97 protein-coding genes (1 of these 97 running past the window's edge) are annotated in these 115,343 nt (G+C 45.0%); 53 read left to right on the forward strand and 44 right to left on the reverse strand.

All coding sequences use genetic code 11. The annotated features are described in order from the left end of the window. On the forward strand, window positions 1–984 hold a 984-nt coding region (locus tag QZ918_RS05545), incomplete at its 5' end, for a type IV pilin-like G/H family protein (RefSeq protein WP_293332109.1). Window positions 985–1,253: 269 nt separating this feature from the next. Here QZ918_RS05545 and QZ918_RS05550 read toward each other — a convergent pair. Continuing rightward, the gene (locus tag QZ918_RS05550) at window positions 1,254–2,765 is read right to left on the reverse strand and encodes a protein kinase domain-containing protein (protein ID WP_293332112.1); all 1,512 of its coding nucleotides are present in this window, start codon (window positions 2,763–2,765) and stop codon (window positions 1,254–1,256) included. A gap of 338 nt (window positions 2,766–3,103) precedes the next feature. Here QZ918_RS05550 and QZ918_RS05555 point away from each other — a divergent pair, with 338 nt between their 5' ends. Further along, window positions 3,104–5,497, forward strand: a complete 2,394-nt coding sequence (locus QZ918_RS05555) for an ATP-binding cassette domain-containing protein (RefSeq protein WP_293332115.1) — start codon at window positions 3,104–3,106, stop codon at window positions 5,495–5,497. 46 nt (window positions 5,498–5,543) lie between these two features. Here QZ918_RS05555 and QZ918_RS05560 read toward each other — a convergent pair whose 3' ends face one another. The 8 genes from QZ918_RS05560 to QZ918_RS05595 all read right to left on the reverse strand — a co-directional run bounded on the left by QZ918_RS05560 (window position 5,544) and on the right by QZ918_RS05595 (window position 17,182). Beyond that, window positions 5,544–7,043, reverse strand: a complete 1,500-nt coding sequence (locus QZ918_RS05560) for a GIY-YIG nuclease family protein (protein WP_293332118.1) — start codon at window positions 7,041–7,043, stop codon at window positions 5,544–5,546. Between the two features lie 157 nt (window positions 7,044–7,200). Beyond that, window positions 7,201–8,235, reverse strand: a complete 1,035-nt coding sequence (nrdJ, locus tag QZ918_RS05565; RefSeq protein ID WP_527250388.1) for a ribonucleoside-triphosphate reductase, adenosylcobalamin-dependent — start codon at window positions 8,233–8,235, stop codon at window positions 7,201–7,203. A gap of 277 nt (window positions 8,236–8,512) precedes the next feature. Then, window positions 8,513–9,757: a ribonucleoside-triphosphate reductase, adenosylcobalamin-dependent gene (nrdJ, locus tag QZ918_RS05570; protein WP_293332121.1), complete on the reverse strand. Its 1,245-nt coding sequence runs from the start codon at window positions 9,755–9,757 to the stop codon at window positions 8,513–8,515. A gap of 208 nt (window positions 9,758–9,965) precedes the next feature. Next, window positions 9,966–10,253 (reverse strand): hypothetical protein, encoded by a 288-nt coding sequence (locus tag QZ918_RS05575; RefSeq protein ID WP_293332124.1) that lies wholly within the window; start codon window positions 10,251–10,253, stop codon window positions 9,966–9,968. 303 nt (window positions 10,254–10,556) lie between these two features. Continuing rightward, window positions 10,557–12,770 (reverse strand): DUF4394 domain-containing protein, encoded by a 2,214-nt coding sequence (locus QZ918_RS05580; RefSeq protein WP_293147315.1) that lies wholly within the window; start codon window positions 12,768–12,770, stop codon window positions 10,557–10,559. A gap of 556 nt (window positions 12,771–13,326) precedes the next feature. Further along, entirely contained in the window at window positions 13,327–15,327 is a 2,001-nt protein-coding gene (locus tag QZ918_RS05585) for a leucine-rich repeat domain-containing protein (RefSeq protein WP_293332127.1), read from the reverse strand. Window positions 15,328–15,439: 112 nt separating this feature from the next. After that, the gene (locus QZ918_RS05590) at window positions 15,440–16,480 is read right to left on the reverse strand and encodes an ABC transporter permease (RefSeq protein ID WP_293332130.1); all 1,041 of its coding nucleotides are present in this window, start codon (window positions 16,478–16,480) and stop codon (window positions 15,440–15,442) included. A 189-nt stretch (window positions 16,481–16,669) separates the two neighbouring features. Beyond that, on the reverse strand, window positions 16,670–17,182 hold the full coding sequence (locus QZ918_RS05595; RefSeq protein ID WP_293332133.1) for an adenine phosphoribosyltransferase: 513 nt from the start codon (window positions 17,180–17,182) through the stop codon (window positions 16,670–16,672). A 606-nt stretch (window positions 17,183–17,788) separates the two neighbouring features. On the opposite strand from QZ918_RS05595, the gene QZ918_RS05600 reads away from it, so the two are divergent. After that, window positions 17,789–18,955: a pyridoxal phosphate-dependent aminotransferase gene (locus QZ918_RS05600; protein ID WP_293332136.1), complete on the forward strand. Its 1,167-nt coding sequence runs from the start codon at window positions 17,789–17,791 to the stop codon at window positions 18,953–18,955. A gap of 229 nt (window positions 18,956–19,184) precedes the next feature. On the opposite strand, the gene QZ918_RS05605 is transcribed toward QZ918_RS05600, so the two are convergent. Together QZ918_RS05605 and QZ918_RS05610 are read right to left on the reverse strand one after the other, a co-directional pair. Continuing rightward, window positions 19,185–19,958, reverse strand: a complete 774-nt coding sequence (locus QZ918_RS05605; protein ID WP_293332139.1) for an RNA polymerase sigma factor SigF — start codon at window positions 19,956–19,958, stop codon at window positions 19,185–19,187. Window positions 19,959–20,512: 554 nt separating this feature from the next. After that, complete coding sequence (locus QZ918_RS05610; protein ID WP_293147303.1) at window positions 20,513–21,358, reverse strand: photosystem II manganese-stabilizing polypeptide; 846 nt, start codon at window positions 21,356–21,358, stop codon at window positions 20,513–20,515. A gap of 827 nt (window positions 21,359–22,185) precedes the next feature. Between QZ918_RS05610 and QZ918_RS05615 the strand changes: the two genes are divergently transcribed. After that, a complete protein-coding gene (locus tag QZ918_RS05615; RefSeq protein ID WP_293147301.1) occupies window positions 22,186–22,548 on the forward strand; it encodes a hypothetical protein in 363 nt (120 codons plus the stop codon). 66 nt (window positions 22,549–22,614) lie between these two features. On the opposite strand, the gene QZ918_RS05620 is transcribed toward QZ918_RS05615, so the two are convergent. The 4 genes from QZ918_RS05620 to QZ918_RS05635 all read right to left on the reverse strand — a co-directional run bounded on the left by QZ918_RS05620 (window position 22,615) and on the right by QZ918_RS05635 (window position 31,098). Continuing rightward, complete coding sequence (locus QZ918_RS05620; RefSeq protein ID WP_293332142.1) at window positions 22,615–24,222, reverse strand: calcium-binding protein; 1,608 nt, start codon at window positions 24,220–24,222, stop codon at window positions 22,615–22,617. A gap of 79 nt (window positions 24,223–24,301) precedes the next feature. Beyond that, window positions 24,302–24,436 carry a hypothetical protein gene (locus QZ918_RS05625; protein ID WP_293332145.1) on the reverse strand — a complete coding sequence of 45 codons (135 nt, stop codon included), beginning with the start codon at window positions 24,434–24,436 and terminating at the stop codon, window positions 24,302–24,304. Window positions 24,437–24,500: 64 nt separating this feature from the next. Then, window positions 24,501–29,945: a trifunctional serine/threonine-protein kinase/ATP-binding protein/sensor histidine kinase gene (locus tag QZ918_RS05630; protein ID WP_293332148.1), complete on the reverse strand. Its 5,445-nt coding sequence runs from the start codon at window positions 29,943–29,945 to the stop codon at window positions 24,501–24,503. 166 nt (window positions 29,946–30,111) lie between these two features. Beyond that, complete coding sequence (locus QZ918_RS05635; protein WP_293332151.1) at window positions 30,112–31,098, reverse strand: AEC family transporter; 987 nt, start codon at window positions 31,096–31,098, stop codon at window positions 30,112–30,114. A gap of 308 nt (window positions 31,099–31,406) precedes the next feature. Between QZ918_RS05635 and QZ918_RS05640 the strand changes: the two genes are divergently transcribed. From QZ918_RS05640 to QZ918_RS05650, 3 genes are all read left to right on the forward strand, one after another. Continuing rightward, the gene (locus QZ918_RS05640) at window positions 31,407–33,938 is read left to right on the forward strand and encodes a vWA domain-containing protein (protein WP_293332154.1); all 2,532 of its coding nucleotides are present in this window, start codon (window positions 31,407–31,409) and stop codon (window positions 33,936–33,938) included. A 309-nt stretch (window positions 33,939–34,247) separates the two neighbouring features. Next, window positions 34,248–35,246, forward strand: a complete 999-nt coding sequence (locus tag QZ918_RS05645; RefSeq protein WP_293332157.1) for an ImmA/IrrE family metallo-endopeptidase — start codon at window positions 34,248–34,250, stop codon at window positions 35,244–35,246. Window positions 35,247–35,248: 2 nt separating this feature from the next. After that, a complete protein-coding gene (locus QZ918_RS05650) occupies window positions 35,249–35,914 on the forward strand; it encodes a hypothetical protein (RefSeq protein ID WP_293332160.1) in 666 nt (221 codons plus the stop codon). A 32-nt stretch (window positions 35,915–35,946) separates the two neighbouring features. Here QZ918_RS05650 and QZ918_RS05655 read toward each other — a convergent pair whose 3' ends face one another. After that, entirely contained in the window at window positions 35,947–37,242 is a 1,296-nt protein-coding gene (locus QZ918_RS05655) for a ribonuclease D (protein ID WP_293332163.1), read from the reverse strand. 248 nt (window positions 37,243–37,490) lie between these two features. After that, window positions 37,491–40,190, reverse strand: a complete 2,700-nt coding sequence (gyrA, locus tag QZ918_RS05660; protein ID WP_293332166.1) for a DNA gyrase subunit A — start codon at window positions 40,188–40,190, stop codon at window positions 37,491–37,493. Window positions 40,191–40,587: 397 nt separating this feature from the next. On the opposite strand from gyrA, the gene QZ918_RS05665 reads away from it, so the two are divergent. The 3 genes from QZ918_RS05665 to QZ918_RS05675 all read left to right on the forward strand — a co-directional run bounded on the left by QZ918_RS05665 (window position 40,588) and on the right by QZ918_RS05675 (window position 43,947). Further along, complete coding sequence (locus QZ918_RS05665) at window positions 40,588–41,511, forward strand: histone deacetylase family protein (RefSeq protein WP_293332169.1); 924 nt, start codon at window positions 40,588–40,590, stop codon at window positions 41,509–41,511. A gap of 400 nt (window positions 41,512–41,911) precedes the next feature. Beyond that, window positions 41,912–42,100, forward strand: a complete 189-nt coding sequence (locus QZ918_RS05670; protein ID WP_015175516.1) for a hypothetical protein — start codon at window positions 41,912–41,914, stop codon at window positions 42,098–42,100. 824 nt (window positions 42,101–42,924) lie between these two features. Next, window positions 42,925–43,947, forward strand: a complete 1,023-nt coding sequence (locus QZ918_RS05675) for an ABC transporter ATP-binding protein (RefSeq protein ID WP_293332396.1) — start codon at window positions 42,925–42,927, stop codon at window positions 43,945–43,947. A gap of 248 nt (window positions 43,948–44,195) precedes the next feature. On the opposite strand, the gene QZ918_RS05680 is transcribed toward QZ918_RS05675, so the two are convergent. The 4 genes from QZ918_RS05680 to QZ918_RS05695 all read right to left on the reverse strand — a co-directional run bounded on the left by QZ918_RS05680 (window position 44,196) and on the right by QZ918_RS05695 (window position 46,795). Continuing rightward, window positions 44,196–44,813: a Uma2 family endonuclease gene (locus QZ918_RS05680; RefSeq protein ID WP_293332172.1), complete on the reverse strand. Its 618-nt coding sequence runs from the start codon at window positions 44,811–44,813 to the stop codon at window positions 44,196–44,198. Window positions 44,814–44,987: 174 nt separating this feature from the next. Beyond that, window positions 44,988–45,920, reverse strand: a complete 933-nt coding sequence (locus tag QZ918_RS05685) for an SEC-C domain-containing protein (RefSeq protein WP_293332175.1) — start codon at window positions 45,918–45,920, stop codon at window positions 44,988–44,990. A 127-nt stretch (window positions 45,921–46,047) separates the two neighbouring features. Further along, the gene (locus tag QZ918_RS05690) at window positions 46,048–46,410 is read right to left on the reverse strand and encodes a type II toxin-antitoxin system PemK/MazF family toxin (RefSeq protein WP_293332178.1); all 363 of its coding nucleotides are present in this window, start codon (window positions 46,408–46,410) and stop codon (window positions 46,048–46,050) included. Next, the gene (locus tag QZ918_RS05695) at window positions 46,400–46,795 is read right to left on the reverse strand and encodes a hypothetical protein (protein ID WP_293332181.1); all 396 of its coding nucleotides are present in this window, start codon (window positions 46,793–46,795) and stop codon (window positions 46,400–46,402) included. Before QZ918_RS05695 ends, QZ918_RS05690 begins: the two co-directional genes overlap by 11 nt. Window positions 46,796–46,939: 144 nt before the next feature. Between QZ918_RS05695 and QZ918_RS05700 the strand changes: the two genes are divergently transcribed. Together QZ918_RS05700 and QZ918_RS05705 are read left to right on the forward strand one after the other, a co-directional pair. After that, the gene (locus QZ918_RS05700; protein ID WP_293332399.1) at window positions 46,940–47,830 is read left to right on the forward strand and encodes an ABC transporter permease; all 891 of its coding nucleotides are present in this window, start codon (window positions 46,940–46,942) and stop codon (window positions 47,828–47,830) included. A 245-nt stretch (window positions 47,831–48,075) separates the two neighbouring features. After that, window positions 48,076–48,462: a hypothetical protein gene (locus QZ918_RS05705; RefSeq protein ID WP_293332184.1), complete on the forward strand. Its 387-nt coding sequence runs from the start codon at window positions 48,076–48,078 to the stop codon at window positions 48,460–48,462. A gap of 206 nt (window positions 48,463–48,668) precedes the next feature. Here QZ918_RS05705 and QZ918_RS05710 read toward each other — a convergent pair whose 3' ends face one another. Then, complete coding sequence (locus tag QZ918_RS05710) at window positions 48,669–49,418, reverse strand: class I SAM-dependent methyltransferase (protein ID WP_293332187.1); 750 nt, start codon at window positions 49,416–49,418, stop codon at window positions 48,669–48,671. 292 nt (window positions 49,419–49,710) lie between these two features. Between QZ918_RS05710 and QZ918_RS05715 the strand changes: the two genes are divergently transcribed. The 7 genes from QZ918_RS05715 (at window position 49,711) to QZ918_RS05745 (ending at window position 58,546) form a co-directional block, all read left to right on the forward strand. Then, complete coding sequence (locus QZ918_RS05715) at window positions 49,711–51,186, forward strand: adenylate/guanylate cyclase domain-containing protein (RefSeq protein WP_293332190.1); 1,476 nt, start codon at window positions 49,711–49,713, stop codon at window positions 51,184–51,186. 280 nt (window positions 51,187–51,466) lie between these two features. Continuing rightward, on the forward strand, window positions 51,467–52,960 hold the full coding sequence (locus tag QZ918_RS05720; RefSeq protein ID WP_293332193.1) for an adenylate/guanylate cyclase domain-containing protein: 1,494 nt from the start codon (window positions 51,467–51,469) through the stop codon (window positions 52,958–52,960). Window positions 52,961–53,099: 139 nt separating this feature from the next. After that, entirely contained in the window at window positions 53,100–54,407 is a 1,308-nt protein-coding gene (bioA, locus tag QZ918_RS05725) for an adenosylmethionine--8-amino-7-oxononanoate transaminase (protein WP_293332196.1), read from the forward strand. A 17-nt stretch (window positions 54,408–54,424) separates the two neighbouring features. Further along, window positions 54,425–55,468 carry a biotin synthase BioB gene (gene bioB, locus QZ918_RS05730; protein ID WP_293332201.1) on the forward strand — a complete coding sequence of 348 codons (1,044 nt, stop codon included), beginning with the start codon at window positions 54,425–54,427 and terminating at the stop codon, window positions 55,466–55,468. Between the two features lie 270 nt (window positions 55,469–55,738). Next, window positions 55,739–56,350 carry a class I SAM-dependent methyltransferase gene (locus tag QZ918_RS05735; RefSeq protein WP_293332205.1) on the forward strand — a complete coding sequence of 204 codons (612 nt, stop codon included), beginning with the start codon at window positions 55,739–55,741 and terminating at the stop codon, window positions 56,348–56,350. Window positions 56,351–56,508: 158 nt separating this feature from the next. Further along, window positions 56,509–57,177 carry an SDR family oxidoreductase gene (locus tag QZ918_RS05740; RefSeq protein WP_293332208.1) on the forward strand — a complete coding sequence of 223 codons (669 nt, stop codon included), beginning with the start codon at window positions 56,509–56,511 and terminating at the stop codon, window positions 57,175–57,177. A 100-nt stretch (window positions 57,178–57,277) separates the two neighbouring features. Beyond that, complete coding sequence (locus tag QZ918_RS05745; protein WP_293332211.1) at window positions 57,278–58,546, forward strand: RNA-guided endonuclease InsQ/TnpB family protein; 1,269 nt, start codon at window positions 57,278–57,280, stop codon at window positions 58,544–58,546. Window positions 58,547–58,853: 307 nt separating this feature from the next. Here QZ918_RS05745 and QZ918_RS05750 read toward each other — a convergent pair whose 3' ends face one another. Beyond that, a complete protein-coding gene (locus QZ918_RS05750; RefSeq protein ID WP_293332214.1) occupies window positions 58,854–59,291 on the reverse strand; it encodes a hypothetical protein in 438 nt (145 codons plus the stop codon). A 127-nt stretch (window positions 59,292–59,418) separates the two neighbouring features. Here QZ918_RS05750 and petN point away from each other — a divergent pair, with 127 nt between their 5' ends. From petN to QZ918_RS05770, 4 genes are all read left to right on the forward strand, one after another. Further along, window positions 59,419–59,508: a cytochrome b6-f complex subunit PetN gene (gene petN / locus QZ918_RS05755; RefSeq protein WP_071883976.1), complete on the forward strand. Its 90-nt coding sequence runs from the start codon at window positions 59,419–59,421 to the stop codon at window positions 59,506–59,508. Window positions 59,509–59,761: 253 nt separating this feature from the next. After that, the gene (locus tag QZ918_RS05760) at window positions 59,762–60,355 is read left to right on the forward strand and encodes a DJ-1/PfpI family protein (RefSeq protein WP_293147241.1); all 594 of its coding nucleotides are present in this window, start codon (window positions 59,762–59,764) and stop codon (window positions 60,353–60,355) included. A 47-nt stretch (window positions 60,356–60,402) separates the two neighbouring features. Next, complete coding sequence (locus QZ918_RS05765) at window positions 60,403–60,627, forward strand: DUF167 domain-containing protein (protein ID WP_293147240.1); 225 nt, start codon at window positions 60,403–60,405, stop codon at window positions 60,625–60,627. A gap of 96 nt (window positions 60,628–60,723) precedes the next feature. Further along, window positions 60,724–60,912, forward strand: coding sequence for a CsbD family protein (locus QZ918_RS05770; RefSeq protein WP_293332217.1), 189 nt, complete (start codon window positions 60,724–60,726; stop codon window positions 60,910–60,912). A gap of 113 nt (window positions 60,913–61,025) precedes the next feature. Here QZ918_RS05770 and QZ918_RS05775 read toward each other — a convergent pair whose 3' ends face one another. The 5 genes from QZ918_RS05775 to QZ918_RS05795 form a co-directional block, all read right to left on the reverse strand. After that, window positions 61,026–61,280 carry a DUF4926 domain-containing protein gene (locus QZ918_RS05775; RefSeq protein WP_293332220.1) on the reverse strand — a complete coding sequence of 85 codons (255 nt, stop codon included), beginning with the start codon at window positions 61,278–61,280 and terminating at the stop codon, window positions 61,026–61,028. A 10-nt stretch (window positions 61,281–61,290) separates the two neighbouring features. Then, on the reverse strand, window positions 61,291–61,530 hold the full coding sequence (locus tag QZ918_RS05780) for a DUF6883 domain-containing protein (protein ID WP_293332223.1): 240 nt from the start codon (window positions 61,528–61,530) through the stop codon (window positions 61,291–61,293). A gap of 57 nt (window positions 61,531–61,587) precedes the next feature. Then, window positions 61,588–61,773 (reverse strand): hypothetical protein, encoded by a 186-nt coding sequence (locus QZ918_RS05785; protein WP_293332226.1) that lies wholly within the window; start codon window positions 61,771–61,773, stop codon window positions 61,588–61,590. A 111-nt stretch (window positions 61,774–61,884) separates the two neighbouring features. Beyond that, the gene (locus tag QZ918_RS05790; RefSeq protein WP_293332229.1) at window positions 61,885–63,873 is read right to left on the reverse strand and encodes a calcium-binding protein; all 1,989 of its coding nucleotides are present in this window, start codon (window positions 63,871–63,873) and stop codon (window positions 61,885–61,887) included. A gap of 461 nt (window positions 63,874–64,334) precedes the next feature. Further along, window positions 64,335–65,468 carry a cob(I)yrinic acid a,c-diamide adenosyltransferase gene (locus QZ918_RS05795; protein ID WP_293147230.1) on the reverse strand — a complete coding sequence of 378 codons (1,134 nt, stop codon included), beginning with the start codon at window positions 65,466–65,468 and terminating at the stop codon, window positions 64,335–64,337. A 662-nt stretch (window positions 65,469–66,130) separates the two neighbouring features. Here QZ918_RS05795 and fraC point away from each other — a divergent pair. The 7 genes from fraC to QZ918_RS05830 all read left to right on the forward strand — a co-directional run bounded on the left by fraC (window position 66,131) and on the right by QZ918_RS05830 (window position 71,776). After that, window positions 66,131–66,649, forward strand: a complete 519-nt coding sequence (fraC, locus tag QZ918_RS05800) for a filament integrity protein FraC (protein ID WP_293147226.1) — start codon at window positions 66,131–66,133, stop codon at window positions 66,647–66,649. 5 nt (window positions 66,650–66,654) lie between these two features. Next, window positions 66,655–67,653: a DUF5357 family protein gene (locus QZ918_RS05805; protein WP_293332232.1), complete on the forward strand. Its 999-nt coding sequence runs from the start codon at window positions 66,655–66,657 to the stop codon at window positions 67,651–67,653. 30 nt (window positions 67,654–67,683) lie between these two features. After that, complete coding sequence (locus tag QZ918_RS05810) at window positions 67,684–67,845, forward strand: hypothetical protein (protein WP_293332235.1); 162 nt, start codon at window positions 67,684–67,686, stop codon at window positions 67,843–67,845. Window positions 67,846–68,014: 169 nt separating this feature from the next. Next, window positions 68,015–68,788, forward strand: coding sequence for an ABC transporter permease (locus QZ918_RS05815; RefSeq protein ID WP_293332238.1), 774 nt, complete (start codon window positions 68,015–68,017; stop codon window positions 68,786–68,788). Between the two features lie 159 nt (window positions 68,789–68,947). Continuing rightward, window positions 68,948–69,874 (forward strand): Uma2 family endonuclease, encoded by a 927-nt coding sequence (locus QZ918_RS05820; RefSeq protein ID WP_293332241.1) that lies wholly within the window; start codon window positions 68,948–68,950, stop codon window positions 69,872–69,874. A 301-nt stretch (window positions 69,875–70,175) separates the two neighbouring features. After that, entirely contained in the window at window positions 70,176–71,003 is an 828-nt protein-coding gene (gene larE / locus QZ918_RS05825) for an ATP-dependent sacrificial sulfur transferase LarE (RefSeq protein WP_293332244.1), read from the forward strand. Window positions 71,004–71,281: 278 nt separating this feature from the next. After that, window positions 71,282–71,776 (forward strand): hypothetical protein, encoded by a 495-nt coding sequence (locus tag QZ918_RS05830; protein ID WP_293332247.1) that lies wholly within the window; start codon window positions 71,282–71,284, stop codon window positions 71,774–71,776. Window positions 71,777–71,920: 144 nt separating this feature from the next. On the opposite strand, the gene QZ918_RS05835 is transcribed toward QZ918_RS05830, so the two are convergent. The 3 genes from QZ918_RS05835 to QZ918_RS05845 form a co-directional block, all read right to left on the reverse strand. Next, the gene (locus QZ918_RS05835; protein ID WP_293332250.1) at window positions 71,921–73,813 is read right to left on the reverse strand and encodes a polysaccharide biosynthesis/export family protein; all 1,893 of its coding nucleotides are present in this window, start codon (window positions 73,811–73,813) and stop codon (window positions 71,921–71,923) included. A gap of 110 nt (window positions 73,814–73,923) precedes the next feature. Further along, a complete protein-coding gene (locus tag QZ918_RS05840) occupies window positions 73,924–75,084 on the reverse strand; it encodes an RNA-guided endonuclease InsQ/TnpB family protein (RefSeq protein ID WP_293332253.1) in 1,161 nt (386 codons plus the stop codon). Beyond that, the gene (locus QZ918_RS05845) at window positions 75,005–75,601 is read right to left on the reverse strand and encodes an IS607 family transposase (protein ID WP_293332256.1); all 597 of its coding nucleotides are present in this window, start codon (window positions 75,599–75,601) and stop codon (window positions 75,005–75,007) included. Before QZ918_RS05845 ends, QZ918_RS05840 begins: the two co-directional genes overlap by 80 nt. Before the next feature lie 281 nt (window positions 75,602–75,882). On the opposite strand from QZ918_RS05845, the gene QZ918_RS05850 reads away from it, so the two are divergent. Then, on the forward strand, window positions 75,883–76,578 hold the full coding sequence (locus QZ918_RS05850) for a class I SAM-dependent methyltransferase (RefSeq protein ID WP_293332259.1): 696 nt from the start codon (window positions 75,883–75,885) through the stop codon (window positions 76,576–76,578). Window positions 76,579–76,591: 13 nt separating this feature from the next. Here the strand turns inward: QZ918_RS05850 and QZ918_RS05855 are convergent, their stop codons facing one another. Next, window positions 76,592–76,822, reverse strand: coding sequence for a DUF4864 domain-containing protein (locus tag QZ918_RS05855; RefSeq protein ID WP_293332262.1), 231 nt, complete (start codon window positions 76,820–76,822; stop codon window positions 76,592–76,594). A 125-nt stretch (window positions 76,823–76,947) separates the two neighbouring features. Here QZ918_RS05855 and QZ918_RS05860 point away from each other — a divergent pair, with 125 nt between their 5' ends. After that, on the forward strand, window positions 76,948–77,631 hold the full coding sequence (locus QZ918_RS05860; RefSeq protein WP_293332265.1) for a class I SAM-dependent methyltransferase: 684 nt from the start codon (window positions 76,948–76,950) through the stop codon (window positions 77,629–77,631). A gap of 286 nt (window positions 77,632–77,917) precedes the next feature. Here the strand turns inward: QZ918_RS05860 and QZ918_RS05865 are convergent, their stop codons facing one another. From QZ918_RS05865 to QZ918_RS05875, 3 genes are all read right to left on the reverse strand, one after another. Next, window positions 77,918–78,256, reverse strand: a complete 339-nt coding sequence (locus tag QZ918_RS05865) for a type II toxin-antitoxin system RelE/ParE family toxin (protein WP_293332268.1) — start codon at window positions 78,254–78,256, stop codon at window positions 77,918–77,920. Further along, the gene (locus tag QZ918_RS05870; protein ID WP_293147210.1) at window positions 78,253–78,507 is read right to left on the reverse strand and encodes a hypothetical protein; all 255 of its coding nucleotides are present in this window, start codon (window positions 78,505–78,507) and stop codon (window positions 78,253–78,255) included. Before QZ918_RS05870 ends, QZ918_RS05865 begins: the two co-directional genes overlap by 4 nt. Window positions 78,508–78,590: 83 nt before the next feature. Then, complete coding sequence (locus QZ918_RS05875) at window positions 78,591–78,782, reverse strand: hypothetical protein (RefSeq protein ID WP_293332271.1); 192 nt, start codon at window positions 78,780–78,782, stop codon at window positions 78,591–78,593. A gap of 185 nt (window positions 78,783–78,967) precedes the next feature. Between QZ918_RS05875 and QZ918_RS05880 the strand changes: the two genes are divergently transcribed. The 4 genes from QZ918_RS05880 to QZ918_RS05895 all read left to right on the forward strand — a co-directional run bounded on the left by QZ918_RS05880 (window position 78,968) and on the right by QZ918_RS05895 (window position 81,856). After that, window positions 78,968–79,972 (forward strand): endonuclease NucS domain-containing protein, encoded by a 1,005-nt coding sequence (locus QZ918_RS05880; protein ID WP_293332274.1) that lies wholly within the window; start codon window positions 78,968–78,970, stop codon window positions 79,970–79,972. A 118-nt stretch (window positions 79,973–80,090) separates the two neighbouring features. Continuing rightward, entirely contained in the window at window positions 80,091–80,729 is a 639-nt protein-coding gene (locus tag QZ918_RS05885; protein WP_293332277.1) for a histidine phosphatase family protein, read from the forward strand. A 148-nt stretch (window positions 80,730–80,877) separates the two neighbouring features. Next, on the forward strand, window positions 80,878–81,645 hold the full coding sequence (locus QZ918_RS05890; RefSeq protein ID WP_293332280.1) for a YebC/PmpR family DNA-binding transcriptional regulator: 768 nt from the start codon (window positions 80,878–80,880) through the stop codon (window positions 81,643–81,645). Between the two features lie 82 nt (window positions 81,646–81,727). Next, window positions 81,728–81,856 (forward strand): hypothetical protein, encoded by a 129-nt coding sequence (locus QZ918_RS05895; RefSeq protein ID WP_293332283.1) that lies wholly within the window; start codon window positions 81,728–81,730, stop codon window positions 81,854–81,856. Here the strand turns inward: QZ918_RS05895 and QZ918_RS05900 are convergent. The 3 genes from QZ918_RS05900 to QZ918_RS05910 all read right to left on the reverse strand — a co-directional run bounded on the left by QZ918_RS05900 (window position 81,849) and on the right by QZ918_RS05910 (window position 85,181). Then, window positions 81,849–82,070: a type II toxin-antitoxin system HicB family antitoxin gene (locus QZ918_RS05900; protein ID WP_293332286.1), complete on the reverse strand. Its 222-nt coding sequence runs from the start codon at window positions 82,068–82,070 to the stop codon at window positions 81,849–81,851. The genes QZ918_RS05895 and QZ918_RS05900 overlap by 8 nt on opposite strands. A gap of 12 nt (window positions 82,071–82,082) precedes the next feature. Next, entirely contained in the window at window positions 82,083–82,553 is a 471-nt protein-coding gene (locus QZ918_RS05905) for an excisionase family DNA-binding protein (protein ID WP_293332289.1), read from the reverse strand. 219 nt (window positions 82,554–82,772) lie between these two features. After that, window positions 82,773–85,181: an NACHT domain-containing protein gene (locus QZ918_RS05910; RefSeq protein ID WP_293332292.1), complete on the reverse strand. Its 2,409-nt coding sequence runs from the start codon at window positions 85,179–85,181 to the stop codon at window positions 82,773–82,775. Window positions 85,182–85,682: 501 nt separating this feature from the next. On the opposite strand from QZ918_RS05910, the gene QZ918_RS05915 reads away from it, so the two are divergent. The 6 genes from QZ918_RS05915 to QZ918_RS05940 all read left to right on the forward strand — a co-directional run bounded on the left by QZ918_RS05915 (window position 85,683) and on the right by QZ918_RS05940 (window position 91,870). Beyond that, window positions 85,683–85,928, forward strand: coding sequence for a hypothetical protein (locus QZ918_RS05915; RefSeq protein WP_293332295.1), 246 nt, complete (start codon window positions 85,683–85,685; stop codon window positions 85,926–85,928). A 37-nt stretch (window positions 85,929–85,965) separates the two neighbouring features. Beyond that, on the forward strand, window positions 85,966–86,886 hold the full coding sequence (locus tag QZ918_RS05920; RefSeq protein ID WP_293332298.1) for a ricin-type beta-trefoil lectin domain protein: 921 nt from the start codon (window positions 85,966–85,968) through the stop codon (window positions 86,884–86,886). 336 nt (window positions 86,887–87,222) lie between these two features. Beyond that, window positions 87,223–88,137: a PEP-CTERM sorting domain-containing protein gene (locus QZ918_RS05925; protein ID WP_293332301.1), complete on the forward strand. Its 915-nt coding sequence runs from the start codon at window positions 87,223–87,225 to the stop codon at window positions 88,135–88,137. A 589-nt stretch (window positions 88,138–88,726) separates the two neighbouring features. Beyond that, entirely contained in the window at window positions 88,727–90,022 is a 1,296-nt protein-coding gene (gene purB / locus QZ918_RS05930) for an adenylosuccinate lyase (protein WP_293332305.1), read from the forward strand. A gap of 188 nt (window positions 90,023–90,210) precedes the next feature. Beyond that, window positions 90,211–91,071 (forward strand): Uma2 family endonuclease, encoded by an 861-nt coding sequence (locus tag QZ918_RS05935; RefSeq protein WP_293332402.1) that lies wholly within the window; start codon window positions 90,211–90,213, stop codon window positions 91,069–91,071. Between the two features lie 73 nt (window positions 91,072–91,144). Further along, window positions 91,145–91,870, forward strand: a complete 726-nt coding sequence (locus tag QZ918_RS05940) for a M15 family metallopeptidase (protein WP_293332308.1) — start codon at window positions 91,145–91,147, stop codon at window positions 91,868–91,870. A gap of 494 nt (window positions 91,871–92,364) precedes the next feature. Here the strand turns inward: QZ918_RS05940 and QZ918_RS05945 are convergent, their stop codons facing one another. Further along, the gene (locus QZ918_RS05945) at window positions 92,365–93,210 is read right to left on the reverse strand and encodes an SH3 domain-containing protein (protein WP_293332311.1); all 846 of its coding nucleotides are present in this window, start codon (window positions 93,208–93,210) and stop codon (window positions 92,365–92,367) included. 327 nt (window positions 93,211–93,537) lie between these two features. On the opposite strand from QZ918_RS05945, the gene QZ918_RS05950 reads away from it, so the two are divergent. Next, window positions 93,538–94,911, forward strand: a complete 1,374-nt coding sequence (locus tag QZ918_RS05950; protein ID WP_293332314.1) for an NACHT domain-containing protein — start codon at window positions 93,538–93,540, stop codon at window positions 94,909–94,911. Window positions 94,912–95,211: 300 nt separating this feature from the next. On the opposite strand, the gene QZ918_RS05955 is transcribed toward QZ918_RS05950, so the two are convergent. Continuing rightward, window positions 95,212–95,784, reverse strand: coding sequence for a Uma2 family endonuclease (locus QZ918_RS05955; protein WP_293332316.1), 573 nt, complete (start codon window positions 95,782–95,784; stop codon window positions 95,212–95,214). Window positions 95,785–96,159: 375 nt separating this feature from the next. On the opposite strand from QZ918_RS05955, the gene QZ918_RS05960 reads away from it, so the two are divergent. From QZ918_RS05960 to QZ918_RS05975, 4 genes are all read left to right on the forward strand, one after another. Continuing rightward, window positions 96,160–97,143 carry an alpha-ketoacid dehydrogenase subunit beta gene (locus QZ918_RS05960; protein WP_293147168.1) on the forward strand — a complete coding sequence of 328 codons (984 nt, stop codon included), beginning with the start codon at window positions 96,160–96,162 and terminating at the stop codon, window positions 97,141–97,143. A gap of 300 nt (window positions 97,144–97,443) precedes the next feature. Then, a complete protein-coding gene (gene secD, locus QZ918_RS05965; protein ID WP_293332319.1) occupies window positions 97,444–98,850 on the forward strand; it encodes a protein translocase subunit SecD in 1,407 nt (468 codons plus the stop codon). 221 nt (window positions 98,851–99,071) lie between these two features. After that, window positions 99,072–100,040, forward strand: coding sequence for a protein translocase subunit SecF (secF, locus tag QZ918_RS05970; RefSeq protein ID WP_293332322.1), 969 nt, complete (start codon window positions 99,072–99,074; stop codon window positions 100,038–100,040). 137 nt (window positions 100,041–100,177) lie between these two features. After that, window positions 100,178–100,552, forward strand: a complete 375-nt coding sequence (locus QZ918_RS05975) for a hypothetical protein (RefSeq protein ID WP_293332325.1) — start codon at window positions 100,178–100,180, stop codon at window positions 100,550–100,552. Between the two features lie 150 nt (window positions 100,553–100,702). Here QZ918_RS05975 and QZ918_RS05980 read toward each other — a convergent pair whose 3' ends face one another. Both QZ918_RS05980 and QZ918_RS05985 read right to left on the reverse strand, forming a co-directional pair. After that, window positions 100,703–102,250 (reverse strand): sensor histidine kinase, encoded by a 1,548-nt coding sequence (locus tag QZ918_RS05980; RefSeq protein WP_293332328.1) that lies wholly within the window; start codon window positions 102,248–102,250, stop codon window positions 100,703–100,705. A 404-nt stretch (window positions 102,251–102,654) separates the two neighbouring features. Next, on the reverse strand, window positions 102,655–105,471 hold the full coding sequence (locus QZ918_RS05985; RefSeq protein ID WP_293332331.1) for a WD40 repeat domain-containing protein: 2,817 nt from the start codon (window positions 105,469–105,471) through the stop codon (window positions 102,655–102,657). A 727-nt stretch (window positions 105,472–106,198) separates the two neighbouring features. Here QZ918_RS05985 and QZ918_RS05990 point away from each other — a divergent pair. After that, on the forward strand, window positions 106,199–106,597 hold the full coding sequence (locus QZ918_RS05990) for a DUF4342 domain-containing protein (protein ID WP_293147156.1): 399 nt from the start codon (window positions 106,199–106,201) through the stop codon (window positions 106,595–106,597). A 208-nt stretch (window positions 106,598–106,805) separates the two neighbouring features. Here the strand turns inward: QZ918_RS05990 and QZ918_RS05995 are convergent, their stop codons facing one another. Further along, window positions 106,806–108,191, reverse strand: a complete 1,386-nt coding sequence (locus QZ918_RS05995) for a hypothetical protein (protein WP_293332334.1) — start codon at window positions 108,189–108,191, stop codon at window positions 106,806–106,808. Window positions 108,192–108,236: 45 nt separating this feature from the next. Here QZ918_RS05995 and QZ918_RS06000 point away from each other — a divergent pair, with 45 nt between their 5' ends. The 4 genes from QZ918_RS06000 (at window position 108,237) to QZ918_RS06015 (ending at window position 111,554) form a co-directional block, all read left to right on the forward strand. Then, window positions 108,237–108,368, forward strand: coding sequence for a hypothetical protein (locus QZ918_RS06000; RefSeq protein ID WP_293332337.1), 132 nt, complete (start codon window positions 108,237–108,239; stop codon window positions 108,366–108,368). Window positions 108,369–108,519: 151 nt separating this feature from the next. Further along, window positions 108,520–108,684 carry a hypothetical protein gene (locus tag QZ918_RS06005; protein ID WP_293332340.1) on the forward strand — a complete coding sequence of 55 codons (165 nt, stop codon included), beginning with the start codon at window positions 108,520–108,522 and terminating at the stop codon, window positions 108,682–108,684. A 115-nt stretch (window positions 108,685–108,799) separates the two neighbouring features. Continuing rightward, window positions 108,800–110,392: a metallophosphoesterase gene (locus QZ918_RS06010; RefSeq protein ID WP_367275257.1), complete on the forward strand. Its 1,593-nt coding sequence runs from the start codon at window positions 108,800–108,802 to the stop codon at window positions 110,390–110,392. A gap of 193 nt (window positions 110,393–110,585) precedes the next feature. Next, the gene (locus tag QZ918_RS06015; protein WP_293332346.1) at window positions 110,586–111,554 is read left to right on the forward strand and encodes a YegS/Rv2252/BmrU family lipid kinase; all 969 of its coding nucleotides are present in this window, start codon (window positions 110,586–110,588) and stop codon (window positions 111,552–111,554) included. Between the two features lie 379 nt (window positions 111,555–111,933). Here the strand turns inward: QZ918_RS06015 and QZ918_RS06020 are convergent, their stop codons facing one another. Beyond that, window positions 111,934–112,290, reverse strand: a complete 357-nt coding sequence (locus QZ918_RS06020) for a hypothetical protein (protein WP_293147148.1) — start codon at window positions 112,288–112,290, stop codon at window positions 111,934–111,936. 345 nt (window positions 112,291–112,635) lie between these two features. Between QZ918_RS06020 and QZ918_RS06025 the strand changes: the two genes are divergently transcribed. Beyond that, window positions 112,636–115,343 carry the 5' portion of an NACHT and WD40 repeat domain-containing protein gene (locus QZ918_RS06025; protein ID WP_293332349.1) on the forward strand. Its footprint extends 1,798 nt past the window's final position, so only the first 2,708 of its 4,506 coding nucleotides appear in the window; it begins with the start codon at window positions 112,636–112,638; its stop codon lies off the right edge, out of view.

Consider the following 115,343-nt stretch of genomic DNA (forward strand, 5'->3'; position numbering starts at 1 on the left):
CCAGCCCCCGCACCAGCACCAGCGCCAGTACCAGCCCCCGCACCAGCACCAGCACCAGCCCCCGCACCAGCACCAGCCCCTGCACCACAGGCGGAAGCACCAGCACCAGAACCGGAACGCATCGCAGCTAGGGAAGCGCTATCACCTGCGGAGTCGGCAATTAGTGCGATGGTGCGCGGCCAGCAAACCTATGTGGTTCGCAACCACGATTTTCTCAATTCTGTGGGGTCGATCGCCAAAACCTTTAGTATTTTATTGCCACAGGATTACAACTTTGCAATTCGCACCACTACCAGAGGCGCCTTTCACTACGCAATACCCAAGTCTGCGGATATGAAAGCTTATGTCGGAGCAATTTTCTTGGAAGAAAACGCCAATTTAAAGAATCCGGCAACTGTCTCCATTGTCTGCGAAGCCACCACACCAATCAATGTTCGCCCCTCCGATCCGACTTACGGCAGAAATAATTTAGTTTGCGGTGTGGGTACTCAACGCAAGACTGCCAGCAGTCTGCCGCAGCAAAACGTAGTAACCCAGCCTGCACCTGCGACAAGGCCAGCACCTGCGACAAGGCCTGCACCTGCGACAAGGCCAGCACCTGCGACAAGGCCAGCACCTACTCCCGCAGCCAGAGTAAATCCACCTCAAACTAGAGCCGCAGGGCCGATCGGGTTTTTGAGTTTAGTTAATGTGTGCAATACTTACGACCTCAGCGGTCAAAGTCCTCACCAAGAGAGAGCTTTAGAGTGGTTGCAGGGCAGAATTCCCGCGCCAACAATGCAGAAATTTGCTGAAGAGTGGCGCACTCAATTGATAGCAAGACTCGGTAACAGGCCGATTAATTTGGTCGATGTTTGCAAAGTGTACGATCGCGCCGGCCTTCACCCGCACCAAAATCGAGCTTTAGAATGGTTGCAGCAGCAAATTCCCAAGGAAACGCTGACAGATTTCGGGAAAAAGTGGCAAAATCAAGCCGGTTCGTAGTGAGGACTTCACTCCTTTCCAAGTTCGTAGTAAGGACTTCAGTCCTTTCCAAGTTCGTAGTAAGGACTTCAGTCCTTTCCAGGTTCGTAGTGAGGACTTCAGTCCTTTCCAAGTTCGTAGTAAGGACTTCAGTCCTTTCCAAGTTCGTAGTGAGGACTTCAGTCCTTTCCAGGTTCGTAGTGAGGACTTCAGTCCTTTCTCCTATGAAAAAATCAGGACTAAAGTCCTTACTACAAACAATTGGACTAAAGTCCTTACTACAAACTGAATTAGTTTATCTCAAAGGAATTCATCATATTTTCAGCCGTTTTCAAATAGTCTGAATATTCTGATTTCTCCGCAGTGTAAGTAATCACGTAAGCTTTGTTATTCATCAAAGTCCAAGTTTGCATTTTTTTGGTATTGGTTTGTCCGTCTTTATCATCAAAAACAACTGTATAACCTCGATGATTAGCAATGGTTTTAGGATTTTCTTCTAAAATTTTAACATCAGTAAAATTTGTTTTAATTTGCTTGAGAGACGACTGATTGTATTCATCTAGAGACATAGGTTTTGGCAAATCTTCGATGCTGACAGTAATTTGTTCTTGATAAGCATCAGCCGTGTTCTTTTTGGGGGCGATGAATACAACCACATCGTTAATTACTGGATTTTGCAACTCTTGTTTTTCCCACTTTTCAGGGTATTTGATTTTAAACTGATGGGCCGAACTTTGATAACTTAATAAATTTTCTACTTGAGTTTTAGAGAAATGTTGGATTGCGAAGGCGGAAATGGCGATCGCCCCAGCAACTCCGAGTCCCATTAAAGCCGGCTTCCATCCCAAAGCAAATCTAGGACTTCTGCGATGGGAAGATGGCGATGGCGGGCGATTCCCTACGGGATAGCTTCGCTTCACGACCATTTTACCAAGTCGCTGCAAAAGAACTTGAGTATCCTTCGGCCTGTCTTTCGGAAAATAAGCCATCAAATCATCAATCAAATCTGCTAGCGGCTTCGATGTTTGAGTCGCCACATTCCGCCAAATCAATTTACCCGATCGCGGATCTTCCTGCAAATTTCTCGGTTCTTGAGCCGTCAGCAAATACGTAAAAGTCCGCCCCAAAGCAAAAAAATCAGAACGCGGCTCAGCCTTGCCCTTTTTCTGTTCTTCGGGCGTGTAACCCATCGAAGAAATGCGAGTTACTTCTCCAGTTGCTCTCTGAATAGTTTCTGTAACTTCCCGCACCGCCCCAAAATCAATTAATACTAATTTTCCATTCGACCGGCACATGACATTTTGCGGCTTAATATCCCGATGAAAATAATTTTGATTGTGAACGAGATTCAAGATTTCCGTCAGTTGTGTCAACCAGTCAATAGCTTGTTCCGAGGAAATAGGTTGGTAGTTATGAGCTTCCAGCCACTGCTGCAAATTTTTACCTTCAATTTTCTCCATCACCAGACAGTGCAAAGGTTTGTCGCTACCCTTAACTCTGAAAGTAAAATAGCCCTCAGATTCAACTGTTGGGAGTCCCGGATGCTTCAGCCGCTGCAAAACGTTCGCTTCTCTCTGAAAAAGTTCGACACCTAGAGTATCGTTGTTCATCAGAACTTTCAACACTTTCTGAGTACCGTCTCTGTCTCTGACTGCAAAAGTTTTACCAAATCCTCCTTGTCCCAAAACAGTAATTACCCGATAGCGTGCGTTGATTAGCAACTCAGATCCGCAAGCTTGGCAAAAATTGATAGTTGGAGGATTTTCTGGATGGCGGCAGTTGGGATTAATGCAGTAGCTCATGGTAGGGAAAATTTAGTTTGGTAAAAATAGTATAGAAGTGCCAAAGCAGCTTGATGATAGCTATCTGATTTGGCAAATAGCTTGGGGTTATACCAATTTTTTATGAGGCTGCTCTTGAATCCGATCGCCCTGGCGCCCCCCTTAATAAGGGGGGGCAAGATTTTTCTGAAAGTCCCCCTTTTTAAGGGGGATTTAGGGGGATCGAGATATGTGCAACGACCCATTAAATTGGTATTAGCAGGGTGCTTGTTAGCATTGATTATTAAACATGGTATAACATTACTCATGTTTTGAATACAGAATTCTCGCACAATCTAAAATCTAAAATCTAAAATCCTATGACAGGTCAAACCCATAAGAAAACAAACTTAATCGCCAGCCCCTATTTAGAAATCGACTATCAAGGCGAAGTGGTACGCTTGGAACTGACCAAGACTGAACACGTACTGGGACGAAATCCTCAACAAGCTGACTTGCTGGTTCCCAAAGATTGGGAGAAGTTGTCGAGATGTCAAGCGATTTTGCGCCAAGAAGGGGACGACTACCGCATCTATGACGGCGACGGCCTTAAACCCAGCAGTGGCGGGTTATTTGTGCTTCCGACTGAAACTCCTGTAACTCCGACTCAAGGCTGCGTTTTGCGACACGGAATCGAGTTGCGGATTGGTACGGATTTAAGAAATCCGGTGTTGGTGACTTATTTCAATCCCGGAAGTCCGGCGCTGGCCGTTTTAGGTTCGCGGGAGTCTGTGTCTCTGCGAAATCGATCGGTCGTCTTGGGGCGCGATCGCACTTCTACGCTACAATTAAATTCGCCGATCGTCTCCCGCAGCCATTGTGCGATAGAAGCCAACAAACGCGGAGACTACGTTCTCACAGACACCAGCGCCAACGGCGTATTTATTAACGGCCAACGCATCAAAAAAACAGCCGTTTTAACCGAAGGCGCCAAAATTCGCATCGGCCCTTTTCTGCTAATTTATCAAAACGAAGAATTAACAGTTATCGATCCGGGAAACGCGATCGGTTTAGAAGCAATTAACTTAAACCGACCTTTTGTCAACGATATTTCCCTAGTAATTGAACCCGGACAGTTAGTGGCATTAGTCGGAGGAAGCGGCGCGGGAAAATCCACATTAATGCGAACCTTGCTGGGAATTGAAACCACAAATCGTGGCGCCGTTTACGTCAACGGCGACGAATTGCGAAAAAACTTTGAATGCTACAGTTCTTTAATCGGTTACGTGCCGCAGGATGATATAGTCCACGGCGAATTAACAGTTACAGAAGCCCTAACCTACGCAATTAAATTGCGCTTGCCACCGGATGTCGATGTCGAGCAAGTTTTGACAAAAACTCTGACCGATATTGAGATGTTGGACAAGCGAAAAACCTTTGTCAAAGACCTCAGCGGCGGGCAGAGAAAGCGGGTTAGCATCGGTGTCGAATTGCTGGCAGATCCGAAGTTGTTTTTCTTGGACGAACCAACTTCTGGACTAGATCCGGGGCTGGATAAAAAGATGATGGAACTGCTGCGGAATTTGGCAGATAAAGGTCGGACGGTGGTTTTGGTGACCCACGCTACGGCAAATGTCAATATGTGCGATCGCCTAGTTTTCCTCGGCCGCAACGGCTACCTTTGCTACTTCGGCCCGCCAGCAGAAGCCGCTAATTTCTTTGGAGTCAATCAAGCAGACTTTGCCAATATTTATAACGAATTAGAAATCGGCGAAAAAGTCATCAAAGAATGGGCGAATACCTATCGCAATTCCGCCTATTACCAGCGATACATAACCGCGCCCTTAAGTCCAAAAGCACCGCAAAAACAAGCACCTCCCGTCAAACTTCCCCAACCCGCGAAAGTTTCCCCAATCAAACAACTATTTATCCTCGCACATCGCTATTTCCAGCTAACTTTACGCGACCCAGTTAACGTTGGTTTAGGACTGTTAACAGCTGCTGTTTGCCCGATTTTGCTAGCCGGAATCAAAGATATAGAACCGCTAGTTACTGGCACAGCAGACGATCCAGCCCTGGCTTTTTTAGCTTTGCGAATTTTGTTTGTATTTACATCGGCAGCTATTTGGGTAGGTTTGTCAAGTTCTCTGCAAGAAATTGTCAAAGAATCCGCCGTTTACCAGCGAGAAAGATTGGTGAATTTAGGTTTACTGCCCTATGTCGGTTCTAAGTTTTTGGTACTGGGAGGATTGGCATTGCTGCAAGCAGTGCTAATGACAGCAGTAATTTTAATTGGTTTTAAACAACCGTCACCGGATACAATCGCTTGGCCGCTGGGTTTGGGAATTACAGTATTTTTAACGCTGTTGGCTAGCATGAGTTTGGGATTGATGGTATCGGCATTTGTGAAGAATGGCAGTCAGGCTAACAGCGCTTTGCCTTTGCTGTTAGTGCCGCAGATTATTTTTTCGGGAGTCCTCTTCAGCCTGGGAAGTTTGTTTAAAATCGAGAAAATCGGTCAGTATATCTCGTGGTTGACAGTCAGCCGCTGGTCTGTGGGGGCTTACGGTAGCTTGGTTAACGTGAACGCGATGGTGCCAAAGCCGATCGAATTACCCGATCGAACAATCCTACCGCAGTTATTCGAGAAAAGTGCAGTTTACGAACCAACATGGCAAAACTTAGCCTTGAATTGGGGAATTTTAGGATTGCACGCAGCAGTTTATTTGACCGTAACTTTGGTGTTGCAAAAGCGGAAAGATATTTTCAAATAGAGATTTCAAATAGAGATAAATGATATTACTGTTGATTTGTGAGTAACTAGCTGCGTATACTATCTAATGTGAACGAGAACTTTAGCTTAGGTATTCCGCTTGCTTGTAAGCGACTTGTGATAATATCTACAACTGCTTTATATGACATATCATCTTTAGAACCAAATGGGATGCCTGCTTTCCATTTCCCATTTAAGGTAACAGTTAGTGTCGCAGGTACTATAAATCTTCGAGGCGATACATAGGCTTTGCTTGTATATCTTTCTTCTGCGTTTAGCTTTACTTTAGTAAAATCCGACAGGTAAGTTTCTAGCAGTAACCAAAACACTCTATCTAGTGTGGCTGCCAAATAAACTTCTGGGATATTCCAAAGAAATGGCTTGATAAAGACAGTCATTCTTGTATCTCCGATGTTGTCTATGTAATTATCATCTTTTGGTATGGACTCTAAATACTTGTTAACCCGATAAAGATTTAAGTCAAGACCGCGTTCCGTTAACAATGCCGTCATATATCTTTTCTTATCAGCAAGGTTAGCTAGCCGGACAAGAAGACCCGTCTTACTATCGCGTAGAGTTCTGGTATCTGTTGGTAATACTTGCGGCTTACTTACTAGAGCAATTTCTTCATTAAATAGTAGTTTAACCAAATCTTGCTTATAAGGATATATTCGTTCTATTGCTTTGCGACAAAACTCATGATATGGATAATCTCGGTTGTCAGGAGCTAAAAATACCCCTGCTTCGCAGTTAAGTAAACACTTATTTTTTATAATAACTAAAGAAGCTTCATCCACAGCCCTCATATCTACATTAGCCAGTTGAGTTAACTCATAGTCTTGAATGTATTTTAATGCTTCTTGCCATATTCCACATACTTCTATAACAAAGCCATTAACTAATAATACTTTGACTGAATATTCAGCCCTGTTTTTGTATTTAGAAGCAGACTCCCAGTTTTTTGAATAATTACTGCGCTTCCTAAAAATATTTCTGATGAAACGTATCGCTGAGTTCCCGCTTGTCCCGGTCGATAATTCGCTTACATTTATGCAAATATGTATCACAGTCAAAGGCAAAATAGCCTTCTTAACTCTCCCATTATCTCGCCAATACAGAGAATCTTCTATGAACTTCAGGTCTTGTTTTCGGGCTGATTCTACACCTAATATAAAACTGTAAGGGGCAAGGTTAGCTAGCGTTTCCCGTAATAGTGTTTCTGTTGGACGTAATTTCTTAACCTTGACTTTAGTTCCATTCAACTGCGGGCTGTGCTGCTCAATACGCTCCTGTTCTGTAGCATCAAGTAGCGATTCAGGCACTAACTCGTAATAGATGGTAAACAGCTTTTTTCGTTGCTTTTGTAGTTGATCGAGTCTGTGGTGGCTGTCACCGGCCCAGCGGGTACGTAGATTCTTTGCTTTTCCTATGTACCAAATTATAAACTTTTCGTCTATAACGTAATATATTCCTGATAGTTCGGGAAGTATAGCTCGGTTCTTTAAACCTATGTGGGGTAATTGCAGGATATCTTCATCTGCATTCATGTTTTTGTTCTATAGTGCGAGATATTTCTACAGATAATATTCCCAATTTTGCAACCTAATGTCAATAGATATCGCAGTTTTTTTTATCATTTTTGTGCAACAAAAAAAAGAAATCCCCAAAACCAGGGGATTTCTCATATTTAAGTCCTTGCTAAATCTACTTAGTCTCAGGCATCAAACACTTATCGGAATCGCAGCCAGCAGGCCCCGAGTCCATCATTTCACCCAAGTCATAACGACTCAGTGCCACATGAAAAACATCAATTTGACGCCGCACTAAAACGTCTTTCAACATCGTCTCGTAAGTTGCCTTTTCAATCGGCTCAAAGGGCAAACGTGGGAAAGTTTCCAGGGCATCAAAGCGAGACAAAAGTGCGGCGGAAATGTAGCCTTCGTCGTCGCGAATTGCTTCGTAAATCCGCGTACCCAAACTTTCTATTTCATTTTCCCGCAACTCAATTGTCGCGCTGGTGTTGTGCCGCACGTAGAACTTTTGCACTTGCATATAAAAGTCCATTTGTGCCGCCGCCGAGAATTTGTTGATGTCGATTTCATCGGCACCGGGTAAATCTGCCCAACTTACAGCCACAGGTATTTCTACGAGCCATTCGGTACACCGTTCGTCGAAGGGATTGTTCAGCAAATTGCCGTTTTCATCCTTGTCCGATTGCGATGGAATTACGTTGTATCCGTAGTCGATGCAGGCGAGGGCTACAGGGTCATTTTTGCGGAAAGTGATCCGGCGAATAAAACGCTGGGCTTTGGGCGGATGCCAGCCCGGAGAAGCACCTGTGAGCAGAGATTTGGTACCCGATGGTTGGACGGTTGTGCAGCGATTGGGGCGTTTTAAAGAATGGCGATCGCAATAATCCCATACTACCTCATTCACAATCTCCCGCCAACCAGTCAAATACTCTTCTTCCCGCTGTTTAAACGCAATTCCCTGGGGAGTTTGCGGGCGGCCTTCCACCCACCAGCGCAGCCACTCAACGCCAAAAGCATGAACGAAGAAATCGAACAATCCCGTGAAAGATACGCCGACAATCGGGTCTAATTCGCGGCTGTATTGATAGCGCGGTTCGGTAAATTTGTGATTGAGAAGTACCGCGACAGATAAACCTGCGGCGGTGAAAGCTTCTTCTTGTTCTTTGAAGTTGTAAGGATCAAGTTGATTGAGGTGAACCTCACCCAAATTACAGTGGAAATTAGAGCCAATGATTTCCAGTTTTGTTATCCTAAAGGCTTTTTATCCTCTAGTTCTACAGATTCCATTTTATCTGTAGCTCGGCGTACTTTTTCATTTACTGTAGTTGTAAATGCCCCGCACTCTTGCCAGGATTATATTCTTCAATTAAGAAGGTTCACCCGGTACGCTCTACGGTGGTAAAGGATTTTTAATTCCCTTACTTACCTCGGAATTAACATCTCAGTTTTCTCCGATTTTGCGAGGTTTTTAACGTGAGGCAAAATTACTTACCACACGGGTTTAAACCCAAACGAACTGCTCGATGCTCTAATTCCTCAGCAGTCATCTCAGGATAGCGTTCTTGCAACCAAAATTTAGCTTTTCCTTGTGCATAAGCTGCCAAAAATTCAATTTTCAGACTTGGTGTTGAAAGTAGATCGACATTAGCTCTAGCTACAGCTTCACCAGCCCATTGAATTGCACCTTCACCAGAATAATATTGTTTTCTAACAGCCTCAATACATTCTTCTAATGTAGGTTTGTAGTGGAAAACACGAGAGTGATTTGCCATTCTCAAAGCATCGCGTTCTGGATCTATTCTCCAGTTGCCATTTTCATCTTGTTGCCATAGATTATCCTTGGCATTTGCGCCTAGTTCGTCACCAGAATCAAACTGACGAATCCCCGCGCTTCGACGGATGTTACCGGCAACGATCGTGACCGCCGCTTCATCTATCAATACGCAGCATTCTACTGAATTTAACTGCCGCCCTAAAGCTTTATTCAAAATAGCAGCGCACCGCTGATAAAGCTCTGGCAATTTCACCGGATTTGCAACTCCACCAAAACCTTTTAAAGTTTCTCCGGCTGGCCGAACGTCGCTCAAATTAATGATAACTTGAACTTCACCTGCAAATCTTTCATCTGTGGATAATTCCAGTAAAGTCTGATAGGATTGCACCCAACCTTGGCGAGAATCTCCGACATAAATTGTTGCGTTTTTTTTGTCTATTTTTAATTCGGTTTCTTGACGGCGTAACTCAATTGGTGTAGAGCCAATTTCGCCTTGCATGGTCACGGTTAAGCGATTGCGAATCGGTGGCAATTGGTTGATATATTTGGGTTCCAAAACTGCACCGGTGCCGCAGCCCATCATGGCCAAATCCATCAACAAACCGAAGGCTTTCCAGTCGAGAATATTGGTTGAGGAGCAATTATATGCGCCGGAAAAATTCTCTGGTTGTTCGATCCATTTGCTACCGCCCACCCACAGCCAGCGCCCGGAGGTTAGGGTTTTGAGCTCGTTTTGCATCCGGTGTAGGAGCTCTGTTTCTTCAGCAGTCAGGTTTCCGAGCTTTTGCAGGCCTTTGACAGTTCGATCGCACACTTCGGCCCAAGTTTCCCTTCCCGTGTCGGTACGGCGGCTGTAAGTCCTGAAAAATACTGGATTGGCTGCGGGTGCTGTGTCGGGGAAATCGGACAGGTTGCGTTTGTCGCTAGCACTCGATCGCTCTAATTCTCGAACCATAGGTTGTGTACTGACGTGTCGGAATATATCAACAGACTATGAATATACAACAGGATTCAGATTTAGGGTAAAACCTTGACAAATTTCACAATTTGCACTAAATATGGGGCTTCGGACTCGGGAAGGTCGATCGGGCGATCGGCTCAAAACTTCAGCAAAAAACCCGATTTCTGCTAGAAACCGGGTGAAGCGCAAATCTTGTCAATTGTCAATTCTTTGTCAATAAAAACTCAATATTGGGTAACAGCGGGTCTTGAACAACCCCCACACCGTTAAAACCCCAACGTTCTAGCAGCTTTTTCACCGACGAACCCGGAATCGATTCTACCCCGAATCGATCGGCAACATCAGCAGCGTGAGCGTTGAGATAGCTCAAAGCATCATAGTCTTCGCGAAACATCAGCAGGTAACTCACCGCCGAATCTGGATTGGGATTGGCCGAGAGATATTTGCCATCCGCCCGGGAACGTAGCAAGTAAAAAACTTGGGATAGCATCTTATTAATAGTTTTGAGTGCAGATGTAATATCATACCAAATCCATGTATTATCACCTCGATGGATTCATATCGATCGAGCGGCGGTTGAAACCGCTTCTATAAAAACAAAGTCCCAACAGAGAGGGACTAAGAAATATCGAACGGATGGCTAAGCAGTTCGTGTTTAGTAACGGCTACGATATCTTGATTTAATGCTTCCTTGATTCTTGAGTCCGTGCAGGCGGACGAAAGTTTCTGTAGTAGCGATTTCAAACGCCGAATCATCGAGAGAGTAACTGTCAACTGTCAAGGGCAATAGCATCTAAATCAAGGTTAGCGCCAAACCTTTAATCGATCGCCCGTCACCAATTTGACCGAGGATAGAAGCCCGACCGGTCGTCAGATTAATATTGTACAGGCTCGAAACTCCGCCAACATCGATCGCAGCCAAAGCTGTCTCGTTACCGCCGACACTCCTGATATCAAAGCCGAGGACGTTAGAAGCATCAATCCCCAAAGATCCGATCGTATTCAACACTCCATTATTTGGCGGATCTTGCCTTACCAAAACATCCGCATTGCTGTCAATGACAAACAAAGTTGTCGAAGTCGCCCCTGCAAAATTATTCACATACGCAGCCCCTACACCCGCAGGAGGATTTCCCGAATTACGTGAAGCGAAGCTATCCCGAAGGGAATCGCCCGTGGCATACACTAAATTGCGATCGAGTTGAATTCCCCCCGTCAGCGTGTCAGCATCGACAATTGCCCCGGTATCCGGGTTAATCCTGCCGTTTTGTCCCGCTTGATTGACAAACCGAATGCGATCGACTGTCGGATTGAAATCAAAACCCACAGCGCCCGGAGTTAGCTGTACGGCGAATTGCCCGCTACCGACTTGACTTGCAGCCCCAGTCACCGGATCGATCGCGTACAATCGATTGCTAGAACCCAAACCGTAAAGCAAACCGTTAGCAGGGCGAAAATCAATTCCCAGCAAACTTTCTCCCGGTTGTAATCCGGTAATTGCAGCATCGCTGAGTAAAGCGCGCGGTGCCGCTTCGTTAAAACCGATAATTGTTTCCGTGCCATTTCTGACAGTTAAAGCGTAAGCTGTAGGCAAAGGCAAAGCCAAACCGTTAATCTGTCTTCCGTCGGCAATTCTACCAGCAAAAGAAGCTTGACCCGTGCTTAAATTAATATTGTACAAGCCGGAAATTCCGCCAACTTCTAATGCAGCTACCGCAACTTCGCGGCCGCCAATACTTTTAATATCAAAACCGAGAATGCTAGTTGCATCAACTCCCAAAGATCCGATCGTATTTAAGACTCCATTATTCGGCGGATCTTGTTTCACCAAAACATCCGCATTGCTGTCAATGACAAACAAAGTTGTCGAAGTTGCACCCGCAAAGTTATTCACGTAAGCAGCCCCCACACCCGCAGGAGGATTTCCCGAATTGCCATCGCCCGTGGCATAAGCTAAATTGCGATCGAGTTGAATTCCTCCCGTTAGCGTATCAGCATCGACAATTGCCCCGGTATCTGGATTGAGGCGACCGTTTTGACCCGCTTGATTGACAAATCGAATGCGATCGACTGTCGGATTGAAATCAAAACCCACAGCCCCCGGAGTCAACCCAACAGCAAATTGTCCGCTACCAACTTGACTGGCTTCTCCGGTTTTTGGATTAATTGTGTACAAGCGATTGCTATTACCTAAACCGTAAAGTACGCCATTAGCGGGCCGGTAATCAATTCCCAGCAAACTTTCTCCCGCTTGCAACCCAGTCACGGGCAAATCTGAGATGACACTTCCCGGATTAGCAAGGCTAAAACCGACAATCCGATTATCCGGAGTTAAAGCATAAGCCGTTGTTAGCGGTGGAGGCGGAGGATTGGGAACAATGCTGCTAATATTAGTAGTGAAATCTGTTTGGTCGATCGCGCTTCGATTCACACCTCTAAGGCTAGCCAGAAATTCTCCTGTTACCCGATCTTGAATCACAGTATCGTTTCCAGCGTCCAGAATATTCAAGTCAGCAAAAGCGAGTCCGCCCGCCAAACCGATTAAATCTGTACCGTTAGCAAAATCTGCGATCGCATCAGCATTTCCCAAATTAACACCGCCGCTGGTACGGAAAGGATCGCCAACAGCATAGCGACTCAAAACAAATACATCCGCACCATCTCCTCCTGCTAAAATATCAGTATCGCGATCGCCCGACAATACATCGTTACCCGCATTACCAGAAATAACATCACTGCCTCTGCCGCCAAATACAAAATCATTATCTTCACCGCCATTAACAGTATCGCTACCTAAGTCGCCAAACAGAGAATCTCTGCCAGAATTGCCATCAATTGAATCGCTATCTTTGCCGCCAAAAATACTGTCAATTCCCAAATTTCCAGCAATTATGTCATTGCCCATCAAACCAAAAATAACATCGTCTTCAGGAGTGCCTGAAAGCGAGTCAGCTTCTATAGTACCTCTAATTTCTGCCATGATATATTGCACATCTAAATTTGACATTCCCAGTGCCTAAAAGCAGCGGGATTTTCAGTACAAAAAATCGCAAATTCACAGTATGCGCTAATATTACCGAAATTTTTTAGGCTATAAAAGCGCGTTAAGCTGTCGTGCATTTAAATTGCATATTCGGGACGGGCTAGAAGCCCATCCCACAAGACTTGGATTATTTCTTGACATACAGTTTAAATGCAGAACAGCTTATTTGATAGTTTGCAGTATGGTCATGACAAGTACAACGCAACTGTAAGCCGCCAAGCTTAAGTTTTTAGCGCTGTGAACTTATGAAATCTTGTACTGCGTTCATTAGTGATATACGCTGAATCTCTAATTTTGGATCTGTACAGTCAGAAATTAATTTTCAATTTTAATCTTAAAGTCTCTGAAGGTAATTTTTTTTTGTGTATAGGGATAACTATCGATCGGTATAAAGTCGATTATATGTGGGGATTTGGCATAATAAAAGGCAGGGGCAATACCCCAGTTGTCCAGCTCGGGGTAGGCACGCACCATCCACTACCCCTACAAATCTTCATGAATGATTTAGACTTGTTATAGATTAAGTTTGCATGGAAAATTCCTCTGGATCGATACCTCCATTTACCCAGCGAATTGCCTCCCTAGCCGATCGCACTTCTGGCGGCACTCTCAAAGCGTGAATAAATCCCGTACTCGGACAAGTCATTTTTAACAAACAAATCGGTTCGACATCGGCATTATCTATTTTTAATAATTCATATTTCTGCCAACTATCTATTTGTTGTGCTGACAACTCTTGACAAATGCGATCGTAACCAATTGCTTCAATTAAAACTCGCCGAACTTCGGCATTGTCTTCAGATAAAATCCATTCTGCCTTCCACAAATTGGGATGCACTTGACCGTATTGTTCCGGCAATCTGACACCGTGATAATAGTAAAAATTCCATCCATCCGCAAACTCGATCGCAGGTTCTGCTTCAGCGTGCAAGCGGTTTTCACTGTCAAAGCGTAGGTGGCGGGGGCGATCGCACACCACGCAAATCTTTTCAAAGGGAAATATAAAACCGCAATCCTCTAAAAGCAGCTTTTGGCAGCGAAGTATTTCTTGTGCCTTTTGGGAAAGATTGACCCCTAATAAAGAGATATACAATTCAGTTAAATAGATTTCTTTAAACAAATTCGTGGGGGTTTCAGGGGAGGTCAGGTCGGACAAATAATCGGAAAAACCATGTCCCATAGTTGGTTCCGATCGCGCATATTCGTCAGCAAATTCGTTCATTAGCGAACTCAGCGTGCTGTCTGCTTCGGGATCGATCCTCATGCCACGGATCTCATACTCCCACACCAAATGACTTGCAAATTCTGTCACAATCGATCGGGACATTGATTTCCAGTCTAGCTTTTGCCCCGATCTATTCCTGCACCCTCGATCTAAAAAGTTTGGTGAACGATCGCATTTGAGCAAGTTGAAGATTTGCAGAAAAGCGTCGCGGGGACTGCTGCAAATAATCACTTCGGGTGCTTCTAAGCCAATAGCTGCATAGGCAACTTTGACCGCTGCTGTGGCTTGTTCAGCATCAATTGGCCTCGTAGAGAGAGTCAGACGTTTCTGTGCGAGTTCGCCTAACACGCTGAAAACGGCAATTTGACGGGAGTCCAGATGCAGCATTGTCAGATGGGTGAGCGATCGCAACGGACTGATATCGCTAATTTTATTGCCACTGAGCTGCAATGTTCTCAGATTGGTGAGCGAGCCGAGAGAGCTGATGTCGGTAATTTGATTCTGCCACAGATCGAGTGTTGTCAGATTGGTGAGCGAGCGTAATGCGCTAATGTCGGTAATTTGACTGCTTTTGATCTCCAGTGTTGTCAGAGAAGTGAGCGAGCCGAGAGAGCTGATGTCGGTAATTTGACTGCCGCTGAGAAACAGTGTGGTCAGATTAGTGAGCGAGCCGAGAGAGCTGATGTCGGTAATTTGATTGCCACCGAGAAGCAGTGTTGTCAGATTAGTAAGCGCTCCCAGGGAGGTGATGTCGGTAATGTGACGACTACCGAGATACAGTGTGGTCAGATTGGTGAGCGATCGCAACGAGCTGATGTCGGTAATTGGATTTCGGGTGATATCGAGTGTGGTCAGATTGATGAGCGCTCCCAGGGAGGTGATGTCGGTAATTTCATTGTCGCTGAGAAACAGTATGGTCAGATTGGTGAGCGATCGCAACGAGCTGATGTCGGTAATTACATTTTCGCCAATAATGCCGTTAAGATACAGTCTTGTCAGATTGGTCAGGGAGCTGAGGGAACGGATGTCAGTAGTTCCATTGAAGCTGAGATAGAGTTCTGTCAGATTGGTTAGGGAGCCGAGGGAGCTGATGTCGGTAATTTTTGGATTGTGGCTGAGATTGAGTGTTGTCATGCTTGAAAGTATCTGCTCCGCTGCTTCAGGGTCATCAGTTCCAGCCTTGTTTAACAACACTTTAACTGTGTGCCTTGCTTCTTCTGAAAGACTGTCAATATGCCTGCACCAGTCGGCAAAGCGACTAAAACTCATTGGTTCGTTTGGTTGTTGTTCTGACATAAAACACTCCAAGATGGGGAATGGGGCATCGGGAAGGGGGCATGGGAATACCGTTAACTGTTGACTATTATCGATCGCCCTTCCATACCTTCTGTTACTCAATTAAGTCTATTTATTTCAAATTTTCCAGCTTAATCCTCGGATCGACAGCCTTCAGCAACAAATCTGCGAACAAATTACCAACAATCAACATCGTAGCGCCCATCATCAAACTCGCCATTACCAAATACAAGTCTTGATTGTTCACTGCTTCCAAAGTCAGCTTACCCAAACCAGGCCAATTAAAGAAAAATTCCGCAATAAACGCACCGCTCAACAAACTAGCAAATTCAAAACCCAAAAGCGTCACCAACGGATTGATCGCATTCCGCAGAGCGTGAATGTAAATTACTCGATTGTCCGGCAAACCTTTAGCCCGTGCTGTGCGGATATAATCTTGACGCAGCACGTCTAACAATTGTCCCCGCATCAATCTCTGCAAACCAGCAAAACCAGTAACGCTGAGGGCGACTGTTGGCAAAATTAAGTGCCAGCAATAATCGAGAATTTGACCCCACCAAGGTAAGTCTGCATGGTCAATACTTGTCATTCCTCCGACGGGAAACAGAGGCGAAGTATTCTGTGCGAAAAATAGCAGCAACAAAGCTGTAATAAAGCTGGGAAATCCCTGGCCCGTGTAGCTGACTACTTGCAAAATGCGATCGACTGTCTTATTTTGATTAACAGCCGCGACAATTCCCAAAGGAAGTGCGATCGCCCAAGTTACAATCAAAGAAGCGATCGCCATCAACAACGTCGCCGGTACCCGTTCCCACAGCAGCGAAGCCACCGATCGCTGATACACGAAACTCGTGCCAAAATTCCCCCGCGTCACAATTTGTTTCAGCCACAGCCCATACTGCACAATCGCTGGTTTATCTAAGCCGAATTGCTGTTCGAGTTGTTTGAGTGTTTCCGGCGAAATCTTTGGATTTTGACTCAAAGTATCCAAGTAATTTCCTGGTGCGAGTTCAATAATTGCAAAACACAGACCCGATGCTAAAAATAAGGTTAAAAGTGCCTGCAACAGTCGTTTGACAACATAAGTAAATGTCTCGCTGCCAAATAAATAATTCAACATTCGCCAGTTTCGATTAGATTTAATAGAAGTCATACTATTTTAGATTTTAGATTTTAGGTTTTAGATTTGTGAATGATATTAATTCCAGTTGCATCGGAATGATTTAACCGCAGAGAGCGCAGAGAGCGCAGAGAAATATCGGAGAGAGATGAATGATTCCGATGCAAACTGAAAGGATATTATTTGTCAACAGTCAACAGTTAACAGTTAACACTCAACTACCTAATATTCAACTAGCGAGACGATCGGCACATCCGGCAATTTCTGCCTCCCGCCCAAAGCCTGCAATTCGATGACAAAAGCAAAACCGACAAGCTCGCATCCCGCTTGCTGCAACAAATTAGCCGTCGCGGCCGCTGTTCCGCCAGTGGCGATTAAATCGTCCACCACCAGCACCCGGCAGCCGGGTTTCATGGCATCTCGGTGCATCTCCAGTCGATCGACACCGTACTCCAACTCGTACTCAGCAAAAAGAACTTCTCCAGGCAGTTTTCCCGGTTTGCGGACAGGAATAAAGCCCACTCCCATTTTATAAGCCAAAGGCGTGCCAAAAATAAAGCCCCGCGATTCCATGCCCACCACATAGTCAGCAGACATTTCAGAGCATTTTTCAGCTAAACTGTCAATAGTGTAGCTCAGTCCTTGCGGGTTGCAGAGCAAAGTTGTAATGTCTCGAAACATAATTCCCGGCTTGGGGAAATCAGGAATGTCGCGAATCAGAGATTTGAGATCCATAAGCTTGCAGATCGACGTTGAGGGTAACGAGGCATCAAAAATGGTACAATGATAACGCAAAACATAAAAACTAAAAAATTAAAATTAAAAGTAGTAGCTTTTTGAATTTATATTGTTTAATTACTAGATAGTGTACGTACTACCTGGGCAAATGTCATAATTTCATAGCAACAGGGTTAACATCTGTTTCAAGAAATCTGTTTATTTCTAGCTAAATCTACTCATTTACCCAGAATTTGAAAACTGGTGACAATAGCTGTATAATTCAATTGCGCTTGATTCATGCGAGTTGCTCCCGGCTTAGTTGGTGTGATAACCGAACAAACACCTGGCACGAATGAATCATTAACTACAATTGAATATTTTTACCTCAAAGTCGCAAACTCGCGTCGGGGGAATTGTGGTCAAGCTTATTGTTGAGCGCAAGCCGAGCAGTAAGCAAGCAGTGATGCACTACTTTTTACATTGAGGAAGTTACACCGCAGACTTGGACTGGCTCTAGTGAAAGCTCTTCATGAGTAGATTTAGATAGGTTGTTAGAAGCGGTTGAATATCAAGATTTGTCGCCCTAAAATCTAAAGTCAAAAATCTAATATCTAAAATCCAATGATCAAGTTGGCAGCACGAGTGGGTGAGGTTCCTCCTTCTATAACCTTGGCGATCGCAGCTAAGGCAAAAGCTATGAGGGCCGAAGGGATTGATGTATGTAGTTTGAGCACGGGAGAACCCGACTTTGATACCCCAGAACACATTAAAGCGGCGGCAAAGCAAGCTTTGGATGCGGGGAAGACTAAGTACGGCCCCGTGGCTGGGGAATTGCAGCTAAAAGCTGCGATCGCCCGCAAACTCCAATCGGACAACAATCTTAACTATCAACCGGAAAATATCATTGTCACCAACGGCGGCAAGCACTCCCTCTACAATCTGATGATGGCTCTGATCGAGCCTGGAGATGAAGTAATTATTCCGGCTCCCTACTGGCTCAGCTATCCAGAAATGGTCAAACTCGCCAGCGGTAAGCCCGTAATTGTACGGACAGATGCTTCTACAGGATATAAAATTACACCGGAACAACTGAGTGCGGCGATTACTCCCAAAACCAAGTTATTTGTGCTGAATACGCCTTCTAACCCGACGGGAATGGTGTACACTCCAGCGGAAATTAAAGCGCTGGCCCAGGTGATAGTCGATCGAGATATTTTAGTCGTTTCTGACGAGATTTACGAAAAAATTATATATGACGGCGCCAAACACGTCAGCATCGGTTCCCTGGGCAAAGAAATCTTCGATCGCACGATCGTCAGCAGCGGTTTTGCCAAGGGTTATGCTATGACAGGCTGGCGGATTGGCTATTTGGCCGGCCCAGCGGAATTAATTAAAGCCACCAGCACCGTTCAAGGTCACAGTACCTCAAACGTGTGTACTTTTGCACAGTACGGCGCGATCGCAGCTTTGGAAAGCAGTCAAGAGTCTGTCGAAAAAATGCGTCTCGCTTTTGCCGATCGGCGTGAAGTAATATTTGAATTGCTTGAGGCGATCCCTGGAATTAGCTGCATCAAACCAGACGGTGCTTTCTATATGTTTGTCAATATCAGCAAAACTGGAATGACTTCTCTGCAATTTTGCGATGCTTTCTTAGAACAGCATCAAGTAGCAGTTATTCCAGGGATTGCTTTTGGTGCAGACGACCACATTCGCTTGTCTTATGCCACGGATTTAGGCACAATTAAAAAAGCCCTAGAAAGGCTCGATAAATTTGTTCGTAGCATCTAAAAATTTGTCATATCGTGTCCGATCGATTAACAGCAATAATATTCGTTCGTAGTGCGGACTTCAGTCCGCAGCATTTTGCGGACTGAAGTCCGCACTACGAACCGTTTTTGTTATCGTAATCGACCGGACATGATATCATGGGTCATGGGTCATTGGTCATTGATAGTAACTGACAACTGACAACTGACCACTGACTAATGACTACTGCCAACTGTCAACTGTCAACTTACTAAAGCTGTTTCGTCATAATTTCCTTTAGTAAATCCAGCCCTTTCTTAACTCGCCGAGAAACAGTCACCGCGCTAATACCCAAGCGTTCGGCCGTTTCCTTCTGCGTCAAATCGTACAGAAAAACAAACTCCAATATCTCCCGAGTCCGTTGTTCCAACATCGCCAAAGCTTGCTGTACGCGAATTTGATCTTCTTGCGCCAACTGAAAACTCCGATATTTGCTATCGGGCACCAATTCTCCCAGACAAGTCGCCCCCTCATCTTCATCCTGCACCGGCGCGTCTAAACTTAAAGGCGATCGATTGAGATGCGCTAACTTAATTTCTTGCCATTCTGCTACAGAAACCTCAAGCACTGCTGCTATTTCAGCATCCGTAGGTTTGCGGTTCAACTGCACCTGCAAATCCTTGATCGCTGCGACAGATTTGCGTTCCAGGGCCAACCAGTGGCGCGGAACTCGCACAGAAGGGCTTTTGTCCCGCAAGTAGTGTTGAATTTCGCCCCGAATGTAGGGAATTGCAAAGGAACTAAAAGCGTGTCCCTTGGAGATATCAAATCGCTCTATAGCCCTAATCAACCCAATACACCCAACTTGCAGCAAATCGTCGTAGCTTTCAGCGCACTGATTGATCCAGTGGTAAACTTCTTTTCTCACCAGTCCAATATTCAATTGAACTAACTGATTGCGGACTTCGTTCGAGCCAGAATGTTGGTACTCGCGCAACAATTGCAAATTTTCACTTTTTAGCTCGTTGGGGATTGTGGTAGACATGGTGGCATAAGGGTTGGTAGAGCAGGGGACTGATGTTGCTTTAGACCGGGTTTTTAATCTAGTCTAAAAAAAATAATCTTGCTGTGGTGTAATCCTAGCACTTAAAAGCTGTGACAGCAGACACACCAGTTAAAGTTTGGGACTGTGCAAGGATTTGGCGGAGTCAGTCGATTTTAAATTTTAGATTTTAAATTTACTCCACAGATTAATTTAGGAGTTTCAACTTTGGTCTAAAATTTGGCGATCGACCCTAAGCGAGCGTCAGGGCTTCCGTTTTGGGTCGGGGTCATTCGAGAAGTGTTCAGCAAAATCCGTATTTCTACTGATGTTTATTTTTCACACCATATTGTAGTGGCAAATTTGTTTAAACGCAATACTTCAATTAATCAAAAATTCTAATTTAATAACTGGCAAGTCAATAACACTTTAATCATAAATTTAGTCATTAGTCAACAGTCTTCAGTTATCTTTCTAAAGACTGTTGGCTAATGAAGGGCGAGCAGTAGCTTTAGGACAAAAAACTGCTCGAGTTCGATCGATCGAGAAAGACAATTTTACGAAACAGAAGGCTCAATCCGAGCGTAAAACAAGCCACGAATTTTCACATCCAGAGCAGGTCTAGCTCCCAAATCAGTATCAGAAGGCTGTACGCTTTCAAAAATACCGCCAATTTCGCCAGTAGCGCTGTTGACCTTAGCAATTTGGAGAGAAATTTTGCCAGCCTTGGTACGGGTGTCAGCTAACTTAACATTAGAGCGTTTCAGCTTGGAATTGTCAGTAGCCGGCAACGCGACAGCATTGTCGTAGCCCGTCGATACACCGCGACCTTTAGGATCTAAAAAGCCTGCGCTGCGGTAAGAAGGAACGTTAAATTCCCCTTGAAAATCGGTAGAAGTATTGAGCGCAACGACTCCCGGATCGGAAGTAGCCACTAACTCTTTAATGGTGAACAAGAAAGGTACTTGCTCTCCACCCGGTAACTGAACTGTAATTGCTTGAAAGTCCAAGCCGTCCTCTTCTGTAAAAGTCAGAGTACCGTCATTACCAACCTTGAGCGTACCTTGAACTTGGTCAATGCTCGACGTGAACCGCGTCAACAATTTACCAGGTACAAATTCTGCCTCTTGGCGTTTGTTGGCTGCTTCTTCCTTCACAAAGTAAGTTGTGGGCTGCAAACACATACCAGTCAGTTTATAGGTGCCGCCCGCTTCAATCGGGATCGATCCCCGAGAAGTTTCTGCCAAGCTAGGGCAGTTATTAGCCAATCCCGTACCTCTAATCTCGTCGTAGGTGAGCAACTCGGTAGTCGCCACCGTGGTATCAGTAGGAGCAGAAGAACAAGCAACCAGCGCACTCATGCAAAATGCTAAAAGTGCAACAATTAAAGCACGATATTTCATAAAAAAAACTCGGTAACTGGGAAACTCACAGTCTTTAGACCTGAGAGAAAAACGACCAGGCGATTTCAATCGCCTTGAATCTTTCCATTACCGCCTTGGAGTTGTAAAAGTCCGGTGTACTTTTGTAATGTACTTTCGATGGGACAATTACCATCTCAAATCTTACAACCCTGTACGCATAATGTTCGCTCCTGATGGAGCCTCCCTTGCGGGGTAATGTTCGCCTCGACCTGGTTATAAAGGCTTGTTAGACCTGCGACACTGTTTCAGTGACTTTAAAACTGTTTAATCGCAGGTGACAGAGCGGAAAACTGGCGTCGCATTCGCCGGTGTCGTGACCTAAATAACGTCTCCTCCGTATAGGGGTCTGGTCAGAACAGCTTGCAATTTCTTACAAGCTCAGTGGCTTTTAGCCCTGAGTTCCTGACTCCCAACCTCAATATCCAACATCGGATTATATTAAGAAAAAGCCCTAGTTCGAGCAAAATATAATTGCCCGCCGGCAGGCTAGGCCAGCGCCATAGCAGCATTTAGATCCAGATGGCTCGCTTCACCGACACTGGCTTTCACTCAAAAAATCGAGCTAGTGCGGTGAAAATCAGCAAGAACTTATGATTTCTCAATCATGTTCGGATCGCAGCCCAATACACATGGTACGACGGGTTGTGCTCTTTTCCTGACTTGGATTGGAAATAAATCTTGCGATCGTCAACCCACTTAAGTTACGTTGCTTATTGGCCCCGAATGGCGATCGCCACTAGCTCGATTAGTCGGCTCACCAAAAGGCTGGGGACAAACGCCTTGTAGATTTCAAAGGAAGCAGCGGTATGGACAACGGCAAAAATTTAGAGTCAGAAAAGTTGCAGTCTCAACTGCAATCGCTGACAGAGGCGATTCGGACTTTAGCCGAAAGTTGTCAGGGAGACAGTGTGCTGCTTTTGACCCTGCTGCGGGCCCTGGAAGCTTCGCACCAGGAAATTCGGGACGGTTTGTTCCAAGCATCTTTTCCCGACAACCGCCAAGCAGTTTACAAACTGCTCAGGAATATTGAAGCCAATGGCGGCTGGCCTTACATCCAGCGTATGAAACTTCGATCGATCTTGGGGTACGCCCAACAATTATCTCCACTAGAAAACGATCCGGCCAAGTCTGAAAATGACTCGGCCGGGACTGAGGAAGACCTTAAATAGTGATGAGTTTTGAGTTGGTGACGTTGACATTAACTCAAAACTCATCACAGAAGGGCGCTGTTGCACCTAGAACCCGAAAGGTGTAGGAGGTACGGGTATCGGACTCGGCAGCATCGCAGGAAATACCGGCATCTGGCCGGGCATCGGCAAAAGTCCTGGAGTAGGCGTCGGGGCGATCGAACTAATTGACACCATTGAATCAGGTACGGTAACAGTCGGCGCAGTCGGAATCCTCGAAACCGTCGGAGTTGGAGTCGTAGTCGTCGGAGTTGGAGTCGTAGTCGTCGGAGTTGGAGTCGTAGTCGTCGGAGTTGGAGTCGTAGCCGTCGGAGTTGGAGTCGTAGCCGTCGGAGTTGGAGTCGTAGTCGTCGGAGTTGGAGTCGTAGTCGTCGGAGTTGGAGTCGTAGTCGTAGTCGTCGGAGTTGGAGTCGTAGTCGTCGGAGTTGGAGTCGTAGTCGTCGGAGTTGGAGTCGTTTCCGTTCCCGTAGTAGTCGTAGTAGTCGTAGTCGTAGTCGTCGTAGTCGTCGGCCTGGGGGAAAACGTCCCACTCACACTGATAAAATCAGTGGCATCGATCAGCGCCGACGGAGTGTTGACCAAAATTGCTAACAGCTTCCCGTCGATCGTAATTACCGTATCTCTGAGATTGGCACCATTACCTTGGCGAACTTGCAATTGACTGAAAGATAAACTGCTCGGCAGTCCAAAGAAATCCTCAGCCTCATTGTAATCAGTAATTAAAACCAAACTTCCCGGGCCGGCTCCCAATCCAAAAATATCACTGCCGCTACCACCAGTTAGAGTATCCGAACCCTCACCTCCAATCAGAGAATCATTACCCTCTGCCCCAAATAAATTGTCATTGCCAAAACTACCCAAAATTGTATCGTCGCCCAGACCTCCGGCCAAAGAATCATCGCCAAAACCGCCGTCGAGAACATCATTACCTTTGCCACCAAATAGGAAATCATTACCTTCATCTCCCATGAGGCAGTCGTCACCTTGATCGCCGCGAAGGGTATCCAAACCGCTGCCACCAGAAAGTGTATCGTCAGCCTTGCCACCGAATAGTTGATCGTTGCCGGATTCTCCCAAGAGCGAATCTCTGCCAGCATTCCCGTACAAAGTATCGTCACCGTCACTGCCGGCCAAATAGTCGTTGCCATCAAGGCCAAACAGTTGATCTCGCCCGCTACCGCCGTTGAGAGAATCGTTCCCAAAATCCCCGTAGAGATAGTCATCATCACTATTTCCGAACACGGAATCGTCGCCGTCATTCCCTCTGAGGGTATCGTTGCCAGTACCCCCGGCAATCACATCATTGCCTCCGTTACCACGAACCAAGTCGTCCCCTGCATCTCCCAACAAGCTGTCTAACCCGTCGTTGCCATCGAGAGTATCGTTACCCAAACCGCCGCGAACCGAGTCGTCCCCATTGCCACCGGAAAGAAAATCGCGGCCTTGGTTGCCAATGAGCTCGTCATTTCCTTCACCCCCAAGCAGCGAATCTGCTCCATCGCCTCCGAGAAGCTGATCCTTGCCTGCGTCGCCCTCTACGGTATCATCTCCATTCGCGCCCAGCAGTGTGTCATCGCCATCTAAGCCGCGAATTCGATCGCCCTGCGGAGTACCTAGAATAAAGTCGTTGCTGTCCGTGCCGATCAGGTTTGCCATAGGGAATACACCGCTCCTCAATAAAATAAATTGTTTTAAAGTATGTCAATCGCCTGCGTGACAAGGCATTGCTGCTTGCCTACGTTAGCATAGTTGAGATTTTGGCAAATTGCTGAAGCGGCGCGGGAAATTTTGCCAGTGTCTGGAGTGGTGGCAAATAGGTTCGATCGTTCCGAATGCGAGTCCTCGGATGGATGCGGACTAAAGTCCTCACTACAAACCTATGTTTAAAACCGCTATCATCACTAATGACTAATGTTCGCTCTTCTGGGACATCACTAATGACTTTCTTGACTAACAGGTAGGACGATCGCAAATTCAGTCCCCTCACCAACCGCAGAGTTGCAGCTCAACTTACCACCGTGGGTTTCCACAACGATTTGACGGGCGATCGCCAATCCCAACCCAGTACCTTTTCCTACCGCCTTCGTGGTGAACAAATGGTCAAAAATCCGCTGTTTCACAGATTCAGTCATCCCCGCACCGTTATCGGCAATTGTAATTTTGATATGGCGATCGCCCTCCAAACCGCTCCGCACCCTGATACAATTAGGATTCGCTTCAATTCGATCAAAACTGCGGCCTTGACTTGACTCATCTAGGGCATCGATCGCATTGCTGAGCAAATTCATAAAAACTTGGTTCAGTTGACCGGGAAAACATTCGATTCGAGGCAGATTTCCGTAATCGGTGACAACTTCGATCGCCGGACGGTGTTCGTTAGCTTTCAGTCGGTGTTTGAGAATTAAGAGCGTACTGTCAATCCCTTCATGAATATTAAAAGGAACTTTGTAGTCTTTATCGGCTCTGGAGAAGGTGCGGAGGCTCGTGCTGATACCGCGAATGCGATCGCACCCCACTTTCATCGACGACAGCATCTTGGGCAAATCTGCTAAGGCATACTCCAAATCAATATCCTCAGCATCTTGTTCGATTTCTTCGCCGGGATTTGGCAGCTTTTCTTGATATAATTTTAAGTGATTAATCACATCTTTGATGGTAGTCGTTGCTTCGTCAATATTGCCGTTAATAAAGCCGACGGGATTGTTGATTTCGTGGGCGACTCCGGCGACGAGATTGCCCAAGGCGGACATTTTTTCGCTCTGTACGAGCTGTAACTGGGCTTGCTGCAAGTCAAAGAGCGATCGTTCTAATTCTTGGGCATAAGCTTGAGATTGTTGGTACAAGCTGGCATTTTCGAGGGAGATGGCCGCTTGGGCGCACAACAGTTGGATGACTAGAGTGCGATCGTCCGTAAATGCCCCAATTGTCAAGTTATTTTCTAGATACAGCAACCCGATTAATTTACCCTGATACACAATCGGCGTGCACAGAACACTTTTGGGCTGTTGTTGCACGAAATACGAGTCAGCCATAAAATCGGTTCCTGCTGTCGCATCATCCAGTACGACGGTTTTTAAGGTACGTTTAACATAGTCGATCGCTGTGACGGGAAGCAATTCACTGGTTGCTAAGGGGATTGATAGTAAGGTAACGCTTTCATTTAGGTTCGCTAGGGCTTCCACCGTCAGATTATCGTCTTTGAGCAACAGCAGAGCAGCCTTGGTTGCTCCGGCATTTTCGATCAATACTTGCAGGAAGGTAGAGAGCAATTGATCTAGTTGAATTTCACTCGATAAAGCTTGTGATACTTTGCAAATGGTAGCAAAATCGAGGGATTCAGAAATGCTGCTGCTAGAGGAGATTGTTTGGATAGTTCGATCGCTCAATGAAGATTTATCAGCAGTTTGCAGGCGGTTTTCGGTGAGAAAATGGCGATCGCGCCCCGGTTGCAATATGGGAACCAGCAGTTGGGGATAGCGTTTTTCTAAATCATCGATTTTGGCTTTGGCTCCCCAGCGGGCATAGCAGTAATACGCTTCCTGCATATAGCCTGCGGCGACTTTTTCTTTGCCCCAGTCGAGGTAGAATTTAGCAGCGAGCTCGTTGGCTAAGGCTTCTTCTTGGATGTATTCGTTGGCTTTGGCTCCGGCGATCGCGCGATCGTACAGTTCTATGGCCTCTGTTTTTTGCTCTAAAATTCGATTTTTTTCGGCGACCACCAAATCATACTTATGCTTGAAATTCATCGGCGCATAGTCGGCCCATTTTTGCAAAGTTTCCTGATTAGACTCTACAATCGCTAGATCGGCATCGGGATAGTTCGCCAAAAGTGCTAATGAGTAATAAAATTTGTGCAAAGACACCATCATAGGTGAAAACTCACTGTTAATACACTCAGATGCCAAGATAGAATGTTCGAGACAGGCTGTATAATTTCCTAACAAATACAGTAGGATAGACTTCGCAACATATACAGAAAATAGCAGTGTAAAGCTATTAGATATTTTTAACTGAGGTATTGTCAATGTTTCATCAAAGCTTTCTCCTACCAAATGGGTTGCCTCCACAGATTCTCCCATTAGGTTCAAAGCAGCTTGCCTCCAAATTCCAAAAAAAAGCATCGAGAATTCTAATTTCAACTTAACTAATAAATCTCGATATTGTTCCTGCAATTGTTTAGTTTCTTTGAGATTTTCTCCTGTGAAGAAAAGGTGATTGCAGTAATTCATAGCACAGTAGGAAGCATACTCAAATTCTCCTGTATCTAAGCCAGCCTGTAATCCATTTAGAAAGGGAATTAAGCTGGCACGTCCACGCTCTTTATGAGGGCGAATAAAGACGTTAAAAATCAGTTGTAATTTAGACTCAATTTCTTTAGCGTGAAAACGTTCTAGTAATTGTAGCGAGAGCAACCCAGAGTGATACCCTGGATCTATATATCCCGGCTTAAGAAACAACAGCGCTCCAAAGCCATATCCAACAGCAGATAAGGCTGAATACCCATACTCAAAAGAGGCTTGAATGACAGCCAAGGTCACTTTAGGAAAAAGATCCGGTTGCGCGAAGTAAGCAGGACTGATCAGGCTCGCTAGGATTTGTACCTTAGCTAACTCAAAAGGATCCGTCATTGCCTGAAGAGAATTAACAGAATCAAGACTAGGTATTTCTATATTAGCAAGATCGATATCTGAAGAAAGCGATAGAGAAAATCCCAAAATATCTAACGCTTTTAAGCCAGTTTCTATTGCTTTTAGCATATTGTTTTGAGCAATATGAAACTGAATTTTTAGTTGATGGACTGCTACCTTATCCAAAACTGTTTTTGTATGTTGTAGAGTTGACTCTGCTAGTTCAGCAGAGCGAGCAAAATTTGCGTTTAGATACTCTAATTCGATTGTCTCTAGATGTAAAGCCAGACTAAATTCATACTGGTCTTCCCAACTATTTTCCGTCAGCAGTGTTAGAGCAGTATTTGAGTATCTGAGTGCAGCTTCATAGGCAGCAGAAGCTTTAGCCTTGCGTCCAGCAATTAAATTCAATTCAGCTAACTCATCTTTTGTTACTTGCTTTGCTTTAGTGAAGCTTTCCGCAGCTAGCGCATCTATTCCTAGATTTAATTGGTTGACAATATTAAAAATATTCAACTCCCTTTCTGTTTCTGTTATACTTTGCAAAAGCAAGAATCCAATTTTCAGATGGGTTGACTGTTTTTGGTCTTCAGCAATCAGAGAGTAAGCAGCTTGTTGGACGCGATCGTGGAGGAATTTATAATTAACAATCTGTGCATCTTGCTCCTTGTCGTGAATTGACTCTCCCACATAAAACTTATAAACTTCACTTTGTGGCAGAATCAACCCTGACTGCAAAGCTTTCCATAGAGATGTTGCCACTTCCGTTTGTGACCCAGCAGAGACAATCGCCAATGTATTTAAATCAAACTGATTCCCAATACAAGCTGCTAACTTCAAAATATCCTGAGTTATTGCAGGCAGTTTCTGCAATTGCAACGCCATAAACTCCACCACATCATCCGTCAGCGCCGCCTCCCGCACTCGAGCGATATCGCACTGCCACCCCCCGTAGCTCCCCCCTCGATCAGGGGGGGCTACGGGGGTAAAACTAATCAGCCCATCCTGATGCAGTGCTTTGAGAAACTGCGTAGCAAAAAATGGATTTCCCTGGGTTTTTTGCGCCACCAAATCAGTCAATGGTGTTGCCAAATCTGGAGTACAATTGAGGGTGTCAGCAATTAAATTATTGAGACTTTTTGAACTCAACGGTTCCAGAGTAATAGTATTCACAGTTGCCCCTGTTTTGACTACTGCATTCAGTGTCAGCATCAAGGGATGCGCTGCAAATACTTCATTATTTCGGTAAGCACCAATTACTAATAAATAGTTGGTTTTTGACTCGGACATCAGCATTTGCATTAACTGTAGCGAGGCGGAATCTGCCCACTGCAAGTCATCCAAAAACATCACCAGGGGATGTTCTTTGGCGGTAAATACTCGAATAAAGTTTTGGAACACCAAATTAAACCTATTCTGTGCCGCAGTTCCTGAAAGTTCGGTCGCAGGTGGTTGTTGACCAATAATTGTTTCTAGTTCGGGAATTACTTCAATGATAACTTGCCCGTTATCGCCCAGTGCTTGCAATATTTGAGTTTGCCATTTTTCTAACTTTTCGTCACTTTCGCTGAGCAATTGTCCCATTAAATCTCGAAAGGCTTGCACAAAAGCTGAAAACGGAATATTGCGGTTAAATTGGTCGAATTTGCCTTTGATGAAATAACCCCGTTGCCGCACAATTGGTTTGTGGACTTCGTTAACTACAACTGTTTTCCCAATCCCTGAAAAACCAGCTACTAACATCATTTCGATCCCCCTGTGTCCCCCCTTGGTAAGGGGGGATGCAACGCGCTCAAAGGCTTCGAGTAGGGTTTTTACTTCGGTTTCTCTCCCGTAGAGCTTCTCTGGTATGATGAAGCGATCGCACAAATCCCTCTGGGCTACTGCAAAAATTCCAATTTGACCACTTTCTTGTATTTGACGCAAACAAAATTCTAAATCAAATTTCAGCCCCAAAGCGCTCTGATAGCGGTCTTCAGCATTTTTTGCCATCAATTTGCTGACAATCTGGGAAAGTACCTGCGGGATTTCCGGCTTCATGGAATGCAGTGATGGCGGTTGCTTGGCAATATGAGAGTGCACCAATTCCATCGGATCGTTGGACTGAAACGGCAATTCTCCCGCCAGCAATTCATAGAAAGTCACGCCCAAAGAATAGAAATCAGTTCGATAGTCAATGCCGCGATTCATCCTGCCGGTTTGTTCCGGAGACAAATAACAGAGTGTCCCTTCGAGCACGTTAGGATTCATCAGAGTTTGAGTTTCCCTCGGCAGCAAAGATGCGATGCTAAAGTCAATTAGTTTGACTTGTTTTGTTTCTGGATTAATTAAAATATTGGCGGGTTTAATGTCTTTGTGAATGATGCGGTGGCGGCAGAGTATATCTAATGTACTGCTGATGTCGATCGCCATTTGCAGAAAATCCCTCAAATTCGGCGCAGTTTCCGCTTGTTCCCTCCATTCCTTCAGAGAGATTCCCCCGAAGTCTTCCATTACCAGCGCATAGCTGTTTTGATAAGTTTCTAAGCTGTATGTTTCGATGATTCCGGGTAAATTGAGGTTTTTGGCAATGGTATATTGATTGCGAAATTGCACGAGTTCGCTAAAACTGGGATACTCGCTCCGCAGGACTTTGATGGCTACTGGCTGTTTGTCGCTAGTACGGAAACCTCGATAAACTAGGGTGCGAGTTCCTGAGTAAATGCGATCGACAATTTCATAACCTGTCAATGTAAAATTTTGAGTTGTCATACTTTTATTATTCGCCTCATCTGTGGGCTATTTGTAGCTTAACAGAAGAAAATTGAATTTCCAACTCCAGTGATTGTTAAGTAAAATGAACATGACATAGATCGCTCAATGGTTGTGATTCATGTCACTAAAATAACCCCCTTCTTAAACTAATCAGATTCTATTTTCATGAAAAACTAAATAGCAGCATCCAGATTGGAATCGTGAATAATAAAGTAACGCAGCCAATACCGATCGCAGTTACGGTCAATTCGCGATCGAGATTAAAAACTTCAGCCAGCAAAGTAGTACCAAAAGCCGGAGGCATTGCCATTTGCAGCACCAGCGAAAGCCGCGGCGCGCCCGTAATGCCAACAAACGTTAAACCCGCGCCAAATACCAAGGGAATTAACAGCATTTTAATTGACAGACAACTCAAAACTTGTTTGAGATTGTGCAAAGAATTCAACTTGCTCAACTGCATCCCGATCGTAATCAAAGATAAACTAATTACAGCCCAAGCACCTGTTGTTAACAATCCTTCGATTAATGTCGGCAGTGGCAAGCTGCGCGAAACAAATCCCATACCCAGAGCCCACAGTGCCGGATTCTGCAAAATTGCTCGCAGGGGACTTAACCAATGCTGGTGTAGATTGCTGTTACCGCAGCCAGAGGCGATCGCAATTCCGAGTAAATTGATTGCCGTACCAGTACCCAGCAAGTCGTAAAACAACCCCCAAGCAAAGTGTTCCGGGCCCAACAAAGACAAGGTGATGGGAATTCCTAAAAAACCCGTATTACCAAACATCGCCGCTAATAAAAAACTGCCTTGAGTCGGCAAACTCCAGGCGGTTTTGGCTTCCGAGGTATTTTTGCCTGGATTAATAGTCTTGAGACGTTCCTCGCCCCAGCCGAAATTTATCACAATCCAAGCAAGTCCGCCACCCGCTAGAATTGCCGCGCAAGCTATCAGCGGCGCCAGCAAAATAGGGCCAGAAAAATTGGCGTGGCGGATAAAAGTAACAATGCTCAGCGGTGTGCCAAAAAAGAACAGAAACTTGGCTAAATATGTAGAATAGCTTCTCGGTAGCAGGCGGCCGAGAATGAATCCAAACGCTACCCATCCGATTAAATTTAGATAGAGTTTGAGCAGCGGATTTGCTAAATTTAGCATTATTGATTAAATATTTTAGGACTTGCACGCGCGGTCATAAACCGAGTTTTTACGAATACTAAATCTGTAGGGTGCGTCAGCAACAGAATATGATGACTGCTCAAAAAAATCGCCCCTGACGCACCCTACAGTAACTAAGGTACGTTGTTGGGCTTTAGCCCTCTTTATCTATAAGTCTAAAGAGGGCTAAAGCCCAACAACGTACCTCTCTCCCTACAATAACGATAATTTTGCCTCAACAGGCCTTGACACCGACAAAAGGGCGTGTCAAGATAGTGTTGAAGAATAAATCAACACAAGTGAAAAGTATGGCACGGCAAGCAAAACAATCATCTCAAATCAAAAGTTCCAGCAGCCAAGCAGCCTCGAATAATCGCACCAAATTTACCCTCTATAATTTTGCCGGAAATGAAAAGGCATTCTATTTAGTCGATCGCCTCAATCTCGAAAGAACACCAGGCGATATCCCCGAAAAATCCGTCGCCCACAGCATCATCATTATCGATCGCTCCGGCTCGATGTATTATGACTTAAAACCGCTGAAAGAGACCCTAGTCAAGCTTTTGACTTTAGACGAATACAACAATTACCAACTAATTGTCAGCCTCATTTCCTACGCTGACCATGGAGACGTAATTAGTCACTTTCAGCGAATTTCCATTCAAGAAGTTACGAAGATTGACTCTCAATACATCAAACAAATTAAAAATATCCAAACCGCTGGCTGTACCTGCATATCGCAGTCGATGCAGCTTGCTAAATCTCTCGTAAAAGCGGGAGAAGTGACAGCAATTAACTTGCACACAGACGGTTACGCAAATGACCCGAGTCCTAAGGCAGAAGCGGCAAAACTAGCGGAAATTTGTGACGAACTTAAGGACATGGATGTGTTTGCCAACACGATATCCTATGCGTCTGCTGATTTCAAACTGCTCTCGAAAATCGCCAACACTTTATCGGGAAATTGCATCCGCGCTGGCGAAGTCAAAATGGTTTATGATGCTCTCTACGACAGCACAAAACTATTAGGTGATTCCGTGGCGCCACCTTTGGAAGAACCGTTAATCAAGGAATATGATTATCAAGTTTTTGTTTCCAAAACTGGCAAAAAAATCAGCGGTTCATCGAGTACGCTGAAAATCTGCGGGTTGAAAGCAGATGATGCGGGACTGTTTTACAAGTATCAGCAAGTCACCAAAGATGAGTATGACAAATTAGAAGTTCCGGTTGCTCAAACTGATGAGTCGGTGTTTGCTTTTGCGAAAGCTAACCTCGCTGACGGCAATTTGAATACGGCGAAGTATGCGCTGGCGAGCACCTTCGATGCTACTTTGACGGAAAAACACGCGAAAGCTTTGACAAATGCTCAAATAGCCGAGTTTACGGAGGATTTGGAACGGGCTGTGTTTGCGCCTGATGTGTTGCAAAATCATCAAATTGGCGATCGGGTAAAAGTCAGCGATAAAATTTCCCTGCTGGAGTTGATCGAGATATTGGAGGAAAACAGCAACAGCATCATCATCAACTTAAAACACTTGCAAGAAAACTATCAGCGCAAAGGTTTGAAGCGAGTTGAAGGAAAGCGAGACGAAAACGGCAACCTTGTCAAGCCTTGGCTGAAAACAGAATTCTTAGATGGCGGCGAATACGTGCGAATGGGTTCATTTGCGATCAATCAAAATACCGCTACCATCAATATGCTGATTACCAGGAAAGTTAAACTGGTAAAAGTTGAGGATGGAAGTGCGATCGCAGAAGTGGCAGGAATTCTGGTGACAGACCTCAATACTTTCAACAATTATACCATTGTCAGCGACGGCGAAGTTAATATCAAGTCGCTGCGAACCAAAATCAGCAGCCAAGCAGTGTTTGATTTGCTCAAAAAATCCGGCGTGCTCGAACAAGACGGCTCGCCTGCGGGAGATTTTGACTTCCATTCGGAGTACGATCTTAACTTAGACAGTTTGCCGCTAGTGCCTTTTGACGGACGTTACGGCAGCCTTGACGGAGTGTTTGAGGAACTTGCTAACATTAAAATTCTCTCCAGCATCCTCTCGGCTCATTTGAAGGAAGCATCCGAGAGTTATACGGCTCAACAGTTGGAAGAGTTGAAACAGCACTATCTGTCAAAAAGCCTTTACCTCAACTTTCCGACGACGACGGAGTACACAGAGTTAAAAAGTGCGATCGCCAACGGTACAGTAGATTCGCGAGTCAGCTATAAAATCGACATCGGCAGCAAAAACATCCTCAACTTCGGCAAATTGCACTCAGCCAACAAGTTTCTCGATCGCCTGTATGAAGTTTACCACAAAAACACGGGCGAAAAGCTGGCAAAACCGACATTTGACATCACCTTAGACGAGCCTGTCGTCTTCGCACACAAAACAGTTTCATCCCGCACCAAAATCACCAAAGTTGACGACTTAATGAAACAAATTTTCGATGACTTTTTGGGCTTGGAAAATAACGGAATTGTCAGCGCTACCTTAGAAAAAGTTGGTGCAGACAGTTTGCTAAGCCTTCTGCAAGCAAAATGGCAGGAAGCAGATATCAAGCGAGACGAATTTGTCGCTGCTTTAGCTAGTGCAAACCAGCAACTAGAAGCTTATGCCGAAAAAGTGTACAGCGACAAAATTTCGCCGCTAGTTTTCTACATCGGTTCAACCGGACTTATTCCCGATGAAATGGAGGCCAAGGCGACAACTGCTGATGAAATGGGTGCTAAATACAGCAACTTGCAATTCTCTAAAGATGAGCAAGAAGGGATGTTTTTTGAAGTCGGCGATTGCATTATCAGCGTGTACGCTAAAAATGAGTATTTCACCGTAGGGAAGTAGGAATTAGGGTGGGCATTATTTGCCCACCTTGGTTAAATATGGCGGATTGAAATGAACCGCAAAGGCGCAGCGGCGGTGACCAGGAAATAGGTAGATGGGACAAGTGTTAGGTTGCCAAGACGAAAGGAGCGATCGCAAATCTTCTCTCATGGGAATTCTTCGGGTTCGTAACTTTCCTTTGGTGTTGCTTTTGCGAAATTTTATCCGATGGTATGATAGATATCCACGCTCTCTAAAAAAATAGTAGCTAAATTATCTGCAATTAGGTTACAATGATATTATGCAAATTCTCACACGGAGGGCAAGCCAATGACACAAACATTATCAATGTCTGTTCTCTATAAAAAACTCTCGGCGATCGGTTTCCCAAAACGTTTCGTTCAAGAAAAAGGCTTGCCCAGTTGGTGGAATGAAGAATTAGACAATAAACCCGTCGCCGTCCTAGAGGGCGCTGGTCATATTGCCCAACGTCTGCACCTAGACCTCAAAAGTCTTTTAGCTGAGAATCAGGCCCCTCAGTTTAAGCCCTTACTCCATACCAAGTTCAAGTACCATCAACAGGATAAAGCAGACGTACCTGAGGTTGCTCATCAACTTGCCTCACGGGTTGCGGAAGTGGTCGCTGATACTATAAAGCTCGAATTTAAACCCATCCCATCTGACCCTCATCAAGTCCGATCAGAGATTGTTGCCAAACATCCTCAAGTCACTTTGTACAGCTTGCTCGATTACTGTTGGGAACATGGTATCGCTGTTGTCTATTTTAAGAATTACCCTAAAAACACCCGAAAAATTACAGGCATGATCCAATGGCAATATGATTATCCCGTGATTGTCTTGAGTAATAGTCTTACTAACTCGGCATGGTTAGCTTTCGATCTTGCTCATGAACTGGGTCATCTTGCCCTTGGTCATATTAAAGTTAAAGAAGGTATTTTGATTGATGATGATATTAAGCAAGACTCTGACGATCGAGAAGAAATAGATAGCAATCAGTTTGCAGTTAAACTGCTAGTCAACAGTTTTGATAACTCCCTCGGCAATAAAAAGTTTAACAATGCACAAAACCTAAAAAATAAAATTTTTCAACTTCTTGAAAATGACTCTACCATCGATCCATCTGCATTAGCTTTAAATTATGGCTGGTATAATAAAAAATATTTTGCATTATCTATGAAATGTGTAAATTTAATTAATGCTCCTAAAGAAGGACAAAAAACTATTAACAAATTTTTAGAGCAGCATCTAAATTGGGATGAATTAGGTGACGATAATGCTGATTACTTAGACCAAATTTTAGGAGAATAGCTTTGTCTAGTTGTATCTATTGTATCGATAATGACATTGTCAAAAAGCTTGCTACATTCCAGCTATTCGATAATACTCTTAAATTATTTGATGCTAGTTATGAGCAAGTTAATATCCTAGAGACGGCAAAATATAAATTTGAAAAGGATTGGAAAAATTTTGAAGGAGGTAAACGTCAAAAAACAGAAGATCGTGTTATTAATTATAAACAAGTTCTTTACCTTACTAGAACTTTAGAAAACATATCTGAAGCCGATATTGACCAAGAAATTTTTATCCAGTTATCCAGTATTGAAAATATCGATCAAGGTGAAGCAATTCTCACAAGTCATGCTATCAAAGTTATTCAAGATGATAAATATGCTCAGATTTTTACTGGAGATAAAAGATTCATTAAAGCCTTAGCAAAAGTTAACTTACCTATCATTCAAGAGTCTCTAAATCATAAATTATGGTGTTTAGAACAACTTGTTCTCAGAAATATTGAAGCCGATGGCTTTGAGACTATTAAGGATCTCATTGTTCCTGTTCGAGAATGTGATAAAGCAATTAAAAATGTTTTTGGTTCAGGGCTTAAATCAACACCTGAGAACTCCCTAGATACCTTAAAAAAGTATATTGAGGAGTGTCGGGAGGAGGCAGGTAATCTACTAAATCCTTACAAGTAGATTTAAGTGTGACACTTAGCCTTAGTCCTAGCTTAAAACGGGATTTCCTCATCTTCATCTTCCACAGTCTTAGCCGTCATCCGCCAACTGGTAATATACTCAATTTGCACATCAATTGTGTTAATCGCATCCCCCAACTGCTTTTGAATGTATTGAGTCAGCGTCACCATAAAATCTAATTCAATTCCCGCAGATTGTACAAGTTTAGCCAAGCTAGCAAAATCTACCTTCAAAATCGAAGAACTAGATAACTTAAAATCAGGAGTATTGCTCTTATTTTGCACCAACATTGCTTTTTTAATCCGTTCTTTCAGATGCTCAACTTCCGAATCCAGCAACTTCCATTCCGGGAAAATTTCTTGATACCTTTTCCCCAATGCTGTTAAATCCTCACTCTCCGGTTCCGGCGCAATTTTATTAGTAGTAGATTTTCGCCGCTGCTGTACATTAGAATTCAACCGCCAACTAGCAATATCCTCAACTTGCAAAGATGGATGAGTGATGAGTTGTCCTAACTGTTTTTGAATTTCTTTTGTCAGCGTCACCGGAAAATTTAAATCAATTTGCTGAGTTTGTGTCAGTCTCGCCAGCGTCATAAAATTAACTTTCATCGTTATCGAACTGGAAAGCTGAAAACAAGAGCTATCTTTGAGCTTTTGCGCCATCATTCCTGCTTTAAATCGTTCTTTCACTTCAGCGATTTCTGCATCTAGTGGCTTCCACTGAGATTCTATTTGCTGATATTTTTTCCCCAAGGATATCAAGTTTTCCGTTGCGGGTTCGGGGTAAGATTGGGCAAGGATTTCTAGCAAGCGGCTGTGCACTTTAGCTAAATAAACCGCGTCCATCTTGGCATATTCTAGCTGCTTTTCAGTCAAGGGACGCTTTGCCCAATCGCCGCTTTGTTCTGTTTTATCTACATAAGTAATGCCGCAAAGTGTTTCGATTAAGGTTTTGAGTTGTCGGTTGGGTAAGGGCAGGATATAAGCTGGAATCTGTCTCGACATTTTTAATGTACAAGTGACATTTTTGGCATCGTCATTACCCAGAAATCTGATGTCATAGCTGGCGCTGTGGAAGACTTTTTCAATATTTGGATTTACCATGATTTGGTTGATGAAGTCTTTTGCCAATTCAGGTTGATCTAAGACATCTAGTATAAAAGTGGCATCTCCTGTCGCATCGGTGGAGTCTGCTAACACTTGAATTAGAGATAATTTGGGGTTCGATTTATAGTCTGCTATTTCTGTGTCAACCCACAGGATTTTAGCTTGCGAAAATTTAGCGATGAGTGCTTTGATGTCGTTTGCTGCTGTTAAATAAGGCATTTTTACAGACTTTTACTATTAACTTTATGCTTATATTATGCTATAGCAATTATTGTGTCAATTGTCAATGATTGAAGTGCCGCACATGGAATTGCACATTAGTGTCAACTTAAAGTCAGTCGTCAGACAAATTAGGTACGTTGTTGGGCTTTAGCCCTCTTTATAAGACTAGGAAAGAGGGCTAAAGCCCAACAACGTACCTTAAAAAGCAGTAAGGTGCACCGCAGCACACCCTACAAACTATTAACTTAGGACTCTTCTACCGCTTCCTCAGATTGCGCTTCTTCGATCGATTCCTCACCCGAAGCCGGCACCAAAGCCACAGCTACGATCGAATCATCCTCATCCAAGCGTTGCACCCGCACACCCGTTGCAGTACGCGATTGCGTGGAAATTGCACTCACAGCTTGACGGATAATAATACCTCGGTTGGTAATAATCATCAATTCGTCATCTGCGTTGACAATTCGCAGCGCTGCTACCTGATCCTTACCTTTCTTCGACTTGAATTTAGTAGCAGTCAATCCCTTGCCAGCACGTCTTTGGAGGCGGAATTGAGAAACAGGAACTCGCTTGCCGTAACCGTTGGTGGTGATGACCAAAACGCTAGGAACTTCGCTGCTAACGGCGGGAATTTCTTCGGCATCTTCGCCTTCAACTTCCTCAGCTTCCAGTTCTAATTCTTCGTCTTCCAATTCCACATCTTCAGCAATTTCGGCTCCTTCAAATTCCGATTCGCCCGTTTCTAAGAGAGCAACTTCTGTTCCTTCCAATTCTGAATCTTCTGTGTCAGCAATTTCGGCAACAATGGAACTTGGCAAGATGTCCATGCTGATCAACTCATCGCCCGATCGCAATTTCATTGATTTCACACCCCGAGTCGCGCGGCCAACCGGACGCAACTGCTCGTGATTGGTGCGGAAGTGAATCGCCATACCTTGGCGCGTACCGATGATAATGCTGTCACCAACTCTTGCTCTCCGCACCCAACGCAATTGATCGCCTTCTTCTAGAGAAATCGCGATTAATCCGTTAGTGCGGATATTGGCAAAAGCTGAAAGTGAAGTTTTCTTGATGTAGCCGCCGCGAGTTAGCATCACCAAGTATTCTTCGCTGGTGAATTCTGTAACTGACACCATAGAAGTGATTTTTTCTTCTATAGGAATCGGCAACAGTTGCACCACGGGAGTGCCGCGTGCCGTCCGGGAACAGACGGGAATTTGATAAGCTTTGAGAGAGTAAACTACGCCTCTGTCGCTAAAGAACAAAACGCTGTCGTGATCGCAACAGGAAAGGAAATGTTCTACTCCGTCATCTTCCTTCATTTTCGCGCCTGCTTTGCCGCGAGTAGCGCGACTTTGGGCCTCGAAAGTGCTGACAGGCATCCGCTTGATGTAGCCTTGCTCTGTGATCAGAATAATTGCTTGTTCGTTGGCAATTAAATCTCTTTCATCGATTTCTCCTTCGGCGTGTTCGATGACGCTGCGTCTGGGAGTGGCGATTTTAGTTTGAATTTCGACTGCTTCAACTTCAGCGATTTCTAAGATCCGTTCCCGGCGCGCTAAGATATCTTCTAAATCGGTGATTTTTATTCGCAGTTCTTCGTGTTCTTGCTGGATTTTTTGTGCTTCCAATGCTGTCAAACGCCGAAGCTGCATTTGCAGAATTGCGTCGGATTGCTGTTCGGAAAGACCGTAATTATCCATCAATTCTTGTTTGGCAGCGGCCGAGTCGGCAGCGGCGCGAATTAGGTGAATAATGGCATCTAAATTGTCTAGGGCAATTAATAAGCCTTGCAGGAGATGGTCGCGTTCTTCTGCTTTGCGGAGTTCGTATTGAGTCCGGCGAGTAATTGTCTCAATGCGGAAGTCTAGGAAGACATTGAGGAATTGTGAGAGCGTCAGTAGTTGGGGTTCCCCGTTTACTAGCGCTAACATATTGGCTCCAAAATTTGATTGGAGCGGTGTTTGTTTGTAGAGGTTGTTGAGGACGACGCGGGGATAGGCGTCGCGTTTGAGTTCGATCACGATCCGCATTCCGTCTCTATCGCTTTCGTCGCGAATGTCGGAAATCCCATCTAATCTTTTGTCGTTTACCAGTTCGGCAATTTTCTCAATTAACGCTGCCTTGTTTGTTTGGTAAGGCAATTCGGTGATAATAATTGCTTCTTTGTCGGGGCGGCCGGCGTGTTCGATGGTTTCAATGCCGGCGACTCCGCGCATTGTAATCGAGCCGCGCCCGGTGGTGTAAGCATCGCGAATGCCGCCTCTGCCGAGAATTTGCCCGCCGGTGGGAAAGTCTGGGCCGGGGATGTACTGCATCAATTCCAGGTCAGTAATTCCTGGATTGTGGATTAGCGCTACCAAACCGTCAATTATTTCGCCCAAGTTGTGCGGCGGAATGTTGGTTGCCATCCCGACGGCAATCCCGGAGGAACCGTTGAGCAAAATTTGGGGGATGCGTGCGGGGAGTACGAGGGGTTCTTGTTGGGAACCGTCGAAGTTGTCGCCGAAATCTACTGTTTCGCAGTCGATGTCGCGCAGCATGGAGTCGCTAGTCAGGGCTGTGAGGCGACATTCGGTGTACCGCATGGCAGCGGGCGGGTCGTTGTCAACGGAGCCAAAGTTGCCGTGGCCGTTGATCAGGCGTTCGCGCATGGAGAAATCTTGAGCCATCCGCACCAGGGCGTCGTAAACTGCTGTATCTCCGTGCGGGTGATACTTGCCCAGCACCTCCCCGACGACGCGGGCGCATTTGCGGAATGGTCGATCGGGAGTCAAGCCCAATTCGTTCATGGCGTAGAGAATGCGTCGGTGAACGGGCTTGAGACCGTCCCTAGCATCTGGTAGCGCCCGACCGACTATGACGCTCATGGCGTATTCCAAGTACGATCGGGACATCTCACCACCCAGATCCGTCGGGATTATCCGCGACTCAGAGATACTCATAGGTTGAAAAACTCCGCTAAAACTTTAAATTTGACCGCTATAAATCCCAAAAATGCGATAAAATCGATCTGGATTCAGTTGAGCTGCCAAATATTGCAAATTACTCCTAAAATTATATCACAATTTGCCCTTAACTTTATGGGAAAGTTGGCAGAAAAATTAAGGGACGAAACAAGGGAAATTCGTAAGGAAAGCAGTTGGTGATTTAGTCATCAATTGGCAAAAGCTAGAAAGGTTTTTTTAGGCGGTCGGGTTTCATGCTTTGGTGAGTTTTTTTGAGGGCTATATAAAAAATCAAAATGGTGGCCCGATCGCAATTTTAATTTCACAAAACCGAAGGCTTTCTTAAAGCAAACTAAAAATCTAAAATCCAAAATCTAAAATCTAAAATCAGCCGATGCTACCCGTCATCTATTCCGAAGATTTTTTGCTGCACAAGACTGGAATGCTTCACCCAGAGCGACCAGAACGTTTGACGGCGATCGTCAAGGCTCTGAAAGCTGCTCCCTGGGCCGATCGCCTTGAGTGGCAACTGCCGACGCCAGTGGCGCAGCGCGAACTAGAACTGTTGTCAGCAATCAAAAAAGTTCACGCGCCAAGATACATCAAAGAAGTCGAACATTTGGCTAATCGTGGAGGCGGCTACCTCGACGGTGACACGCCGATTTCTGCTGAAAGCTACGACGTAGCGCTGCTGGCTGTGAGTGCTTGGCTTGATGGAGTCGATCGAGTTTTAGCAACCAACGAACCAGCTTTTACGATCGCCAGGCCACCGGGACACCACGCCGAAAACAGCCGTGCGATGGGATTTTGCTTGTTTTCCAACGCTGCGATCGCAGCTCGCTATGCCCTAGAACAGCCGGCAATCAACCGCGTCGCCATCCTAGACTGGGACGTACACCACGGCAACGGAACTCAATCTTTGGTAGAAAACAGCAGGCAAATTGCCTACTGTTCCCTGCACCAATCTCCTTGCTATCCGGGAACCGGAGATGCTGACGAGCAAGGCGCCTACAACAACGTGCTGAATATTCCCCTGTATCCGGGTGGCGGCATAGCTGAATACCTGAGCGCCTTTGAATCTCTTGTCGTACCGTTTTTGTCAAATTTTGAACCGGATTTGTTGATTGTCAGCGCCGGTTACGACGCAATAGCCTCGGATCCGCTGGCTAGCATGAATCTGGCGCCGTCAGATTTCGGTACTTTCACGGGATATTGCCTGCAAATCACCCGTCGCATCGCCTTCGGTTTGGAGGGCGGTTACGCGCTGCAAGAGTTGGCCGAGTCGGTTGTAGCGACTATTGACCGGTGCCTCAATTAGCTGCAAAATTGGCAGGTGGGATTAGGAGGGGATTGATATCGTGTCCGGTCAATTGACCGCAATAAGTAGGGTTCGTAGTGTGGACTTTAGTCCGCATCAATTTCTGCGGACTAAAGTCCACACTACGAACGGTCGATCGGCCTTCTGCCCTCGAACCTCTCCCCTCTGCCTTCTGCCCTCGATCAACTGTCAACTGTCAACTGTCAACATTTGTGACAAGCATCACGAATTTAAAAGATCCGAGTCACTGAGCGTCTAAGTCTCGGTCACAAATTTTTAGCCTATAAATCACACCGTGTCAATGTTTTCGATCGCAGGAATCGGCGATCGGACAGAGCATAATAGGACTAGGATCAGCCTGTAATATTTTAATATCTCTCAATCAACTAGGAGGTTTATCATGTCCGTTTCCCAAATGACGCTCGAAGAATTATTTGGTCAGGTCATGTTCTCTAGTGTCGTGACTCGCCACGACCGGAGACAGCTAAGATCCGCACTCTTAGAAAGAACCCTGAATGAAGATGAGTATGCCATCATCAACCGACTGCTGTACAATGTGCGTCGCGGTTGGGTGAAAATTGTCGATTAAAGACCCAGCACCCAACCCCCGAGCGAGAAAGAAGTTCATAGCCTTTTCAATTTTCGCTTAAAGAATTGGTAATGACTGATGATTATCGGGGTATAGAACATGGGCCTAAAGTTACATTCTTTTGCAAACTGGATAAAATTAGAACTTGCCACTTAGGGAAGTTTTCCGTGTTTTTAAGCGACAGTTTAATGTTTGGAGATCGGTGTTAATGATTCTAATTGCGATCGACATCCGCCTAGAAGTAGAGATAATTATAAAATAACAGGTTTCGGGTGCATCTCTACTTGTTTAAAAAATATGAGTTTTGAGTTGCTAACTTCCAAGTTAGAATTAACTCAAAACTCATACTTGTTTGGAGGTAATAGAAGAAGGAAGTTCGGCAACGGATTTTGTAAGGGATGTAACGGATAAACTGTTAGTCATTTAAATTTATGGTTTGAACCCTTTACAGCATGAGGTCTGAGCCACAAATAGTGCACTTTGAATGTCGAACAGCTTATCAGTAAGAGGGTAGAAGGTAGAGTGGAGATGGAATCGAACCTAATGTTTTTAGTAGTAATTAAGAACATCTTAACCATCCAAGGCGGTTGCTAGAAAAGTTGATATTTGAGACTAGAAAAGACTGAGGGTGCTGGGGGTTGGGAACCGCGATCGAGTTGAAAAGTTTTAAACTGCGATCGAAAATCAAAACAATCAGCAGTTTCGGGTTGAGTCGGAATGTGCGATCGCCACAAGCACAGGAAGTCGGAACGTGCGATCGCCCATTCCGGCAAATTAAGCCCAGAAGTGTCAAAATATTAACAACCAGTTCATCCTTAAAATATATGGCTCCCGCCGTTTTAATTGAAAATCTTCAGAAACGCTACGGCACTGTAGAAGCCGTTAAAGATGTTTCCTTCAAGGTAGAACCGGGGGAAATATTTGGTTTGCTAGGCCCCAACGGTGCAGGCAAAACCACAACCCTGCGGGTACTATGTACATTGAGTGCGCCAGATAGCGGACGTATTGAAGTATCTGGCATTTCAGCAGTCAGCCAGCCGAGAATGGCGAGACAGAAACTCGGCTACGTCGCCCAAGAAGTCGCTCTCGATAAGGTGTTGACAGGGCGCGAACTCCTGCAACTGCAAGCGGCGCTTTACCATTTGCCGCGCAAGACTATTAAAGGGCGGATTGACAAAATGGTGCAACTCCTCGGTTTGGAGGAGTGGGAAAATAAAAAAACGGGCACCTATTCCGGGGGTATCCGCAAGCGCCTCGACTTAGCTGCTGGATTGCTGCACCAGCCGGATGTTTTGGTGTTGGATGAACCGACTGTCGGGCTCGATATTGAAAGTCGGGTGGTGGTGTGGGATTTCCTGCGGCGCTTGCGGGATGAGGGTACGACGGTTTTGATTACGAGTCATTATCTCGAAGAAGTGGATGCTTTAGCCGATCGCGTGGCGATTATTGACAAAGGTACGGTGATTGCTGAGGGGACGCCGGAGGAGTTGAAAAATCGGGTTGGGGGCGATCGGGTGACTTTGCGGATTCGGGAGTTTTCGCCGATCGCAGAAGCCGAAACAGCCAAAACTCTGATGGAATCTCTGCCTTTCGTGCAGGAAGTGATTGTCAACGCCGCCCAAGGAAATTCTCTAAATTTAGTAGTAACACCGCAAAGCGACGCGCTGGTGACAATTCAGCAAGCTTTAAAAAATGCGGGATTGCCTACTTTTGGGATTGCTCAATCTCGTCCGAGTTTGGATGATGTTTATTTGGCGGCGACTGGTAAAACTTTGTTGGATGCGGAGTTGGCCGCTGCTAGCAACCGGGATTTGAAGGCTGAACAAAAGGCTTCGATGCGATCGTAATTTGAAGGAAGGGAAAAGTTCGTCAGAAACAGGCAAGATGCCTGTTCCACAAAGAGTAAATTTTATTGTGGAACAGGCAAGATGCCTGTTCATACAAGATGCCTGTTGTACAAAGAGTGATTTTATTGTGGAACAGGCATCTTGCCTGTTCATAAACAAGTATTCTGGCGGTTTCAATCGCGTCTTGTCAAACAAAGTCTGGCATCGCAGACAAGCCAGATAAACAGATATTTAAGCTGAATTTGATATCATACATCCAACACTTGCTCTGCTGTCAGTGCTAATTCTGGGAAAGTTCGGGATATAATTCGCTCATTCCCTCGGTAAGCACTCATTTGATAAACCCCATTTTCATCAAGTAGATAAACAAAAACAGTCGGTTCTTTCGGATTCCCCAAATAGTTTCTGCTACCCAAAGCCAAATAATCGACAATCCAATATTCAGCGATTCCCAGCCGCTGATATTCATCCAGCTTGTCGATATAATCATCTTCCCAATTTGTTGAGACAACTTCGACAACTAATTGTGGGGGATCAGTTAGGGCTGAGGGGGCGAAAGGCTCCGATTCCCAGAGGGTTTTGTCTACTACAGTAAGATCGGGATGGCGGCCTTGTTCTTGACCATTTGAGGTGAAAGTCCTGACTACAATTCTGCCAGATACCCTATAATTCAGGTTGAGGCGTTTCACCTGGTCATGAAACGTATTTTCAATAAAATCAGCTACATTTTCGTGCAGTCTGATTGTTGATAAGATTTTGACAATTTCTCCATTAACAAGTTCATAGCGTCCATCTTCATCTGGAAGTTGCTTGATGAATCGATCGAAGGTGAGCATTTGTTTATGTTTGGTAGGAATTGCGGTCATATTTGGCTCTAATTTAACTAGATTAGAACTTACGATGGTGGCCCAGAAACCGGGTTTTTTTCCCGAAAGATGCGTTACACAACGTAAATTTGGTAAAAAACCCGGTTTCTTTAATCGCAGCGCGTTCAGAATTGCTTTACATAGTTCGACTTATGAATCTTAATATGTACTATGTTACTGTTTCATCCATTGTTTCCAGTCTGGTGGAGCGGAAGCAGTAGTTCCAATTCTCGTTAAGTCAACACAGCTTTGATAAGCATTATTCTGCCAACAGATTTCTATATACTTCTTAACACTATTTTGAGAAAATATCATGGTTCTGGGTCTGTATATTCCCCAATCCCTTCGATTGTCTGGCTTATCTAAAATCAGGTTAAACTTAAACTCGTTTATGGAAAATTCAACTTTCTTTAATTCACTTGCTCCAGTCAATGGTTCTACAGAAATTGATTTAAATTGACTGATAGTTTTATCTTCTGGAACTTTAAAGTATATTCCCCAATATTCTGGCCAAAAATGATTGTTATAAAGAAGATCAACCCATTCTTTTTTAAATTGAACGTCATGTTTCTTACCCTGTATGGCTAGTTGGCTTGAGGCTACCATAGCACAAACTGTTTTAAGCATCCACTTTTCAATGTCTTCACCAGAAAATACTGCCAGTTCTTCCTTTGGATTGTCTCTGTTAAAGTTTTCATCAAAATCTAGAATAGTTCTAAAAAATCTTCCCATCTGAGCATCTAGACCAGATAATGCTTGATTGTGATTTTCACACAAAATATTAGAAGCAAGACTTTCAGTCGGTAAGAGTTTCCAAGTTTCAGGCTCAATCCAAGGGAAACCAGTAATTTTAACCTTCCTCTCGTGTACAAACTCTTTCAAAATATTATGTGAAATATAATGTTCTCTAGAAATTTTTGTGCTGCATTTATTAGTTGAAGACGCATAACACTTATTGTGTGCATAATCTACACCAATATCTTTTACCCGAACAGGAGTCGGAGCTTTATTCCACTTTCCCTTACTAATCCAGCAGCAAAACTTTGCTTTTTTTCCACTCTGGCAAGGGCATAAATCGTATGGTTTAAAATTTTCTCTAATGCTCATTGACGACGACTCAGTTTTTTTTACAAGAGTGAATTGTGAGTTAACAAGATTTTTTTAACCAATTTTTGATGGTTTTGCTATCTAGCATAACACTATTATAGCCAGAGCGATCGCCCTTGATAAGTAACTACTGATACTCTACTACAGCCGCGATCGCCCTGGCAATTTCGTCCATATCAGTAGTCGTAAGTTCTCCGATTTTCCGAATGAACCTTTGTACATCCATACCGCGCAATTGCAACACATCTACTGCGGAAACTTTCGTTAAACCATTAGCAATATCTGGGTCAATCTTAACGTGCCAGATATTGCCAGCATAATATTCTTTCCAATCAGTGATAGGTGCAGCCAATTTCAGTGGTAACTTGCCAACACTATCAGAACTTACCACTACAGCCGGACGGATTTTTTTTATTTCTGCTCCCACTGTCGGGTCAAAATTAGCCAACCAAATATCACCCCGTTTAGTAAAAAGAGAGTTAGTAGTCAATTAAATCTCCTGCTTCTAATTCTTGCCATTGTCTATCTTCCTGGTAATGTTGCAACATTACCTCAGCTTGTTTTGCGAGAATGTTTCGCCTCTCTTCTAGCGACAATTGCATAAATTCTCGGCGACTGGGGTAGTTGGCTATTGTTGGTATTTCTAAAGCTATATCAATATCTAATGGCTGTGCTTTTCCTTCGGAAATTTCCTGTTTGGCACGTTTTGCAGCCCTAATCAGCGATTCTTGTGTGTTCTGAAAAGAGAAATTCCACTGTTCTTCATCCCTTAAATCTTCAAGATATTCTCGCAAATGTTCAACCACTCGGTCTTGAAGAGTTTCTGGCAAAGATTCCATGATTTTGACCAAAGTTGCGATCGCACTTGATGACATCAGCCAATCCTCCTACTAACTCAAGTTTTTATTTAGCATATTTGATGAGCTTATTCTCAATTTTAGTTCGATCGCCCGCCCCACACCACCAATACCCCCAGACTTGCTACCCTAAAGATAGTGAGATTTAATCAACAAGCAATTATGAGCGGTACTGTTACATCCCCCAACAACCTCAACCAGCAGCGACCACTCGCCACGCCATCCGCTGACACTTCGAGTTCCCTGCTGGCCGACTTTATTCAAGAAACACTCGCCCTAACCAAGCGCCTGTTTATTCAATTGCAGCGCCGCCCCTCGACGCTAGTTGCAGGCATTATTCAGCCGCTGATGTGGTTGGTTTTGTTCGGCGCGCTGTTTAAAAATGCACCAGCCGGCTTGTTCGGCGAAAGCCAGAATTACGGACAATTTCTCGGCGCTGGTGTAATTGTTTTTACTGCCTTTGCAGGCGCGCTGAATGCCGGTTTGCCGATTATGTTCGATCGCGAATTCGGATTTCTCAACCGCCTCTTAGTCGCGCCCCTGGCTTCGAGATTTTCCATAGTCCTCGCTTCGGCTATTTTCATAGTCACCCTCAGCTTCATCCAAACTGGCACAATCGTTACGGCGGGAGCCTTTTTGGGTTCTGGATTGCCCGGAATTGCTGGACTCGGCGCGATCGCCCTCATAGTCCTGCTGCTAGTTTTGGGAGTCACCGGCCTCAGTCTCGGTTTAGCCTTTGCTCTTCCCGGTCACGTAGAATTAATCGCAGTGATTTTTGTTACTAACTTGCCGCTGTTATTTGCCAGCACAGCCCTCGCGCCGCTGTCATTTATGCCAGACTGGCTGCAAGTTGTCGTCACTCTCAATCCTCTGAGTTATGCGATCGAACCCATCCGCTATTTGTACCTCCACAGCGATTGGTCGCTAGCTAGCGTCGTCATGCAAGCTCCTTGGGGTACTGTCACCTTTGGAGGAGCGCTATTAGTGCTGCTGGCGTTTGATTTGGTGGCGCTCCTCAGCATTCAACCGCTGCTGCGCCGTCGGTTTGCTTAGATCCCACGGCGGTTGAAACCGCGTCTACAAAAACCAAGCACGGCGGTTGAAACCGCGTCTACAAAAACCCCAGGACGCCTCCGCGGACTGAAAAAAATAACGTAATTTCAACTAATCTTCTTCAACCCGCTCCCGTCGGGTTTTGTCTATGTAGACGCGGTTTCAACCGCCGTCTTCGTTTATTAGCTGTCAGTCAGAATATTGTTGAGATACAATTGTTTTTTTGAAAGTAGAACTAATCAATCATGAACAGCAAAACTTCTAAATCGGGCAAATTGATGGTGCGGATTGCTGCAAGCGCGATCGCCACCTGTGCTCTTTTGTCACCTCAAGCAACCTTCGCTCAAGCCAGCAGTTTAACTACTTCCCCCCAACCCCTCCAAGACTTTCAAACTAAAGACAACACCGACCCTTTTTCCGGCCGCAGCACCGGAGGCGGAATATTTGATTTAATTCACAGATCCAGACTCGGAGGTGGCCGCAGCATCGAAGAATTCAATACTGAACAGCGCCAAAATTTGAACGACGCCGCCGCCGATTTTCGCAACAAACAGCGCCAAATGCTCGAAAAACAAGCAGCACCAGCACCGGGGGCGATCGCACCTACAGAAATTACCGCCCCCGCCCCTTAAATAGCGGTTTGTAGTCAGGACTTTAGTCCGAATTGACAGGTTTGTAGTCAGGACTTTAGTCCGAATTGACAGGTTTGTAGTCAGGACTTTAGTAACAATTAGTAGGGTGCGTCAGAGGCAAGCCCTAATTATTTCGCACACATCCTCAATCTGACGCACCCTACAAGTCCATTGAATCGTGACAATTGCATCCAAGACTGCTTTTTTTAGTTAACAAACCCCCCAAACACCGCCATACCGTAGTATTTCCAAGGAACTGCCACAGTCTCAAATCCAGCATTTGCCAGCATTTCCAACTGTGCCGCAACTGTCGCTAGGCGATCGGGATTAGAATAGCCGTAAGACACACTCGTCCCCACACCAGCACGAATTGTGGCTAAAGTTTCCCCCTGACTTAGCGCCCAATCTTCTCGCGCCGCTTGATAAATATCTTTGATTGCTGCTGATTCTGCCAAAACAGGATCGGCATTCCAAAAACAGCCACCAGCATTTAAACTTTCGCGAATCCGTTGAAACAATTTCAGCTTCATTTCGTCCTCAAGATGGTGAATTGCCAGAGATGAAATAGCAGCATTAAACTTATCCCCCAAACCTAAAACATTTGGATTGTTCGCCCATTCTCCAAAATCCAATTCTATGCCAGTCCACCGGGCTGCGTATCCTGCCGACTCTATCTTAGCGCGGGCAAAATCAAGCATTCGCGGCGAATAGTCCACAGCAACTATTGACGCAGACGGGTAGCATTGCAGAACTTTTAAACTCAGTTCCCCCGTACCGCAGCCGAGTTCTAAAATGCGGTGGTTGTTGCTAGCAATGCAGCCAACTAATACATCCAGCATTTCGTCATATTTAGGTAAAAGTCGCCGAATGCCCGTATCAAAATCCGCAGTGTTGACAAAAACTTCTCCCGGAAAAATTTCGTTGCGTGCAGGTGAGACAGTAGAGTCAGAATTCACGATCGCCAATTAGAGACTACAATCGCTATCCTAACCGAAATAGAGCAAAAAGTGCATGAAGTAGGGAAACGGCACGGCGCCGTGTGCTTACCGATATTTTATTTCATTTAGATTAAAAAATATATAAAGTTATGCGTACTGTTACGGACAAGGGAAACACTCGCGGCAAACAAGAATTAACCATCCCTTGCACTATCGAGTCTTGCTTTACAGCAAAACACTCTGAAAAAGCAGTGTTATGTTAGTAGTGCATAAAATTAAATCAATATCGAACCTCACATTTGAGGATAGCATGAACAAATTGATTTATCGCAGTCGAGCTGCCATCAGCCAATTAATTTACAAGCGAATTCTGCTTCTGGTGACAATTTTATTTTGTGTAGGCGTAGGAGTAGCGATGGCAAATATGTCTCGTCTTTCCTCTACCCTAATACAAGCCCAAGCCCTCCAAAATGCTACACTTTACGCCCAAGCTATTAAAGAAGCCCGCACCCTTTACAGTTCTGATGTTATCAGTCCTCTCAACACGAAGAAAGCAATTAACTTTACCCACGACTACAACCCAACACCAACAAAAGTAACAGTTCCCGTACCTGCCACATTCTTAATAGAACTCGGCAAGCATATCACCGACAAAAATCCCGAAGTATCAGTTCGTCTATACAGCGACTACCCGTTTCCCTGGCGGCGAGAAGAAGGCGGAGCCCGAGACGATTTTGAACGTCAAGCTATTACCTATTTAATGCAAAATCCAACCGGACAATTTTTCCGCACTGAGGATTTTCGCGGTAAGCCCGCATTTCGATATGCCCAGGCAGATCGTCTCCTTCCTAGTTGCGTTAACTGTCACAACACTAACCGCGATAGTCCTAAAAAAGACTGGAAAGTGGGAGATGTGCGCGGGATATTAGAAATTACTCAACCTCTAGAAACTATCACTCAAACAACTAGAACCGGACTGAAAGACCTGTTTTTACTGTTAGCAGGACTTTCAATTTTAGGCATCGCAGGATTAACTTTAGCTCTCAGCAGGTTGCGCCAAAATGCTAAACAATTAGAACAGCGCGTCAGGGAACGCACGGCACAATTGCAAGAAACTAATGTAGAATTGTTGAAAGAACAAGAAAAAAGCGATCGCCTGCTGCTCAATATTTTACCCGAATCCATTGCTGCTAGGTTAAAAGACGGTCAAAATAGTATTGCTGACGGCTTCGCCGAAGTGACTATTTTGTTTGCGGATATAGTCGGCTTTACCGTGCTTTCAGCCCAAATATCTCCCGAAGAATTGCTTGTTTTTCTCAACGAGATTTTTTCAGCCTTCGATAATTTGACAGAAAAGTACGGCTTGGAAAAAATCAAAACAATAGGAGATGCTTACATGGTAGTGGGAGGTTTGCCAAATCCCAGCACCAACCACGCCGAAAGCATTGCCGAAATGGCCTTAGATATGCAGGAGGAATTAGCCAAATTTAATGTCAAACATCATTCAGGAATTAACATTCGGATCGGCATCAATACCGGGCCTGCAATTGCGGGAGTTATTGGCACCAAAAAATTTATTTACGACCTCTGGGGCGATGCCGTAAATACAGCAGCCCGCATGGAATCCCACGGAATTGCAGGCGCGATTCAAGTCACAAAATCAACTTACGATATCTTGCAAAATAAGTATCTGTTTGAAGACAGAGGAATTATCCAGGTCAAAGGCAAGGGTGATATGAATACTTATTTGCTTGTATCCCGATTAGTTAGTGTAGTTTCGGTTTAATTTGTTTATTATATTATTAAGGAGCTAGCCAATACGCTTGGGATCGGAAGACCGGGCGGTTGAAACCGCTTCTACACAAAAAAACCCGCCTCCGCAGGTTGAAGAGCGGGCGGTTAAAATTACGCTATCTTCTTTCTTCAGTCCGCGGAGGCGGACTTCGTTTGTGTAGGCGCGGTTTCAACCGCCGTCCTATCTTGGTTGAAAAACCCAAAATTTATTACAAGAAACCCAGTTTCTTTTCCTATGTCCTAAATTAGCCCTTTGCAGAAGACTAAATTTTATGTCAGTGCACATTTTATCATTCTTGGAGTTTTTCAAATCTCGCTTGTCTAGACAAATAGCTTTGTGGGTGTTTGCTAGTATTCTTGTGATAGAGGGAATTATTTTAGTTCCCTCTTATTTTCGGCGCGAAAATGAACTTTTAAATCAACTGGAACAGGTATCTCACGCGACTGTTGAGGCTCTAGAGGTTTTGCTAAAACAAGATATTTACGATCGTACTGTCTTTGAAGAAGAAGTCAAAAATATTACCAAGGATTCTCAAGTAGTATTAGGACTATCTATTTACCAATTTAACGACCAGCTAATATATCAACTTGGTGAAGCACCCAAAATTGATTTGGATGAACTAAAACTTGCTCGTATAATTCGCCAGAAAACTTTCGATGGCAAGCGCTACGATATTGCTTGGACAGAGCGACATTTGGGAGGAGATTATACGTTAATTGTTCGGCATGATGCTTCTACTGTTCAACCAGAACTATACGCATTTATAGGGCGAATTGCTATTCTAGTCATCATTATATCAGCCTTTGTCACTTCTGTAACTATGCTATTTTTAGGGGTGACAGTAATTGCACCAATCTTGAGATTGCGCGATGATTTGATCGCTGCGGGAGTAGCTTTGAGCAAAGATCGAGAAAAACCTGATTTCTACTCTCTCTCTGTCAAGCGCGATGACGAGTTGGGAGAAGTTATGGTGGCATTCAATCAAATGTTTCAACGAGTTTACAAGGAAATCGCACAGCGGAAAAAAGCTGAGGAAATATTGCGCGCCGAACAAGAAAAGTCGGAACGTTTACTGCTAAATATTTTACCCGAAATGATTGCCGATCGCCTAAAACAAGGTCAGATAAATATCGCAGATGGATTTGCTGAGGTGACGGTGCTGTTTGCGGACATTGTGGGCTTTACCGAAATATCCTCCCGCACGTCTCCAGCAGAATTAGTCGAACTGCTGAACAAAATATTTTCAGCTTTCGATTGCTTAAGCGAGAAATATGGCTTGGAAAAGATTAAGACAATCGGCGACAATTATATGGTAGCAGGCGGTTTGCCACTTCCATCTACAAATCATGCAGAATGTATTGCCGAAATGGCGATGGAAATGCAGCAAGAAATTATGAAATTTCGCGACGAATCCGATATACCTCTCAGTATCCGCATTGGAATTAATAGCGGGCCTGTGGTAGCCGGTGTCATCGGTACTAAAAAGTTTATTTACGACTTGTGGGGAGATGCTGTAAATACAGCAAGCCGCATGGAATCCCAGGGACTCCCTGGTAAAATTCAGGTTAGCGGCTCAACTTATGAATTGCTGCGCGATCGGTATGTGTTGGAAAAACGCGGTAAAATCAATGTTAAAGGAAAAGGAGCAATGACGACTTATTTGCTGATTGGCAGAAAAAATTTAACTGACAAATTCAACTATCGCCCGGGAATACCTGATCTGGCGGTAGACGTTTCAGCGCCGCCGCCCCCAACACTAAACTAGATTTTTTTAACGAACCGCGAAGGCGCAAAGGACACGAAGAAAGGAAGAAAAGAGAAGAAGAAAGAAGAGAAGATAAAGGGTTCACAATTGAGTTACAATTGCTTTAAAATGCAGGTTGATATTAGTGGCAGGGGTAAAAATGACTGCGAAGCAGGAACATAATTCTTCAACTTCACCAATTTGGCAGCCCTTCACGCAAATGAAAACTGCTCCGGCGCCGCTGAAGGTAATTAGCGGGAAAGGATCGATGCTGGAATTAGAAGATGGGCGGCAAATTCTTGACTGTATTTCTAGTTGGTGGGTGACGATTCACGGGCACAGTCATCCGGTTCTGGCTGAGGTTCTTTACGAACAAGCCAAAAAGTTAGAACACGTAATCTTTGCGGGATTTACTCACGAACCTGCACAGAAACTTGCTGACAAGTTGATAACTCATACGCCTGATTCTTTGACGCGGATTTTCTTTTCTGATAATGGTTCGACTGCTGTTGAAGTTGCTCTGAAAATGGCGTTTCAATATTGGCTAAATCTCGGAGAAACTAACCGCACTAGCTTTATTGGTTTTGAGGGAGGTTATCACGGCGATACTGTGGGCGCGATGTCTGCGGGTAGAAGTTCGCTGTGGTGGGAACCTTTTGCGCCTTTAATGTTTGCTGGGGATGTTGTGCCTTTTCCTGCGACTTTTGATGGCGATGAGGAGGTGGAAAGCAAGGAGGCGGCGAGTTTGGAGAAACTTGAGTCTTTGTTGAAGCATGGGAAGGGGTATGCGGGAATTTTTATTGAACCTTTGGTGCAAGGTTCTGCGGGTATGCGAATGTGCCGCCCTGAGTTTTTGCGGGCGATCGCACAAATGGCCCGCCAGTTTAATGTATTGTTGATTTACGATGAGGTGATGACGGGTTTTGGGCGCACGGGCGAACTGTTTGCCTCTGTTAAATCTGCAACTGTACCGGATATCCTGTGTTTGTCTAAGGGATTGTCTGGCGGCTGTTTGCCAATTGCTGTCACAATGGCATCGGAGCATATTTATCAAGCTTTTTGGCGAGATGAATCGGACAAAGCTTTTTATCACGGTCATTCTTATACCGGAAATCCCTTAGCTTGTGCGGTGAGTGTAGCATCTCTGGAGCTTTTGGATCAAAACCCAAATGCCTATCAAGGAATGGAAAAACTGCACCAAAAATACCTGAATCAATGGCTGATAGATCATCCTAAACTCGAACGGATTCGGACTTGCGGCACGATTGCAGCAATGGATGTGAAAACGGAAAGCGTTTCCGGTTATTTTAATGACATCGCCCCTGTATTGAAAGCAAGATTTCTAGAAGCGGGGTTTTTGCTCCGCCCCTTGGGAAATACGCTTTACTTGATGCCTCCCTATTGCATTTCTCCTGATGAACTAGAATCGATTTATCGGGTAATTCGTCAGGTTTTGGATTCTCTGTAAACTCTTTAATTTTAGTAATGAATTTACCCAATTGGAACGATTTGGCTGATGACTCGCTGGCGGGGAAATGTCTCTCTCGCGAGCAATCTTTGGCTGTATTGCGCGCGCCGGATGAGGTTTTGCTGGAACAATTAAACGCAGCTTATCGGGTACGCCGCCACTACTGGGGAAACCGCGTCAGGTTGCACTATTTGTTAAACGCTCAAAGCGGGCTTTGTCCTGAAGATTGCCATTATTGTTCTCAGTCTAAAATATCGAGTGCAGAAATAGAAAAGTATCCGCTTTTAGCTAAGGAAAAAATTCTGGATGCGGCCCAACGCGCAGCAGATTTAAAGGCTGGTACGTTTTGTTTTGTGATTTCTGGCCGCCAACCGAGTGCATCTACTTTCGATCGCGTTTTGGATGCTGTAGAAACCGTCAAGGCAAATCACAACCTAAAAATTTGTGCTTGTTTGGGGTTGTTGACCGAGGAGCAAACTCACCGTTTGGCGAAAGCTGGAGTCGATCGCGTAAATCACAATCTCAACACTTCCGAATCGTACCACACGGACATCTGCACAACTCACACTTTTGGCGATCGCGTCGAAACAGTCGAAAACGTCAAAGCAGCGGGAATCACAACTTGTTCCGGCGGAATTTTGGGGATGGGCGAATCGGATGATGATGCGATCGATTTGGCACTGTCGCTGCGGAATTTGGGCGTTACTAGCGTACCGGTCAACTTTTTCATTCCGATTCCCGGAACGCCGTTTGCGGACGTTAATCGCTTAAATCCGCGCCAATGTTTGCGGATTCTCTGCTTGTTCCGATTTTTGCTTCCCAGCCAAGAAATTCGGATTGCTGGGGGACGGGAGGTGCATTTGCGATCGATGCAACCTCTGGGACTTTACCCTGCTAATTCGATCTTTGTGGGCGATTATCTCACAACTCCCGGACAAAGCGCCAATCAAGATTGGGATATGATTCGAGATGCAGGATTTGCGATCGAATCTCCCGAAGGTTCTATCTTAGAAGTGGATTCAGCAGTTAGTCAATCCGGCGAAAAAACCCTGGTTGTTTAACTGTTATTCAGGGAATTAAAAAAAGTTTGTAGTGAGGACTTTAGTCCTCAGATTTTAGAAGGACTAAAGTCCTCACTACGAACCACATCCGGTGAAAAAAACTTAGTCTTCGGATTTTAGAAGGACTAAAGTCCTCACTACGAACCACATCCGGTGAAAAAAACTTAGTCTTCGGATTTTAGAAGGACTAAAGTCCTCACTACGAACCACATCCGGAAGGACTAAAGTCCTCACTACGAACTAATCTCAAATAATATAAGAGGAGGAATTGTGGATAAACGCGAAGAAATTACGATCGCAGAATACCAGACAACAGCCGAATCTTTCCGAGAAGGAACATGGCATCACGACGTATCCCAAAATCGGGATGCACTCACCGCTGCCATGCCCCGCAACCCCGGTAAAATACTCGACATAGGATGCGGGCCCGGACGAGATTTAGTAGCGTTCAAGAGCCAAGGACATACGGTTGTAGGCTTAGATGCAACTCCAGCTTTTGTACAAACAGCCAAGAAGTTATCCGGCTGCGAAGTTTTGCAGCAATCTTTCCTGAATCTCGACTTACCAAAAGCCGAGTTTGACGGTATTTTCGCCAATGCTTCCCTGATTCACGTTCCCAGCGATAAAATGGTGAAAGTGCTGCAAGATTTGCACAAAACATTAGTTGTTAGCGGTGCAATTGTCATGTCAATGTGCCGGGGAAATTGGGAAGGCTACGACGAGAGACCGACAGGAAAACGCTATACTGCGGGATGGGAATACGAAACTTTAGCCCCTTGTTTGGAACAAGCAGGATTTGCCATTGTCGATCGCTACTACCGCCCGCCCGGTTTGCCGCGCGAAGCTCAATCTTGGGTAGTAATAGTCGGCAAAAAAATCTAATCTAAATTGGAAATTGCAAATCTTTCCCATCTCTTCCTCTGTGCCCTCTGCGCCCTCTGCGGTGCAAAAAAAACAAAACTCACCAATTGAGCGAGAATTGTTGTAGAATAAACCCCAGTCAAAAAACCAACTCATACCCAAATTAAAACAATATTAATATGACAGAGAAATTGCATATCTTTTTAGCTGGTGCTAGTCGAGGCGTTGGCTTAGAAATCGCCAAATGTCTGGTAGCACAAAATATACAAGTAACCGCACTTTTGCGATCGCCCAACCACCGCACCGAATTAGAAGCAATGGGCATCAAAGTCATGACTGGCGATGCTTTAGACGCTGCGGCTGTGGAAGCTGCGATGGCTGGAGGCGCACCAATCCATGCCGCAATCAGCACCATTGGTGGCTTGCCAAAAGATGGGGAAAGAGCCGATTATTTGGGCAACAAAAACTTGATTGATGCTGCTGTCAAAGCGGGCGTACAAAAATTTATTTTAGTTTCATCCATCGGTAGTGGTAACACTGCTGCGGCTTTGCCACCGCAAGCTTTAGAAACGTTGCGCCCGGTATTGCTTGAAAAGGAAAAAGCCGAAAATCATTTAATCGCAAGCGGGATGATTTATACTGTAATTCGTCCCGGCGGACTGAAATCGGAACCTGCAACCGGCAACGGTGTGTTAACAGAAGATTGTCGAATTGCCGGAACAATTCACCGGGCGGATGTCGCCCAGTTAGTTTGTCAGTGTTTAGTTTCGGATGCTGCTAACAATAAAGTTTTGTCGGCAGTTGACAAACAAATGGTTTACGGCACTCTAGAATATGAGGTATTGTAAAACTTCATTGAGTTGATAAGCAATTATAAACAATAATGGTATTATATTGTTGTGAGTGTGGAACAAAGAATACGCATAGCCCAAAGAACGGAAGTCTCAAATGCAACTAACAGAGAGGCACATCATTAAATCAACGGAACTCCGTTTTATCGAAATTGACCAACTAGCTTTCAAATCCAAAAATCTGTATAATGCCGCCAATTACGTCATTCGTCAGAGCTTTGTTTACGGATGGGGCTATGTCAATTATAACGAAATGAACCGATTGATGAAGTCTCAGGTCGCATACAAGGCTTTGCCTTCCAAAGTAAGCCAGCAAATTTTGATGGTATTAGATAAGAACTGGAAATCGTTTTTTGAAGCAGTTAAAGCTTACAAGGCTGATTCTTCAAAATTTACGGGTCGCCCGAAATTGCCAAAGTACAAAGACAAAACTAAAGGGCGAAACATTCTTGTCTACATGATTCAAGCGATTAGTCGCAAACAGTTGAAGAAAGGAATCATTAAACTTTCGGGTACTGAACTTTTAATCAAAACCCAAGTCGCTCCCGCTCGAATTTGCCAAGTTAGACTGGTTCCGAAATGTGATTGCTATGTAATTGAGGTAATTTATGATGAACCGGAGTCCACCCTTGGCAACGCTAATTCTGTAGCTAGTATTGATTTAGGACTAGATAATTTAGTGGCGTTAACTTCAAATCAACCGGGATTTATCCCTTTGTTGCTCAACGGGCGACCATTGAAATCGATTAACCAGTTCTACAACAAACGCTCTTCACGATTACAATCCCAGTTAAAACGGAACCGCAAAACTTCACTCCGGATTCAGCGCTTAACTCGTTGTCGCAATCAAAAAGTAGACAATTACTTGCATCATGCGAGTCGCACGATTGTCGATCTTTTGATCGCACAACAAATCGGGACGCTAGTAATCGGCAAGAATGCACAGTGGAAAACCGATATCAATCTCGGAAAGCAGACCAATCAAAACTTTGTCAGTATTCCTCACGCTCGACTAATTAAGATGTTGGAGTACAAAGCTTTCTTGGTTGGAATCAAGGTAATCGTGCAGGAGGAATCCTACACCTCTAGAGCCAATTTCCTGGGTTTAGACCCGATTCCTGTTTACGGAAAAACAGAGATAGAACCTATATTTACCGGGAAACGAATCAAGCGAGGCTTGTACAAAACATCGGCTGGTCAGTTAATTAATTCTGACGTGAACGGTGCTTACAATATTCTCAGAAAAGCAATCCCAAATGCGTTTAGCAATGGGATAGGGAGCTGTGTAGTTCAGCCGAGGCGGGTTAATCCGCTCAAAGCAAAAGTGAAGGGGGAGGGACTTGAAGCCTCTCATGTCTATAAATGACTATGCTTTTGCCAGCTATTAACTTTCAGTTAAATTTCATAAACAGGTTCGTAGTGAGGACTTCAGTCCGCATCCAATCAGGTTCGTAGTGAGGACTTCAGTCCGCATCCAATCAGGTTCGTAGTGAGGACTTCAGTCCGCATCCAATCAGGTTCGTAGTGAGGACTTTAGTCCGCATCCAATCAGGTTCGTAGTGAGGACTTCAGTCCGCATCCAATCAGGTTCGTAGTGAGGACTTCAGTCCGCAAAAAACCAGGTTCGTAGTGAGGACTTTAGTCCGCATCCAATCAGAGGACTGAAGTCCTCACTACGAACACCCGAAAGCTTTAATCAACGATCGCCCGATCGCCCAATCCAACACCAAACCCGCGATCGCAAACAATACCACACTTTCCACCCCACCAACCGCAAACGGCAATAACTCCTGCAAACCCGGCATCTTGCCCGCCTCAAAAGACAATCCAGCATCCAACTGTCCAAAAGCCCGCACCAACCCAAAAGCCAACACCACACCAGATTTAAGCTGCGGGTTAGTATCGCGGCGGATAGCGTAGCGGTAAGTCACGCCAAACAAAAAACCGCCCACAACTGCCATCAATCCTCTCAAGCCAAAATTTAGGTCAATTTCCCTGACCTGCAAACCCGCCAGAGCATCCCACCTCTGCGCTAAGATTAAGGTGTTAACAAGGGCGATCGCCCCAAAAGCAAGCAAACAAGACAAAGCAGCAACACTTCCTGCTTTCAAAGATTCTACCCGCTCAGCGAAACTAAAATTTGACGAGTCCTTCACAGCGCCCTCATTTCAAAAATGGCTCAAATTGAATTATCATAAGCTTTGGAGTCACTTTGTACAGTTTGTTCAATAAATAGCTATGGATATTTTGTCACTCGGTTGGGTTTCGGTGCTAGTTTTGTTCTCCTTCTCAATTTCAATGGTAATTTGGGGCCGCAACGGTTTCTAAATTCCAGAATAGCTGGCGGGGCAGGCTTTTTAACTGCCCTGCATTTTTTTTAAATCCTATTTAAGCAAATACGCTTGGGTTAAAACTGTTTATTCCTCGGAGATCCCCCTAAATCCCCCTTAAAAAGGGGGACTTCGCAGCACCTTCTTGTTCCCCCCTTTTTAAGGGGGAGTAGGGGGCAAGCTAAGGGGGGATCAGCCTTATCTAAAGCCTATTCCTATTTAAGCAAATCAAAATAACAGGAGTTACAAACATGGCTGCAAAAAAAATCTTAATGCTAGTCGGCGACTTTGTAGAAGACTACGAAGTAATGGTTCCATTCCAAGCATTGCAAATGGTAGGTCACACCGTCCATGCAGTCTGCCCCGACAAAGCCGCAGGCCAAACAATTCGCACCGCAATTCATGACTTTGAAGGCGATCAAACCTACAGCGAAAAACCCGGTCACAACTTTACTTTAAACGCAACTTTTGACGAAATTAACGCCGCAGACTACGACGCTTTGATTATCCCTGGAGGACGATCGCCAGAATACATCCGCCTCAACGAACAAGTGCTGCAAATTACCCGCTACTTTGCCAACAGCAAAAAGCCGATCGCATCTATTTGTCATGGATTGCAAGTCCTCACCGCCGCCGGCGTACTCGAAGGCAAACGCTGCACCGCATACCCAGCTTGCAGCCCCGACATACTCCGGGCTGGTGGCAAATATACCGAAGTTCCCGTTACCGAAGCCGTAGTTGATGGCAACTTAGTCACAGCCCCCGCATGGCCTGCACATCCCAACTGGCTGGCTGAATTTCTCAAAGTTTTGGGGACAAAGATCGAACATTCAGATAGTCATTAGTTATTGATTATTGGTTATTGGTTATTGGTTATTGAGTTATTAGTCACATGAAAATGTTTGCAGTCAAAGTTAAACCAAATTCCAAACAGCAAAGCATCGAAGAGAAACCAGACGGCAGCCTGACAATACATCTCAAATCGCCGCCAGTCGATGGAAAAGCCAATCAAGAGTTGATCGTGCTGTTGGCAAAAAAGTTTAAAGTGTCCAAATCGGCGATCGCAATTAAATCCGGTCTTTCCTCTCGCAATAAACTTGTCGAAGTTGCGATTTAACCAATCTTTAGATAGATATCCAAATCTTTCTCAAGATAGATTAAGACTCAGCTTTTAATTTATACAGTAGTAGTTGTAAGGTTAGGAGAAAAAATTATGACCATTGAAAACAGAGTCGAAGCAACGGCTAAGAATATTGAAGGCAAAATCCAAGAAGCTGTTAGCGAAGTGACTGGCGATCAAAAAGATAAATTAGAAGGTCAAGCCAAGCAGGACGAAGCATCAGCAATTCACATGAAAGAAGACCTCAAAGATAAAGCCAAAGAGATTGTAGATCGAGCATAAAGTATTTCCTCCTACAAGTTTCCTGCCTACTAAATCCCGCAAATAACATATCGTTTGCGGGATTTTTTTTAGAGATACTTTTTGTAGATTAGAAAAATTATTGGTGGCAAAATTTATCGGCTAACCGCCCCTACAGATTCTACTAACTCATAGTGTAAAAGCATTAATTTTGTGGCGGGAATTGTTTCCATTGCATAAGTTGTGCCATCTTGATGAGAAAATTCTACCTCAAAAGCACTGCCATCAAATTCCATTACGACTGTTCCCACTTGTCCTTTATATAATTTAATGATTTGTTTTGTTTCAAAATGGGTTGCTTCTAAATCTTCAGTTAAAGCAACAATATCTAGGTCTTTAATTGTTTTCATTGTTTTTACCTCACTTTTTGACGGGATAACAACTTGTCAATCTGGGGAAAGTTTCACCTGAGCGGACGATCCAAGCTGCTAGAATCAGAGATTCACCTACTTCGGTTTTCAGCAAGAATTTCATGTTGTAATGTGTTCCGTATTCATTGTTTTTCTGAATAACAAGATCTTCGTTGATAGCAGATTCTTTTAAAGCCTGTTTGAGCATTTCAGCATTTTTTAGGGTAATGCCTAACTTACTGGCAAACAAAATATAGCGGATCGAGCTCTCATATGAGGTACGTTGTTGGGCTTGGGCCCTCTTAGTTCAAGGAATGATTGGCGGGTGGCAAAATCGATCGCTGAATCTGCCCTTCCTTTCAATGCCAATGTTATAAAAGCCCAATGCCCAATGCCCTGTTTGGCCAATGCCCAATCCCTCCGCTACGCTCCGCCCAATTCCCCATGCCCCATGCCCCATGCCCAATGCCCCATGCCCCATGCCCCATGCCATAAAAAAGCTAGGGATTCATATCCCTAGCTGGAAACATAGCACAATTAGTTTTTAGAGTTGGCGCGGGCGATCGGCTTTTTCCAAACCGACTCTCACCCGCTGCCACCTACATTAAATCAGGGTAATATCAGTCGCCGTCAAGCCTGGTTTGCCGTTCAGCAGTGCCAGTTGAATTGGTGCTTGACCGCCAGCACCGTCTCTGTCGTACAGCAGGCGACCTGTGGAACCTTCGTAAACGAGGACTGGTTGTCCAGGATTAGCTCCAGCAGGAGTCAGATCGTTGTTGTAAGTTCCGGTTTCTACCTGTAAGAAGGCTCTGGAAGAAGGTCGATTGGGCAGAGTATTGTCAAATGGTGGCAATTGGAAGGACTCGAAGTTCAATATCAACTTGTCACGGCCGACTTCAAAATCGCCGATTTGGTCTGGGCTGGTACCCAGGCTACCGTTGGCGTTGATCGTGACGCCCTCGCCGAAGTTGTTGTAGTAGAAGCTGTCATTGCCCGCGCCGCCAATCAGCGTGTCTGCACCGGGCCCGCCACCGAGAGAGTCGTTGCCGTCTCCTCCGAGCAAATAGTCGTTCCCAAGGCCGCCCAACAGCGTGTCGTTTCCGCCGCCGGCATTCAAGGTGTCGTCCCCGTCAGATGTTGCTCCTGTAGGAAGACTGGCGGGGCCGCCGAACAGTATGTCGTCGCCAGCACCAGTAGTGATGACATCAGTGCCGTTGGCGCCAATGATGAAGTTGGAACCTAAGGTATCGGTAATAAGGTTTGTCGATGTGGCACCGGTAAAGTTGACAGTGCTGGCGTAGGAGATAAAGTCGTTACCAGCAAAAGATCCAACCAATCGATCGCGTCTGCTACCAAACACGATCGTGTCACTTCCTTCACCACCGTTCATGAAGTTTGTGACGGTGCCGGTGGTAGTAAGGTTAGTGCTGGTGTTGCCAAGTAACAGATCGTCACCCAGGCCGCCGTCAAGAGTAATCAGGGCAGTAGTAGTACCGATCGCAAAAGTGGTGGCATCGATCGTATCGTTGCCATCTCCACCGAAGGCTTGATTGAAGATGCCGCTCAAGCTGTCATTGCCACCGCCACCGATCATGCTATCACTCGCAAAAGCTGCAACGATCGTGTCGTTACCATCTTCGCCATTGAGCAAGTTGCGACCCGCGAAGCCTGGAAATGAACTCGACGCGCCTACGCTCGAAAGTGCAGACACCGTAGACGACTTGATGAAGTCGTCACCAGCGCCTCCCAGCGCCGTGTCTTGAGTAGCAAAAACCGTGATCGTGTCATTACCAGCACCGCCGTCCAACAAGTTTTTGCCGGTGCCAAAGTCGCCGATACCGCCGAGGAGAGAATCGTTGCCCTCACCGCCGAGCAAAGTGGTTTTCTCAATGCCGATCGTGATGACGCTCGAAGAAAACGGACTCGACTGGGTACTGTTGAGAATGACTAAGGTGTCGTTGTCTAGGTCGCCGGAAAGATAGCTGTTGCTGGCCACACCGTATATTGTGTCGTTGCCTTTACCGCCGATCAGAGTATCTTTCTGATTGATACCTACAACAAAGTCGTCGCCCAAGTCTCCGCGCAGGAAGTTGCTGCCTTGATTGCCACCGGCACTGCCGCCGATGCGAAGACCGAGGTTGTTGCCGCCGCCTGCGATGAAGAAGCCGAGGGAGTCATTGTCCTTGCCACCGTAGAGGGTGTCTCTTCCGAGGGCGCCTCCTAGCATCGTATCTGCACCCTGATTACCAAACATCAGGTTGCCATCGACAGTGCCTTGGAGCAAGTCATCTCCCGCACCGCCCAACAGCGTCGAATTGCGGCTTTGAGCAATTACGGTGTCACTGCCTGCATCGCCCGACATGAAAACCCGCTCGCGCTGGCCTACTAATGAATCTTCGTCAGGGCCACCGTATAGGCTATCGTTGGGGCCGACGGAAATTAGAGTATCGTTATCGCGTTCGCCAAATATTAAGCTGCCGCCGAGGGTAGAAGTTGTAATTAAATCCCCCCCCGCTCCGGCAAAGATTGTATCCGGGCCCAGTCCCGGAGTGTTTAAATTAGTTTGATCGGAATTGTCAGTTAACGTTGTCATACAGCTTCACTCCTCTACTTGTTGGTCATCGCTTGTGCGACTACAGACACTGCCTAGAACACCGAATGTTTGGATGCCGCTGTAGTTTAACCTGTTTGCCAGCCGCAAGTCTAGCCTACTGGTGTTAACCCTGTCTAGACTTTCTCCCTCGCGGACTTTTTGCTTGTAAGCTTTTATTTTCAATGTCTTCACCCTTTAATAATCCTTGTGCAATGTCTCATGTGCTCACGCTCAAGAAGACGCGGCTCACATTCTTAATGTTCCATTCTGGATTGGCGCTCGGGGATCGCCTCCGGGGAAGGAAATTAAAGATTAACAAGGGTCGATCGGGCGATCGCCTGACAAAGAAAAGCGAGAGATTGGTTACTTGGTTACAAAGCTTTGTGGCAATTTCCGGTTTCCCAGGCAGGGCCGTCTTTAAATAATTCTGGCTCGGATTGAACTCCGCACCGCTCCGGGGTCTAAAAGTCTACACCCCGCTTTAGTTCTACGCCCCGATCGCCGTAGTGTTTGTGACAGTATACCTCCGAGTGTACGCTTGCCAAGTCAAAGTAACCATGGGGTTTGTGGCAGCGCCCGGTGATAATTATTTCTGTATCGCGGGGCTTTCGCAGCAGGGCTTCGACGATCGGCTCTACCGGTAGCAGTTCTAAGTCTACTGTGGGATTGAGTTCGTCGAGAATGATCGTTTTATACCAGCCGCTGGCGATCGCCGTTTTGGCGATTTCCCAGCCGCGTTCTGCCTCGATGCAGTCTAATTCCTGCTGTTGCCCCCGCCAAACTATAGCATCTCGGCCACACCGCTGGTGGTCTACTAACTGCGGGTAACTTTGCCGCAATGCTGCGATCGCTGCATCTTCAGTATAACCCGTGCCACCTTTGAGCCATTGTACAATTAACACCCTGTGAGATTGGTCTTGGCTGATACCCCTACCTATTGCCTGCAAAGCTTTCCCCAATGCGCTCGTAGACTTTCCTTTTCCGGCTCCTGTGTATATTTCGATACCAGAAATATTGTGTTCGGCCGCTGCGGGGTGATAGTGGGGCTTCATTTCTGAGTGCAAGTCGGCAATATCCAGCAAAGCTTCGGGGGCCGCTCGGCCAGTGGCGATTACTTCTAAATATTCTGGTTTGTTTTTGAGGGTTTGGACTACTTCGTCCACTGGCAGTAAACCCAAGTCCAATACGGGGTTTAGTTCATCTAGAACTACTACAGAATAAAGCTCGCTGGCGATCGCTCCTTTGGCGATGTCCCAGCCTCGCTGGGCTTCTGTGCGATCGAAGCGGGTGATTGCTTCGGCCCCAAAATATTCGGCTCTGCCGGTACGCACTTGATCGATCAAGTGCGGAAATGCCCGTTGCAGGGCTTCTATTGCCCCGTCTTCGTCGTAGGAGCGGCCGGGCCCTTTCAAAAATCGCAGCAATAACACTCGCGTGGGCGAGTCAGAATTAATACCCAGCCCGATCGAGCGCAACACTACTCCCAAAGCTGCCTGAGACTTGCCTTTACCAGCACCGTCGTAGACGTGAATCTGACCCGCGATGCGTTCTGAGCGGGATGAGGCTGTCCGAATACCAATGCCATTCCTTACCATAATCCGCACTTATTTTAGTCTGTCTCGGGGTGGGTATTCGATCGCGCCCGTTGAATGTTTAATATTTCCTTCTGTTGGCCGATCTCAAAAGATTATAAGATACAACCTCAACCACCTGATGTTCATTCGGGCGATCGAAGAGGATTAGGGGCTAAAACCTGCCTTCTAGATTATTCCCCTTCTGATGTACAATTAAAATCTAACACGGGCTGATATACCTGAATCCTTGTCAGTAACTCAGGGAATCAACGCCACTGAGCTTGTAAGAGTAATTGAGCAAGCTGTACTGACCAGCCTAAGTCTTAACTGACTACGTTATTGGGGTCATGACACCGGAGAATGCGACGCTAGTTTTCCGTTCTGTCGCTAGTGGTTAAACAGTTTTAAAGTCACTGAAACAGTGCTGCTAGCTTAACAAGCTCTTATAACATTGACCGACAAGCGAACATTACCCCGAAAGGGAGGCTCCATAAGAGCAAACATTATGCGTACAGGGTTGTAAGGTTTGAGATGGTAATTGTCCCATCGAAAGTACATTACAAAAGTACACCGGACTCTTACAACTCCAAGGCGGTAATGGAAAGATTCAAGGCGATTGAAACCGCCGAGTCGTTTTCCTCTCAGGTCTAAAGACTATGAGCTTCCTACTTACCGAGTTTTTTATGATTGCGAGTGTTTTCCCATTTCGGACTGTTTTGGTGCAAATTTTAATGATGTTTTTGGCAATCGCGATCGAATCGTGGTTTCTGCAAAAACTACTGAAACTCGGCCCCAAAACCAGCGTTGAATATACAGCTATCCTGAATCTCGCTTGCACTTGCGTGGGTTGGTTAGTTTTCTTCGGCATTGAAAGCGTTATTTCCAAAGAATGGCGAGAAGAACTTATCGGTTATATTTTATTAGGCGGAGGTCAGAATACTTACTCTGCAATAACTGCGATTGCCCTCTCGGTATTGGCAATCACTTTTCTCGCCAAATGGCAGGGACTAGAATTCATAGAGAACATGGTTTCTGGTAACAAAAAAGCTTCCAAACCTCAGTTTTTGGGGCCGCCAACTCTCAGCCGCCGTCCTCCCAAAAAAACTTTTCGAGTAACTACCCAGTTTGGGGCAGTTTTAATCGCCCACACTGTTAGCAATTTCGTTATTTTAACCGTATTGTTTTTGCAAAGCGTCAATTGAAATCTATGATGAAGCAATTTTTGGATGTGACTCAGCAACTCACGAAGCTGACGAACAACCTTTGGGAAACCAATAAAAAATTTCAAAAGGCGATAATTCCGCCTAAAGTTGTCCACTGGAAGACGCCTTTACTGCTCAGCATATTTTTAGCTTTGCTGACGGTGGCGGCAATCACAGACTGGCCGACAAGAACTCTGATGTTTGATATGAGCTGGTTATTTTTTACACTGTCAATGGGTTTGCTGACCAGCCAGCAACCTTTTACGATTAAAAAAGTAAGTCTGAGTCCGTGGGTGACCAGCATCTTAATTGGCTTGTGGTTGCTGATCCGATTGCCGTCAGATAGGAAGGAAATAGCATGGATATCCGGCCCAATTATAGCAGTAATAATTTTGGGTGTAATAGAGATTTGGAATAATGAGTCAAAACGGCAAGGTCTCAGAGCGTTAGTGCGGCCTCAGTTTTTGATGATTACCCTGATTCACGTGCTGATTTCCTGTTGGTTTGGATTTCACTTTTTAATTCAAGGTTGGATAGAACAATATCCGAGCGTTTTATCGCAGGATTTGAGGAAAAGCGATTATGTGGTGACATTTCAACCGCCAACTATTAATCGCTCCCGAGGAGTGGTCATCCTGAATGCAATGGATCGATACCTGCAAAATGAAGCCCGCACAAAACCCTGGGCGCAGGTAGAGCAAATGTTAATAGATATTGACAACGAGCGATTTTTTCTGAAGAATCAAGCGTTAAAAACAATTCGGTTAGTCCCAGAAGATGCGAGCTGGGAGGTCAAAACTTCGATCGTCCAAGGAGAGTCCCGCTATCAGTTACAGATGCAGGCAACTTGGCTGGGGCTGGTGTTTAGACCCGAAATATATTCGTTGACCAAATCTTGCGAGGTGGTCGATATAGGCAATAAGGCAACTGTAACCTGTGACTCTACCAAACCTTCTAAACCGGGATTGAAAAAAGATGGATCTTCGGGAGACAGTCAAGTTTGAGCTTGTCTCTGGCGGTTAGGAGAGTCGGAGATGGGGAGATGGGGAGATGGGGAGATGGGGAGATGGGGAGATGGGGAGATGGGGAGATGGGGAGATGGGGAGATGGGGAGATGGGGAGAGTTTTTAAATGGGAGTGCGAGCGGGGACGATCGCTATTGTATATTCGGTAAGCGGGGACGATCGCACTCCTAAAAAACGCTTTTTATTCTCCGCCAAGATGCTTCCGAGAGCCGGAGAGCCAGAAAAATCTTCCTTCTTCCTTCTTCTCTCTTCCTTCTTCCCTCTTCCCTCTTCCCTCTTCCCTCTTCCCTCTTCGTTAAACTAAAAATATGGCTAAAGTTGACTGCGGGTTAATAACTAGATGAATTTGAGAAGAATCTTGACAGTCGCGACTAATGTATATTGGGAAGTAATTCGCGATCGCATCCTTTACTTAATTATTATTTTTGCTCTGTTGATGGGAGCCTCGGTGCGCTTGATACCGGAATTGGCAGCGACAACCGAAAAGAAAATTATCTTAGATATCGGCTTGGCTGCGATGAGCATCCTCGGTATAATTGTCACAGTTTTTGTGGCTACCGGACTGGTCAACAAAGAAATTGAAAAGCGGACTGTTTACCTGTTAGTTGCCAAGCCGATAAGCCGGGCTGAGTTAATTGTCGGCAAGCACTTAGGGATGTCGGCGGTGCTATTCGTTCTTGTAGCAGCAATGACTGCTATCTATCTGGTTATTCTGAGTTTGAGTCGAATTCCTTACCCTTTGGGCACCATTTTAATCGCTTCTCTATTCGTATGGTTTGAGCTGTGCCTCATGGCTGGTGTCGGGATTTTATTTGGGGTTTTTAGCAGTTCGCTGCTGGCAACTTTACTGACATTTAGCGTTTATTTGATGGGACACTCGACGCGGGATTTAGTGGCTTTTGGCAAGTTAACTAAAAATCCTGGCATTGAACAATTGATGATGGGACTTTATCTAGTTTTGCCCGATCTAGCCCGGTTCAATTTGAAAAATGATGCTGTTTACGGACAAGTACCTTACTTAGCGGGTTTGATTACAGATGCGGGCTATGGTGTGCTGTATGTGGTGCTGCTGCTGTCAATGGCGATCGCCATATTTTCCCGCCGGGAATTTTAAATAGTTCGTAGTGAGAACTTTAGTCTTCGGATTTTGCGGACTAAAGTCCTCACTACGAACCAATTTTATTATCTAATTAGCGCGCTAAGATAAAGACAAGGTTGTCGATCGCCAATCTCGAATAGAACTCAAACTTTTATTGGTAAAATGAGGTGACTTATGACTGCTGTAATTCACAAACCGATATCGCAGCTAAAAATTACCTGGCCCCTGCTTCCCGATGATTTTATTCTACCAGATGACCCCGTGGAAAATATAGAACATCCTTTAATATCTAACGGTTTGCGCCAGTCCCTAATTGATTCCCCGGAACAAACGCAAGACGCACTGATAGTTTCTAATTTTGCCTTGTGTGCTGCTGTGGACGATCGCACTATTTGCAAAGCCCCAGACTGGATGTACGTCCAACCGGTACAACCTTGGCCTCACAGCTATCCCCGCCGCAGTTACACGCCTCATACCGAAGGAACAGTGCCTTTTGTAGTGATGGAATTTCTCTCAGCTACTTACGGCGATGAATACTCTGTCGAACACACAGAAGAAATCGGCAAGTGGTTCTTTTACGAACAAGTAATCAAAGTTCCTCGCTATGTCATTTTTCGGCCGCATACGGGCAGACTAGAAGTTTATGCGCTGGAATCCGATCGCTACAACAATCAAGATGCTGATGAAAATGGGCGTTATTTGATACCTGGATTAAATCTATTTTTGGGAGTTTGGGTGGGAACTCGGGAAGGTAGAACAGGAAATTGGCTGCGCTGGTGGAATGCAGACGGAGAGTTGCTTTTGTGGCCGGAAGAACGGGCGGAAGTAGAACGTCAGCGGGCAGAAGCCGAAAGTCAGCGGGCAGAAGCCGAAAGCCAGCGGGCAGAAGCCGAAAGCCAGCGGGCAGAAGCTGAAAGCCAGCGGGCAGAAGCTGAAAGCCAGCGGGCAGAAGCTGAAAGCCAGCGGGCAGAAGCCGAAAGCCAGCGGGCAAATCGCGAACAGCAAGATAAAGAGTCCGCCCAAAGGCTGCTGGAACAGGAAAGACAGCGCAATCAAGAACTTTTGGCGCGATTGGCAGCCCTCGGTATCGATCCAGAATAAGATTAGAAGGAAGAAGGAAGAAGGAAGAAGGAAGAAGGAAAGCCGCGCGAGATGTACTTTCTTCATCTTCCTTTATTTAGTCTGCTTTCTAACAATACTCCGGACAGTTTTTAGAACGAAACCACAAGCTTTACAGCGTATAGATCGTAGAAATTACGAATAAAATGCAACTGAGGCTCAGACGTGACATTGATTTAATTATCGCTGGCAACCCGAAACCCTAGAGGATACGTCATCCAGCACTAAAAAAAGTGTCCGAACCATTGTTCTAACTTATCTATTTGTAATAAAAGTTGAAATCATGTTAGTGAAAAAACTCGAAGAATTAAAAGACATTTTCGCGCTGATGGAACGGGCGTTGATTGCCTACTCTGGCGGCATTGACAGCACTTTGGTGGCAAAAATTGCTTTTGACGTGTTGGGCGATCGCGCTTTGGCTGTAACGGCTGTTTCTCCATCTCTACTGCCCGAAGATTTGGAAGATGCCCGGATTCAAGCCGCAGAAATTGGCATCGCCCACCAGGAAGTCGAAACTCAGGAAATGGCAAATCCTAATTACACTTCTAACCCGGTTAATCGGTGCTATTTCTGCAAAAGCGAACTGCACGATACTTTGAAACCGCTAGCACTGGCCAACGGTTATCCTTATGTGGTGGATGGGGTGAATGGTGATGATTTAAAGGATTACCGCCCGGGGATTCAGGCTGCAAAGGAACGGGGCGCGCGATCGCCTTTAGCAGAAGTCGGCATGACTAAATTTGAAGTGCGGCAGTTAGCAAGAGAATTGGGTTTGCCTTGGTGGGACAAACCGGCACAGCCTTGTTTGAGTTCGCGCTTTCCCTACGGTGAAGAAATCACCGTTGCCAAGTTGCAAAGAGTGGGGCGCGCTGAACGGTATTTGCGGCAGTTGGGACTGAAAAATCTGCGCGTGCGATCGGATGGAGATACCGCGCGAATTGAATTGCCCGCCGAGGAGATTCAAGAGTTTGTATTAAATGCGGATTTGCCTGCATTGGTGGCGGTGTTTCAGCAGTTTGGTTTTGTGTACGCGACTTTGGATTTGGAGGGGTTTCGCAGCGGCAAATTAAATCAGGTTTTGCAACCTGAATTGTTGGCGGCGAAGGCTTGATTAAGCCTAATCGATCGGGAGCATCTAATTTTCGCAAACAAATATTTCTTTTTACAGTCACATTTGTAGTAGGGTGTGTCAGCCACTTCTGGCTTTTTACCTGAAAATTAGGCTAATCGCTGACGCACCCTATAATATCTACATTGACTCTGAAAATTAAACTGTGGCTTTTATCAATAACTTCTGCTGTCTTATTGGTGGCTGGATTTGCGCCAAAAAAAATATTGCATTCAAACCTTGCAAAAATTAAGCTAATTAATTTGATATCCTCAATAAAATTGCCTAGCATAATTGGCATATCTCTCGAAGGTCGTTATGCAATGTATTGGGGAGACTGGGAGTATTATAAAGCGCACGGTTCAATGGAGCAAACTTTGATTGGATATCTTCAATTGCAAGGAGGTAGCTACTTTTTTGTGCCAGAAAAATGCTTTATTAATTTGGCGTTGTCTGAATGTACAAAAAAATCTAGCGACGCTAGAGAAAAACTTTTGCTCGATCAATATGTTAAAGACAGATTTTTATTTTTAACTAAGCCGCAAGGTAAATATTCAATCCAATACGAACCCAAAATTCATCCCTACACGGTTCTAGAAAATCAAGAAGACGGTGAGATATTGGTGCGGATTAATTTCGATCCACAGCAAACAGATATTAATAGTTTAACTCCCGATCGAGTGTTTTTAATTAGAAACATGAAAGATGCCAAAAAGCTGCGTTTTCACAGCACAATTAGTGAAATTGAATGGTGGTCAATTAGAAAGTATTACTAATTAGAAGTAAAATGAAAAAGTAGTAGGGTGCGTCAGCTCTTTCTCGATGCCCGCCTGAAAATTGTGCTATAAGCTGACGCACCCTACAATATCTAACTATTTTTGCAAGAGGTCTACTAAACTGACGCACCACATCGCTAAATATCAAGGAATAGTTGTTGGCAGGATTTGCTGTGGTTGTAGTTGCTGATTTTGCTGCTGCTGATTTTGCTGCTGCTGCTGCTGCTGCCGTTGAAGTTCAAGTTGCTGATTTTGAAGATCTATCTGCCGATTTCTGTCTTGTAGTTGCAAAAGTCTGTCTTCAGCTTGGCGCGCTCTGTCTTCAGCTTGCAGCCTTCTGTCTTCAGCTTGTCTCTGTCTGTCTAGCTCTCTGTCTGCACGTTGCTGTTGTCTGTCTTCACGTTGTTCCCGAAGCTGTCTGAGTTGATTGCGCCGATCGAAATCTCCTCCCAAAAATAAGTTCTGAAAAGCGTTGATAGTTGTTTGAAACCCTGTAAAAATGCTACTAACACTGCCTACCCCAGTTGCAACTCCTGTTATCGGCTGCAAGAAAGTGGCAATATTGTCTGCTACCCTAGTATAGCCCGATCGCGCTACGAGAATCACATCGTTGTTTCGGAGAGTTGGGTTATTGTCAGGATTCAGCCCTTGAGCAAAATCGACATTAATAGTGCGGCGAGTAACAGTACCGTTGGGGTTCAAACGCAGCAGTTCCACCTTATCTTTTTTAGCCCGCAATTGATTGAAACTACCCGCAGTCAGCAAAGCTTGGTGGAGGGATGTACTAGGTTTAACCTGTAAAGCTCCGGGTCTGATCACTTCCCCTACAATATTGATGCCGATCGCATTTGGAGAGAAACTTGTACTTCCGAGTTGGGCAACTTCAGCTAAGTCTACAGTAGATGCCGTCGGAATAATGACGCTATCTCCTTCTTGCAGTAAAACATCTTGAGTTGCATCACCTTTTTGCAGCAAATCCCACAGATTTACCGTGATAGTTTGTTCTGTCCCACCTCTGATACGGCGGCGGATTTGGACGCGGCGAATGTCTGCTTCTGTGGTGATACCGCCAGCAATTTTCAGTGCTCTAGTGATTGTTGGTAATCCGACAACGGCTCCTCCTCCTTGTTGTTGTTCAATAGAGACAAAACTCAGATCTGTTTGTTGGTTAGTCGATCGCAAATCCGAAGCAGATACAGTATAAGGCCCCGGCCGGTTAACTTCTCCAACAATTACCACGCCAATTGGTTTAGTAATATCAGCGGAAAAACTAGCACTGGCTCTTTGACGGACTTCTTGGGTATTGAGAGCACTTGCTGTCGGTACAAAAATTGTATCTCCATCTCGGATCGTGACATCTTGGCTCAAATTTCCCGTATCTAAAAAATCCTGCAAATTAACAGTAATAAGTTGTTCTGCTCCGCCTCTGCGGGGACGGCGAATTTGGACGTTTCGCATATCTCCTGCGGATGTCACCCCTTTGGCAAGTTGCAGCATTTCCATCAAAGTTGGAAATTTTACGCCTCCTCCGGTTCCTTCTCTGCTGGCATTAATTTTGTAGGAACCGGGGCGAGTAACTTCACCGGCAACACCTATATTTAGGGGGCGAGTAACTATCAGAGTCACGGTGACAACGGGAACATTGATGAAGGGTTCGTATCGCTTGGTAATGACGGTAGCGGCTTGTTGCAGCGTCAACCCTTGAATTGAGACGCTGCGAATGATTGGTAGATTGAGGGTTCCGTCAACTAAGACTTGATATTCTTTGCTGAATTCAGGGACGCCGAAGATATCTAAAGCAATGCGATCGCCCGGGCCTAAAGTATAAGCCGCTTCTTGTATCAGCGAACCCGAATTGCCGATCCGCGGGAAACTCGAACCCGGAGGCGGTGGTGGCGGTACTCTCGGCCTGTTTGGGCTCGGAGCGCGTGCAGGAGTTCTGACGGCAGGCAATTGAGCTATACTGGGCAGCGAACCGCTTAGCACCAGGAGTGCTGACAAACTCAGACTTGTAGCGGTTTGAATGTTATGTTTCATCTTTACTTTCCTGGTTGCAGTCTGCCAATGAACGATCGCAATTTAGCTAGTTAATTTTAGTTTATTTTCCGTTCTGTCCAGTGTAGCCGACACTTTTTTGCTAACAAATGCTAACAAACGTATAAGTCAAGAGAATCTCTCAACAAAGGCGTGTCAACCAATGCCCGCAGCAAAATCCCGCGAGCACCATTTAGATCCCGATCCATCTTCAATCCGGTGGCTGCGGACTTAATAGTTCTAGCGCCACCTAGATTTTTGACAATTTCGCCCGTCCATGACACAGTTTTCGACGTGTAAGCTTCGTTGCAGTCAATCACGAGTTTGGAATTTTCCCAAGCTTTCCACTTGAGGAAATTCTTGAATTCGTAATGACTTAGAGTCAACATTTGTCTCACCGTTTTGTTTCTCAACTTTCGGCGCGACTTAGACACCATTTGAGAAGCCTCGAACGTAGGCAGTAAAATTACATCAAAGTTATCAACCAAAAACTTAGCTACTTTGTGATGCAATTCTCTGACCAAATTCTTGATTTTACAACGAAGTCTACCGACTGCTTTCTTGAATCTTCTTTTCTGCCGACTGGAGGATTTACAGATTTTCGATACAAATTTGTCTAACCTAAAACACAGTTTCTGAATATACAAATTAGAATCATTTCCGAGCCAGCCATAGGAATCTTCAGAGAAAAACGTCATGAACGTGCGGACACCGGGGTCTAAGGCAACGACGCGACCTTGTTTATCAGTCTGGGTCTGTTGCACTTCTTCAGAGACAATTAGGTAGTATTCTCCGTAAGCAAGAGTCAACCTACCGTCGCTGAAATTTGCAGGCAAAGATTCTGTTAACTGGCACTTACCCAGAATCGAATGGTAAACACCGCAGTCTTTTATAGATGTTTTTGGCACGTAAATAGACTGCTTAGTGTCTTTTCTACTGCGAAACTTGCATCTGCGGAGTTGACCGTCTTTCTTGAAACCCTGTTTAGCTGCTTTAACCGCTAAGCAGGCATCTTTGATGGCAATCGATTTAATTTGGAAAGGTACAGACTTTGCCCATTCCGGCAAGCTGTTGAGTATTCCAGTCTTAATCGTCATCCAGTTAGCTTTTGCGCCTGGTTCTTGGAGGCATTTAATGGTCGTGTTGTAGACAAAGCGACTTACTCCAAACCACTGCTTAATCAGCGCTTTCTGTTCAGGACTTAGGAATAGCCGGATCTTCCTTGATTTTCTTAGCAATACTTCTGAGTCCGTGCATTCTGCAACTGAAGACATGAAGGATGGCAAGAAGATCGCTTGTGAGTTCGGTTTCTGGGCAGTGAACAGTTTTGTCAAGAACCATGATTTGCCCACCGTTTTGTTGAACCATGAACTCGAATAATTCAAAGCCGAATCTGCACAATCTGTCGCGACAGGCAACAACAATCGTGAGCTGTTCGCCGCGCATAAATCTGACCAGTAGGGCTTGCAGTCCTTTTCTTTTGAAATTGAGTCCTGAGCCGATATCTTGGATGATTTCGGCATCGGGGTACTGCTGTCGCATAAAGTCAACTTGTCGAGCGAGGTCGTCTCGCTGCTTGGGTGAACTGACGCGACAGTAGCAAACAACGGTAGTTCTAGTTGCACCGCGCTGGTAGGACTCGACATCGTAGAGTCTTTGCCCTGCTTCGTTTTTGATGCTTTTGATCTTCCCTTCGTCTGCATATTTTCTTAATGTATGTGGATGCAAGCCCAGAAATTCGACTGCTTTTCTAAGCGGTATGTATGCCATGTAGCTAATAGTAGCATACATTAACAAATATAAGCGAATACTTTACTGTGCGTCAACCTCGCTGTCCTGAAAAATCCAGAGCTGGAATTGTAAAATTTGTGCGATCGCACGCGAGCGATTTTGTACATTGTATGCAAACAAAGTGTAAAGCCCGCCAACGATTCTCGGGATTAAGACTTAGTTCCACCAATTTTTTTATACACAATTCGGTCTACAAATCAACCAGCCACAGAAAGGAAAGCGAAAAACAGCTCAGATTTGATGTAAAGTATTAAATAATTTTCTATGCGGGACAAAGACAAGTGTCACTAAAATTGGATAAAGTAATTCCCTGGGGACGCTGCTTGGATGAATACATAGGAATGTTTAGCCTGACATCAGGTGACCTCAAGCTAGCAATTCTTGATTGTGCGGGCGGGCCGGCGAGTTTCAATGCCGAAATGACTCGCCAAGGTAACAAGGTGATTTCTTGCGATCCAGTGTATCAGTTTACGGCGGTGCAAATTGGCGATCGCATCCAAGAAACATATCAAACTGTAATTGACGGTGTTAAAGCCAATGTAGACGGCTACCTCTGGAACAATTTTGAATCGCCGTACCAGCTAGGCGAAGTGCGGATGAAAGCAATGCAGGAATTTTTAGCAGATTTTCCCTCTGGCTTGGAGCAAGGCCGCTACCTGACTGCTGAGCTGCCTGTTTTGCCCTTCGATAACAATCAATTTGACTTAGCTTTGTGCAGCCATTTCTTATTTGCTTATTCTCACCTGCTTTCGGAAGAATTTCATCTAGAAGCAATTATGGAAATGTGTCGGGTTGCTAAAGAAGTGCGGGTGTTTCCGCTGTTGCAGAGTTTTAGCGGGGAGGAATCTGAGCATTTAAATCCAGTGATTTCCCAATTGAAAAACAAAAATTTTCGTGTGGAAATTCAAGAGGCTCCCTATGAGTTTCAAAAAGGTGGAAATAAGATGCTGCGAGTTAGCAAAAAAAGCTCCGAATAAAAGTAAGGATAACTTATTCTGCTGTGATGGCAACCAAATAACAGCCATTAATTCGCCAAGTACGATTCCCTTCGGGATAGCTTCGCTTCACGAACTGTTTTTCCATGACATAAAGTGCTCTGATGGGGATGCCTTCGGAGTCAAGCAACAGCACTGGCTGAGCGGGAATTACTTCTACAGTGGCGAGGTTTTCAAATAATACCGATCGCGGACGGTAGACAGCTTCATAGGCAATTTTTACCATGTTTGATCAAATTTATTCATACATAACTCGGGAGCCAAATCAACCCGCCGCAGAAAGGGGATAGGAAAAAATAGCCCTGATTTGAGGTAAAATGTTAAATAATTCTATCTCCGGGACAAAGACAAGTGTCACTAAATTTGGATGAAGTAATTCCCTTGGGACGCTGCTTGGATGAATACATAGGAATGTTTAGCTTGACATCAAGTGACCTCAAGCTAGCAATTCTTGATTGTGCCGGCGGTACGGCAAATTTCAATGCCGAAATGACTCGCCAAGGTCAAAAGGTAATTTCTTGCGATCCAGTTTATCAGCTTACTGCGGAGCAAATTCGCGCTCACCTCCCAGAATATCACGATTTCATTAATGGTTTCGAGGCAAGTAGACCCAACTACCTGTGGAACATTTTTGAATCGCCGTCCCAGCTAGCCGAAGTGCGATGGAATGCGACGCAGAAATTTTTAAAAGATTTTCCATCAGGCTTGCAGGAAGGCCGCTACGTGACTGCATCGCTGCCTGTTTTGCCTTTCGAGAACGGTCAATTCGATTTAGCTTTGTGCAGCCATTTCTTATTTCCTGATACTCACCTTTCGGAAAATTTTCCTCTGGCAGCTATTACAGAAATGTGTCGGGTTGCGAAGCAAGTCCGGGTATTTCCTCTATTGCAGAGTTTTAGCGGGGTGGAATCCGAACACTTAAACCCAGTGATTGCCGAATTGAAAAACAGAAGTTTTACTGTGGAAATTCAAGAGGTTGCTTATCAGTTTCAAATAGGCGGAAATAAGATGCTGCGAGTTAGGGGGCGAATGTAGCCAATTACCGGGCGAATGGAATTCGCGGCTATACAAACAATGTCCGCAGTTACCGGGCGAATGGAATTCGCGACTATAGCCTTTCTCAAAAAGATGAGGTATGACTGGCATCAGTATAACCGATTAGACGTATAGGGCCCAAGCCCAACAACGTCCGCGAATCTTTCTGAGAACCGCTATATACAAACAATGTCCGCCTCCGCGGACTGGAAGAAAGAAATAGTTGCTGGTGAATGGAATTCACGATCGCTTATTTCCCAAAAATATAGATAAGTTAAGCAGAAGATTATGCCTCATTTTCGGGTTCGCCAATCGCACGTTGGAGTGCATTGCGAATGTGAATAATCCTCACCGTTGGTATGGGTCGATCGTCAAGAATAGTGAAGAGTATGCGATATGTGGTTTTACCACTTCCATATAGAAGCTGGCGAATCTCTTGGCTAAAAAATGCGTTTTCACGGGCTAAAACACAACGACGGGGCATTTCCGAAAGTGAGGAAATCGCTTTAATCAGGCCTTGATACCATGCTTGAGCGCGATCGGGAGTCGTGAATTGGGAAAAATTCAAAAACGCTGCATCAGCTTCAGATTGAGCTGTACTGGAAAAATCAATGCGATAAGTCATGCTTCCAAAGAAAGTCCGTATTTCTGGTTTTGTCGATCGACAAAATCTTCCAAACTAGAAAATTGACCCCGATCGAAGTCATCAAGTCCGCGTTGAATCCCTTCCAATGCCTCAAAGAAATCGCTTTCATCAAAGCTAAGGCCGAAGGCGAGAACAGCTAGGATAACGCTGGTTATATCTTGTCCTGTACTTTCAGCCCGTTGCCGCAGCAGTGCTTCAATTTTTGGGGGTAAGGTGAGTGTAACGGTCATAAAAGTTATGATGAATGGTTAACTTTAATTTGTAACTTTATTTTGACATAGTTAGCCAAAACATCGCTTCCTCAACTATCTGCCTATTCCGGAACCCGATCGCCCGAAATGCCTGTCTTGCCTTTCTGGTAATCTTGCAAGACGGAGAGACTCATTGCGATGGTTTGTTCTTCGCCCAGGGGTTGAAACTCGTTTGCTGTGTCAATTTCTCCCCACTGATATCCCTCGCTTTCCTCAGTAATTTCTGTGATTAGGCGTTGGACTGATTCAGCCATGAAAGTGCGATCGCCTTCACCGCATCGCTGGACATGACCTGAATTTTGGCGTGGAGTTGCTTTATAGATTGAGCCATTGGACAATAAAGACTGACTGATGTAATTTTAGCGCAGTGTCAAATACTTGCACATACTTTAACGCACAGTTGCGCTAAAATTAATTAAAGACTTTAAGAATTGTCAAAATGCTAAGCAGCGCCGCATTGAGGAAAACAGGGTCGGGGTGGGAATTTGCAAGTGAAGAAGCGTTAGAGGATTTTGTCGAAGTTCACTTGCAAAGTTTGCTCGGTTTGACGGTCATCAAGCGGCAATTCACAATCAATGAGCAAAGATGCGATATTATAGCGGTGGACGAGAATAAACGGTTAGTGGTGCTGGAGTTGAAAAACGGCGAAGATAGATATGTCGTTCAGCAGTTAACCCGTTATTATGATGCCTTGTTGGAACACAAACCTTTTGCCGATTGCGTGGATTACGAGCAACCTGTTCGCTTGATAGCAATTGCGCCAAAATTTCACAGGGATAATTTTACAGATAGGAAGTATCACGGGCTATTATTTGAGTTTTTACAATTTGCGATCGTTCCTGACGGGGAAAAATTATCTTTACAACTGAAAGATGTAGATGCCGAACATATTGCACAAGTACAAATTACATATCAGCAAACAGAAAGCACTGATAATATACCGAATCCACCCAGAGAGTTTCGGAATCTACTCAAGAAGTTTATTGATGACGAACAGCAGGTAATCTGGAGAATTCGGGAAAGAATTCTCAGATTTGACACCCGTATGCAAGAAATAATTTGCTCTAAAAGCATTAGCTATGGTAAAGGTAAAAGTAAACTATGCGCTCAGATTTGTGTAGATAGAAGAGCTGAGAAATACTATATTAGACCATCACTCATGTTATGGCTACCTCTTTCCCCTTGGACAGATAACTGTAAAAAGGTTGGGAGAATGGCGATTTATAACCAAAAGCTCAATGATGCTCTATCTCTGAGCAAAATAGATGAGTATTCCTATCTTCGCCACTGGCCTGTTGGTTCTCGTTATTCTGCTTCTGATGGGCAAGTTCAAACTTGGAATTTAAAACACTATGTAAATGAGATAAGCAAGCAAGAAAATGAATCCCATGCTTTAGATTTTTTAGTTAATTTATCCTTACAAAAGTGGCGAGAAAGACTTTAGTGTAACTGAGACATTGCAGCAATGTCAAATACGATCGCACTTAAATAACGTCTGCTAAATTATTGATTACCAATATTTGATATAATATTACACCTAGAAGCCAAACTCAAACCAACTAATGTCACAAACAGTCTGGATCGCACGCCACGGAAACCGCATCGACTTCGTAAACCCCGACTGGTTTCTCACCGCAGAACACCGCTATGACCCCCACCTTTCCGAAGACGGTCACATTCAAGCCAAACAACTCGCCAATCGCCTCAAAGGTGAAGGAATTTCTCACATTTTCGCTTCCCCTTTTCTGCGAACTGTCCAAACAGCAAATCACGCAGCAGAAGCTCTAGATTTGTCAATTAAACTAGAGTGGGGACTTTGCGAATGGCTGAATGTTGAATGGATGACCGAAATGCCGGAAACTGAATCTGTCGAAGATTTGTGCAGGCGTTTTCCCAGGATTGATGCTTCCTACAAAGGTGGTATTCCTAAGTATCCCGAAACTGGGGAAGCTTGTCTCAAAAGGGCGGGGGAAACTGCTAAACGCCTCGCCGCACAGTTTCCTGAGGATATGTTATTGGTAGGTCACGGTGCGTCGGTTTTGGGAAGTGCGATCGGGCTAGCGGGCGGTGCAGAAACCGAAATTAATGCTTCTTTGTGCTGTTTGGTGAAAGTGGTGCGGGATGGGGGCGAATGGTCGATCGCACTTAATGGCGATACTTCCCACCTTACGGACACTGAAACCGTTGTCCGTTTTAATTAAATTTGAGATTCGTGCAAAAAATCGCATTGTATGATATGTGTACTGATTGGGTGTGCAGCGTACACCCTACGTTTGTTTGGTCTGTGAAAATCCGAGTGCTATCATGTAATGTCGATCGCACATTTCAAATCAAAAATCCCTAATTGTTATGGCAGGACACAGTAAATGGGCGAATATTAAACGCCAAAAAGCTAGAGTTGATGCCGTTAAAGGCAAGGTTTTTGCCAGAATATCTCGCGAAATTATTGTCGCCGCCCGCAGTGGAGTTCCCGATCCCGCTGGCAATTTTCAACTGCGGACTGCTATTGAAAAAGCGAAGGCGGCGAGTATTCCTAATGAAAACATAGAAAGGGCGATCGCCAAAGGTGCCGGTTTAGCCGGAGGTAGTTCCGAATTAGAAGCGATTCGCTACGAAGGTTACGGCATTGGCGGCGTAGCGATTCTGATTGAAGCCCTGACAGACAACCGCAACCGCACGGCGGCTGACTTGCGAGAAGCTTTTAGTAAAAAAGGCGGCAACTTGGGCGAAACTGGTTGTGTGGGCTGGATGTTCGATCACAAAGGAGTTTGTACAGTACGCGGCCCCATTGATGAGGAACAATTGTTTGAAGCATCCCTAGAAGCAGAAGCCGAATCCTACGATTTGATATCAATTGATGAGGATACTGAAGGTGCAGAAGTTTTTACAAGTGTGCCTAATTTGGAAAAACTGGCTGATGTTTTGAAACAAACAGGTTTTGCAGTTTTGCAGTCAGAGACTCGCTGGATTCCCAGCAATACAGTGGAAATAGACACTCCTGAAAAAGCTCGATCGTTGCTGAAGTTAATGGACGCCTTGGAAGATTTGGACGACGTGCAAAGTGTGACGGCTAATTTTGAAATGACCGATGAATTGATGTCCTCAATTATGATTTAAAATCCAAGGTTCGTAGTAAGGACTTTAGTCCGCATCAGGTTCGTAGTGAGGACTTTAGTCCGCATCAGGCTCATAGCAAAATTTGAAGCTTACTAGAACAATTACGGCTTTGTCGGAGTATGAAAGTGCGATCGCGAATTATCTGCCAGAAGTAGTGCGGTACCGGATGGGCGGATGGAGTAACTCAGATGGGCGATCGTTTGTCAAGTAGTAAGTTGATATATTGCCGATCGATATTTTGGTTCGGGAATGAGTTTTCCCGCAGTTGTTGCAGCTTCGGGCCATGCTGTTTTCGCAATCTGTACTTCCTGCAAAGCTAATTCTGGGGTTTGACCAAAAGCCGAACAGTATTTTAAATCTGGAATATCGGCAATATAGCCTTCATCTTCGTTGCTGTAAAAAATATTGATGCGATAGTCTTTCATGGTTCATCATCCTTAATTTTGAGCTATATCGTGTATTCCTGCTTCGTAAAATCCTTCCTCTTGAAGAAATTGAGTTAATTCCTTAAGTCCTTGGCGGCGCATCACTTTTCGCTGTTCTTGATAAATGATTAAATCCTTAAATCGAATCCGCCGATGGGAACCTACTTTGATATCAGGAATTGCTTCTTCATCTAGCAACTTGACTAGAAATGGTCGCGATACATTTAGGATGTCGGCAGCTTGCTGCGTCGTCAGTTCGCGATTGTGACGGACGATCGAAACAGCCCGATCTGATGCCATCGCCTGCACAGCTTGGCGCAGGATATTGCAGACTGATTCTGGCAGGATAATTTCTTCTCCGTTACTTGTGACTAATTTTGGTTGTGCAGATTCTCGGCTGAGTATCTGTGCTAATTGTGCTATGGATTCTTGTTCTTTTTCTGGAAGTAAAACTGGCTCTGGCGATGTTTTTTGCTTTAACATAACAAGATATATTTTGATTTTTTTCTTGACGATAACACTTTTTGCCTCGCAAACACAATATCCGAAACGAACGAAATATTCAAATCCAGAAATGGGGAAGTTCGATCGCCCAAAATTCCCCATCGAATCAATAATTCCCCTTTTTCTAAAACGGGGATTCGCGGTTAAAACAGCCGAATGACAAGGGAAATCTAAAACTGCTCATTTTTCCCTGTCTATTCAGGTTTTTGAATGCCTAGAATTGATTTCAGCAATAGGTAGCAAGAGAGTATCTTCAATTTCTTGACGAACTTGACTAGAGACAAAACAATTGGTTTTAAAAAAACAATTCGCTAAGAGTTCATTGGCATTGTAATAGCTCTTCAATAATTCCCTTTGATTTGGTGTGGACTTACCTTGCCAATCGAAGCCAAAACCGCGATAATCAATTATTATTTGTCTGACTTTTTCAGACAACTCTTTGGTTGTTTCCGAGTTAAAACACTCGAAATCTTCTTGTTGAGCTAATTTTTTATTAAATTCAGCCTGAAATTGTTCTAAAGCTTGTTTAAAATATTGGTTGTCTTGGAGAGTAGCGTCAGCCTTTTCAATAGCGATACTGAGCCAGGTTGTTACATCTTTACTTGGTTCGGCAGCTTGCCATAAATCAAAGCGATCGCGTGCTTCACTAGAATCAATTACCAGTGGCAAATCAACTTCTAAAAGAGGCTCAATAATGCGATCTAAACAAATAGCAAGTCCCCGACATGAATCTTGTTTGAGGTTTATTTCGTACAACAATTTACTCAGTAAACGATTTAATACATTATCAATAGACAAATCCCAGTCAAGAGATTTATCTATTGCACAAATCTGACCGCCATAATTATCCATTATCACCTCTAAGTAGAAAGCGCGAACACCCGCTGCCTTGTATTTAGTATTAACAGAGCAAGACTTTTGATATAGACAGTTCAGCATCTCTTGTAATATCTCTTGATTCTCAACTAAAGAATCAACTTTTTGTTTGATAATTTGCAACAGACAACTTGCATCAGGTAGTAGTTCAACAACCAATAAGAAAACTTCTCGCCATTGATGTTTGGTTATATGATTTGCTAACTGATGGAGGACAGGATCATCTATAGATCTAGGATTGCAGTTAGTAACGATCGCTTGGGCTATAAAATATTCATGGAAAGTTAAGTGAGAAAATGACCAATAGGTCTGCGCTCGCTCAATCAGCAGGCCACGTTCTGCAATGGACTTGAGCACCCGGCTACTTTCTACCCTCAAAGCCTCCATATCCGTCTGAGCTTCTGGCAAATTACGGATAAAATCACTAATCCAGGATTCAAGCTTTCGCTCTCCAAAAAAACGTTCATCTCTTTCAAATGTAGCTTTGGCAATTTCTCCCAATAACTCTTGAATTCGACGAGTATTTAAGCCACGATAAACTTGTTCTCTCTGAAGATTGTGTTGCTTGCTGTCCCACTTAAATAATAACAACTCAATTCCTTGTTTGTAAAGATCGGCACGACTCTCCATAAACCGACCAGAATCTTCAAAGACCAGACAAAGTAGGGTCAACAACAGGGGGGAGGTAGCTAATTGTAGAATTCGAGGATTAGCTTCGAGATGTTTCATAAACTCTGCTGCTGACTTGCGAGTGTCGCGGGAATTAAACCACTTATCGGCAAAGTTTTGAATTTGGGGCAACTTAAAATCAGCTACCTCCACCTCAGTAAAAGATGAAAAAGTGTACTCCCGTGCAGCAATCCGGCAAGTCAGGGCAAAATAGTTGGTAAAAAATTGCTCCGTAAACCGTTCGACTGATCGAACGACTCGCTGACTATCTGCTTCTTTGACCTCATCTAGCCCATCCAGCAATACCAACACCCGTCCCTGTTTTAATAATTGTTGCGTCGTTTCTGGATCAATTCCCTTGGATTCCCAATGTCGAATAATATAGTCCAGCAAAGACGGTCGATCGGGCTCGGCTGCAAAGTCTGACAGACGCACAAACACCGATACATAGTCCGGTAAAAACTGCTTGTGAAGATTGAGAATGGCAACCCGACACAAAAACGTCGTTTTCCCAGAACCAGGTTTGCCCAAAACCACCAACTGCTGAAACCTCTCCAGTGCTTTGAGCCCCGGAAGCCCTGGTTCCTGAATACCTCCAAATCCCAAGCGTTCAAAGTCTTCCTGGTTCGCTTGTTGGATCAGTTCTTGCTGCCCTAGTCGCAAACTTCCAGTCAACTTCTCCAGAACGTTGACTTCGATGAAAACATCATCTAAGCCGATTGACTGGCTCATGTCCAAGCACTTAATTTGACCGTGATGACGGCTCAAATATTCCCCGTACTTCTGGCGGACTTCTGTAAGCTGGACATCGCAACAGTCTACCACCTCTCGCCAGTTAACATCTACTACTTCACACGCTTTCTCTAAAGTATCCTGACTTACACTTCTTAAAGGAGTGCCTAAAATACCTTTAATGGTCGCAACAGAGCAAAAACTTTGTTGTGCCCACATTTCTTGAGACAATTTATTCTTCTTGTAGGCTCTTTTGAGTAATTGCTGTCCCTCTTTATGTGTAACTGGCATAAGCTGACCTCTTTTGATTAAAAATTTTGACTTTGGCAAAATTATAATATGGCTTTAAGTATTAAATCCCTCAGCCATCTACAAATAACTACAATTGCTCTTAACAATACTTCGGACAGTTTTAGATCTAATCAAGTATCTCAAACCCTTGATGGCTATAGGGATGAGTATTTTTTCAATCTTTAAGTAAGCGTCCTGAGTTTCAAAAAAACATTAAAAATGCCAGGGCTTACGCTGTAACGCTTACAGAGTCGTTAAAAAATTGTCCGAAGTATTGTCTTAAAATAAATTTTTTTTTGATGTGTGAGCCAAAATGAACTAATTTGAGCTATTTTGTGGGATAATATCGGACTTTTCAATCCCAAATCAGCGAGTTATTGTTAGTGGATGGATGAATCAAGTAAAAGTCAATCCACCATAAACATCAATAACTTAGTAGTTTTTACTTGGTCGTCAATGTTTCCATATTCAATCAAACAATAGCTCAACCAAATGTCAAAGTCAGCATTTTGTTTATGGCGATTAACTTTTCTAATCGCTGTGCAATTGACGATCTTATGTTTAGGTCAAAAAGCACAAGCCGGAGGTGGAGACTCAGATTTAGTTGATTCAGAATCAGAGAATCGACCGAAGATAATTAATGCTACTGCCAACATTAAATGGGATAAATGGAGTCAACCTTATTGGTTGAATGCCCAAGTCTGTCGGGATAAAGGTGGCGATACTGCTTGTTTCAGCTCTGATACTGCTAGAAAATTGGGCTGGAATATTCCCGATCGTAATTAATCTAAATCACTCATCTCATCATTAGGAGAGTCTGAAAATGAATTTCAAGAAAGTTCAAAAAATTGCTGCGATCGCCATTGCTAGTGTTTCTTTAGTAGCTACAGCACAAGCAGCTCAAGCATGGGAAACTTTTCAGGTAAATGGTGGATATGCACTGAATACCAATAACTCTTTTCGGTTAATTGACGGTAATCCTCGGATGTCTCTTTATCAACATAATGTCAACGATCCTGACCAACAATTCGATCGTTTACCAGGTAAATCCGGAACACTTTTACGTCATCGTTCTACAGGAAAGTGCTTAAATGCTTATTCGCCCGCCCAAAGCAAAGAAATAAATGTTTGGTCTTGCAACGCTTCCGATCCCGATCAAAACTGGAATTTACAGAGTGTTGGTAATGGAGAGTTCTTAATTAAACGTACTGAAACTCTTTGTATTGACTCTCCTACTCGTAGTAATAATGGCAGAATTCATCTAATTGGTTGCAATCCTAATAATCCAAACCAGCGTTGGAAAAGCAGTGCTAGTGTCTCAACAACATGGAAAATGCCTTGGCGTGGAGGACCTGTTTCGCGCAATCAAAGTTGGCATCCTGATGGCTATGGTTTAAGCAGTTTGGATTTGGGATTAAGTGCCGGTCAACCAGTTCTTGCTCCTATTAATTCAACAGTTGTATCCACCTGTAATGCTGGCAATAATCATCGGGCTATTAAATTACAGGCTTCTAATGGGCAATATTACTCATTAATTCACGTCACTACAAGTAGTATTTGGATTGGCAAAACCTATAATCAAGGAGCTCAAATTGGTGTTGTGGCTTCTGACATCCCTTGGAACGATTGCGCTAAATCGAAAGGAATTCATCTTCACATGGGATTTCCCAGCCAAAACTTTAGCATTGATGGCTATAACCTTACACCTTCATCCCTTCCCACCTCTTTCAGATCGAGTCAATGATAAATCTTCTTGGTGAAAATTGAGTAAAGCGATCGCTTCTTTTGCTCAAACCAATCTGAACTATACACTACTTTTTCAGGGAATCTGGTCATGCTGGCACAAGCTAGAGAGCGTTTGTTAAGTTTCATTACAAAAACTCGCGATCTGCATAAAAAGTCAGACAGATCCCTGACAGATAAGTAGGAACTCGCGATCGCGCATTTGCAAGTTGGCCGTTAACTGCGTGGGATTGAGAAGGGATCGCCCATTGCTATTTCCAATCTGGTCGATCGGAGTTTCCCGCTTGCATTCTTTGTTGAGCTGATAGTTATCTGTATACTTGAGAGGGCATTTACCGTGAATATCTTCAAAAAAGCAATTCTTTTCGGTGCTGCTACAGCAACAATTTTCTTCGCAGCTACTCCCAAACAAACGGCTGTTGCTGGAACTTTAAATTTGGGTTGGAATTATGCGATAGACCCCAGCTACGACAGTCTTGGAGGCAGCGAATATGAAATCTACGGTATGGCTGTCAAAGACGATTTGGTGACCAATACTATTTGGGTGGCGATTAGTGGTAATACACCTTTAACGGGAATCAATACTGGGCCATATCTTGAGGGTATGCCAGTGAGCAATGGCAATATTGGTTGGGGGGATTTGTTCTTTGATTTTTCAGGTAAGGCAAACTATAAATCTGCCAACGATAGCAATAGTTTGTTTGGCATTCGCTTTGCTCCCAATAATGATTCAAAAACACTCGGAACAGGTGTTTACAGTGGCGTGAATGCCACCAGCGTTGTTACAGAAAATGCCGGTTGGTGGAATCTGCACAATCACGCCAATGGGTTACTTAAAAGGACTGGGTTGGAGGCTCGAATGGGTGATTTAGCCTGGAACGATACTTATTACAGTCCCTACACCTATGAAGCAAGTTATTATCGACCTGAAACTCACATTCCCAATGTAATTGCATCAGGTAAGAAAGTTGGCGACATTACGATGGTTAACGATGGAGAGTTGGCGGCGGCTGGGTTTGCTCTCGGTGTACTTCCTGCGCGCGGCAGCCAAACTATTGGGTTTAAGTTTGATAAATCTTTGATGCCGGTTGACAGTTATGTTGCTACTTTAATTCTTGAATGCAACAATGACGCTATGGCTCTGATCGGAGAGACTGAAGCAGTACCGGAACCTTCTTCGATATTAGCGACATTGTTAGGAGTTGGTGCGATCGGTACTTGGCGCAAGCGCAAGCAAAAGTTAGCGGTGTAATTTTGCAGTCAGGGCGTCCCACCTGTGCTTCCGAAGCGGTTAAAAAAGCGTGATCTCCCGAGTCATCCATTAAGCTGAGAACAAAAAGTCGATCTTCTTCTGATCACTGGATGATGATACTGTAATGGCTATTCATTTGGAACTATTTAGAGGCGAATAGAAAAGAATGCCAGCTAATCAATACTTCGGACAGTTTTAGATCTAATCGAGTATCTCAAACCCTTGATGGCTATAGGGATGAGTATTTTTTCAATCTTTAAGTAAGCGTCCTGAGTTTCAAAAAACCATTCAAAATGCTATGGCTTACGCTGTAACGCTTACAGAGTCGTTAAAAAACTGTCCGAAGTATTGAGCTAATGAGGTTTAGAATATTGTAGCCGATTGCCCAAACTACCTAGTTTATTTAAGAAATAAGGTTTCCACAACCTACGCACTCCAACCAAAGAAACCGGGTTTTTACCGAATCTGCGGGCTGCAAAGAAGTATTTTCGTAAAAAACCCGGTTTCTGATCCCCATGTCTAAGTCCTATGACTATTGCATCCCCACACCGATGTACAATAGTCAGATCGCATTCCCCAACTCCCAACCGTGATTGACCGCTACACTCTGCCCGAAATGGGCAACATCTGGACTGAAACCGCTAAGCTCAAAAGCTGGCTGCAAGTAGAAATCGCTGTCTGCGAAGCTCAAGCCGAACTCGGCTACATCCCCGCCGCCGCAGTCGAAGAAATTAAAGCTAAGGCGAATTTTGACCCGAAACGAGTCCTCGAAATTGAGGCGGAAGTCCGCCATGACATGATTGCTTTCTTGACAAATGTCAATGAATATGTAGGCGATGCCGGCCGCTACATTCACCTCGGTTTAACCAGTTCCGATGTGCTCGATACGGCTTTGGCTTTGCAATTAGTCGCCAGCGTCAATGTCTTGTTAGAACGTGTCGAAGAATTGAGTCAAGCTATTCGCTATCAGGCGCAACAGCACCGCTACACTGTGATGGTTGGCCGATCGCACGGAATTCACGCCGAACCCATCACCTTTGGCTTTAAACTGGCAGGATGGCTGGCTGAAGTGTTTCGCAGCCGAGAAAGATTGGTGAATTTGCGATCGTCGATCGCAGTTGGCAAAATCTCCGGTGCAGTCGGAACCTATGCTAATATCGATCCGCGCATAGAAGCGATCGCCTGTCAAAACCTCGGACTCGAACCGGATTGTGCATCGACTCAAGTCATTTCGCGCGATCGACACGCCGAATACGTCCAAACCTTAGCACTGTTAGCCGCATCGATCGAACGTTTTGCAGTGGAAATTCGCAACCTTCAACGCACCGATGTTCTCGAAGTCGAAGAGTTCTTTTCCAAAGGGCAAAAAGGCTCATCCGCCATGCCCCACAAACGCAACCCGATTCGATCGGAACGATTGACAGGAATGGCAAGAATTGTCCGCGCCAACGCCGTCGCAGCCTTAGAAAATGTGGCGCTTTGGCACGAAAGAGACATTTCTCACAGTTCCGTAGAACGGATGATTTTACCCGACAGTTCCACTGTTACCCACTTCATGTTAGTCGAAACCACAGACTTAGTAAAACACCTGCTAGTCTATCCCGAAAACATGAAGCGAAACATGAATCTTTACGGCGGAGTCATCTTCAGCCAGCGGGTGATGTTAGCCTTAGTAGAAAAAGGCACGAGTCGCGAAGATGCCTATAAAATTGTCCAATCTTGCGCTCACCAAGCTTGGAATAAAACGGGTGGCAATTTCTACGATTTAATCTCCAAAGATGTCAGCGTTACTGCTCGCATGACGACCAAAGAAATTGATGATTGTTTCGATCCGCAATATCAATTAAGGCATTTAGATTTAGTATATCAGCGCTTAGGAATTTAAAAAGATAAGATTTCGCAAGTGTTAAACGACTATTATCAATTTGTAGGGTGCGTCGCTTCCTATGTCTGGAAGTTCGATCGCAGATATTAGAAAGCGACGCACCCTACCAAAAACCACACAATTCCAAGAGCAATCGCTATGCTGTAATAGAGCATCAGTCCCGATCGCCAATCGATCGCGTACCCGTCATGACCCAAAGCCTTACTCCCACAACCTCCCTCCGCGCCTTCCCCGATCACACGCAACTACCTGAATCCGATGGCACGTTTGTGAAAAACTTCCAAGAACATCCTCAGTGTATTTTGCTCACCGACTCCCTGGAAACCACGCTGCAAACGCTACACCCTGATGGAATGTATGCGATCGGGCAAGATAGTGGCATCTACTGGCGCGAAACCGACCCACCAGAACGCGGAGCCGAAGCTCCTGACTGGTTCTACGTCCCTAACGTTCCACCCCTGGTAGATGGAGAAATTCGTCGCTCTTACGTCTTGTGGCGCGAGTATATGGTGCCACTAATTGCGATCGAGCTTGCTAGTGGAAATGGTTCGGAAGAACGTGACAAAACTCCTCTATCTCGTACCCCAGAAGGTGTTACTCAAAAACCCGGAAAGTTTTGGGTATACGAGCAGATTATTCGGATTCCTTACTACGCTATTTACATCATTAAAACTGGTGAACTGGAAGTCTATAATTGGGTAAATACTCGTTATATTCGCTTGGAACCAAACGATCGCGGACACTACTCGATCGAACTAATGGGAGTAGAGTTGGGCCTATGGGAAGGTAGTTATCAAAATCAGACACAGCGATGGTTGCGCTGGTGGGATAATCAGGGTAATTTGTTGCTAATCGGGAGCGAACAAGCCAGACTAGAACGACTCCATGCCGAACAAGAACGCCAACGGGCTGAAGCTGAAAGCCAACGGGCTGAACAAGAACGCCAACGGGCTGAAGCTGAAAGCCAACGGGCCGATCGCGAACAGCAACAAAAAGAACGATTGGCGGCTTATTTGCGATCGCAGGGTATCGATCCAGATCTGATTTGAGTCTTGGCGATCGGTGTATTTTATCTAGCTTTTGGTTGTAATCTACTCTCTAAGACTTGCCATCAGAACAGCTATGAAATTTAATCGTTGTGGAAAATACCCGATCGCATTTATGTTAGTGTTGCTATGTGCGATCGGTCTGCACCATCCCACATTTGTCAGCGCCACGGAGTCGCCACAAGTGCAAATTACTCAACCAGAACCAACTTCGATCGCACCTGAAAGCGTTTTCATGAGTCAACTTCCCAATTGGGCGCGACTTGTTGACATCCGCACCGTCAATCGCAACATTCGCCTCGATATCCGCTACGCCACTACTAACAATTTCTTGAAACGCAAACTTTACTCCACAGCAAAATGCGCTTTGAGAAGTTCTGTTGCTCAAAAATTGGGAAAAGTTCAAACAGATTTGGAAAAAATTGGCTTGGGTTTGAAAGTTTACGATTGTTACAGGCCTTTTTCTGTGACTAAGCAAATGTGGGAGTTTTTGCCAGATCCGAACTATGTTGCTAATCCTGCTAGGGGTTCGCGGCACAATCGCGGGGCGGCTGTAGATTTGACTTTAGTCGATCGCACTGGCAAAGAATTAGAGATGCCAACGCCCTATGATGATTTTACCAAAAAAGCTCACAGAGATTACAAAGGTGGCACTGCCCAATCTCGGAAAAATCGTCAAATTCTTGAGGATGCGATGAAAAAACAGGGATTTATCGGCATCACCACAGAATGGTGGCACTTTGATTCGGAAGATTGGCAGAAATTTGCAATTTTAGATATATCGCTTACTGAAATTCCTTAATTAGCTAAGTGTAAACAGGTTCGTAGTGAGGACTTTAGTCCGCAAAAACACAGGTTCGTAGTGAGGACTTTAGTCCGCAAAAACACAGGTTCGTAGTGAGGAATTTAGTCCGCAAAAACCCGGTTCGTAGTGAGGACTTTAGTCCGCAAAAACACAGGTTCGTAGTGAGGAATTTAGTCCGCAAAAACCCGGTTCGTAGTGAGGACTTTAGTCCGCAAAAACACAGGTTCGTAGTGAGGACTTTAGTCCGCAAAAACCCGGTTCGTAGTGAGGACTTTAGTCCGCAAAAACCCGGTTCGTAGTGAGGAATTTAGTCCGCAAAAACCCGGTTCGTAGTGAGGACTTTAGTCCGCAAAAATTGTTAAATCAGGACTGAAGTCCTTACTACGAACTTAAGGAAGGACTGAAGTCCTTACTACGAACCTTAAGAAGGACTGAAGTCCTTACTACGAACCTGAGGAAGGACTGAAGTCCTTACTACGAACCTGAGTATGTCAACGGACTCGCACATAAAATTCGTATTCATAGCCACGGAAATTTGAGTTTAGTTCAAATGTGTAATTTCCACTAACAGGAATTTTGCCCGTCCACTCAGTTTTGTTACCTCCTGTATTCGGATCTTCTGCTAAAAGTTTGCCGCCAGGAGTGATAATTAGCGGGAAAACATCTTTCCGATTCTTAACCGTCATTGTTTGATTTTTAGCAGCCCGAATCTTGTAAGAATGAGTTCCACCGCCGATTATTCGACCTTTGACTATAGCTTCATCTCCACCAGACAAAAAATTAATCTGCTGGTTGACGCTAGAACAACTGCTTTCGGTGCGATTTTTGGCAATCCAACCGGGCGGTTCGGTAATTCGCAGCCAACCATTTTGTTCTTCTGCAATCGAAACAAAGGTATGATTTTTCAGTTTTCCTACTATTTTGCTGTCGTTTACTTGCGGGTGCGATCGCACATTCAGCGGTGGATTCGGATCGCTAACTACAGCCATACTGATTTTACAGCCGGAATTGGGCGGTGTGACAACTACTGGCGCACCTTTTTGCTGCGAGACTCCAGCGATTAGCGGTGGTTGAAGTGCGCCACTTTTGGCTGGTTGAGGTTGAGATTTCGAGGCTTCCGCAGGCTGGGTTTCTTCTTGCAGGGCTTCTGCTGGTTCAGACTCGGGGTTGTTCGCCGGAAGCAGTGAAATATCGTTGCTGACTGCTGCTGGCGATTCTGCAAGGGGTGCATTGGATTGTTGAATCCTACCTGACTGTATGGTTGCAGCAGCTACTCCCACGGCTGTGGCTAGCCCTGCTAAGGTGACTGTGATGATTTGAGTAGAAGTAAATGGCATAAAAGCCCCCTCTGTATTTATACTGATATTTTTTGTTGTGGAATTGACGCGATCGCCAGTTAAGTTATAGAGAAAATACGTAATTAGGCGAATTTGTCAAGATTTTGCTGGAAAAATCGGGCCGACAGCGATTTGATTTATAGTGAAAATACTTAATCTGGGCTCATCTTTCCGGATGAGTTCCTAAAATTTAACATCGATCGTTGTCACAATAATTTTACTCCGTCTATACTTGACACCTGTAGTGGTGGTACTGTTGCTCTGAGCCAGTTGTGTTCGCATCTAGCAAGGTAAGCATCCAGCGCGAGGTGCCGTTTATTAGTTCTCATGTCAAGATTTATTCCTTTCCAATTACAACCACCTCGCGATCGACTGATTTCGGAGGTGAAGCAGGAAGCCGAAGCGGGCCGATCGCAATCCTTGCATACTGCTGTGCTGGCTAACCTCAGCCAAGACTCGCAGCCTGTCGGTGTTAGTCGCTGCTGGGATGTGGAAGTGAAAGCGGGAAATCGTCCAAGTTTTCGGCTTCCAGCCAAAGCTAGTCTTTCTCAAGTGTTCGATCGCACCAGCGGCAAATTAGTCATTTTGGGAGCGACGGGTGCAGGCAAAACCACCACGCTGCTAGAATTAGCTCTGGTGTTAGTTTTGCGCGCCGAACAAGATCCTAATTTACCAATACCGGTGCTGTTTGAACTCGGATCGTGGAAAGCAGAATCTGGGGCGATCGCAGATTGGTTAATTGTTCAGCTCCAGTATAAATATGGCATCTCAACCACTGACGGCAAAAAATGGCTGGCCGAACAAAAATTGCTACCTCTTTTCGACGGTTTGGACGAACTAGAAATCCACCGCCAAGATAGCTGCATTCAAGCAATAAATCAGTTTCTAGAAAGCGAATTTCAACCGAAACATTTAGTAGCGTGCAGCAGTTTTGAAGCTTACAAAAACTGCCAGACTAGATTTAAACTGCAAGCAGCAGTTTTGCTGAAACCTCTAACCGAAACTCAAATTCAAAATTATCTCCTAGAAGCCAGAAGCCGCGAACTTTGGTACAGCATAGAGAAGGAGCCGGAGTTGTTAAAATTAGCAAAATCTCCGTTATTATTGAGCATGATGGCTTTGGCTTATGATGATATTTTAATCGAATCTTGGAAGCGGATAACTTCCACAGAAGAACAGCGCAAATATCTGTTAACTGCCTACATCCGCCACCAAATGACTGGGGAAGTCAAGCAATATCCCAGAGGAAAGGAACTGCGGCCCGAACAAATTCGCCGCTGGCTGGGATGGTTGGCGAGAAAAATGGAACAGCAAGGAATTCAAGAATTTTACCTCGATCGCATCTCGTCGAGTTGGCTGCAAACAGTCGAGGAACAGCGCAAGTATCAGTTTGGAGTTAAACTGTTGGGCGGGCTGATTTGGGTAATTTTGGGAGTAATCGCCACCCTAATCTCCGGCTCGATTTGGGGATTGATTGCGGGTGCTGCGGCTGTGGTAATTAGTGCTGTGTTACCGCCAATTCCGGCGATCGATCGTTTGATATTGCGCCTCGTACTGTGGTCTAGCGGTCATATTCCTTGGGATTACCAGCGTTTTCTGGATGCTGCGGGCGATCGACTTTTGCTACAAAAAACGGGCGATCGGCGTTATCGATTTGTCCACGATTTATTGCAAAAGCACTTTGCTGAAATTAGTAATTAGGTAAGTTGTTGGGATGCGAGCCCTCCGGAGGTAAGTTGTTGGGATGCGAGCCCTCCGGAGGTAAGTTGTTGGGATGCGAGCCCTCCGGAGGTAAGTTGTTGGGATGCGAGCCCTCTGTTAGGTAAGTTGTTGGGATGCGAGCCCTCCGTTTGCATTCATTGAGATGTTCCACCCCTAAAAACTCCATTTGCCATATAGCCTTTCTCAAAAAGATGAGGTATGCGTGACAGCTTGTATAACTGCTTAAACTAAGGGGGCTGAAGCCCAACAACGTACCTCATTTATCCGAGAATGGATACATTAAAAAATTGGTGGTATTTTAGCCATGCTAAATACCTGTTCAGCAGAAAATTCTAATCCATCAAAAAGTGGATCTTGTAATAAAGTATCCCCCATATAAGTCTGAGGTGCTGCATCCGGATAAAAAACTGTAATGCTTCTGGCCTTACTATCCACCACCCAAACCCGCAAAACCTTAGCATCTAAATAATTTCTGGCTTTCGCAGCTAACTGACCAAAAGTTTGTTCGGGTGAAATGATTTCTATGACTAATTCCGGGACGACAGGACAGGCTTCATCTTGGTTCCAGTCTGGAGATAAGCGTTCGTAAGAAACATATAAAAGGTCTGGAACTGGAACCCAATCTCGCCCCATTCTGGTTAATTTAACTGCCCATTCTACACCAATTTCTCCTCGTTCTTCACCCCACTGTTCGAGGATTTTTATCAGGCTTCTGGTGAGGCGAGAATGAAAATTTTTCGGTGACATCTTCGGTACGGCTTGATTGTCAACAAGTTCGTAGGTAATATCTCCTTCTCCTTCGGGGAGACTGAGAAACTCTTCCAGAGTTAGTTCTGTTTTGGCCTGAAACATAATATTCCTCTGCTGTTAAACGGCATATAATGCGACAAAAGCTTAGTATTCGTAGGTGCACTGCCATTTTTAATCTCTAAATTATATCGATTTTTTCAGTGGCGACGCACCCTACATATAGGTTTGTTTCCACGAGTCTTGCAAGCATAGGTGCGTCGCTACTAGATTGTCGCTTTTTCTTGAAGATTGTCGATCGCGACGCACCCTACAGCTAAGCTTGGATTACTTAAATATTGATTGACATAATACAAATGTTATGATATGTATTGGCAAAATCTCCAGTCTTAACTGTCAAATGTACGATCGCATCCTCACCGACACCCCCAAAAGGTTAAGATTCTAATCTGACCTCCTGCAATCATTGCTTCACCTCCTATGGCAGAAACCCTATTGTTCAACGCCCTCCGCGAGGCGCTAGACGAAGAAATGGCCCGCGACTCCTCTGTATTCGTACTCGGCGAAGACGTAGGTCAATACGGTGGTTCCTATAAAGTCACCAAAGACCTCTACGACAAATATGGCGAGCTCCGAGTCCTCGATACCCCGATCGCCGAAAATAGCTTTACAGGCATGGCAGTCGGCGCAGCAATGACGGGATTGCGGCCGATCATCGAAGGCATGAACATGGGCTTTTTGCTCCTCGCCTTCAACCAAATTTCCAACAACGCCGGAATGCTGCGCTACACCTCCGGCGGCAACTTCAAAATGCCGATGGTAATTCGCGGCCCCGGTGGCGTGGGCCGACAACTCGGCGCCGAACACTCCCAGCGGTTAGAAGCCTATTTCCAAGCAGTACCGGGTTTGAAAATTGTCGCCTGTTCGACTCCCTACAACGCCAAAGGACTCTTAAAATCAGCCATTCGCGACGATAACCCGGTGCTGTTTTTCGAGCACGTTTTGCTTTACAACCTTAAGGAAAATTTGCCAGACACAGAATATTTAGTGCCGTTAGATAAAGCGGAAATTGTGCGATCGGGCAAAGATGTCACCATCTTGACATATTCGCGGATGCGCCACCACGTCCTGCAAGCCTTGCCGGCACTCATGAAAGAAGGTTTAGATCCCGAAATCATCGACCTAATTTCTCTCAAACCCCTCGACATGGAAACCATCGGCGAATCTATTCGCAAAACTCACAAAGTAATTATTGTAGAGGAGTGCATGAAAACCGGAGGCATCGGTGCCGAACTAATTGCTTCGATTAGCGATCGATTTTTTGACGAACTCGACGCACCCGTTTTGCGCCTGTCTTCACAAGATATTCCCACGCCTTACAACGGTAATTTGGAAAGACTGACAATTGTCCAGCCCAATCAAATAGTCGAAGCCGTCCAAAAAATGGTAGGTTTGCGAGTATAAATAGTCAGTTGACAGTTGACAGTTGACAGTTGACAGTTGACAGTTAATTGTTGTCATTGGTTGAGAAGTAGGGGCGCAGTATGCACCGATTTATTTTTTTACCATCAAAGGTAAACTCTGAAGTGATAATTAAGAAGTTAATGGATGCACTCACGGTCTCAGAAACCTGCTTTATTGCGATATTTCTCGTTACTTAACTCAAAAATCGTAGAAAGTCTGTTTCTTTCCAACTCACTAATGACAACTGACAACTGACAACTGACAATTGACAACTCACTAAAGACTAATAAATAATTAAGTATGCAAAAACAACGTTCATTATTAGCCCTAATTTTTGTTTTAATCGTAGCCGCTATTACTGTGATAGCAACAATTCCGACGCGGCTGGGATTAGACTTGCAAGGAGGGTCACAACTCACAATTCAGGTAAAAACTACCAAAGATATCCCGAAAATTGACCCAGGAATGTTAGAAGCAGTGCGGCGGATTGTCGAAAACCGCGTCAACGGTTTGGGCGTTTCCGAAGCATTAGTGCAAACAGTAGGAGAAGACCAAATTCTCGTACAATTACCTGGAGTCAATGACCCGCAGCAAGCAGAACGAGTTTTGGGCGGCACTGCAAAGCTAGAATTTCGGGAACAACTGCCGGGAACAGAAGCGCAATTAGGCATTGAAAGGCAGTTGCAGCAGGAATTGCTGGCAAAGCAAACAGCATTGAGAACTAGCAAAAACAACAAAGATGAGGCCGCAATTCAAGAAAATCAGGCTGCTTTAAAAAGAAGCAATGAAGCGATCGCCAAACTCTTCAAAAGCATCGGACTCGGCGGCGAAAACCTCAAAGATGCTCAAGCTCAACCCACTGGTGCTGGTAACGACTGGAATGTCGCACTCAATTTCGACACCAAAGGAGGCGAACTATTTGCCGAACTCACTAAAAATTTAGCGGGTACCGGACGGACTCTCGGCATTTTTCTAGACGAAAGAATGATCAGTTCTCCTGTTGTAGGCGTTGAATTTGCCCAGACAGGAATTACTGGCGGGAATGCCGTAATTCAAGGTCGATTTACAGCACAAGAAGCTAACGATTTAGGAGTGCAATTGCGCGGCGGTGCTTTACCAGTGCCTGTCGAAATTGTAGAGAACCGTACAATCGGTGCAAGCTTGGGACGAGACAGCATTCAAAGCAGTATTAATGCAGGTATCGGCGGCTTGACTTTAGTCTTGATTTTCATGGTGGCGTACTACCGACTGCCTGGGGTTATTGCAGATATTGCTCTGTTAATTTATGCTCTGTTAACTTGGGCATCTTTCGTGCTGTTGGGAGTAACTTTAACGCTGCCGGGAATTGCGGGTTTTGTGCTCAGCATCGGGATGGCGGTGGATGCTAACGTGCTGATTTTTGAGCGCACGCGGGAAGAGTTGCGATCTGGAAAGACGCTTTATCGATCGGTAGAATCGGGTTTTTACCGCGCTTTTTCCAGCATTTTAGACGGTAATGTAACTACACTCATTGCTTGTGCTGCTTTGTTCTGGTTGGGGGCTGGTTTAGTCAAAGGGTTTGCTGTAACCCTGGCCTTGGGCGTCGCAGTGAGTATGTTTACTGCTCTTACTTGCAGCCGCACTCTAATGTTGGTAGTGTTGGGCTTCCCAGGGCTGCGGAAACCTCAGTGGTTTTGTCCGGGTTTGTCGAAAACTGCTAATAGCTGACAGTGGGCAGTGGGCAGTGGGCAGTTGACAGTTGACAGTTAGTTATTGGTTATTGGTTATTGGTTATTGGTTATTGGTTATTTGTTAACTGCTACCAATAACCACAGACTTCTTCCTTCCATCCGTTACGGAATCCGTTGCTGAACTTCCTTGTTCCTTCTTCCCTCTTCCTTCTTCCCTCTTCCTTCTTCCTTCTTCCCTCTTCCTTCTTCCTTCAAATTATGCAATTCAGTGTTATCAAACAGCGATCGATCTGGTGGAGTATTTCCGCCGCTATAATCCTTGCAGGTATAGTGTCGATGGCGATTTCTTGGACTCGTCCCGACATCCGCGCACCGCTGCGCCCCAGTTTAGACTTTATCGGCGGCACTCGGCTGCAATTTGAACTCGACTGCACGAAACCGGAAAATTGTAAACCCATCGATATTGCCACTGTCCGCCAAGTCCTCGACACCCAAGGTTTGGCCGGCAGCAGCATTCAAGTTATCGGCCAAGAACAGCGCGGTTTGTCCCTGCGGACTAAAACTTTGGATGTCGAACAGCGGACTAAGTTGCAAACAGCTTTGAGCGAGAAAATAGGCGCTTTTGCTCCTCAATCTATTCAAATTGATACGGTTGGCCCTACTCTCGGCAAACAGTTATTTACTTCCGGTTTGCTAGCTTTGTTCCTTTCCTTTGCTGGTATTACTATTTATCTGACGTTTCGATTTCAGTTAGATTATGCCTTTTTTGCTTTCGTTGCTTTGTTTCACGATGTCTTAATTACCCTGGGCATTTTCTCAATGTTGGGTTTGGCTATAGGAGTGGAAGTTGACAGTTTATTTGTGGTTGCGCTCTTGACAATTATCGGTTTTTCTGTTAACGATACAGTGGTAATTTACGATCGCGTGCGAGAAGTAATCAAGCTAAATCCCGGACAGTCGATCGATCAAATTGTCGATGATGCCGTCATGCAGACCCTGGGAAGGTCAATTAACACGACCATGACGACACTGCTGACCTTGTTTTCCATCTTTTTGTTTGGTGGCGAAACTCTCAAATACTTTGCTTTAGCCTTGATTGTCGGCTTTATTGCTGGTGCGTATTCCAGTATTTTCATTGCCAGCACGCTGCTAGCTTGGTGGCGCAGTCGTACAGGCAAATCCATCGCCGTCCCCGCAGAAGGAATTAACCCCTCAGAAGAAGTTTAGTTGACAGTTGACAGTTGACAGTTGACAGTTGACAGCAAACAGGTTGACAGTTGACAGTTGACAGTTAACTGTTAACTACTAATGACTAATAACTAATAACTAATAACTAATGACTAATGACTAATAACTAATAACTAATGACTAATGACCCAAATTTTCAAATTGAAGTCCAAAGGCTTCACAAACTAACAGTTTACGGCCGCTGGTTAACTGTGATATTGCTGTGGATTAGCGTCGGTTCTTTGAGTATTTGGGGTTTGCGCCGCGAAATCGCTTTGTGGTTAGAGCACTTCACCTGGGCGGCGGTGCGCTACGGTTTATATTTTAACCGCTGGCCGACTCTCGGTTTAATTTTGTGCTTGGGGATGACTTTAGTAGTGCTCAGGCAAAGTCCAAATCTGCGAGGATTGCAAGAGCGCGAAAAACAGAGTTTAGAGCAACAAGTGCGCCGCATTCGCAAACAGGGGCCGAGTCATCCTTTGTGGAAGTGGGTTTGCAAAGGTAGTCAGTAGTCAGTCGTCAATTGTTAGTTGTTAGTTGTTATTAGTCATTAGTCATTAGTCATTGGTCATTAGTCATTGGTCATTAGTCATTGGTCATTAGTCAGTAGTTAACTGTCAACTGTCAACTGTCAACTGTCAACTGTCAACTGTCAACTGTCATCAGGCAAAGCGAGGTAACATATGTGCTGGGGAAAACTGTTGAAGTGGAATCTCGATCGCAAATTCTGTTCCTTTTTCCGGTTCGGAAAAGCACTTCAATTCCCCACCGTGCTGGTTGACAACAATTTCATAGCTAATTGACAATCCCAACCCCGTTCCTTTGCCCACAGGCTTGGTGGTAAAGAAAGGGTCAAACAACCGCTTCCGAACATCTTCTGTCATCCCCGGGCCGTTGTCAGAAATCTTAATTATTACCTTTTTGCCCTCGATTAACTCCGTCCGAATCAGAATCGCAGGCATCAGATGGCTAGAATGAGAAATTGAAGATTGAGTGTTTGCACGGGAATTATTTCGATCGCCTGCTTGCAAATTGTTCGGGGTTTTTCCATCGACATTGTCAGTTTTTTTCCACTCAACAAGAGCGTAAATGGCATTAACCAAAATATTCATAAATACCTGATTTAGCTGTCCGGGATAGCACTGCACCAGCGGCAAGTCGCTGTATTCTTTGTGAATTGCGATCGCCTCCTGCCCTGGTTTCCCTTTAAGCTGGCTTTGCAAAAGCATAATTGTGTTGTTGATACCGTCGTGAATGTTGACTTGCTTCATTTGGGCTTCGTCTAACCTGCAAAAATTCCGCAGCGACAAAACGATATCCCGCACTCTTTCTGCACCTTGCTGCATCGAATCAAAAACTTTAGGTAAGTCTTCCAGCAAATAATCGAGTTCGATGTTTTCTGATTCCTCTTCAATTTCTGGGATAGATTCGGGACAGTGCTGCCGGTACAGAGAAAGCATCCGCATTAAACCTTCGGTATACTCTTTAGCGTGGTGCAAATTGCTGTAGATAAAGCCGATGGGATTGTTAATTTCGTGAGCAACTCCTGCTACTAACTGCCCCAAAGAAGACATTTTCTCTGTTTGAATTAGTTGAGTTTGAGTGCGCTGAAGTTCCAGGAGGGCAAGTTCGAGCTGTTGGGCTTGATGTCTCAGTTGTGCTTGGGATTCCCGCATCGCCACGGTTGCTAACTCGTGAATCTGCAACTGAGAAAGCAGTAGTTGGTGAACGTCTAAAAGTTGATAGTTGTCCGGCTCTACCTGTACTACAATGGGTTCGTGGATTAGTTCGGGCGATCGCTCTAGAGACTGCCGCACTGCCTTCATAATAGAGGTTTTGCGATCGAGAACCAAGATATCAGTTTTAGTAAAGCGGTACAGGATGAACAAAGGCTGTTGAGAAAATAACTCCAAGCTGTAGGGGCGACTCATGTGTTCAAAAAAACGCCGGCGCGAAATCATCCCTGCAAACTTTCCTTTCTCAGTAATGATGATGCCGGGAAGTAAAGGATTAGATTGAAAAATTTTAGTAACTTCGCCACCCTGACACTCTGACTCCAGGAGAAAGTTGTACAGGGTTAATTCCTCTAGAGTCGATCGCAAACCGAGCGGCGATTTCAGGGGACTCACCCCATCAGTTTCATACACTGCTCCCTCCTTTGGTAATTGGCAGTTGCTGTTGGCTGCTGGAGTATTGCGTACTATTTGCACTGCTTTCTCTACTCTTTTGATAGCTTGGCAATCAACTCTATTCGACTCGCTCCAATCGAGTTAATTCAGCATGATTTTTTTCTTAAATCGTGCTGTTTTCACCCGAAACAATATAGCCGGTTAGATTAATTTAACAGTAGATACCTTTGCAACCTGACTACTTAGTAAGTTTAATCTGTCCCAAATTCTCCTAACCAGAATCTAGCACTTATCACTAGCTTGAATGTTTCATAACATGAATTTGGTTCAGATTGATAGACATCCGCGATCTGGGCGAGGACATTTGCTATTACCCCTTACCTAAAATTATATGACAATCCAGAAAAGAGTAGTGACCAATCTGGAGCCGATCGCCCGCCGTGACAATTCAACCGCAACCTGTTTCTGCTAATTGGCACAAAATGTCAATTGTCAGTTTTTTCGCACAAATGCCGATCGCTCTCAACACCCGGATTGTATTGCAGGTAGTCTCCGAGCCAGCGACAGCCGACGGCGAGCAATGTGTCAAGTTCGGCACCTTCTACTTTAGCAGGATCGAGACTCCAAAGCTTCACCGACCCATCTTTCCCGGCAGATGCTAAAGTTTGGCGATCGGCACTAAAACTCACACTCCACACATCCGCTTGATGTGCCCTAAAAGTTTGCAGCAAAGTCCCGTCGCGGCGCCAAAGTCTCACCTTGCCGTCAGTGCCGCCCCCTGCAAGCAACTTGCTGTCTGCACTCCAACTGACATTACCCAAAGCTGCTGTAGAATCGAGAGTTTTGAGCAACTTGCCGTCAGTATTCCAAACTTTCACCTTCCAATCGTGACTAGCTGAAGCAATCATCTTACCGTCTGGCGAGAAATTGCAGCCCCAGACTTCATCTCCGTGTCCAAAAAGAGTTTTCTCAAGTCGAAACAGTGTTTTTCCAGTGCGTTTCCAAAGTTTGACAGTTCGATCTTGACTGGTTGAAGCCAACATATTACCGTCGGGACTGAACCTAACTGATGTAACGGGTCTAGTATGTCCTTTTAAAGTATGCAGCAAAACCCCGCCTGTACTCCAAATTTTAATAGTTTTATCAGAACTTGCAGTAGCAATTAGTTGAGAATTATGGCTAAAACTTGCACTCCAAACTAAATCTTGATGTCCTTTTAAAACTTGCTGCAAAGTCCCGTCGCGGCGCCAAATCCTGACTGTTTTGTCAAAACTTGTAGAAGCAACTAACTGACTGTCAGGACTAAAAACTACCTCAGTAATTGACTCGGTGTGTCCAGGGAAACTCAAAATTAACTTACCGTTAGGCTGAAAGAAATTCACCAACAATTCGTCAGTCGCACTCACAATCAACTTGCCATCCGGGCTGAAATTAGCTGTGTGCCCCTTAAGCAAACGATTGCGTTCTCTAACTGCATTTACCGTTCGGTGCAGTATATTTAGTGTCTGTGCTTTCAGCGTTGGGGAAACTTCTATCTCTCGCATTTTTTTGCCAGCGCTGACTGCTGCGATTAAAGCTCCTAGCTGATCGTAGCTTAGGGAAATATCGGCGGTAGAATTGAGTGCTTCTATGTGCGTAATTATTGCTTGTTTTTTTTGATTTTCAGCTTTCTGGGCTACTCGCTGCACCTGCACGATCACGCTACCAGAGATAGCAGAAATTACAGCGAGTGCAAACAAACTAAATTGGACTGTTCGCTTGGCTTTTTGCTGAGCTTTAGTCAAAACTAAATTTGCCTCGGTTAATATTTGCGAAGTTGCTTTTTCTAGTTCCAAAGCTCTTTGAACTTCCAGATTTTCTTGTTCTTGGCTAGCCGAGAGGAATTGATAATCGCGATCGCTCAAACTTTTGTCGGCCGCCCAGATTAAGGCTTCTGCGAGAGCTCTGCCTTGCAGCAAGCGGGAAGCGTCTGTGTGGTTGGAGGCTTCCCAAGCGCAGATAGACTCGGAGTAAGGCAGGAGCTTTGCTAATTCTTGTTGTATCCATTCTTGATTAAAAATAGACGCATAAATTTGGTTGTAAACTCTCAGCTTTCCTCCATCTTGGACGATTAAACCTGACAGTAAAAGTTCCATTTTTTCGGAACTGTACTTAGCTAGATCGTATTGAGATATCGACTCTTCTGCTGTATTTTCTGCGCCGTTTGGCAGAGTCATATCTGCTAAAATTTGTTGGTAAAGTCCCAGCAAACGGCCGGTGCGCTCTTGATTTCTCAGGAGGCGATCGCGAATTGTCTTGAGATGTTCTGGTTCGTCTTGAAATTCCCAGTTTTCTACGGTGCTAGACTGCACTAATTCGGCAATAAATAATTGACAGTTGGCTGGGCTATGGCAATCGCGGCTGGTTTCTGCTGCTAACTTCTGGGCAGTTAATTGACAAAGTTTTTGAGTAAGGAATGGCTGTCCTCCAGTCCAAGCTAAGATTTCTTTGAGAATTTCGTGGGAATTATCCATTTTTTCGGGCCATCCTCTGACTAAAGGTGTGGCTTCGGCAAGATCGAATCCTTTGAGTTCAATGGCGCGGCCGATATTAAACGGAGTTCTGGTTTTGTCAGAGATTAAATCTTGAGGAGTCGCTACTCCAAATAAGGCAAAAGTCAGGCGGTTGTATTCGGGATTTTCGGCGCGTTTGTTGTAGCAGCCGCGCACCCAGGCAAAAAAGTCGTCGCTGGAGAAGTTCAGGGAGAGAATGCTGTCAATTTCGTCGATAAAAATTACGATATTGCGATCGCTCGCAGGAAGCAATACTTCTTCTATAAATTCATTTAATCTGACTGCTGGCGGCAAGTCTTCTCGATCGCGCCACCAAGTCTTGACATTCATTTTAATTTTAAAGCTATTGGCGAGAGTGGCTGTAAAACCTGCGTACCACTGGACGGGAGTTATTTGGGCCGTGCCAATTCCTGTGATGTCAACCATTCCGCAGGCAATATTTTCTGCTTGCAAGCGGCGCGCTGTTTGCACCCGCAGACTGGATTTTCCCATTTGTCGGGAGGTGAGCACGTAGCAAAAATCACCTGCTTTTAACGAGTCGTAAAGTTCGCTATCTGCTGCTCTGGTGACGTAGGTAAGAGCATTCGCCTGCAAACTGCCACCAACTTGATATGCAAATTCTGTCGCTGCCAAATCGGACACGGGAAATAAAGGGGAAGCAGAAGGAAGAAATTCTATTTTAGCCGACTTTGCGCCAAGCTCAACTTCAATTTGAGATAATTGGTTTGGTTTCGATAATATTTCGATCATAATTACTTCGGCTTCCCCTTTATTTTAAGCAATTCTCATTAGAAACTCTAAGATGTTCATGGGAGGAACCTCGGGAGGCCGGGTTTTGTGGGGCGAGGGCAATGATTTGAATAAAAATGATAGGGGAGAAAAGTAAGGAAGGGTATCCATGTGCAGTTGGCCGAACTAGATGTGTTAAATCTATACACGGCTGGGCGATCGCACTTTCAGTACAATGTCAGTATTTCAACCTCTACATCCGCTGAGTCTGAATATACAAAGCCTGAAAGTAGCTCTAATCCTGTGGCTGTCTCGATCTGAAGTTTTTCACTGGTGTGGCGGTGGGAGGCTCTGAGGTAGACAGTTAGCGTATTGGCACAAGGGAAGAGGGGGAGAGAGGGAGAAGGGGAGAGGGGAAGAGAGGGAAAAAAATCTTCCTTCTGACTGATGACTAATAGACTTGAATTGCATAAGTCTTCGATCGCTCCAGAAACCGCAGATGTCAGACAGATGCAACACAGATAAACGCAGATAATTTCAGGGTATTTTCCGATTTTTGCAATTCAAGTCTAATGACTAATGACCAACTGCCAACTGCTTTCGGAGTCAACTATCAACTGTCAACTGTCAACTGTCAACTGAACAGCAGCAATATCACCCAAAAGTATGATTGATGAACAAAAAGTTGCGTGTTATATTTCTAAATAATTCTATAGAAAAATACTTTTACCGAAAAGGAGAACAAAAAATGGACACACCTACAGATCGCATACAAGAACCAGTCGGGGGAAGAGAACTCGAATCAATACCTGTATCGGGAAAAGTTTCTGCCGAAAAAGTTACTGAAGTTAAATTTGACGCGACTCCTCTAGAAACCCCTGCTTATACTAATGACAAAGTTAGCGTCGAGGAGTTGAAGATTAACGGCGACGATTTGGTTGCTAAAGTTAAAGAGCTGATTCACGAAGGGAGTATCCGTCGCCTGATTATCAAAAATGAAGAGGGACGGATATTAGTAGAAGTTCCTCTGACGGTGGGAGTAGTCGGCGGAGTCATCAGCGCGACTTTGTTTCCAGTGATTGCAGCAGTAGGAGCGATCGGTGCATTAGTCGCTCACATGACGATTATAATTGAAAGAAAAGAATAACAATAACTCAGTCGCGATTACTGCTAATGTCCGGTTAATTTCGCGCGCTCAAGCTTGTTTTTTGTGAGGACTTTAGTCCTCTTTTTGTGAATCAGGACTTACGCAAAAAGTGTTTTTACGGTCGAATTATAGCGGTAAGGTGCACGAGGTGCAGAGCGCACCTTACTAAAATTAGGTTGTGCGTAAGTCCTGATTTTGCCAACATATTCTAAGAAACTTTTTGGTGAGCTAACTTAACTGTTCCTAAAGCTGTCTTCCTGCTGTCAAATAGTTTCATAACCCCGGAGGAGATGGTATCGATGACATCGGGAGAGCAGTAAGACAGAAACTCTTCCGATGAAATGTGACCTGCAAAAAACTCTTGAGCTTTCTTCAAAAAGTTTTCGGTTTCAGCAAAGCCGATAGATTTGATAATAAACGTAGCTACGGGGGAGTTTTTAATATCATAGGGAGATTCTTGATTGCGTCCTATTGCTAACAAATCTAAAACCTCTTTTTCTAACTGACTTTCTAAGGGGTAAGCGATTTGTCTGTTGGGCAAGTAATCTTCCAAAACCGATGTTTTAAATCCTGGTGCGCGCAATTCTCCCATCATTGTCGAAAGCGGAATGTCGCGCCCCAAACGGTAGGAAAGAGCTTCTAAAATTGCGATGGTAATTAGTTTGATACCCAGATAAAGTTTGGCGACTGCGATATTTTTTCTAGTTTGGGCAATCATGTGAGCGTAGGTTTCATTGTCCGGTTCTTGCATAAATTGCTGAAAAACCAGTTCGGGTTTGAGGAAGTTTAAAAATCCTTCCATCTTTTGTAGAGATTTGCGATATCCGCCCACGGTATAGGAATTGACATTGCTCAATTCGTGGTTGGTTTCTGGCATCAAGTTCCAGGTATTGTCTAAGAAATTAGAGGAATTTGGAGAGGCAAAATTCTCTACATCGCGATTGGCTAACCTGACCGAACGCTTGACAATTTCTGCTGTTTCGGCATCAGTCCATCGGAAATTCAAATCGCGATTTACACTTACCAAGCGCTGGTGCAAAAGTTCGATCGCACTCAAACCGCTGGCCGAAATCGGACGAAAAGGAATCGTAGCTTCGATGCAAGCTGCAATTTCGGCGATCGTACTTGCTGGCAAAAAAGGCTCCAAAGATTTGGCAGCAATCACGGCACTCAAGAATTCGTTCTGGCCGGCAAACGGAGAGAGAATCTTACCTGGAACAAACCCAAAGACAGAGGCCACCATGTGATACATGGCATCGTCGGGCAGTTCAGTTCTATCTTTAATTACTAACTGCGATCGCACTTCTTGGACAAAAGGACAAAGGGCGCTGCTGATATTGAAACTTACACCCTGATCGACTTGCACGTACACGAGGTCGTGAAACAGCGCAGCCAGTACCTCGATCGGATCGACTGACCCCCCGACCTCAAAAATGTGTTCCGACGTGTGAAAGTAGCGCCAAGGCCCCCTCATCGTTTGAATGATGAGCTCTGCTATCTGCTCCAGCTTCGGAATGTCTACTCGACCTCCCAATTGCTCGATCGACGCTACCAAAGCGTCCAGACACCGTTTTTGTTCTCCGAAAAGCTCCATTTAGGCACCTCCACTACATTCCCTGATTGTCTTGGGCTTGATTGAATGGTATCAAAACGCGCTGCGATCGTGCCATCGCTCCTGACTCAAAACTGGTTTTTGTCAGAAGTCCGATCGGGGGGTAAAAGCCAGAGGGGAACAGAGGGAGAGAGGGAGAGAGCGCCAGAAGAGAATTAAAAATTAAAAATTTGCCGCGATTCTGGGAACTAAAAGGTTCTGTATCATCAATAACATTAGATTTGAGCGGATACCATTTGAGATTTTAGATTGTGGATTGAAAAATTGCAGGATTGAAAAATTGCAGGATTGAAAAATTGCAGGATTGGGAATGACTTATGACTATCGGGTTTGGATCGTCGGCAAAGCAAAAGCAGTTGCATTTTTTTTTAACAATAGTGAGTTTACAACCGCCCGATCGCTAAATCTCAAAAAAACGCGGTTTTTCTCAATCTGGGTCGATCGGACTTCTAGGGAAGCAGAAACCTGGTTGTAGCCCGCACGCGCCAGCCCGGAGCGATGTTCAGCTTTTAGACAGAGGTAAACACCCGTGCGATCGCTGCAAGATTAACTAGGAACTGCAATTTGGGAGACTAGGTGGCGTGAAATTCGTGTCCGACCCGCGAATAACAGTCAAAATCCGCAAAATGAACGAGCGGGTGCGGTGGCAAGAAAAGTCGATCGCCGATCGGGGAATTGACCAAACTAAGATGGTTTTGGACGATGGAGTTCCAGACTCTCCAGAGTTTTCATTTTTAGTCGCAGGCGACAGCGGCACGGGCAACCACCGCGGCCACAACCCGCAGCGGCAGGTTGCCGAGTTGATGCTCTCGGAACGCCAAAGTTGCCGTTTCGCCCTCCACACGGGGGATGTAGTTTATCTCGTGGGTTCGAGCGAATATTACTTGCAAAACTTTATTCGCCCCTACCGAGAGTTTATCGTCGGTGGCGAGCACCCATCTCGGATTGCTTACGATCGCATGGTGTTCAACTTTCCGTTTTTGCCCGTACCGGGAAACCACGACTACTACGACTTGCCCATATTCTACGGAATTCTCTCGGCGACAGCTTTGCCGCTGCGGAGGCTGTTGGGTTCCAAGTTGGATCTCGATGTCGGCTGGCACGGTTCCGAGATCGGAAATGCCTACGCCAAAGCTTTTCTCGACTACCTGAAAGCTCACAAACTGCCGGGAGAGATCGATCGGCACCTAGACGCCCACTACACCGCCAGCACCAGCACAGGCCGCTGCATCCGCTACCAACCCGGACGCTTTACCCGCTTACCCAACCGCTATTACACGTTTCGCAGCGGGGGTATCGACTTCTTCGCCCTCGACTCCAATACCTTCAACGAACCCTTACCGATCCCGAAAACCAAACAGGGCGACATTCACCGCCAAAATTTGGAACTCGATCGGCAAAAGTTGGAACAAGAAAAATTGGAAATGCTCGAAATGTCCGATCGGCTCAACCCGGAAATTCCCGAAGCAGCCGAACAGCTAGACGACTTGCGCGCCAAATTAGAGCAAGTTGACGAAATGCTGATGGATATCGACAAACAACTGTCGCCCGACAGAACAGCCTCCACGGACGTTGAACAACTCGAATGGCTCAAAAGGCGATTGATTGCATCTTGGGCAGATTCAGACGTGCGGGGGCGGGTAATGTACTTGCACCATCCCCCCTACGTAACCGAGGCGACAAAGTGGAATCAAGCTCAAACTTTGGCAGTGCGGTTGCGATTGCGGGAGGTTCTCGATGCGGTGGCCGATGCAGTTGGGAAAGCAGCGCGGGGGCGTCCCCTAGTAGATTTGGTACTCACAGGCCACGCCCACTGTTTGGAATACCTGCGCACTGGGGATACCGGACACGGCGACTCTGGGATTAATTGGATTGTCTGCGGGGGAAGCGGCCACAGCCTGCGGCGTCAGCGTGTCGAAGGGCCGATATTGCAGGAAGCATCGAGCCCGGAAGCTTATGGGTTGGCGCGCGAGGCTGGTGCTGAAACAGCCAGCCGGCGGGTAGCGGAATCTTTGCTATTTATCGGGCGCAGCGGTGAAGGTTCGCACAAACGCCGTCCTTATTCGTGTTTGCGGATTGATGTTCTTGACGGGACTCCCCCCAAGTTCAGAGTTCGGCCTTTGGTTGTCGAACGATTTGAAGGGAAATGGCAGGAAATCGCGATCGAACCTTTTGTGATTTAACTGTCGTTTCTAGGTTTGATCGTTCGGACTTCAGTCCTCAGAAAAAGAAGGACTAAAGTCCGAACGATCGAACCTATTTGGTTTTAGGTTTGTAGTGGGGACTTTAGTCCTCAGGAAAATAAGGACTGAAGTCCGAACGATCGAACCTGTTTCAGTCTACCAGATATCATATACCCCTTACCCATTACCAACTATGAAACGTTCAGCCTGCCTAATCTTTAATCCCGTCGCCGGCAACAGCGACCCCGACCAAGACTTAGCTAGAATTAAGGAACTTTTAGAGCCGTTTATTGACTTAGACATTCGACTGACAACGCCAGAATTAGATGCAGATCAACTCGCCCGCGAAGCAGTTGCTAGAGGAGTTGAAGAAATTATTGCTTCCGGGGGCGACGGCACATTATCAGCGGTAGCCGGGGCGATAGTGGGCACAAATATTCCTTTAGGAATTATATCGCGGGGAACTGCGAATGCTTTTGCTAATGCTTTGGATATTCCGAATACCATCGAAACCGCCTGCGAAACTATTTTGGGAGGGTTGACGCGGGTGGTGGATGCGGGGATGTGTAACGGTAAAATGCCGATGGTTTTGTTAGCTGGAGTGGGTTTTGAGGCGGAAACTGTCGAATTAGCCGATCGCGAAATGAAGAATCGCTGGGGAATGCTGGCCTACATTCTCTCGGGAATCAAACAGTTAAACAATTTAGAAAGATTTGAAGCCGAAATCGAAACCGAAGATAAAATCATCACCGTTACTGCCGTGGCCGTGACAGTGGCGAATGCAGCGCCGCCTACTTCCATTTTAGCTCAAGGCCCCGCCGGGATTATTTTTGATGACGGCTTGCTGGACGTGACGCTGGTGGCGCCTCAAAATAAAGCAGGGGCGATCGCAGCTTCTTACCACCTATTGCAAACAGCTTTAAGCGGCAATCCTACGGATCGCGACGACATCGGTTATTTGCGCGCAAAAAAAGTAAAAATAAGTGCAGATCCGGCTCAAAAAGTGGTTGTAGACGGAGAAATAGTCGGCATGACTCCGCTTACTATCGAGTGCGTTCCGGGAGGTTTAACTATTTTCATACCGCGAATTGAGGAAGAGATACCCGTGGAAAAACTGACAGGTTTAGCTGACATTGAAGTGACAATGAAACCCTTAAGTTAAACATTTAGGTACGTAGTTGCGCTTCAGCGCTCTATGGTACGTAGTTGCGCTTTAGCGCTCTGTGGTACGTAGTTGCGCTTTAGCGCTCTGTGGTACGTAGTTGCGCTTTAGCGCTCTGTGGTACGTAGTTGCGCTTTAGCGCTCTGTGGTACGTAGTTGCGCTTTAGCGCTCTATGGTACGTAGTTGCGCTTTAGCGCTCTATGGTACGTAGTTGCGCTTTAGCGCTCTTTCTTATATATATGAAAGAGCGCTGAAGCGCAACTACATACCTTAAGACCGCGCGGGCAGTTTTTAATTTTAGCGCTCTTTAATTGGATATATGAAAGAGCGCTGAAGCGCAACTACATACCTTAAGACCGCGCGGGCGGTCTTTTCTTTTTATGCCTCTAAGATTTGGCGAATCCGGCGCTCCAAACGTTCGAGATCGAGGCCGCCTTCATCGCGACTGATGCGGCGCACGGTGACGTTAACATTGTTCAAATCTGCCAGCAAATCTTGGAGGATTTCTTGTTGCTGGCGGGCTTGAGTTATTTCGCGCGGTTCCTGCACCAAATCGCGAACAATTGTATCTTCAGCGCGGGAAGCAACGATCGGATCTGCTTCGCCGTCTACGTGCACAAAAGTGCGCCGGCCCGGGCCCCGTTCTTCTTCAATTGGGATTACTGCTGTCACTCGATCCGATCGTACATATTTGCCAAATCCTAGGTGGACTAAGACGGAAGATTGTATTTTCATAGATAGCAAGATTTATTTGTTAGTTATCTATATTTTAACTTTTGCACTATGATATAGCCACTAAAATTATAGGTTTTTATACTACAATATATGTCGGATATTTCTCTGTTTTGAAGTTGTCAAATCTGGGAAAAAATGTTAATGTTTGCTAACATTATTATGCCAATTTCAGTTGGATCGGAATTATTTAACCACAGAGAGCGCAGAGAACACAGAGAAAGATCCCAGAGAGATGAGTAATTCTGATATTAACAGATTTGATGTTATGTGCGTTAACATAAAATTATAGCAATTTGCGATTTTGAGATTTGAGCGTTACTTCCACGGAAAAACAGGATAGCCTAAATGATCCCAATTAGTCTCGACTTAGTTATCAGCCTCTTGACAGCCATTCCCCTGGGCACCATCAAAGACAAGTTTCAGCGCAACGAAACAGTCATCAAATTATTAAAAAGATTTAACCTCGACCCCGATGCTCCGCCCGCAGATTTTAGCGGAGTTTACGTTTATACTTTAGTAGAATACGGCGCTGGCAAACCCAAGCAGATTTTAGAACTATTTCGCCAAAAAGAGATTGAATCAGCTTTTCGCAAAGCCTTCGAGTCCGATAGCCCAGCCATTTTAATTCAAGCAGGCGATGAGTTTCTCAACGAAAGTGCTTTGGGCAAAGAACTTCGAGATTTAGGGATTGACCCCAGGCGGGAATTCATGGCATTTGCTGCCGTGTTTATGGAAGTAGCCAAGCGGACGCGGACACTGGGTGATGTGATGACGGGAAATGCGATCGCCTCTTTGCAAAAACGCCTATCTCTGGTAATGGATCGCATCGAACGCCTGCCCACGCTGGAAGGAATTCGCACCGAGTTTGCGCGGTTGGAAGCCGAAGATGTTCCCGCACTTCCGGCAGCAGCATCAACGAATATTCAAAAGTCTCAAGCTTTCATTTTATCACAACAAGTTCGCGGTTGGTTTGAAACCTTAAATTATCAGTTTGAAACCTATCAAATCTGCGAAGATAACTATTTTGAATGGATTATCGATGTTCCGGTGAGACGCAAAAAGTACGATCGCATTTTAGTCCGCGGCATTGCCGGAGAAGCCGGAATCAAGGACATCTTGGCCCTGCGCGAATCCGTCGAAAGACAGCGCACCGATGAAGGCTGGTTAGTCACCGCCCGCCGCATCAGTCGCGCCGCGCGGGATGAGATAAAAAAAGATGAAAATCGCGATTTAGCTTGCTATACCTTCGATGAATTGCTGGATCAAGATGCCGATTTTACTGCTTATCTGGATTGGTTAGAAACTGAAATTACCAGCCGAGGAATTGATACCAAATATGTGCCGCTAGCTTGTACGAAAGAAGAAATCGACCCCGATACTCAGCGAAAGATAGGCGTGAGTCATTATGATGGGCGAGATGGCTGGATCGAAGGTTACATCGATTTGTGGTTGAATGACCCAGTAAAAGAACATATTTCAGTTTTAGGAGAATTTGGAACCGGGAAAACTTGGTTTGCGATGCACTATGCTTGGTTGGCATTACAACGCTACAAAGAAGCTCAAAGACGAGGCTTGGAACGTCCGAGGTTGCCGTTAGTAATTCCGCTGCGAGATTATGCAAAAGCGGTTAGTGTCGAGTCGCTATTCTCCGAGTTTTTCTTTCGGAAACACGAGATACCTTTGGCGGGTTATTCGGCTTTTGAACAACTGAATCGGATGGGTAAGTTTCTGTTGATTTTCGATGGTTTTGATGAAATGGCCGCAAAGTGCGATCGGCAAGAAACAATTAACAACTTCTGGGAACTAGCAAAAGCAGTGGTTCCCGGCGCAAAAGTCATCCTGACTTGCCGCACCGAACATTTCCCCGAAGCCAAGGAAGGACGGGCGTTGTTAAATGCCGAACTGCAAGCATCAACAACTATTTTAACAGGCGAAACTCCCCAATTTGAAGTATTAGAATTAGAGAAATTTAACGACGAGCAAATTGGACAAGCTTTGTCATTTCAAACAGAAGCGGCGACAGTGGAAAAAGTGATGGGCAACCCGCAACTATTGGATTTAGCGCGTCGCCCGGTGATGACCGAGTTAATTTTGGAAGCATTGCCCGATATTGAAGCAGGAAAACCAGTCGATATGTCGCGAATATATTTGTATGCGGTGCGGCGGAAGATAGAGAGAGATATCAAAGCCGAACGCACTTTTACTTCGCTAGCAGATAAGCTGTATTTCTTGTGCGAGTTATCGTGGGAAATGCTGTCTACCGACCAAATGAGCCTCAATTATCGCGGTTTTCCCGATCGCATCCGCAGCCTGTTTGGTTCCATCGTCCAAGAGGAAAAAGACTTAGACCACTGGCACTATGACATGATGGGTCAAACGATGCTAATCCGCAATGCAGATGGCGATTACACTCCGGCGCATCGTTCGTTATTAGAGTTTTTTGTTGCTTATAAATTTGCAGCGGAATTGGGAGTTTTGGCGGCAGATTTTACCGAATTAGTCGCGCCGGAACAGTTTTGTGTAAATCCTGATATTGAGGCTCAATTATACACTTGGTCTAATTATTGTCGGCTTCAGGCGCAGAAGAGAAATCAGAATGAATTGATTGCGGCTTTAAAGGGATTTGTTGCTGAAGATTTAGGGCAACTTCGTAATAGTTTTGGACAAGCGCGGCTGACAAAAGCAGTGATGGATTTGTTGTTACCGATGCTCGTAGGGGCGGTGCCCCCGTGCCCGCCCGGCCCGGGTTTAGGGGCAACCACGGGGGGATTGCCCCTACTTGAAATTCTGGAAGCAACGCGGGGAAAAACTGAAAGTGAAGTAGGTTATGTGGGAGGGAATGCGGCGACGCTGTTGGTGAAAATCGATCGCACTGCGTTAGAAGCAAAAGACCTTTCTCGTGCAGTTATTTTAGGTGCTGATTTTACAAATGCCAGCCTGCGACACGTTGATTTTACTCACGCAAATTTAACAGAGTCTGTTTTTACTAAAATCTTTGGTAATGTTCGGTCAGTAATCTTTAGTCCTGATGGCAAACTGTTAGCTACAGGTGA

This window comes from Microcoleus sp. CAWBG58, from assembly GCF_020883045.1.
Taxonomy (GTDB): Bacteria; Cyanobacteriota; Cyanobacteriia; order Cyanobacteriales; family Microcoleaceae; genus Microcoleus.

What these genes read in the sequence shown, in the direction of transcription:
- QZ918_RS05550 (WP_293332112.1), bottom strand. Translation starts at nt 2,765, where the DNA reads ATGAGCTACTGCATTAATCCCAACTGCCGCCATCCAGAAAATCCTCCA.
- QZ918_RS05555 (WP_293332115.1), top strand. Translation starts at nt 3,104, where the DNA reads ATGACAGGTCAAACCCATAAGAAAACAAACTTAATCGCCAGCCCCTAT.
- QZ918_RS05560 (WP_293332118.1), bottom strand. Translation starts at nt 7,043, where the DNA reads ATGAATGCAGATGAAGATATCCTGCAATTACCCCACATAGGTTTAAAG.
- nrdJ (WP_293332121.1), bottom strand. Translation starts at nt 9,757, where the DNA reads ATGGTTCGAGAATTAGAGCGATCGAGTGCTAGCGACAAACGCAACCTG.
- QZ918_RS05575 (WP_293332124.1), bottom strand. Translation starts at nt 10,253, where the DNA reads ATGCTATCCCAAGTTTTTTACTTGCTACGTTCCCGGGCGGATGGCAAA.
- QZ918_RS05580 (WP_293147315.1), bottom strand. Translation starts at nt 12,770, where the DNA reads ATGTCAAATTTAGATGTGCAATATATCATGGCAGAAATTAGAGGTACT.
- QZ918_RS05585 (WP_293332127.1), bottom strand. Translation starts at nt 15,327, where the DNA reads ATGTCAGAACAACAACCAAACGAACCAATGAGTTTTAGTCGCTTTGCC.
- QZ918_RS05590 (WP_293332130.1), bottom strand. Translation starts at nt 16,480, where the DNA reads ATGACTTCTATTAAATCTAATCGAAACTGGCGAATGTTGAATTATTTA.
- QZ918_RS05595 (WP_293332133.1), bottom strand. Translation starts at nt 17,182, where the DNA reads ATGGATCTCAAATCTCTGATTCGCGACATTCCTGATTTCCCCAAGCCG.
- QZ918_RS05600 (WP_293332136.1), top strand. Translation starts at nt 17,789, where the DNA reads ATGATCAAGTTGGCAGCACGAGTGGGTGAGGTTCCTCCTTCTATAACC.
- QZ918_RS05605 (WP_293332139.1), bottom strand. Translation starts at nt 19,958, where the DNA reads ATGTCTACCACAATCCCCAACGAGCTAAAAAGTGAAAATTTGCAATTG.
- QZ918_RS05610 (WP_293147303.1), bottom strand. Translation starts at nt 21,358, where the DNA reads ATGAAATATCGTGCTTTAATTGTTGCACTTTTAGCATTTTGCATGAGT.
- QZ918_RS05615 (WP_293147301.1), top strand. Translation starts at nt 22,186, where the DNA reads ATGGACAACGGCAAAAATTTAGAGTCAGAAAAGTTGCAGTCTCAACTG.
- QZ918_RS05620 (WP_293332142.1), bottom strand. Translation starts at nt 24,222, where the DNA reads ATGGCAAACCTGATCGGCACGGACAGCAACGACTTTATTCTAGGTACT.
- QZ918_RS05630 (WP_293332148.1), bottom strand. Translation starts at nt 29,945, where the DNA reads ATGACAACTCAAAATTTTACATTGACAGGTTATGAAATTGTCGATCGC.
- QZ918_RS05635 (WP_293332151.1), bottom strand. Translation starts at nt 31,098, where the DNA reads ATGCTAAATTTAGCAAATCCGCTGCTCAAACTCTATCTAAATTTAATC.
- QZ918_RS05640 (WP_293332154.1), top strand. Translation starts at nt 31,407, where the DNA reads ATGGCACGGCAAGCAAAACAATCATCTCAAATCAAAAGTTCCAGCAGC.
- QZ918_RS05645 (WP_293332157.1), top strand. Translation starts at nt 34,248, where the DNA reads ATGACACAAACATTATCAATGTCTGTTCTCTATAAAAAACTCTCGGCG.
- QZ918_RS05655 (WP_293332163.1), bottom strand. Translation starts at nt 37,242, where the DNA reads ATGCCTTATTTAACAGCAGCAAACGACATCAAAGCACTCATCGCTAAA.
- gyrA (WP_293332166.1), bottom strand. Translation starts at nt 40,190, where the DNA reads ATGAGTATCTCTGAGTCGCGGATAATCCCGACGGATCTGGGTGGTGAG.
- QZ918_RS05665 (WP_293332169.1), top strand. Translation starts at nt 40,588, where the DNA reads ATGCTACCCGTCATCTATTCCGAAGATTTTTTGCTGCACAAGACTGGA.
- QZ918_RS05670 (WP_015175516.1), top strand. Translation starts at nt 41,912, where the DNA reads ATGTCCGTTTCCCAAATGACGCTCGAAGAATTATTTGGTCAGGTCATG.
- QZ918_RS05675 (WP_293332396.1), top strand. Translation starts at nt 42,925, where the DNA reads ATGGCTCCCGCCGTTTTAATTGAAAATCTTCAGAAACGCTACGGCACT.
- QZ918_RS05680 (WP_293332172.1), bottom strand. Translation starts at nt 44,813, where the DNA reads ATGACCGCAATTCCTACCAAACATAAACAAATGCTCACCTTCGATCGA.
- QZ918_RS05685 (WP_293332175.1), bottom strand. Translation starts at nt 45,920, where the DNA reads ATGAGCATTAGAGAAAATTTTAAACCATACGATTTATGCCCTTGCCAG.
- QZ918_RS05695 (WP_293332181.1), bottom strand. Translation starts at nt 46,795, where the DNA reads ATGTCATCAAGTGCGATCGCAACTTTGGTCAAAATCATGGAATCTTTG.
- QZ918_RS05700 (WP_293332399.1), top strand. Translation starts at nt 46,940, where the DNA reads ATGAGCGGTACTGTTACATCCCCCAACAACCTCAACCAGCAGCGACCA.
- QZ918_RS05705 (WP_293332184.1), top strand. Translation starts at nt 48,076, where the DNA reads ATGAACAGCAAAACTTCTAAATCGGGCAAATTGATGGTGCGGATTGCT.
- QZ918_RS05715 (WP_293332190.1), top strand. Translation starts at nt 49,711, where the DNA reads ATGAACAAATTGATTTATCGCAGTCGAGCTGCCATCAGCCAATTAATT.
- QZ918_RS05720 (WP_293332193.1), top strand. Translation starts at nt 51,467, where the DNA reads ATGTCAGTGCACATTTTATCATTCTTGGAGTTTTTCAAATCTCGCTTG.
- bioA (WP_293332196.1), top strand. Translation starts at nt 53,100, where the DNA reads ATGACTGCGAAGCAGGAACATAATTCTTCAACTTCACCAATTTGGCAG.
- bioB (WP_293332201.1), top strand. Translation starts at nt 54,425, where the DNA reads ATGAATTTACCCAATTGGAACGATTTGGCTGATGACTCGCTGGCGGGG.
- QZ918_RS05740 (WP_293332208.1), top strand. Translation starts at nt 56,509, where the DNA reads ATGACAGAGAAATTGCATATCTTTTTAGCTGGTGCTAGTCGAGGCGTT.
- QZ918_RS05745 (WP_293332211.1), top strand. Translation starts at nt 57,278, where the DNA reads ATGCAACTAACAGAGAGGCACATCATTAAATCAACGGAACTCCGTTTT.
- petN (WP_071883976.1), top strand. Translation starts at nt 59,419, where the DNA reads ATGGATATTTTGTCACTCGGTTGGGTTTCGGTGCTAGTTTTGTTCTCC.
- QZ918_RS05760 (WP_293147241.1), top strand. Translation starts at nt 59,762, where the DNA reads ATGGCTGCAAAAAAAATCTTAATGCTAGTCGGCGACTTTGTAGAAGAC.
- QZ918_RS05765 (WP_293147240.1), top strand. Translation starts at nt 60,403, where the DNA reads ATGAAAATGTTTGCAGTCAAAGTTAAACCAAATTCCAAACAGCAAAGC.
- QZ918_RS05770 (WP_293332217.1), top strand. Translation starts at nt 60,724, where the DNA reads ATGACCATTGAAAACAGAGTCGAAGCAACGGCTAAGAATATTGAAGGC.
- QZ918_RS05775 (WP_293332220.1), bottom strand. Translation starts at nt 61,280, where the DNA reads ATGAAAACAATTAAAGACCTAGATATTGTTGCTTTAACTGAAGATTTA.
- QZ918_RS05785 (WP_293332226.1), bottom strand. Translation starts at nt 61,773, where the DNA reads ATGGCATGGGGCATGGGGCATGGGGCATTGGGCATGGGGCATGGGGCA.
- QZ918_RS05790 (WP_293332229.1), bottom strand. Translation starts at nt 63,873, where the DNA reads ATGACAACGTTAACTGACAATTCCGATCAAACTAATTTAAACACTCCG.
- QZ918_RS05795 (WP_293147230.1), bottom strand. Translation starts at nt 65,468, where the DNA reads ATGGTAAGGAATGGCATTGGTATTCGGACAGCCTCATCCCGCTCAGAA.
- fraC (WP_293147226.1), top strand. Translation starts at nt 66,131, where the DNA reads ATGATTGCGAGTGTTTTCCCATTTCGGACTGTTTTGGTGCAAATTTTA.
- QZ918_RS05805 (WP_293332232.1), top strand. Translation starts at nt 66,655, where the DNA reads ATGATGAAGCAATTTTTGGATGTGACTCAGCAACTCACGAAGCTGACG.
- QZ918_RS05810 (WP_293332235.1), top strand. Translation starts at nt 67,684, where the DNA reads ATGGGGAGATGGGGAGATGGGGAGATGGGGAGATGGGGAGATGGGGAG.
- QZ918_RS05815 (WP_293332238.1), top strand. Translation starts at nt 68,015, where the DNA reads ATGAATTTGAGAAGAATCTTGACAGTCGCGACTAATGTATATTGGGAA.
- QZ918_RS05820 (WP_293332241.1), top strand. Translation starts at nt 68,948, where the DNA reads ATGACTGCTGTAATTCACAAACCGATATCGCAGCTAAAAATTACCTGG.
- larE (WP_293332244.1), top strand. Translation starts at nt 70,176, where the DNA reads ATGTTAGTGAAAAAACTCGAAGAATTAAAAGACATTTTCGCGCTGATG.
- QZ918_RS05835 (WP_293332250.1), bottom strand. Translation starts at nt 73,813, where the DNA reads ATGAAACATAACATTCAAACCGCTACAAGTCTGAGTTTGTCAGCACTC.
- QZ918_RS05840 (WP_293332253.1), bottom strand. Translation starts at nt 75,084, where the DNA reads ATGTCTTCAGTTGCAGAATGCACGGACTCAGAAGTATTGCTAAGAAAA.
- QZ918_RS05845 (WP_293332256.1), bottom strand. Translation starts at nt 75,601, where the DNA reads ATGTATGCTACTATTAGCTACATGGCATACATACCGCTTAGAAAAGCA.
- QZ918_RS05855 (WP_293332262.1), bottom strand. Translation starts at nt 76,822, where the DNA reads ATGGTAAAAATTGCCTATGAAGCTGTCTACCGTCCGCGATCGGTATTA.
- QZ918_RS05865 (WP_293332268.1), bottom strand. Translation starts at nt 78,256, where the DNA reads ATGACTTATCGCATTGATTTTTCCAGTACAGCTCAATCTGAAGCTGAT.
- QZ918_RS05870 (WP_293147210.1), bottom strand. Translation starts at nt 78,507, where the DNA reads ATGACCGTTACACTCACCTTACCCCCAAAAATTGAAGCACTGCTGCGG.
- QZ918_RS05875 (WP_293332271.1), bottom strand. Translation starts at nt 78,782, where the DNA reads ATGGCTGAATCAGTCCAACGCCTAATCACAGAAATTACTGAGGAAAGC.
- QZ918_RS05880 (WP_293332274.1), top strand. Translation starts at nt 78,968, where the DNA reads ATGCTAAGCAGCGCCGCATTGAGGAAAACAGGGTCGGGGTGGGAATTT.
- QZ918_RS05885 (WP_293332277.1), top strand. Translation starts at nt 80,091, where the DNA reads ATGTCACAAACAGTCTGGATCGCACGCCACGGAAACCGCATCGACTTC.
- QZ918_RS05890 (WP_293332280.1), top strand. Translation starts at nt 80,878, where the DNA reads ATGGCAGGACACAGTAAATGGGCGAATATTAAACGCCAAAAAGCTAGA.
- QZ918_RS05900 (WP_293332286.1), bottom strand. Translation starts at nt 82,070, where the DNA reads ATGAAAGACTATCGCATCAATATTTTTTACAGCAACGAAGATGAAGGC.
- QZ918_RS05905 (WP_293332289.1), bottom strand. Translation starts at nt 82,553, where the DNA reads ATGTTAAAGCAAAAAACATCGCCAGAGCCAGTTTTACTTCCAGAAAAA.
- QZ918_RS05920 (WP_293332298.1), top strand. Translation starts at nt 85,966, where the DNA reads ATGAATTTCAAGAAAGTTCAAAAAATTGCTGCGATCGCCATTGCTAGT.
- QZ918_RS05935 (WP_293332402.1), top strand. Translation starts at nt 90,211, where the DNA reads ATGACCCAAAGCCTTACTCCCACAACCTCCCTCCGCGCCTTCCCCGAT.
- QZ918_RS05940 (WP_293332308.1), top strand. Translation starts at nt 91,145, where the DNA reads ATGAAATTTAATCGTTGTGGAAAATACCCGATCGCATTTATGTTAGTG.
- QZ918_RS05945 (WP_293332311.1), bottom strand. Translation starts at nt 93,210, where the DNA reads ATGCCATTTACTTCTACTCAAATCATCACAGTCACCTTAGCAGGGCTA.
- QZ918_RS05950 (WP_293332314.1), top strand. Translation starts at nt 93,538, where the DNA reads ATGTCAAGATTTATTCCTTTCCAATTACAACCACCTCGCGATCGACTG.
- QZ918_RS05955 (WP_293332316.1), bottom strand. Translation starts at nt 95,784, where the DNA reads ATGTTTCAGGCCAAAACAGAACTAACTCTGGAAGAGTTTCTCAGTCTC.
- QZ918_RS05960 (WP_293147168.1), top strand. Translation starts at nt 96,160, where the DNA reads ATGGCAGAAACCCTATTGTTCAACGCCCTCCGCGAGGCGCTAGACGAA.
- secD (WP_293332319.1), top strand. Translation starts at nt 97,444, where the DNA reads ATGCAAAAACAACGTTCATTATTAGCCCTAATTTTTGTTTTAATCGTA.
- secF (WP_293332322.1), top strand. Translation starts at nt 99,072, where the DNA reads ATGCAATTCAGTGTTATCAAACAGCGATCGATCTGGTGGAGTATTTCC.
- QZ918_RS05975 (WP_293332325.1), top strand. Translation starts at nt 100,178, where the DNA reads ATGACTAATGACCCAAATTTTCAAATTGAAGTCCAAAGGCTTCACAAA.
- QZ918_RS05985 (WP_293332331.1), bottom strand. Translation starts at nt 105,471, where the DNA reads ATGATCGAAATATTATCGAAACCAAACCAATTATCTCAAATTGAAGTT.
- QZ918_RS05990 (WP_293147156.1), top strand. Translation starts at nt 106,199, where the DNA reads ATGGACACACCTACAGATCGCATACAAGAACCAGTCGGGGGAAGAGAA.
- QZ918_RS05995 (WP_293332334.1), bottom strand. Translation starts at nt 108,191, where the DNA reads ATGGAGCTTTTCGGAGAACAAAAACGGTGTCTGGACGCTTTGGTAGCG.
- QZ918_RS06000 (WP_293332337.1), top strand. Translation starts at nt 108,237, where the DNA reads ATGGTATCAAAACGCGCTGCGATCGTGCCATCGCTCCTGACTCAAAAC.
- QZ918_RS06005 (WP_293332340.1), top strand. Translation starts at nt 108,520, where the DNA reads ATGACTTATGACTATCGGGTTTGGATCGTCGGCAAAGCAAAAGCAGTT.
- QZ918_RS06015 (WP_293332346.1), top strand. Translation starts at nt 110,586, where the DNA reads ATGAAACGTTCAGCCTGCCTAATCTTTAATCCCGTCGCCGGCAACAGC.
- QZ918_RS06020 (WP_293147148.1), bottom strand. Translation starts at nt 112,290, where the DNA reads ATGAAAATACAATCTTCCGTCTTAGTCCACCTAGGATTTGGCAAATAT.